General features: G+C 71.8%; 100 protein-coding genes and 2 pseudogenes (1 of these 102 only partly in view). 50 read left to right on the top strand and 52 right to left on the bottom strand.

What is annotated here, in order from left to right; translation table 11 throughout:
* Window positions 1–38 precede the first annotated feature (38 nt).
* The 6 genes and pseudogenes from ACZ55A_RS24180 to ACZ55A_RS24155 form a co-directional block, all read right to left on the bottom strand.
* A pseudogene (locus tag ACZ55A_RS24180) lies at window positions 39–785 on the bottom strand (class I SAM-dependent methyltransferase); the annotation flags it as partial.
* Window positions 786–1,123: 338 nt separating this feature from the next.
* Window positions 1,124–2,374 (bottom strand): annotated as a pseudogene (locus ACZ55A_RS24175) (MFS transporter); the annotation flags it as partial.
* Between the two features lie 363 nt (window positions 2,375–2,737).
* Entirely contained in the window at window positions 2,738–3,805 is a 1,068-nt protein-coding gene (locus ACZ55A_RS24170) for a mandelate racemase/muconate lactonizing enzyme family protein (protein ID WP_468843598.1), read from the bottom strand.
* Window positions 3,802–4,890, bottom strand: coding sequence for a PLP-dependent cysteine synthase family protein (locus ACZ55A_RS24165; protein WP_468843596.1), 1,089 nt, complete (start codon window positions 4,888–4,890; stop codon window positions 3,802–3,804). Before ACZ55A_RS24165 ends, ACZ55A_RS24170 begins: the two co-directional genes overlap by 4 nt.
* Window positions 4,887–5,756, bottom strand: a complete 870-nt coding sequence (locus ACZ55A_RS24160) for a Rossmann-like domain-containing protein (protein WP_468843593.1) — start codon at window positions 5,754–5,756, stop codon at window positions 4,887–4,889. Before ACZ55A_RS24160 ends, ACZ55A_RS24165 begins: the two co-directional genes overlap by 4 nt.
* Window positions 5,753–7,009 carry an ATP-grasp domain-containing protein gene (locus tag ACZ55A_RS24155; protein ID WP_468843591.1) on the bottom strand — a complete coding sequence of 419 codons (1,257 nt, stop codon included), beginning with the start codon at window positions 7,007–7,009 and terminating at the stop codon, window positions 5,753–5,755. Before ACZ55A_RS24155 ends, ACZ55A_RS24160 begins: the two co-directional genes overlap by 4 nt.
* A gap of 260 nt (window positions 7,010–7,269) precedes the next feature.
* Here ACZ55A_RS24155 and ACZ55A_RS24150 point away from each other — a divergent pair, with 260 nt between their 5' ends.
* A complete protein-coding gene (locus ACZ55A_RS24150) occupies window positions 7,270–8,781 on the top strand; it encodes an alpha/beta fold hydrolase (RefSeq protein ID WP_468843588.1) in 1,512 nt (503 codons plus the stop codon).
* Between the two features lie 40 nt (window positions 8,782–8,821).
* On the opposite strand, the gene ACZ55A_RS24145 is transcribed toward ACZ55A_RS24150, so the two are convergent.
* Window positions 8,822–9,454, bottom strand: coding sequence for a GNAT family N-acetyltransferase (locus ACZ55A_RS24145; RefSeq protein WP_468843586.1), 633 nt, complete (start codon window positions 9,452–9,454; stop codon window positions 8,822–8,824).
* 163 nt (window positions 9,455–9,617) lie between these two features.
* On the opposite strand from ACZ55A_RS24145, the gene ACZ55A_RS24140 reads away from it, so the two are divergent.
* Together ACZ55A_RS24140 and ACZ55A_RS24135 are read left to right on the top strand one after the other, a co-directional pair.
* A complete protein-coding gene (locus tag ACZ55A_RS24140) occupies window positions 9,618–10,724 on the top strand; it encodes a PP2C family protein-serine/threonine phosphatase (protein ID WP_468843583.1) in 1,107 nt (368 codons plus the stop codon).
* 80 nt (window positions 10,725–10,804) lie between these two features.
* Entirely contained in the window at window positions 10,805–11,233 is a 429-nt protein-coding gene (locus tag ACZ55A_RS24135; RefSeq protein ID WP_468843581.1) for an SRPBCC family protein, read from the top strand.
* Between the two features lie 48 nt (window positions 11,234–11,281).
* On the opposite strand, the gene ACZ55A_RS24130 is transcribed toward ACZ55A_RS24135, so the two are convergent.
* On the bottom strand, window positions 11,282–13,396 hold the full coding sequence (locus ACZ55A_RS24130) for a SpoIIE family protein phosphatase (RefSeq protein ID WP_468843579.1): 2,115 nt from the start codon (window positions 13,394–13,396) through the stop codon (window positions 11,282–11,284).
* Between the two features lie 252 nt (window positions 13,397–13,648).
* On the opposite strand from ACZ55A_RS24130, the gene ACZ55A_RS24125 reads away from it, so the two are divergent.
* The 9 genes from ACZ55A_RS24125 (at window position 13,649) to ACZ55A_RS24085 (ending at window position 17,718) form a co-directional block, all read left to right on the top strand.
* Window positions 13,649–14,050, top strand: coding sequence for a gas vesicle protein GvpO (locus tag ACZ55A_RS24125; RefSeq protein WP_468843577.1), 402 nt, complete (start codon window positions 13,649–13,651; stop codon window positions 14,048–14,050).
* 86 nt (window positions 14,051–14,136) lie between these two features.
* The gene (locus tag ACZ55A_RS24120; RefSeq protein ID WP_468843575.1) at window positions 14,137–14,598 is read left to right on the top strand and encodes a gas vesicle structural protein GvpA; all 462 of its coding nucleotides are present in this window, start codon (window positions 14,137–14,139) and stop codon (window positions 14,596–14,598) included.
* Window positions 14,599–14,601: 3 nt separating this feature from the next.
* Complete coding sequence (locus ACZ55A_RS24115) at window positions 14,602–15,315, top strand: GvpL/GvpF family gas vesicle protein (protein WP_468843574.1); 714 nt, start codon at window positions 14,602–14,604, stop codon at window positions 15,313–15,315.
* A gap of 10 nt (window positions 15,316–15,325) precedes the next feature.
* Window positions 15,326–15,580 carry a gas vesicle protein GvpG gene (locus ACZ55A_RS24110; RefSeq protein WP_468843571.1) on the top strand — a complete coding sequence of 85 codons (255 nt, stop codon included), beginning with the start codon at window positions 15,326–15,328 and terminating at the stop codon, window positions 15,578–15,580.
* Between the two features lie 21 nt (window positions 15,581–15,601).
* Window positions 15,602–16,060, top strand: a complete 459-nt coding sequence (locus ACZ55A_RS24105; protein ID WP_468843569.1) for a gas vesicle protein — start codon at window positions 15,602–15,604, stop codon at window positions 16,058–16,060.
* Window positions 16,057–16,872 (top strand): GvpL/GvpF family gas vesicle protein, encoded by an 816-nt coding sequence (locus ACZ55A_RS24100; protein WP_468843566.1) that lies wholly within the window; start codon window positions 16,057–16,059, stop codon window positions 16,870–16,872. The genes ACZ55A_RS24105 and ACZ55A_RS24100 overlap by 4 nt, the downstream gene beginning before the upstream one ends.
* Window positions 16,869–17,114: a gas vesicle protein gene (locus tag ACZ55A_RS24095; protein WP_468843564.1), complete on the top strand. Its 246-nt coding sequence runs from the start codon at window positions 16,869–16,871 to the stop codon at window positions 17,112–17,114. The genes ACZ55A_RS24100 and ACZ55A_RS24095 overlap by 4 nt, the downstream gene beginning before the upstream one ends.
* Window positions 17,104–17,511, top strand: coding sequence for a gas vesicle protein K (locus ACZ55A_RS24090; RefSeq protein WP_468843561.1), 408 nt, complete (start codon window positions 17,104–17,106; stop codon window positions 17,509–17,511). Before ACZ55A_RS24095 ends, ACZ55A_RS24090 begins: the two co-directional genes overlap by 11 nt.
* A gap of 33 nt (window positions 17,512–17,544) precedes the next feature.
* The gene (locus tag ACZ55A_RS24085) at window positions 17,545–17,718 is read left to right on the top strand and encodes a CsbD family protein (protein WP_468843559.1); all 174 of its coding nucleotides are present in this window, start codon (window positions 17,545–17,547) and stop codon (window positions 17,716–17,718) included.
* Window positions 17,719–17,819: 101 nt separating this feature from the next.
* Here ACZ55A_RS24085 and ACZ55A_RS24080 read toward each other — a convergent pair whose 3' ends face one another.
* Both ACZ55A_RS24080 and ACZ55A_RS24075 read right to left on the bottom strand, forming a co-directional pair.
* The gene (locus tag ACZ55A_RS24080; RefSeq protein WP_468843556.1) at window positions 17,820–18,794 is read right to left on the bottom strand and encodes an SRPBCC family protein; all 975 of its coding nucleotides are present in this window, start codon (window positions 18,792–18,794) and stop codon (window positions 17,820–17,822) included.
* A gap of 6 nt (window positions 18,795–18,800) precedes the next feature.
* The gene (locus tag ACZ55A_RS24075; protein ID WP_468843553.1) at window positions 18,801–19,748 is read right to left on the bottom strand and encodes a histone H1-like repetitive region-containing protein; all 948 of its coding nucleotides are present in this window, start codon (window positions 19,746–19,748) and stop codon (window positions 18,801–18,803) included.
* A gap of 287 nt (window positions 19,749–20,035) precedes the next feature.
* On the opposite strand from ACZ55A_RS24075, the gene ACZ55A_RS24070 reads away from it, so the two are divergent.
* Entirely contained in the window at window positions 20,036–21,607 is a 1,572-nt protein-coding gene (locus ACZ55A_RS24070; RefSeq protein WP_468843551.1) for an alpha/beta hydrolase, read from the top strand.
* A 32-nt stretch (window positions 21,608–21,639) separates the two neighbouring features.
* On the opposite strand, the gene ACZ55A_RS24065 is transcribed toward ACZ55A_RS24070, so the two are convergent.
* The 4 genes from ACZ55A_RS24065 to ACZ55A_RS24050 form a co-directional block, all read right to left on the bottom strand.
* On the bottom strand, window positions 21,640–21,867 hold the full coding sequence (locus ACZ55A_RS24065; RefSeq protein WP_468843548.1) for a DUF6458 family protein: 228 nt from the start codon (window positions 21,865–21,867) through the stop codon (window positions 21,640–21,642).
* A gap of 96 nt (window positions 21,868–21,963) precedes the next feature.
* Window positions 21,964–22,986, bottom strand: a complete 1,023-nt coding sequence (gene ku / locus ACZ55A_RS24060) for a non-homologous end joining protein Ku (RefSeq protein WP_468843546.1) — start codon at window positions 22,984–22,986, stop codon at window positions 21,964–21,966.
* A gap of 109 nt (window positions 22,987–23,095) precedes the next feature.
* Complete coding sequence (locus ACZ55A_RS24055) at window positions 23,096–24,496, bottom strand: DUF2252 domain-containing protein (protein ID WP_468843544.1); 1,401 nt, start codon at window positions 24,494–24,496, stop codon at window positions 23,096–23,098.
* 19 nt (window positions 24,497–24,515) lie between these two features.
* Window positions 24,516–24,917: a DUF7144 family membrane protein gene (locus tag ACZ55A_RS24050; protein WP_468843541.1), complete on the bottom strand. Its 402-nt coding sequence runs from the start codon at window positions 24,915–24,917 to the stop codon at window positions 24,516–24,518.
* Between the two features lie 680 nt (window positions 24,918–25,597).
* Between ACZ55A_RS24050 and ligD the strand changes: the two genes are divergently transcribed.
* Window positions 25,598–26,566: a non-homologous end-joining DNA ligase gene (ligD, locus tag ACZ55A_RS24045; protein WP_468843538.1), complete on the top strand. Its 969-nt coding sequence runs from the start codon at window positions 25,598–25,600 to the stop codon at window positions 26,564–26,566.
* An 11-nt stretch (window positions 26,567–26,577) separates the two neighbouring features.
* Here ligD and ACZ55A_RS24040 read toward each other — a convergent pair whose 3' ends face one another.
* Window positions 26,578–27,618, bottom strand: coding sequence for a cation diffusion facilitator family transporter (locus ACZ55A_RS24040; RefSeq protein WP_468843536.1), 1,041 nt, complete (start codon window positions 27,616–27,618; stop codon window positions 26,578–26,580).
* A gap of 257 nt (window positions 27,619–27,875) precedes the next feature.
* Here ACZ55A_RS24040 and ACZ55A_RS24035 point away from each other — a divergent pair, with 257 nt between their 5' ends.
* Together ACZ55A_RS24035 and ACZ55A_RS24030 are read left to right on the top strand one after the other, a co-directional pair.
* The gene (locus ACZ55A_RS24035) at window positions 27,876–28,535 is read left to right on the top strand and encodes an HhH-GDP family DNA glycosylase (protein ID WP_468843534.1); all 660 of its coding nucleotides are present in this window, start codon (window positions 27,876–27,878) and stop codon (window positions 28,533–28,535) included.
* An 86-nt stretch (window positions 28,536–28,621) separates the two neighbouring features.
* Window positions 28,622–29,080 (top strand): pyridoxamine 5'-phosphate oxidase family protein, encoded by a 459-nt coding sequence (locus tag ACZ55A_RS24030; protein ID WP_468843531.1) that lies wholly within the window; start codon window positions 28,622–28,624, stop codon window positions 29,078–29,080.
* A gap of 24 nt (window positions 29,081–29,104) precedes the next feature.
* On the opposite strand, the gene ACZ55A_RS24025 is transcribed toward ACZ55A_RS24030, so the two are convergent.
* The 9 genes from ACZ55A_RS24025 to ACZ55A_RS23985 form a co-directional block, all read right to left on the bottom strand.
* Entirely contained in the window at window positions 29,105–30,940 is a 1,836-nt protein-coding gene (locus tag ACZ55A_RS24025; RefSeq protein WP_468843528.1) for a complex I subunit 5 family protein, read from the bottom strand.
* Window positions 30,937–31,284, bottom strand: coding sequence for a sodium:proton antiporter (locus ACZ55A_RS24020; RefSeq protein WP_468843526.1), 348 nt, complete (start codon window positions 31,282–31,284; stop codon window positions 30,937–30,939). The genes ACZ55A_RS24025 and ACZ55A_RS24020 overlap by 4 nt, the downstream gene beginning before the upstream one ends.
* Window positions 31,281–32,039, bottom strand: a complete 759-nt coding sequence (locus tag ACZ55A_RS24015; RefSeq protein WP_468843523.1) for an MnhB domain-containing protein — start codon at window positions 32,037–32,039, stop codon at window positions 31,281–31,283. Before ACZ55A_RS24015 ends, ACZ55A_RS24020 begins: the two co-directional genes overlap by 4 nt.
* A gap of 47 nt (window positions 32,040–32,086) precedes the next feature.
* A complete protein-coding gene (locus ACZ55A_RS24010) occupies window positions 32,087–32,356 on the bottom strand; it encodes a hydrogenase subunit MbhD domain-containing protein (RefSeq protein ID WP_468843520.1) in 270 nt (89 codons plus the stop codon).
* Window positions 32,349–32,840, bottom strand: a complete 492-nt coding sequence (locus ACZ55A_RS24005; RefSeq protein ID WP_468843517.1) for a monovalent cation/H+ antiporter complex subunit F — start codon at window positions 32,838–32,840, stop codon at window positions 32,349–32,351. Before ACZ55A_RS24005 ends, ACZ55A_RS24010 begins: the two co-directional genes overlap by 8 nt.
* Window positions 32,837–33,013, bottom strand: coding sequence for a hypothetical protein (locus ACZ55A_RS24000; protein ID WP_468843515.1), 177 nt, complete (start codon window positions 33,011–33,013; stop codon window positions 32,837–32,839). The genes ACZ55A_RS24005 and ACZ55A_RS24000 overlap by 4 nt, the downstream gene beginning before the upstream one ends.
* Window positions 33,014–33,137: 124 nt before the next feature.
* The gene (locus tag ACZ55A_RS23995; RefSeq protein WP_468843513.1) at window positions 33,138–35,552 is read right to left on the bottom strand and encodes a phosphoketolase family protein; all 2,415 of its coding nucleotides are present in this window, start codon (window positions 35,550–35,552) and stop codon (window positions 33,138–33,140) included.
* Between the two features lie 38 nt (window positions 35,553–35,590).
* Window positions 35,591–36,556: an LLM class F420-dependent oxidoreductase gene (locus ACZ55A_RS23990; protein WP_468843510.1), complete on the bottom strand. Its 966-nt coding sequence runs from the start codon at window positions 36,554–36,556 to the stop codon at window positions 35,591–35,593.
* A gap of 51 nt (window positions 36,557–36,607) precedes the next feature.
* Complete coding sequence (locus tag ACZ55A_RS23985) at window positions 36,608–36,814, bottom strand: hypothetical protein (RefSeq protein ID WP_468843508.1); 207 nt, start codon at window positions 36,812–36,814, stop codon at window positions 36,608–36,610.
* A 128-nt stretch (window positions 36,815–36,942) separates the two neighbouring features.
* On the opposite strand from ACZ55A_RS23985, the gene ACZ55A_RS23980 reads away from it, so the two are divergent.
* Window positions 36,943–37,647 carry an NUDIX domain-containing protein gene (locus ACZ55A_RS23980; protein ID WP_468843506.1) on the top strand — a complete coding sequence of 235 codons (705 nt, stop codon included), beginning with the start codon at window positions 36,943–36,945 and terminating at the stop codon, window positions 37,645–37,647.
* A gap of 24 nt (window positions 37,648–37,671) precedes the next feature.
* Here the strand turns inward: ACZ55A_RS23980 and ACZ55A_RS23975 are convergent, their stop codons facing one another.
* From ACZ55A_RS23975 to ACZ55A_RS23930, 10 genes are all read right to left on the bottom strand, one after another.
* A complete protein-coding gene (locus tag ACZ55A_RS23975) occupies window positions 37,672–41,904 on the bottom strand; it encodes a molybdopterin-dependent oxidoreductase (protein WP_468843503.1) in 4,233 nt (1,410 codons plus the stop codon).
* Window positions 41,905–42,063: 159 nt separating this feature from the next.
* Window positions 42,064–43,287 (bottom strand): type III PLP-dependent enzyme, encoded by a 1,224-nt coding sequence (locus ACZ55A_RS23970; RefSeq protein ID WP_468843501.1) that lies wholly within the window; start codon window positions 43,285–43,287, stop codon window positions 42,064–42,066.
* Complete coding sequence (locus tag ACZ55A_RS23965; RefSeq protein WP_468843498.1) at window positions 43,284–45,119, bottom strand: IucA/IucC family protein; 1,836 nt, start codon at window positions 45,117–45,119, stop codon at window positions 43,284–43,286. Before ACZ55A_RS23965 ends, ACZ55A_RS23970 begins: the two co-directional genes overlap by 4 nt.
* Entirely contained in the window at window positions 45,107–46,411 is a 1,305-nt protein-coding gene (locus ACZ55A_RS23960) for an MFS transporter (RefSeq protein ID WP_468843495.1), read from the bottom strand. Before ACZ55A_RS23960 ends, ACZ55A_RS23965 begins: the two co-directional genes overlap by 13 nt.
* Window positions 46,408–48,225, bottom strand: a complete 1,818-nt coding sequence (locus ACZ55A_RS23955; RefSeq protein ID WP_468843492.1) for an IucA/IucC family protein — start codon at window positions 48,223–48,225, stop codon at window positions 46,408–46,410. Before ACZ55A_RS23955 ends, ACZ55A_RS23960 begins: the two co-directional genes overlap by 4 nt.
* Window positions 48,222–49,412 carry an ATP-grasp domain-containing protein gene (locus ACZ55A_RS23950; RefSeq protein ID WP_468843490.1) on the bottom strand — a complete coding sequence of 397 codons (1,191 nt, stop codon included), beginning with the start codon at window positions 49,410–49,412 and terminating at the stop codon, window positions 48,222–48,224. The genes ACZ55A_RS23955 and ACZ55A_RS23950 overlap by 4 nt, the downstream gene beginning before the upstream one ends.
* A gap of 113 nt (window positions 49,413–49,525) precedes the next feature.
* Entirely contained in the window at window positions 49,526–50,533 is a 1,008-nt protein-coding gene (locus tag ACZ55A_RS23945) for an ABC transporter substrate-binding protein (protein ID WP_468843487.1), read from the bottom strand.
* A 60-nt stretch (window positions 50,534–50,593) separates the two neighbouring features.
* Window positions 50,594–51,406: an ABC transporter ATP-binding protein gene (locus ACZ55A_RS23940; RefSeq protein ID WP_468843484.1), complete on the bottom strand. Its 813-nt coding sequence runs from the start codon at window positions 51,404–51,406 to the stop codon at window positions 50,594–50,596.
* Window positions 51,403–52,461 (bottom strand): FecCD family ABC transporter permease, encoded by a 1,059-nt coding sequence (locus ACZ55A_RS23935; RefSeq protein WP_468843482.1) that lies wholly within the window; start codon window positions 52,459–52,461, stop codon window positions 51,403–51,405. The genes ACZ55A_RS23940 and ACZ55A_RS23935 overlap by 4 nt, the downstream gene beginning before the upstream one ends.
* Window positions 52,458–53,468 carry a FecCD family ABC transporter permease gene (locus ACZ55A_RS23930; protein WP_468843479.1) on the bottom strand — a complete coding sequence of 337 codons (1,011 nt, stop codon included), beginning with the start codon at window positions 53,466–53,468 and terminating at the stop codon, window positions 52,458–52,460. Before ACZ55A_RS23930 ends, ACZ55A_RS23935 begins: the two co-directional genes overlap by 4 nt.
* A gap of 273 nt (window positions 53,469–53,741) precedes the next feature.
* Between ACZ55A_RS23930 and ACZ55A_RS23925 the strand changes: the two genes are divergently transcribed.
* The 7 genes from ACZ55A_RS23925 to ACZ55A_RS23895 all read left to right on the top strand — a co-directional run bounded on the left by ACZ55A_RS23925 (window position 53,742) and on the right by ACZ55A_RS23895 (window position 60,094).
* Complete coding sequence (locus tag ACZ55A_RS23925; protein ID WP_468843476.1) at window positions 53,742–54,899, top strand: FAD-dependent oxidoreductase; 1,158 nt, start codon at window positions 53,742–53,744, stop codon at window positions 54,897–54,899.
* Window positions 54,896–55,486, top strand: a complete 591-nt coding sequence (locus ACZ55A_RS23920; protein ID WP_468843473.1) for a TetR/AcrR family transcriptional regulator — start codon at window positions 54,896–54,898, stop codon at window positions 55,484–55,486. Before ACZ55A_RS23925 ends, ACZ55A_RS23920 begins: the two co-directional genes overlap by 4 nt.
* A gap of 158 nt (window positions 55,487–55,644) precedes the next feature.
* The gene (locus tag ACZ55A_RS23915; protein WP_468843471.1) at window positions 55,645–56,409 is read left to right on the top strand and encodes a VOC family protein; all 765 of its coding nucleotides are present in this window, start codon (window positions 55,645–55,647) and stop codon (window positions 56,407–56,409) included.
* A 137-nt stretch (window positions 56,410–56,546) separates the two neighbouring features.
* Window positions 56,547–56,978 (top strand): SH3 domain-containing protein, encoded by a 432-nt coding sequence (locus tag ACZ55A_RS23910; protein ID WP_468843468.1) that lies wholly within the window; start codon window positions 56,547–56,549, stop codon window positions 56,976–56,978.
* Window positions 56,979–57,249: 271 nt separating this feature from the next.
* Window positions 57,250–58,449, top strand: a complete 1,200-nt coding sequence (locus tag ACZ55A_RS23905; RefSeq protein ID WP_468843465.1) for an acyl-CoA dehydrogenase family protein — start codon at window positions 57,250–57,252, stop codon at window positions 58,447–58,449.
* 228 nt (window positions 58,450–58,677) lie between these two features.
* A complete protein-coding gene (locus tag ACZ55A_RS23900; protein ID WP_468843463.1) occupies window positions 58,678–59,337 on the top strand; it encodes a LysE family translocator in 660 nt (219 codons plus the stop codon).
* An 82-nt stretch (window positions 59,338–59,419) separates the two neighbouring features.
* Window positions 59,420–60,094 (top strand): HAD family hydrolase, encoded by a 675-nt coding sequence (locus ACZ55A_RS23895; protein ID WP_468843460.1) that lies wholly within the window; start codon window positions 59,420–59,422, stop codon window positions 60,092–60,094.
* A gap of 53 nt (window positions 60,095–60,147) precedes the next feature.
* On the opposite strand, the gene ACZ55A_RS23890 is transcribed toward ACZ55A_RS23895, so the two are convergent.
* The 3 genes from ACZ55A_RS23890 to ACZ55A_RS23880 all read right to left on the bottom strand — a co-directional run bounded on the left by ACZ55A_RS23890 (window position 60,148) and on the right by ACZ55A_RS23880 (window position 64,664).
* A complete protein-coding gene (locus ACZ55A_RS23890) occupies window positions 60,148–60,849 on the bottom strand; it encodes a response regulator (RefSeq protein WP_468843457.1) in 702 nt (233 codons plus the stop codon).
* Entirely contained in the window at window positions 60,776–62,254 is a 1,479-nt protein-coding gene (locus ACZ55A_RS23885; protein ID WP_468843454.1) for a sensor histidine kinase, read from the bottom strand. The genes ACZ55A_RS23890 and ACZ55A_RS23885 overlap by 74 nt, the downstream gene beginning before the upstream one ends.
* Before the next feature lie 229 nt (window positions 62,255–62,483).
* A complete protein-coding gene (locus ACZ55A_RS23880; protein ID WP_468843451.1) occupies window positions 62,484–64,664 on the bottom strand; it encodes a M4 family metallopeptidase in 2,181 nt (726 codons plus the stop codon).
* Between the two features lie 708 nt (window positions 64,665–65,372).
* On the opposite strand from ACZ55A_RS23880, the gene ACZ55A_RS23875 reads away from it, so the two are divergent.
* The 3 genes from ACZ55A_RS23875 to ACZ55A_RS23865 all read left to right on the top strand — a co-directional run bounded on the left by ACZ55A_RS23875 (window position 65,373) and on the right by ACZ55A_RS23865 (window position 70,668).
* On the top strand, window positions 65,373–67,394 hold the full coding sequence (locus ACZ55A_RS23875) for a glycoside hydrolase family 3 protein (protein WP_468843448.1): 2,022 nt from the start codon (window positions 65,373–65,375) through the stop codon (window positions 67,392–67,394).
* A gap of 376 nt (window positions 67,395–67,770) precedes the next feature.
* On the top strand, window positions 67,771–68,667 hold the full coding sequence (locus tag ACZ55A_RS23870; protein ID WP_468843445.1) for an oxygenase MpaB family protein: 897 nt from the start codon (window positions 67,771–67,773) through the stop codon (window positions 68,665–68,667).
* 33 nt (window positions 68,668–68,700) lie between these two features.
* A complete protein-coding gene (locus ACZ55A_RS23865; RefSeq protein WP_468843442.1) occupies window positions 68,701–70,668 on the top strand; it encodes a serine/threonine-protein kinase in 1,968 nt (655 codons plus the stop codon).
* 22 nt (window positions 70,669–70,690) lie between these two features.
* Here ACZ55A_RS23865 and ACZ55A_RS23860 read toward each other — a convergent pair whose 3' ends face one another.
* The gene (locus tag ACZ55A_RS23860) at window positions 70,691–71,998 is read right to left on the bottom strand and encodes a glycoside hydrolase family 27 protein (RefSeq protein WP_468843439.1); all 1,308 of its coding nucleotides are present in this window, start codon (window positions 71,996–71,998) and stop codon (window positions 70,691–70,693) included.
* Window positions 71,999–72,214: 216 nt separating this feature from the next.
* On the opposite strand from ACZ55A_RS23860, the gene ACZ55A_RS23855 reads away from it, so the two are divergent.
* Window positions 72,215–73,777 carry a phytoene desaturase family protein gene (locus ACZ55A_RS23855; protein ID WP_468843436.1) on the top strand — a complete coding sequence of 521 codons (1,563 nt, stop codon included), beginning with the start codon at window positions 72,215–72,217 and terminating at the stop codon, window positions 73,775–73,777.
* Between the two features lie 16 nt (window positions 73,778–73,793).
* Here the strand turns inward: ACZ55A_RS23855 and ACZ55A_RS23850 are convergent, their stop codons facing one another.
* Both ACZ55A_RS23850 and ACZ55A_RS23845 read right to left on the bottom strand, forming a co-directional pair.
* Window positions 73,794–74,441 carry a response regulator transcription factor gene (locus ACZ55A_RS23850; protein ID WP_468843434.1) on the bottom strand — a complete coding sequence of 216 codons (648 nt, stop codon included), beginning with the start codon at window positions 74,439–74,441 and terminating at the stop codon, window positions 73,794–73,796.
* Complete coding sequence (locus ACZ55A_RS23845) at window positions 74,426–75,679, bottom strand: sensor histidine kinase (RefSeq protein WP_468843431.1); 1,254 nt, start codon at window positions 75,677–75,679, stop codon at window positions 74,426–74,428. Before ACZ55A_RS23845 ends, ACZ55A_RS23850 begins: the two co-directional genes overlap by 16 nt.
* Window positions 75,680–75,921: 242 nt before the next feature.
* On the opposite strand from ACZ55A_RS23845, the gene ACZ55A_RS23840 reads away from it, so the two are divergent.
* From ACZ55A_RS23840 to ACZ55A_RS23820, 5 genes are all read left to right on the top strand, one after another.
* Window positions 75,922–76,365 carry a hypothetical protein gene (locus tag ACZ55A_RS23840; RefSeq protein WP_468843428.1) on the top strand — a complete coding sequence of 148 codons (444 nt, stop codon included), beginning with the start codon at window positions 75,922–75,924 and terminating at the stop codon, window positions 76,363–76,365.
* A gap of 121 nt (window positions 76,366–76,486) precedes the next feature.
* Window positions 76,487–77,590, top strand: a complete 1,104-nt coding sequence (locus ACZ55A_RS23835; protein ID WP_468843426.1) for an NAD(P)H-dependent flavin oxidoreductase — start codon at window positions 76,487–76,489, stop codon at window positions 77,588–77,590.
* Between the two features lie 37 nt (window positions 77,591–77,627).
* Window positions 77,628–79,187 carry an acyl-CoA synthetase gene (locus tag ACZ55A_RS23830; protein WP_468843423.1) on the top strand — a complete coding sequence of 520 codons (1,560 nt, stop codon included), beginning with the start codon at window positions 77,628–77,630 and terminating at the stop codon, window positions 79,185–79,187.
* Window positions 79,188–79,247: 60 nt separating this feature from the next.
* On the top strand, window positions 79,248–80,792 hold the full coding sequence (locus tag ACZ55A_RS23825) for an acyl-CoA synthetase (protein ID WP_468843420.1): 1,545 nt from the start codon (window positions 79,248–79,250) through the stop codon (window positions 80,790–80,792).
* A gap of 99 nt (window positions 80,793–80,891) precedes the next feature.
* The gene (locus ACZ55A_RS23820; RefSeq protein WP_468843417.1) at window positions 80,892–81,692 is read left to right on the top strand and encodes a VOC family protein; all 801 of its coding nucleotides are present in this window, start codon (window positions 80,892–80,894) and stop codon (window positions 81,690–81,692) included.
* A gap of 89 nt (window positions 81,693–81,781) precedes the next feature.
* On the opposite strand, the gene ACZ55A_RS23815 is transcribed toward ACZ55A_RS23820, so the two are convergent.
* The 3 genes from ACZ55A_RS23815 to paaK form a co-directional block, all read right to left on the bottom strand.
* Entirely contained in the window at window positions 81,782–82,294 is a 513-nt protein-coding gene (locus ACZ55A_RS23815; protein ID WP_468843414.1) for a hypothetical protein, read from the bottom strand.
* 9 nt (window positions 82,295–82,303) lie between these two features.
* Window positions 82,304–82,609: a hypothetical protein gene (locus ACZ55A_RS23810; protein ID WP_468843411.1), complete on the bottom strand. Its 306-nt coding sequence runs from the start codon at window positions 82,607–82,609 to the stop codon at window positions 82,304–82,306.
* Window positions 82,610–82,689: 80 nt separating this feature from the next.
* Entirely contained in the window at window positions 82,690–84,018 is a 1,329-nt protein-coding gene (paaK, locus tag ACZ55A_RS23805) for a phenylacetate--CoA ligase PaaK (RefSeq protein WP_468843409.1), read from the bottom strand.
* Window positions 84,019–84,139: 121 nt separating this feature from the next.
* Here paaK and ACZ55A_RS23800 point away from each other — a divergent pair, with 121 nt between their 5' ends.
* Together ACZ55A_RS23800 and ACZ55A_RS23795 are read left to right on the top strand one after the other, a co-directional pair.
* Complete coding sequence (locus tag ACZ55A_RS23800; RefSeq protein WP_468843406.1) at window positions 84,140–84,838, top strand: alpha/beta fold hydrolase; 699 nt, start codon at window positions 84,140–84,142, stop codon at window positions 84,836–84,838.
* A gap of 116 nt (window positions 84,839–84,954) precedes the next feature.
* Window positions 84,955–85,614, top strand: a complete 660-nt coding sequence (locus ACZ55A_RS23795; RefSeq protein ID WP_468843403.1) for a chorismate mutase — start codon at window positions 84,955–84,957, stop codon at window positions 85,612–85,614.
* A gap of 35 nt (window positions 85,615–85,649) precedes the next feature.
* Here ACZ55A_RS23795 and ACZ55A_RS23790 read toward each other — a convergent pair whose 3' ends face one another.
* A complete protein-coding gene (locus ACZ55A_RS23790; RefSeq protein WP_468843401.1) occupies window positions 85,650–87,287 on the bottom strand; it encodes an acyl-CoA synthetase in 1,638 nt (545 codons plus the stop codon).
* 208 nt (window positions 87,288–87,495) lie between these two features.
* On the opposite strand from ACZ55A_RS23790, the gene ACZ55A_RS23785 reads away from it, so the two are divergent.
* The 5 genes from ACZ55A_RS23785 (at window position 87,496) to ACZ55A_RS23765 (ending at window position 91,954) form a co-directional block, all read left to right on the top strand.
* Window positions 87,496–88,332, top strand: coding sequence for a crotonase/enoyl-CoA hydratase family protein (locus ACZ55A_RS23785; protein WP_468843398.1), 837 nt, complete (start codon window positions 87,496–87,498; stop codon window positions 88,330–88,332).
* A 16-nt stretch (window positions 88,333–88,348) separates the two neighbouring features.
* Window positions 88,349–89,323: a Zn-ribbon domain-containing OB-fold protein gene (locus tag ACZ55A_RS23780; RefSeq protein WP_468843396.1), complete on the top strand. Its 975-nt coding sequence runs from the start codon at window positions 88,349–88,351 to the stop codon at window positions 89,321–89,323.
* Window positions 89,323–90,393, top strand: a complete 1,071-nt coding sequence (locus ACZ55A_RS23775; protein WP_468843394.1) for a thiolase domain-containing protein — start codon at window positions 89,323–89,325, stop codon at window positions 90,391–90,393. Before ACZ55A_RS23780 ends, ACZ55A_RS23775 begins: the two co-directional genes overlap by 1 nt.
* Before the next feature lie 5 nt (window positions 90,394–90,398).
* Window positions 90,399–91,565 (top strand): thiolase domain-containing protein, encoded by a 1,167-nt coding sequence (locus ACZ55A_RS23770; protein WP_468843788.1) that lies wholly within the window; start codon window positions 90,399–90,401, stop codon window positions 91,563–91,565.
* 149 nt (window positions 91,566–91,714) lie between these two features.
* Window positions 91,715–91,954, top strand: a complete 240-nt coding sequence (locus ACZ55A_RS23765; RefSeq protein WP_468843392.1) for a DUF397 domain-containing protein — start codon at window positions 91,715–91,717, stop codon at window positions 91,952–91,954.
* Window positions 91,955–92,032: 78 nt separating this feature from the next.
* Here the strand turns inward: ACZ55A_RS23765 and ACZ55A_RS23760 are convergent, their stop codons facing one another.
* Both ACZ55A_RS23760 and ACZ55A_RS23755 read right to left on the bottom strand, forming a co-directional pair.
* Complete coding sequence (locus ACZ55A_RS23760) at window positions 92,033–92,764, bottom strand: leucine-rich repeat domain-containing protein (protein ID WP_468843389.1); 732 nt, start codon at window positions 92,762–92,764, stop codon at window positions 92,033–92,035.
* A 37-nt stretch (window positions 92,765–92,801) separates the two neighbouring features.
* Window positions 92,802–93,539 carry a maleylpyruvate isomerase family mycothiol-dependent enzyme gene (locus ACZ55A_RS23755; RefSeq protein ID WP_468843386.1) on the bottom strand — a complete coding sequence of 246 codons (738 nt, stop codon included), beginning with the start codon at window positions 93,537–93,539 and terminating at the stop codon, window positions 92,802–92,804.
* Window positions 93,540–93,755: 216 nt separating this feature from the next.
* Here ACZ55A_RS23755 and ACZ55A_RS23750 point away from each other — a divergent pair, with 216 nt between their 5' ends.
* The 3 genes from ACZ55A_RS23750 to ACZ55A_RS23740 all read left to right on the top strand — a co-directional run bounded on the left by ACZ55A_RS23750 (window position 93,756) and on the right by ACZ55A_RS23740 (window position 95,369).
* Window positions 93,756–94,364, top strand: coding sequence for a CGNR zinc finger domain-containing protein (locus tag ACZ55A_RS23750; RefSeq protein ID WP_468843383.1), 609 nt, complete (start codon window positions 93,756–93,758; stop codon window positions 94,362–94,364).
* A 10-nt stretch (window positions 94,365–94,374) separates the two neighbouring features.
* Entirely contained in the window at window positions 94,375–94,770 is a 396-nt protein-coding gene (locus ACZ55A_RS23745) for an ACT domain-containing protein (protein WP_468843380.1), read from the top strand.
* A gap of 98 nt (window positions 94,771–94,868) precedes the next feature.
* Window positions 94,869–95,369, top strand: a complete 501-nt coding sequence (locus ACZ55A_RS23740; RefSeq protein WP_468843377.1) for a hypothetical protein — start codon at window positions 94,869–94,871, stop codon at window positions 95,367–95,369.
* A 134-nt stretch (window positions 95,370–95,503) separates the two neighbouring features.
* Here the strand turns inward: ACZ55A_RS23740 and ACZ55A_RS23735 are convergent, their stop codons facing one another.
* Both ACZ55A_RS23735 and ACZ55A_RS23730 read right to left on the bottom strand, forming a co-directional pair.
* Complete coding sequence (locus tag ACZ55A_RS23735; protein WP_468843374.1) at window positions 95,504–97,513, bottom strand: N-acetylmuramoyl-L-alanine amidase; 2,010 nt, start codon at window positions 97,511–97,513, stop codon at window positions 95,504–95,506.
* 305 nt (window positions 97,514–97,818) lie between these two features.
* Window positions 97,819–98,952 carry an aminoglycoside phosphotransferase family protein gene (locus ACZ55A_RS23730; protein ID WP_468843372.1) on the bottom strand — a complete coding sequence of 378 codons (1,134 nt, stop codon included), beginning with the start codon at window positions 98,950–98,952 and terminating at the stop codon, window positions 97,819–97,821.
* A gap of 285 nt (window positions 98,953–99,237) precedes the next feature.
* On the opposite strand from ACZ55A_RS23730, the gene ACZ55A_RS23725 reads away from it, so the two are divergent.
* Entirely contained in the window at window positions 99,238–100,767 is a 1,530-nt protein-coding gene (locus ACZ55A_RS23725; protein ID WP_468843369.1) for a DNA-binding protein NsdB, read from the top strand.
* A gap of 144 nt (window positions 100,768–100,911) precedes the next feature.
* Here the strand turns inward: ACZ55A_RS23725 and ACZ55A_RS23720 are convergent, their stop codons facing one another.
* Window positions 100,912–102,378 (bottom strand): PP2C family protein-serine/threonine phosphatase, encoded by a 1,467-nt coding sequence (locus tag ACZ55A_RS23720; protein WP_468843367.1) that lies wholly within the window; start codon window positions 102,376–102,378, stop codon window positions 100,912–100,914.
* A gap of 321 nt (window positions 102,379–102,699) precedes the next feature.
* On the opposite strand from ACZ55A_RS23720, the gene ACZ55A_RS23715 reads away from it, so the two are divergent.
* The 6 genes from ACZ55A_RS23715 to ACZ55A_RS23690 all read left to right on the top strand — a co-directional run bounded on the left by ACZ55A_RS23715 (window position 102,700) and on the right by ACZ55A_RS23690 (window position 109,277).
* Window positions 102,700–104,124 (top strand): HEAT repeat domain-containing protein, encoded by a 1,425-nt coding sequence (locus ACZ55A_RS23715; protein ID WP_468843365.1) that lies wholly within the window; start codon window positions 102,700–102,702, stop codon window positions 104,122–104,124.
* A 499-nt stretch (window positions 104,125–104,623) separates the two neighbouring features.
* On the top strand, window positions 104,624–104,734 hold the full coding sequence (locus ACZ55A_RS23710) for a keywimysin-related RiPP (RefSeq protein WP_468843362.1): 111 nt from the start codon (window positions 104,624–104,626) through the stop codon (window positions 104,732–104,734).
* A 27-nt stretch (window positions 104,735–104,761) separates the two neighbouring features.
* On the top strand, window positions 104,762–106,618 hold the full coding sequence (locus ACZ55A_RS23705) for a lasso peptide isopeptide bond-forming cyclase (protein ID WP_468843359.1): 1,857 nt from the start codon (window positions 104,762–104,764) through the stop codon (window positions 106,616–106,618).
* A gap of 33 nt (window positions 106,619–106,651) precedes the next feature.
* Window positions 106,652–106,906 (top strand): lasso peptide biosynthesis PqqD family chaperone, encoded by a 255-nt coding sequence (locus ACZ55A_RS23700; RefSeq protein WP_468843357.1) that lies wholly within the window; start codon window positions 106,652–106,654, stop codon window positions 106,904–106,906.
* Window positions 106,903–107,337 (top strand): lasso peptide biosynthesis B2 protein, encoded by a 435-nt coding sequence (locus ACZ55A_RS23695; RefSeq protein ID WP_468843355.1) that lies wholly within the window; start codon window positions 106,903–106,905, stop codon window positions 107,335–107,337. The genes ACZ55A_RS23700 and ACZ55A_RS23695 overlap by 4 nt, the downstream gene beginning before the upstream one ends.
* Complete coding sequence (locus tag ACZ55A_RS23690; protein WP_468843352.1) at window positions 107,334–109,277, top strand: ABC transporter ATP-binding protein; 1,944 nt, start codon at window positions 107,334–107,336, stop codon at window positions 109,275–109,277. The genes ACZ55A_RS23695 and ACZ55A_RS23690 overlap by 4 nt, the downstream gene beginning before the upstream one ends.
* 149 nt (window positions 109,278–109,426) lie before the next feature.
* On the opposite strand, the gene ACZ55A_RS23685 is transcribed toward ACZ55A_RS23690, so the two are convergent.
* The 3 genes from ACZ55A_RS23685 to melC2 form a co-directional block, all read right to left on the bottom strand.
* The gene (locus tag ACZ55A_RS23685) at window positions 109,427–110,212 is read right to left on the bottom strand and encodes a hypothetical protein (protein WP_468843350.1); all 786 of its coding nucleotides are present in this window, start codon (window positions 110,210–110,212) and stop codon (window positions 109,427–109,429) included.
* Between the two features lie 138 nt (window positions 110,213–110,350).
* Entirely contained in the window at window positions 110,351–111,961 is a 1,611-nt protein-coding gene (locus ACZ55A_RS23680; RefSeq protein WP_468843347.1) for a serine/threonine-protein kinase, read from the bottom strand.
* 311 nt (window positions 111,962–112,272) lie between these two features.
* Window positions 112,273–112,483, bottom strand: partial view of a tyrosinase MelC2 gene (melC2, locus tag ACZ55A_RS23675; protein ID WP_468843344.1) — the 3' portion only. The gene runs 608 nt beyond the window's last position; 211 of the gene's 819 nt are visible here — the last part of the coding sequence; the start codon falls outside the window, past its right edge — the gene reads right to left on this strand; it ends in the stop codon at window positions 112,273–112,275.

The raw sequence follows: 112,483 nt of genomic DNA, 5'->3' as shown, positions 1-112,483 counted from the left end.
GCTGTAGGAGCCGCCTGAGCCGCCTGAGCTGTCTGGGTCGTATCGACGGGTGCGTCGCCCTCGCGCCAGGGCGGTTCCGTACGGGGCCCGGGGCCGTCGTGCAGCGCGAGCACGTCGAAGCCGTGGGTGGCCAGGACATGGCGCAGCTCCTGGGGGAAGAGCAGGCGCCAGGCGGAGCGCTGCTCGACCGGTGGGGATCCGTCGTCAGCGGTCCATACGCGGGTGCGGCGCAGCAGTTGGGCTGCGCGGTCCACGTGCAGGGTGGTGGCGGAGCGGTAGGTGACGCCCTCCCAGGCGATGTGGTCGCTGGTTGGGCGGTCCAGGAGTTGGGTGCGGCCGAGGAAGAAGGCTCCGTTGCGCAGCTCCGCGAGGAGCAGGCCGCCGGGTGTCAGCGCGCGGCGGCAGGAGGCCAGAAAGCCGTCGAGCTCCGCATTGGTGTGGCAGTACAGCAAGGCGCTGTCCAGACACACCACCGCGTCGAACTCCTGCTGGGGGAAGGTGAATTCGCGGAGGTCGGCCGGTATGTAGGTGGGGCCGGGGTGGTGGGTGCGGGCGTACTCCAGCATCGTGGCGGAGAGGTCGGCCCCGGTGACGGTACGGCCGGCACGATGCAGATGGGCGGCGTCGCGTCCGGTGCCACAGCCGATGTCCAGGACTCGCGGGCCGGCCCCGTACTGCCGCAGGGTGTGCTCGGCCCAGCGGCCTGCCAGGCGTTCGGGGTCGGGGAAGCGGGCCTCGTACAGCGCGGGGTTGGCGGTGAGCAGGTTGCCGGCGGTCGCGGTCATGTGTGCCTCCTCGCGCTGCTGCTGCTGCTGATGCGGTCGGGTTCGGGGCCGGGGGCAGGGGCAGGGTCGCCGTCGGGGTCGGGGTGGTGCGGGGGCTGGGTGGTGTGGGCGGGGCCTGGGTCGGGTGGGGGTGGGGTGGTGTGGTGGGGCGAGGGTGGTGTGGTGATGGGGCTGGGGTCGCGGGCGTCGCAGGGGAGTGTGTTGGCGGGGGTGGGGCTGGGGTTGAGGGCGGCGTTGGGGGTGGCGCGGGTGGATGTGGTGTGCGTGGGCGTGGGGGTGGAGTGGGGTGAAGTGGTGGGGGTGCTCTTGGCGTTGGGGGTGGACTTGATTGTGGGGGTGGGATGGGTTGTGGGGGTGGGGAAGGGGTGGCGGTGGTTCAGGTGGGTGAGGGCGGTGGTGGAGGCGAGGCCCAGGGTGAGGCAGCAGGCCCAGGGGAGCCATGGGGCGCCTGCGTGTTCGCCGGCGTCCATGGCCCAGCCGACGACGGCGTTGCCCACGGCCGCGGCGATGCCGGAGACCACGTAGAACAGCCCGAAGTAGGTGCCGGTCAGTTCGGGGCGGCCGAAGCGGGGGATCAGCTCCATCACGAACGGCTGGGCGATCATGACGCCCACGTAGAGCAGCAGGGTCCCGGCCAGGACGGGGAGGGCGTGGAGCACCGCGGTGGCTGGGTCGTCGGGTGCCGCCCCTGCCCAGGCTCCCGATATCGCCATCGGCGGTACGAAGCCCAGGGCCATCAGGGCGATGCCCGTACCGATCCAGCGCGTTCGGCTGCCGCGTTTCTTGAGTGCCTGGGTGAGGCGGAGTTGGAGGCAGAGGTTCGTCAGGGTGCCGACGAGGAAGACGAGGCCGGCCGCGCCGTCCCAGCCGGTGGCCCGGCGGGCGCCGTCGGGGATCAGCAGATAGAGCTGGTTCTCCATGGTGAACATGCCGACCATGGAGAGGGAGAAGGCCAGGAAGGCGCGGTTGCCGAGCACTTCGCGCCAGTCGGCGACGACGCTGCCGTTGGACGGGGTGGCCTCGCGCGCGGGCAGCACCAGGGCCTGGGCGACCGTGAGCACCGCGAAGAGTGCGGACGCGGTCAGCGCGGCGGCCTGGAAGTCGACGAGCAGCAGGGCGCTGCCGAGCAGCGGGCCCACCAGTGCGCCGGTGGTCGCGAAGATGTTGAACAGGGCGAACGCCTCGGCCTTGCGCTCTCCCGCCTCCAGGGCGAGGTAGGCACGTACGGCCGGGTTGAACAGCGCCCCGGCAAGCCCGCTGAGCACCGAGGCGGCCAGCAGTACGGGCAGTCCGTCGCCGAGGGCGAAGAGACCGAAGCCGACGGTGCGCAGCGCGCATCCGGCGATGATGACCCCGCGTGCGCCCAGCCGGTCGGCGGCCGATCCGCCGAGGAGGAACAGGCCCTGCTGGCTGAGGTTGCGCACGCCGAGCACCATGCCGACGACGGCCGCCGACAGCCCGAGGTCCGTGCCGAGGTGGACCGCGAGGTAGGGGATGAGCAGGTAGAAGCCGGTGTTGACGCCGAGCTGGTTGACCAGGAGAAGTCGTATGGCGGGCGGGAAGCCGCGTATCTCGTGCCAGGTTTTCACGGCCGCTGCCTTTCTCGGGCTGTGCCGTGCGGGTGCGGGTGCGGGTGCGAGTTCCCGTATGCCGGGTGCGGGTGCCCGTATGCCGTGTGGGGGTTTTCGTGGGTCATGTGGGGTGTCCGTTTGTCATGTGTCCTGTGTCGTGTGTCATGTGCCGCTGTTCGGCGGCCTGTTCACGTGCGGCTGTTCGGCGGCCCGTTCATGTGCGGCTGTGCGGCTGTGCGGTTGTTCGGCTGCTCGTTGGGCGTGTGGCGTTGTTCGTCGGACGAGTGCCGATCTCCGTAGCCGGCGCCCCGCCGCCAGTAGCCCCCGCACTGCCGCCCGTCAGCCCGCTCCTCAGGCCCCTGCTCCTCAGCCCCCCACCCCTCAAGCCTCCCGACCCTCAAGCACCCCGCCCTCGCGTCGCCGCACCCCCAGCCCCGGTTCCCCGCTCGTGCGTACGTGGCCATCGGTGCCGGCGATGCCGGTCCAGGGGTCGTGGGCGAGGAGGAGGTGGCCGTCGAGGTCGAGCCAGCGGGCGCGGTCGGCGAGGTGGACGGCGGGGGCGAGACCGAGGGTGCTGGCGGTCAGGCAGCCGAGCATCAGCTCGGTGCCGGTGCCGGCGAGGAGTTGGGCGATGCGCAGGGCGGCGGTGACCCCGCCGCATTTGGCGAGCTTGACGTTGATGCCCTGCACCCGTCCGGCCAGGCGGCGGGCGTCCTCAAAATCGACGGCGTCCTCGTCGGCGATGAGGGGGAGCGGGGAGCGTTCGGCGAGCCGGGCGAGGGCTTCGGGGTCGCCGGGGGCCAGGGGCTGTTCGACGGCTTCGATCCCCAGGTCCGCGAGGCGGGGGAGCAGCCGTTGCGCGGTGGCGACGGTCCAGGCGCCGTTGGGGTCGAGGAGCAGGCGGGCGTGGGGGGCGGCACGCCGTACGGCGCCGATGCGTTGGAGGTCGTCCTCGGGGTCGGGGGTGCCGGCCTTGAGCTTGAGGACGGAGAAGCCGTGCCGGGTGAGGTGGGCTGCCTGGTCGGCGGCGCGTTCCGGGGAGATGATGCCGAGGGTGCGGGCGGTCGGCGCGCAGGGGGCCGTGGAGGTGCCGAGGAGGCGGTGGACCGGGGCGTCGGCGCGTTTGCCGGTCAGATCGAGCAGGGCCGACTCCACCGCCGCGGTCACCGCGGGCGGGGTGCCGTGCGCGGGCAGGTCGCCGGTGCGCAGGGCGGCGAGTGCGGATTCCGGGTCGGGGAAGCGGGCGAGATCCAGGGCGGTTTCGTCCAGCAGCCGGGTCAGGGTGGTGGCGTCGAGTCCGTAGTACGTGCTCGCGACGGCTTCTCCGTACCCGTGCTGGCCTTGGTGTTCGAGGGAGAGCCAGACGGCGTCGCGGGATGCCATCGCTCCCCGGGAGATGCGCAGGGGCTCGGCGAGTTCGAGCCGTACGGTGCGGCGGGTGACCTTCACGGGGACTCCTCCTGGTCGATGTCGTGCTGGAGGGGGTCGGCCACCGCCGGGCACCGGGTCCAGCCGGTGGCCTCCGCGGCCCTGGGGTGGGGGATCTCGGCCGGGCGGGTGGCGGCTGCGGCCGGGTCGAGGCCGTGGGCGGTGAGGAAGTCGTCGTCGTAGACGGAGCCGAGGTAGCGGTGCGGCCCGTCGGGGAAGATCCCGGCGACGACGGCGCCCGGGTGGGTCCGGGCGGCCCAGGCCGCGACGAGGGCGACGGCGCCGGTGCTCCAGCCTCCGCTGACGAAGTTGCCGCGGGCCAGCCGGCGGCAGGCGTCGACGGCTTCGGCGGGGCCGACCCAGTGAACTTCGTCGAAGGCCTGGTAGGCGACGTTCCGGGGGTGGATGCTGCTGCCCAGGCCGCGCATCAGCCGTGGCCGGGCGGGCTGGCCGAAGATCGTCGAGCCGGTGGCGTCGACGCCGATCAGCCGCAGCCCGGGCCAGTGCCGGCGCAGCGGTCGGATGGTTCCGGCGCTGTGGCCGCCGGTGCCGACGCTACAGACCAGCACGTCGAGGTGGTCCAGGGACGCGGCCAGTTCGGCGGCGAGGGAGGTGTAACCGGCCACGTTGTCGGGGTTGTTGTACTGGTCGGGCCAGTACGCGCCAGGCAGCCGCGCCCGCAGTTCGCGCAGTCTGGCCAGCCGGGCGGCCTGCCAGCCGCCCTCGGCCGCCGGGCGGTCGACGAGCTCCAGCCGGGCGCCGTGCGCGCGCAGCAGTGCGCGCATCGACGGTTCCAGTTCGGCGTCTCCGACGAGTACGACCGGGTGCCCGAGGGCCTGTCCGGCGAAGGCCAGGCCGATGCCGAGGGTGCCGGAGGTGGACTCCACCACCGGGGCGCCGGGCCGTAGTTCGCCGCGCTCCCGGGCACCGAGCAGCATGGCCACGGCGGCCCGGGCCTTCATTCCGCCGACGCCGAGGCCTTCGAGCTTGCCCCAGAATCCGGGCTGTGGGCAGGGCAGATCGACGGTGATCCGGGCGAGCGGGGTGCGGCCGAGCAGCGCGAGCAGGTCCCGGTTGCCGGCGGGGCTGAGGACGGCGGTGCTCACCGGGCGGCCCCCGGGCGGTCGGTGGGGCCGTAGCGGTGGATGATCCCGGGGCCGCCGTCGAGCCAGAAGAACGGGTACGGTTCGGCGCAGACCGCGCTGACACCGGAGCCGATCAGCCGCGGCAGTACGGCGCTGCCGGTCTGGGCGAACATCACCAGGGGTGTGCCGTGGCGCAGCGCCTGCCTCCGCAGCGGTTCGAAGGTTCCGTTGCCGAGCGTCATCCCCGAGGCGAGGACGGCGTCGCAGTGCGGCAGTTCCGCGAGGGCGTCGGTGCGTACCGGCTCGCCCCACTCGGTCGTACCGCCCTTGAGGTCACAGGGGAGGTAGCGGAGTTCTCGTGTACGCAGGGCCTCCAGCAGCGAGTTGACCACTCCGACGACGAGCACGGTGCCGCCGTGGGGGATGTCGAGCAGCCCGGTGACGGCCCTGGCCCTGGCCCGGGACTTCTCCAGTGAACTCCCGGCGGGCAGCGGGCAGGGGCGGGCGCCGGTCGCGGGGGAGTGGGGGTGGTGGTGCATCAGGTAGGCGTCCAGTGCGGCCACCCGTACGGGGAGCAGATCGTGCTCCAGGAGGTGGGCGACGTCCGCGCCGACGCAGTCGTCGACGGCGCCGTCGGGGAGGGCGCCGGGTTCGACGGCGCAGGAGCCGACCGCTTCGCCCAGCCGGAGGCTCAGCACTTCGTTGCGGTAGCCGCCGCTGCGGCCGTCGTGCCGTACGGCCTGGCGGGTGGTGAAGGCCATGGCGATGCGCTGGGTGCGCGGGTCGGGGCCGTAGCCTCCGTCGCGGACGCGGTCGAGGAGGTCGTCGTACGAGGCGGCGGGGGGCGGCGGGGCGGTCGTGTTGGTGGGGGCGGTCGGTGCGGTCATCGGCCGGCCACCTTGGGGCGGAGGGCGGCGAGCAGGTTCTCGACCCGTGTGCGGGCGCCGGGGCCTGTTGGGTCGCCGGCCATGAGGTGGCCCAGGTAGTCGTTGTTGCTGCCCGCGGCCGTGACGACCGTGCCGGGCTCGGTGAGCTGGATCTCCAGCAGGTCCGCGGCGCCGCGTACGTCGTCGGCACCGTCGATGGACTCCAGCACCCCGCCGGTGTCCGGGAGCAGGAACCCGATGGCGGCGCTGCGCAGTCCGGTGGGCCGTTGGCGCAGGTCCGGTGCCCGGCCGAGGGCGACGTCGACGCAGGCCGCGGCGAGGTCGATGCCCGTGACGTGGCGGACGAGTTCGGTGATGCGGTTGCCGGCGGGGCGGGGGTTGACCTCGATGACGCGGGGGCCGTCGGCGGTCAGTTTGATCTCGGTGTGTGCCACGACGCCGTCCAGGCCGAGGGCGGTGAGCGCCTTGAGGGCCGTGCGGGCCGCTGCTTGGGTGTCCGTGTCGCTGAGCGCCGCGGGGAACATATGGCCGGTCTCGATGAAGGCCGGGGCGCCGCCGACGCTCTTGTCGGTCACTCCGACCACCCGCGCCGCTCCGGCGAACGACACGGTCTCGACGCTGACTTCCGGTCCGTGCAGCAGTTCTTCGAGGAGGACGGCCGGCTCGCGGTGCTGGCCGCGGGCGTTGACGGGGAAGTCGGCGAGTGCCCGGTAGGCGTCGGTCAGCGCCTTCTCGTCGTCGATGCGGCGGACGAACATCCCGGCGCACAGGTCCACCGGTTTGAGTACGAGCGGGTAGCCGATCTCCCGTGCCGCCCCGGCGGTCGCGGTCCAGTCCGAGCAGACCGCGAAGCGCGGTCCGGGTACGTGGGCGTCGGCGAGCACCCGGCGGGTGGCGTCCTTGCGGCAGGCGTGGTGGACCGCTTCGGGGGAGGGGCCGGGCAGGCCCAGGTGGTCGGCGATCCGCGCGACTGTGGGGAGGTAGTAGTCGCAGGAGGTGAGCACCCCGTCGAACTCCCAGGTACGGTGGGCGTGTTCGAGGAGGGGCAGCAGGGCCTCGGGGTCGTTGGTGTCGGCGGTGAGCACATTGCGCGCCGCGAGGAGCGGGTGTGCGGTGCCTTCGGGGGCGTTGCGCAGGTAGTGGTGGAGATCGCGGGTGAGGAAGGTGAACTCGTGTCCGCCCTCGCGGATCGCGCGTGGCAGCAGTCTGCTCATCGATCCGACCCAGCTCTCGACCATCAGCAGATGGGCCACGGCTTCCCCTTTTCGGAGTGCGGGTTGGGAGGCATGCCGGCGTACGCAGGGCGCGTCGTCGGCGGCGCCCGTACCCGTGTGCCGGGGGGGCGGGCGCCTTGACGAGCACCCACGTTATCGATAATCGTTTTCATTGTCATCTGAGGCCCTGTCGGCTTGCTTGTGCTGCCGCTCGGTCCTGCCGTGCCGGGCTGTTCCGCGCCGGCGCTTGAACTCCCTCGGCGTCCCGTCCCGCCGTCCGTTCCCGATTGCGAGCCCCCGTGAGACCCGCACCCCGCATACGCCGCCGCGCCCTGCTCCGCCCCCTCGTGTGCTGCGCCGTCCTGGTCTGCGCCACCGTCCTGGAGCCGGTGGCCCCCGCCCGCGCCACCGCCCCCTCCCCCTCGCTCCGCTTCGGCGCCTGCCCTGCGTCGGTGCCCACCCCGCCCGCGCCCGCCCGCGTCGAATGCGGAACGCTGAGCGTCCCGCTCGACTGGGCACACCCCGGCGGCAGACACCTCCGCCTCGCCGTCTCCCGCGTCCGCGCCTCCGGCCCGCCCGAGGAGCGGCGCGGCATCCTCCTGGTCAACCCGGGCGGGCCCGGCGGGCCGGGGCTGGCCTATGCCGTCACCAAGCGCGCCAAGCTGCCCGAGCGGGTGCGCCGCGCCTACGACGTCATCGGGTTCGACCCGCGCGGGACCGGACGCAGCGCCCCCGCCGACTGCGGCCCGATGGGCGGTCTCTTCGACCGGCCCGGTGCCGACCCCGTGCCGGTCGGGCGCGCGGCGGAAGCGGCGTACCTCGGCTCGCTGCGGCGCCTGGCGGACGACTGCGCCACGGGCCTGGGCGACGCCCTGCCCCAGCTGTCGACGGCCGCGACCGTGCGCGATATGGACGCCCTCCGCTCCGCGCTCGGCGAACGCCGCACCGGCTTCCTCGGCGTCTCCTACGGCAGCTACCTCGGCGCCGCCTACGCCGCCCAATTCCCGCACCGCGTCGGCCGTATGGTGCTCGACAGCGTCGTCGGCCCCTGGGACTGGTACGACTTCGATCTGCGCCAGAGCCGGGCGCTGCTGCGCCAGCGCGCGGTGTTCTTCGCCTGGGCCGCCCGGCACCAGGAGCGCTTCGGCCTCGGCGGCAGCGCCGGCCGGGTCCGTGAGGCCTATCAGCGGGCCCGGGACCGGCTCGCGGCCCACCCCGTGGACGGCCTCGGCCCCGCCGGTTTCGACCGCGCCGTGTACCGGGCACTGGGCCGCACCGAGCGGTGGGCCGGCCTCGCCACCGGCATCCACACGTATCTGCGCAGCGGCAGCACGGCGCTGCTGCGGCCCGCCGAGCCCTTCGACGGTGCCGCCTCCCGCACGTACGAGTCCGCCAACCGCGTGGTGAAGTGCGCGGACGGGCCAGGCCCCGGGCCCGGACGGGTCCTCGCCGACCTACGGCGCCTGCGGCGGCTCGACCCCCAGCCGGTCGTCACCGGCATGGAGGCCTCGGCCTGTGCGTACTGGCACCACACGCCCGCCCACCGCACCCGCCTCGGCAGCCCGGCGGCTCCCCCCGTCCTGCTGATCGCCTCCGCACACGACCCCGTCACGCCCGTCGAGGGTGCCCGGCAGCTCCGGCGGCACCTGCCCGGCTCGCGCCTGGTCACCCTCCATCGCGACTACTCGCACGGGGTGTTCGCCAGCCGGGGAAACGCCTGCGTGGACGACGCCGCCGCCGCGTATCTCGTCGACGGGGCGGTCCCCGCGGCGGATGTGCACTGCACCGGCCCCGGTCTGCCGGTGCCGTGACCGCCCGGCCCGCGGACGCGCGGCGGGCCGAACCGCCGCCCTACGGCCGGTAGACGCACGCTGCCAGCGGGGTGTGCACCTTCCAGTCCAGGGTCTCGTACAGGGCGCGCCCGTCGTCGGTCGCGCCCAGTACGCCGAGGAGCGCACCCTCGGCCACCGCGCGGTCGGCGAGGGCGCGCATCACGAAGCTGCCCAGGCCGCGGCGGCGGTGGGCCTCCTGGGTGATGACGCGGTCGACGACGGTGGTCCGGCCGAGGACCGCCATCTGCCCCTGTGCCGCCAACTCGCCTGCCCTGTCGTGTACTTCGACGTGGAGGACGCCGTCGCGGGTGTGCGCGGAGGTGGTGTAGCCGGCGGGTGCGACCGGGTCGGTGGTGCGCAGGTCCGTGGCCATCAGATGGCCCGCCTCGGCCCGGTCCACCACCCAGCCCCGCGGGAGCCAGCGGCCGATGTCCTCCGGCTCCATGGGCACCTTGAGCCAGGTGTCCGGCACGGTCACCGAGGAGGCGGCCCGGCGTACGGCCTCCTGCCGTGCCTCGGGCAGCACATGGCGCCCGACGTTGCCGGGCTGGTCTATGTCGATATAGAGGCCCCAGGGCAGCTCGGCCGGCCGTGGCGTACGCCGTGACACGGCCCAGCCGGACGCCCAGGTCCTGACGAGTTCCGCAACCATCAATCCCTCCCGGAGTGCCGGACGTTGGAGAGGCGTAAGAGGCAATGCATGGGAGGGCACATTACGTCGTGGGGTGCGGGTGCGGCATCTCCTTTACCGGGAGCGCGTCCGCGCGTACCGGGCGGCTTCTGCGCCGGTGGGGGCGCAGGTGTAGAGAGGAGTTATGAGCGTCCGGCGCGGTCTCACCCGGCTCGCCCGGTCCTGGCGGCCGAGTCACGCGGCGCTGGCCCTGCCGCTGGCGATCATCGTGCTGATCACGGTGATCGACATCCACACCCCGACGACCATCCACCTGGGCCCCTTTCTGGTGGCCGCGCCCGCGATCACCGCTTCCTTCGCCGGTCCCGGACTGACCGGCGCCGTCGGTGCCCTCGCGGTGCTCGCCCAGATCGTCATCGGCCATCTGCACGGCGGTCTGATGACACCGAACCACCAGGCCCAGATCGCCGCCCTCGTGCTGATCTCCGTACTGGTCACGCTCTTCCGGTACGTACGCGACCGGCACCAGCGGCGGCTGAGCCAGGTGCAGTCGGTGGCCGTCGCGGCACAGCAGGTACTGCTGCGGCCGCTCCCCGAGCGGATCGGACCGCTGCGCCTCGCGTTCTCGTACATCGCGGCCGAGGCCGAGGCGCAGATCGGCGGTGACCTGTACGCGGCGGTGCCCGCCCCCGGCGCGACCCGTCTGGTCATCGGTGACGTACGGGGGAAGGGCCTGTCCGCGATCGGGGAGGCCGCGGTGCTGATCGGCGCCTTCCGGGGGGCCGCCTACCGCAATCTGACGCTGCCCGCCATCGTGGCGCACCTGGGCAACTCCGTGCACTGGAACATCGCCCACCTCGCCGACGGTGACCCGGACTCCGCGGAGTCGTTCGTGACCGCGCTGGTCATGGACGTCCGCCACGACGAGTCCAGGATCGCAATGATCAACTGCGGGCATCCGCCGCCCTTGCTGCTCAGGGGCGGCACGGTCGCCTCCCTCGAGGTCCGCGATCCGGCGCTGCCCCTGGGGATCGGCGCACCGTCGGAGAGCGACTACGAGGTCGAGACCTTCGGGTTCTCGCCCGGCGATGTGCTGCTCCTCTACACCGACGGCGTGATCGAGGCCAGGAGCCCCGACGGCGTCTTCTACCCGCTGACCGACCGGCTCGCCTCCTGGCGCGAGAGCGATCCCCAGGCCCTTGTGACGTACCTCCATGACGATCTGCTCCGGCACGCCGCAGGAAACCTCAGCGACGATGTCGCGATGATCGCCGTCACCGGCGCACCCTGAGCCGGGTCGCCCCCGGACCCCGCGCGGAGCACCCTGGAAACAGAAGCCGCGTAGCCATGAGCCGAGCTGTGAGGTGCCAGATGAGCACGCTCGAAGAACACATCGACATCAGCGTTCCCCTCAATACGGCCTGGGAATGCCTGCACCGTGCGGAGTCCTATCCGCGCTTCCTGGACGGCGTGCGCGAGGCCCGCGCGGAGGGCGAGCTGACGCACCTCGACGTCGAGGCGGGCGGCCGGGCCCAGGAGTTCGAGGTCGAGATCGTCGACCGGGACCAGGACAACGTGATGACCTGGCAGACCACCAGCGGCCCCGAGCTGTCCGGAACCTTCTCGCTGCGGCCGATCGACGGGGAGCACACCCGGCTCCAGGCCCGGTTCGAGTACGAGCCGGGCACGGTCACCGAGGCCTTCGGCGGGCCGAAGGGGTTCGCCCAGGCGGCCGCGATCGAGCGGGGCGTGCGCAGCGATCTCCAGCAGTTCAAGGAGCTGGTGGAACGGGAACGGTAGGCAGTTCCGACCGGGGGGCCGAGGGGCGGACACCCGTCGGCCGGACGGTCAGGCCGGCCCGGCCGGCTGAGCGGCCAGCAGCATCAGGGCCACATCGTCCTGCCGGCCCGGGTCGGCGAGCCGGTTCTTGAGCAGCAGGTCGGCGAGGCGTTCGGGGCTCTGCGGCGGTGCGTCGTGGAGGCGTTCGGCGAGGTCGGCGACGGAGGTCTCCAGGTCGACGCCAGGCGTCTCGACCAGGCCGTCGGTGTACAGCGCGAGTACCGAGTCCAGGGGCAGGTCGATCTGCGTGGCGTCGTACCGGGCGTCCGGGTCGATGCCCAGCAGCAGGCCCGCGGGGACGTCCAGCACCGTGGTGTGCCCGTCCGGGTGGCGGAGGACCGGGGGCGGATGGCCCGCGCTGGCCAGGCAGGCACGCCGGCTCCGCAGGTCGATGTGGACGTACAGACAGCTGGTGAACAGGTCCGGGTCAAGGTCGGTCAGCAGCCGGTTCGTCCGGGCCAGTACCTCACCCGGTGACGCGCCGGCCGTGGCGTGGGCGTGCACGGCGGTGCGGGCCTGGCCCATGAGGGCGGCGGCCGCCGCATTGTGCCCCTGGACGTCACCGATGACGGCGGCGACGGTGCCCTCGTCGAGACGGATCAGGTCGTAGAAGTCGCCGCCGATCTCCATCCCGCGGGCCGACGGCAGATAACGCGCGGCGACCGCGAGCCCGGGCACCGTGGGCAGGCCGTGCGGCAGCAGTCCCGCCTGGAGGTCATGGGCCAGCTGCTGCTTGGTGTCGTACAGCCGGGCACGGTCCAGCGCCTGGGCGATCAGCCCGGCCAGGGAGGTCAGGACCTGGCGCTCCTCGTTGCTGAAGGTCCGGGGCCGGTCGTACGAGAGGATGCAGCAGCCGACCGGGCGGCCGGAGACGATCAGCGGCAGCACGGCCCGGGCCGCCTTGCCCGTCAGCCGGTGCAGCCCCGGATAGTCGCTCTCCAGCTCCTCGGGGGAGGAGTAGAAACTGGGCTCGCCGGTGGCCAGCGCGCGCACGGCCGGGCTGTGGGCGGCGCCGAGGGCGACGCCCTCGAAGGTGTCGACGGCCTCGGCGGGGTAGCCGCGGTGGCCGATGGTGCGCAGACGGCCGCTCTCCGCGGCGTACATGAGCATTCCCTGGGCGCCGAAGGCCGGCACGATCTGGTCGGCGACCAGGTTGACGACGTCCAGGGCCCCGACGGCCTCGGTGAGCGCCGCGGCCAGGTGCAGTACGTGGTAGATCTGCCCCGCCCGTACGGGCACCGCCTCGCCCTCCAGCGGGTGGGGCGCCATCGGGCCGTGGTCCTCGCCGGAGGGGCCGATCCATACGCTCAGGCCCCGGCCGTCCGGGTAGAGCCGGAAGGTGAGCCACTGGTCCGGGGGGTGGCAGGCGGTGAAGGTCACCGGCCGGCGGCTGATCACCGCGGCGCGGTAGCGGTCCTCGAAGGCCGGGTCGCGCAGCCAGGGCAGCGCCTCCCAGGGACGCGCGCCGATCAGCCGGGCCGCGTCCTCGCCCAGCAGCTCGACCGCGCCGGTGGTGACCAGGGTGATACGGCCGTCCAGGTCCAGGGCGCATGCGCCGCCCGGCAGCCGTTCCAGGTAGTCGACCGCCGCCAGGGCCTCCGCGGGGCCCGCGGTCCGCGCCGGTGGCGGCGACAGGACCCGCGGCTCGGGCGGCGGCATCCGGCCGTCGGGCCGGGGGCTCTTCGCCAGCAGGGCCGCCAGCCGCCGGCAGGCGCTCTCCACCGCCTGCTGCTCGTCCGCGGACAGCTGCGGCGGATGGCCGGCGGGCCACAGCATCAGCAGGGCGCCCCGGCTGTCGTGGCCGTCGCTGACCGGCGCCGCCACCAGGGAGAAGTCGTAGGGGACCGCCACCGCCGTACGGGGGAAGTCACGGGCCATCTGCTGATGGCCGGCCGCCCACACCAGGCGCTGCCGGCGGGTCGCGACGGCGACCGGGATCGGCGCTGCCAGGGCGACCCGGCTCCACGGGTCCAGGAACGGCGCCGGCAGCCCGCTCATGACCGTCAGGTGCAGCACCGGTTCGTCGGACGCCAGGACGTACAGACCGGCCGCGGACGCCCCGGTCTCCCGCATCGCCCGGAGCAGTGCCCGGTCGACCGCATCGGAACCGGTCCCGCCGCTCATCTCGCACCCTCGTACCGCTGTCGTCGTGACACCGCGACCACTCCGGTCCGGCCGCCCTCCCGCCGGACAGTGCCGACGTTACGCCGCCCGCCGGTCCGCGGCATGCGCGTGCCCGCCCGCGCCGAGGCCGACGGGGTGACCGGGTATGGGGTGATACCTCCAGATGTGTAGTGAGTTGTGCCGTATATCATGTAATGGCGTCTGAATGAAGTGGCGCGGGCAGCATGTCGTCTCCGCAACCGGAGAGGGAGCATGGCCGCAGACGAAGAGGACGAGACACCGCGCGTCCGGCGCCCGTCCCGCAAGAAGCCCGGCGAAAAGACCGCAAAGAAGACCAGCGGTGGGCGTGAGCGGGCAGCAAGCCGGACGAGCGAGGACGGTACGGAGCGCGCGGCCCGCCGCGTTTCGGCGTCGCGGGCCATGCGCAACGCGGCGCAGCAGCTCCAGGAGCTTCTGGGGCGCGCCCCCGAGTCCGTCTCCGCGGTCAAACCGACGGAGGACGGCTGGGAGGCGGACGTGGAGGTCCTGGAACTGGAACGCGTCCCCGGGACCACCAGTGTGATGGGGAGCTACCGGGTGACGCTGGACGAGGAGGGCGAACTGGTGGCGTATGAGCGCATCCGCCGCTACACCCGCGGACAGATCGGGTCCTGACGTCCCGGGCCGCGCTCCGGCGCTGTTCGCCACGCGAACCGAGACGGCCCCTCCACGAGTGGGGCGGGCCGGTGAAGGGAGGCACCGTGACTGTGGTGCCGCAAGGCCAAGGGGCCGTTGCCCGGGGCGGGGGAGCAAGCTCCGGCAACCTCTACGACATTCTCGATCTGATCCTGGACCGCGGTCTGGTCATCGACGTCTTCGCGCGGGTGTCGCTGGTGGGCATAGAGATCCTCAAGGTCGATGCCCGCATCGTCGTGGCGAGCGTCGACACCTACCTGCGCTTCGCGGAGGCCTGCAACCGCCTCGACCTGGAGGCCGGGCGCAAGAAGCCCCAGGAGCTCACGGACCTCGTCGGCGAGGTGACCGAGGGCGGCTCGCACGGCAAGGCCAAGGGGGCCTTGAGCGGAGCCGCGGAAGCGGTGGCCGACGCCCTCAAGGGAGGCGGCGACGAGGACGAGGAAGCGGAGACCGAGGAGCGGCAGAAGGAGCCCGCGGCCAAGCGGGAGCGCTCGGCCCGTCGACCGGTGCGGCATCGGAAGGAGTGAGCCATGGCCGTTTACGTCTACTCCATCGTCGGGGCCTCCCACCCCCAGCGTCTCGACGGCCTGGACGGTGTGGGCGACCCGCCGGCCGCCCTGCGCACGGTGCAGACCGACGTGCTGTCCGCGGTGCTCAGCGACGCGCCCGAGGACCTACGGGCCAAACGCCGGGACCTCGCCGCCCACCAGGCCGTCCAGGAACGGCTGATGGCCGACGGCACGGTCCTGCCCCTCCAGTTCGGCTTCACGACCGAGGACGACGACGCGGTACGCGAGGTGCTGGAGGAACGGGAGGAGGAGTTCACCGAACGGCTCGAGGCGCTGGAGGGCTGCGTGGAGTACCACCTCAAGGCCGCCCAGGACGAGGAGGCGCTGCTGCGTCAGATCCTTCTGGAATCCGATGACGCACGCGCGCTCAACGAGGAGATCAGAAGCGGCCGCGGCGGCCCGGACGCCCCGCTCGCCCTCGGCGAGATGGTCGCCCAGGAAGTGGAGGCCCGTCAGGACCGGCTCGCCGCCCAGATCGTCGAGTCGCTGCGCGACCTCGCCCGGGAGGAACGCGTGTCGCAGGCGACCGGGGACGACTTCCTGAGCGTGTCCTTCCTGGTGAACCGGGACCGCGACGACGACTTCCGCACCGCCGAGAAGGAGCTCGCCGACGAACTGGGCGGCGACTTCGACCTGCGGCTGCGCGGCCCGCTGCCGCCCTACAGCTTCGTCTAGGGAGAACCTCATGGCCGGACTGCTGACCCACCTCGCCACCCTTCCGCTGTCACCGGTACGCGGTGTCGCCTGGGTCATGGAGCGGGTGGTCGAGGCCGCGGAGAGCGAGTACTACGACCCGGCGCCCATCGAGCGGGAACTCGCCGCGCTCGAACAGGCGCTGCTGGACGGTGAGATCGACGAGGAGACCTTCGACCGGCGGGAGGACGAACTGCTGGACCGGCTGGAAGAGATCAGGGCGCATGAGCTGGGCACCGACACCTGAGCGTGAACCGAGGGAGCGGCCGTGAACGAACCCGTCGCCAGGAGGCTGGGCGACTACCCGTCCAGAGCAGGCTCGTACGGCCAGGGGTCCTCGGCGAACCTCGCCGACATCCTCGAACGGGTCCTGGACAAGGGCATCGTCATTGCCGGCGACATCCAGATCAACCTCCTGGACATCGAACTGCTCACCATCAAACTGCGGCTGCTGGTCGCCTCGGTCGACAAGGCGAAGGAGATGGGCATCGACTGGTGGGAGCACGATCCCGCGCTGTCGTCCCGCGCCTCCGACGGCTACCGCTCGCTCGCCGACGAGAACAAGCGGCTGCGCGCCGAGATCGAGGCGCTGCGCGAGGGCGGTGAGCTGCCGCCGGCCGAGGAGAGCACCGGCACCTCGCGCACGTCGAGCTCGTCGCGCAGCAGTGGCAGCAGCCGCAAGCGGGCGGAGCCCAGCCCCCGCCGCAAGAAGCGGGATGAACCATGACCGAGGCCGTCAGCTACGCGTACGCGGTGGCCCGGGACACCGACGGCTCGCTGGAGGAGGCGCTGGCCGGACTGCCCGGGGTCGCGGACGCCCCGGTGCGTCTGGTGCGCGCGGGGCCCGATGCGCAGGTGGTCGTCGCCGTGAGCGCGGTGCCCGCCCAGGACTTCGACGAGGACGCGCTGCGCGCCCACCTGGAGGACCTGGACTGGCTGGAGGCGGTCGCCCGGGCCCACCACCGGGTCATCGAGGCGCTGGCCGCCCGCACCACCGTCCTGCCGCTCCGGCTGGCGACCGTCTACCTCGACGACGAGCGGGTGCGGCAGATGCTCGAAGCCCGCCGGGAGGCCTTCGCCGAGCGGCTGTCCGCACTGGACGCGCAGGTGGAGTGGGGCGTCAAGGTCTACGTCGAGGCCGCCGAGGAGGCCGCCCCGCCGCCCGGACCGCCGGCGGACGCGGGCCTGAGCCCCGGGCGGGCCTACCTCAGCCACCGCAAGGCGCAGCGGCACGCCCGCGAGGACGCCTACCGCGAGGCCGAACAGGTGGCCAGGCGCATCGAGACCGCCGCCCGCGCGCACGCCGTCGACCGGGTCCAGCACCGGCCGCAGCAGGGCGAACTCGCCCACGGCCCGGGCGAGAACGTCGTCAACGACTCCTACCTCCTCCCACAGGAGCACGCCGAGAGCTTCCGCACCGACGTGGAGCAGACCGCGGAGGGGTTTCCCGGCGTACGTGTCGAGGTCACCGGGCCCTGGGCCCCGTACTCCTTCGCCACCCCCGCCGAAGCCGAACCGGTGAAGCGAGCCGCACCGTGAGAGCGGTGGGCGGGCCGCCGGCCACGGCGGACGAGCCGCTGCCGGACCGGCAGATCGCACTGATCGACCTGCTGGACCGGCTGCTCAGCGGTGGTGTGGTCCTCACCGGGGACGTGGTGCTGTCCATAGCCGACATCGACCTCGTCCGCATCTCGCTGCGTGCGCTGATCGTCTCCATCAGCGAACGCAACCCCGGGCCCTGGTCCACCACTCCAGCGCTGCGAGACGGCCATGACGACTGACGGTCACCGGCCGGGCGGGCGCTTCGACGATGTCGCCGACGCGGCGGACCGCGCGTTCCGTCTGCTGCCCGCGGCGCCGCAGGACACCGCGCCCCGGGCCGGCGGGGCGCCGCGCGGCCCCGCCCACCGGATCAGCACCGACCCCGACACCGTTGAACGGGACCTGATCAAACTCGTTCTCACCCTCGTCGAGCTGCTGCGGCAGCTCATGGAACGCCAGGCCCTCCAGCGGGTGGACGCCGGCGACCTCACCGAGGAGCAGGAAGAACGGCTGGGAGCGACGCTGATGATCCTCCACAGCCGGATGGTGGAACTCTGCGCCCGGTACGACCTGACCATGCAGGACCTCAATCTGGATCTCGGACCTCTCGGGACCTTGTTGCCACCGTCCGAATGACGGCCGACCGAACAGGAACGACGGGAGCAGAAGATGGGCATCGGAAAGAGAGCGAAGAACCTCGGTGATATAGGCCGAGGAAAGGCAAAGGAAACCACCGGAAGGACGATCGGCGACAAAAGCATGGAGCGTAAAGGCATGGCCGAAAAGGCCATGGGGAAAGTGAAGGAGGCAGTGGAAAGGGGCAAGCGCTCGCTCAAGCACTGACCGTCACCACGGCCCGGCCCGAACCAGGTTCGGCGCCGGGCCCCGGCCGGTGGCGCCCCGCCTGTGTGCGGGGCGCCACCGGCCTGACGTCTCCCCGCCGCCTACTCCTCCTCTTCCTCGTCCTCGTACTCCTCCTCGTCCCCCTCCTCGCCTTCGTCTTCCTCCCCTTCTTCCTCCTCGCCTTCCTCGGCCTCGTCCTCCCCCTCCTCGTACTCCTCGCCTTCCTCTTCCCCCTCTTCGCCCTCTTCGCCCTCTTCCCTCTCTTCCTCCTCCACGGCCTCCTCATGGGTCCGTACGACCTCGCCGTCGCGCACCTCGCCGCGCCAGCCCTCCGGCTCCTCGTCGGTGAGCGTCACGTAGCGCTGGAAGTGCTTGAAGTCCAGCCGCAGCCGCCGTCCCTGGGCGCGCCACAGATTTCCGGTCTTCTCGAAGAAGCCCGAGGCGTAGTACTCGACGACCAGCACGATGCGGGTCAGATTGGGCGCCAGTTCGTGGAAGCTGACCGCACCGCGGGTCGTTCCCTTGGCGCCCTCGGACGTCCAGACGATGCGGTCGTCCGGTATCTGCTCCAGGATGGTCGCCTTCCAGCCCCGGGTCGACGGGCCGACCTTGGCCTTCCAGTCACTGGTCGTCTCGTCACTCACCGAGACGCTGCGGACGCCCTTGGTGAAGGTGTTGAACTTCTCGTACTGCGTCCAGTGGTCGTAGGCGGTACGCAGCGGCACCCCGACATCGAGCACCTCGATGATGTTGGTGACCTTCTGGTCGCCCGAGCGGCCCTTTCCCTTTCCGCCACCGAAGACCTCCTTGGCCTTCCCCACGACGTTTTCCTTGACGTTCTTCGCCGTTCCGGACAGCACGGCCTTGAGGGGGGAATCGCCCCCCAGCAGGCTGGCTCCGACTTTCGACAGCGATCCGCCGTTCTCGGCGACGTCGGTGAGCTGGCCCGTCACATCGACGAGCTTGTCGCCGGCGCGTTCGGCCAGATTCCCGACCCATGCCGTCACGAAGTCGCCGAGTTCCCCACGCAGTCGATCGAGCCCCGAGTCCACGTTGCCCTCTCCGGTCTTGGCCATACCCGGTTACCTCCGGCTCCTGCCGCGCGATGAAGTCTTCTTTGCGGTCTGGGTGGTTTTCTTGGCGGCGGCCTTCTTCGCAGGTGCCTTTTTGGCGGTGCTCCTCTTCGCGGTGGTCTTTTTCGCCGCGGTCTTCTTGGCCGCTTTCTTCGCGGTGGTCTTCTTTGCCGCGGTCTTTTTGGCGGGTGCCTTTTTCGCCGGGGCGGTCTTCTTGACGGCGGCCTTCTTCGCAGGTGCCTTCTTGGCGGTGGTCTTCTTGGCCGCGGCTTTCTTTGCTGTGGTCTTCTTCGCCGCGGGTCGCTTCGCGGCAGTTTTCTTCGCGGCCGTCTTCTTCGCGGCCGTCTTCTTTGCCGCGGTCTTCTTTGCCGGGGCCTTCTTCGCCGCCGGCCGCCGTCCGGCCTGCTTCGCCGGGGCTCCGCGGCGGGGCGCGCGCCGGCGGGGCCGCTCCTCGGGCTCCTCCTCCGGCTCTTCTTCCTCTTCTTCCTCTTCCTCCGGCTCTTCTTCTTCGCCCTCGTACTCCTCCTCGGGCTCTTCCTCGCCCTCTTCTTCCTCGGGCTCCTCTTCTTCCTCTTCCTCCTCGGGCTCGCCCTCCTCCTCGTACTCCTCCTCTTCCTCTTCCTCTTCCTCCTCCGGCAACAGGCCGGTTTCGAGGTGGCGGGTACGGTCGTGCAGCGTGTCGGCGAACTCGCTCAGCCGGCGGTTGGCGGCAGCCGTCACGGCCTTCCGGCCGGCCTCCATGACCTCACCGCGCACCTGCTCGCCCAGCTCCGCGACCTGGGGGATCTGCCCGAGCCGGCGCGCGCCCTCGGTCAGCAGCTGGCGCGGCTCCAGCCCCAATTGCTTCCCGGCCAGGTAGGACGCGACGGTGAGAGCGAACCGGCCCTTCTTCGTACGGCCCAGCACGTACCCGCCGGCCAGTGCGGCGGCGAGCATGATCTTGGTTCTCTCGTCCATGAATGCGTCACCTTTTCCTGAGCGTGCTGCGTATCGGCGCCATACTTCAAGAGTGATCCGTGTGATGACGTGCGCATCTTGAGCGGTCCGATGGTGGGGCTCGGCGGCGCTGCGCCGTACGGGTCAACGGCCTGTCGCAAGGGCCTTCGGCGTGCTCCGGCGGCAGGTGTGCGGAAGCTGGGGGACGGCCCTAGGCTCGGAATATGCCGGGAACACGCCGTGCACCGTCTCGTGTGGGAGTAGGGGGAGCCCGGTGTGTTCACCGGCGTAGGGCGTCGGTACGGCTGATGGCCGTGGCCGCCGTGCTGGCACTGCTGGGCGCCCTCACCGGAACTCAGGCCGCGGTGGCCGTCGATGACCCGGATCTGACCCGCTTCTACCAGCAGCGGCTCGCCTGGGAGCCGTGCACCCAGGATCTGCGGGGCAGTGCGCAGAGTCAGGGCGCCACACCACCGCCCGGGTACCGGGAACGGCTGGAGTGCGCCCGTCTGACGGTGCCGCGCGACTACGCCGACCCCGGGCGGAGCACGATGCAGGTCCAGTTGATCCGGCTGCGGGCCACCGGGCCCGGCAAGCGGCTCGGCTCACTGGTGATCAATCCTGGGGGACCGGGTGATTCCGGCGTCAACTACCTGATCGACAGCGGGAGCGCCTTCGCCGCGCTGGGCCAGCGCTACGACATCGTCAGCTTCGACCCGCGGGGCACCGGCCACACCGAACCGGTCTCCTGCGGCAGCAAGCTGGCCCCGCCCCCCGGCAACGGCGCCGACGACACCCTGGCCGACAAGGAGAAGCGCATCAACGAGGCCTGCGGACGGTACTCCGGCGGGCTGCTGCGCTGGGTCGGCACCCCCGATGTCGCACGGGACATGGATGTGCTGCGCGCCGCGGTCCACGACAACAAGCTCAACTACCTGGGTTTCTCGTACGGCAGCAAGCTGGGCGCGGTCTACGCCCATGAATTCCCGGACAAGGTCGGCCGGATGGTGCTGGACAGCGTCGAGGATCCGACCAAGAACAACTGGCAGACCGCACTGGCCCAGGCCAGGGGCTTCCAGCGGGCGCTGGACGACTTCGCCGCCGACTGCATCCACGACAAGGGCTGCCCGCTGGGCACCGACGGGGCCCGCGCACAGGATCAACTCCGCACCTGGTACCGGAAGTTGAGCGAGGCACCGATGAAGGTCAAGGGCGAGACGGTGGACGAGACGACGTATGTCTATGCGCTGCGGGAGGCGCTGTACAGCCGGAGCGACTGGCCGGCGCTGCGGCAGGCCCTGGCGCAGCTGCGGCGCGGTGACGGCGCCGGCATCCTCCGGCTCAGCAGCAGCGGGGGCAGCGAGGCCGGTGGAGCGCGCCGGGCGCCGGTGCGGCAGGCCGGTGAGGCCGGCGGAGCGCATCGGGCGCCGGTGCGGCAGGCCGGTCAGGACGACCTGCCGCCGCAGGACCAGCTGGCCCTGCGGGCGGTCTCCTGCCGGGACACCTCGGAGCGCTACGACGCCGACGACTACCCGCGCGCGGAGCGTGAACTCACCGAGGCCTCCCCGCTGTTCGGCCCGGACATCGCGCCGACCCTGCTGGACTGCTACGCCTGGCCGGTCGAGGGCGACGACTCCTCCCGCGACGTCTCGGCCCCCGACGCGCCACCGCTGCTGCTGGTGGCGACCACGAACGATCCGGCCACGCCGTACGAGGGTGCCCTCCACATGGCCAAGGCGCTGGACAACGACAGCACCGTGCTGACCTACCGCGGTGAGGGGCACGCCGCCTACACCACCGGTGACAGCTGTATCCAGCGGTATGTCGACGGCTTCCTGCTCGACGGCGCGATGCCCAGGAACGGCACCTCCTGCGACTGAGCCGTCAGGGGCGAACACGGTGTGGATCTGGGCTACTTGTAGTAGCGGTTGTCCTCCACGTCGACGACCGGTGCGCCGGGGGCCGGCGGCTGGGTGCGCCGCCGCTTGAGGATGTTCACATACGTTGCGAGACCGATGATGCCGACGATCATCATGATGACGCCGACGAGGTCGACATTGACTCCGGCCATGTGCCAGTCCACCGCAAAGGTGAGGATCGCCCCCACCGCGAGCAGACCGATGCACCCGCCGATACCCATGGTGTCAGCCTCCATAACTGGTGAGACGACAATGCCTGTTGAGCATCGGGTACCCCCGGGCGGTCGGCTTATGTCCGGGCCCCCCTGCCGCAGGGCTCAGCCGGCCCGCCGTCCGCGGCCCGCGGTCTTCTTCGCCGCGGCCGTCTTCTTGGCGGCGCTCTTGGCCGTCGCGGTCTTCTTCGAGGCGCTCTTCCCGCCGGCGGCGGCCTTCGTACCGGCCGTGGCGCCGGTCTTCTTCGGGGCGGCTTTCGTGGCTGCTTTGGCGGCGGTCTTCTTCGCGGCCGGCTTCTTCGCCGCACCCTTCTTCCCGGCCGGCTCCGCCTCCTCGTCCTCGCCGCGCGACCTCTTCGCGGCCCGGACGCTGTCCTGAAGGGCCGCCATCAGGTCCATCACCTGGCCGGCGGGCCGCTCCTCGCCGGCCTCGAACTCCGGCTCGCGATGCGCCAGCTTCGCCGCCACGATCTCTTCCAGCGCCTCGCGGTAGTGATCGTGCACATCCTCCTCCGACAGCTCACCGAAGGAGTCCATCAGCGTCTCCGCCGCCGCCACCTCGTTGGCGTGCACCTCCGCCTGCCGTTCGGGCAGCACGCCCTCCATCGGGCGGATCTGGTGCGGCCACAGCAACACCTGCATCACCAGCGCGCCCTCCATCGGGCGGATCAGGGCCAGCGTCTCCCGGCCGTGCAGCGCGATCTTGCCGAGCCCGACCCGCTGGTGCCGTTCCATCGCGTCGCGCAGCAGCACATACGGCTTGGCCGCGGCGGGGCTGTCGATGCCCAGGTAGTAGCCCTTGCCCATCTGGAGCGGGTCGATGTCGCCGCCGGCGACGAAGGCCAGGATCGTCAGGGTCTTCGCGGTCGGCAGCGGCAGCGCCTCCAGATCCTCGTCGCTCAGCGGTACGACGACGTCGCCGTCGCCGGGCCGGTAGCCGCGGCCGATCTCGTCCGGGGAGATCTCGACGCCCTCCAGCGAGCACACCGGCTGATTGCGCACCCGCCCGCCGTCGGCGGTGTGCAGGCGCACAAAGCTGACGGACGCCGAGGTGTCCGTGGCGTTGTATGCGGCGACCGGGATCGTGACCAGGCCGAAGCTGATGCTGAACTTCGCCGTGGGGCGCATGGGGGCCGCCTTCGTCGCTGCCGTTCGGCTCCATGCTAGGCAGCTCGGACATCCGGCACATCTCGTGAGGTGCCGGATGTGCCGTCCGAGTGGTTTGCCGGGTGGTCGTTCACTCCGCCTCGGCCGGGACCCGCCCGGCCCTGACCGCTTCCGCCAGCGCCTGGTGATCGAGCTCGTTCTGGTCCGCGTAGCGCTCCGCGAACCGTGCCAGCGCCCGGTCGAAGACCTCACTCGTGCCCAGGTAGGCGCTGATCGCGATCCGGTCCCCGGACCTGGCGTGCGCCCGGGCCAGGGTGGCCCCGCACAGCCCCGCGAACCGCTGCATGCTCCCCGGCGACATGGTCTCGGGCCGGGCGATGCCCTTCCAGTCGCGCAACTGGCGCACATAGAAGTCGCGCTGCCTGCCGTCGATGCCGGTGGTCCGCTCCCAGCCGAGGAAGACATCACCGGCCGCCTGCATCAACCGCTGTCCGGCCACCACCCGTTCGCCCTGGTTGGTGTGCCGGACCGGCCCCGCGTACGGGGCGAGCACCGACTCGTCGGCCTCCTTGGCCTGGAGCAGCAGCGGGTCGTTCTCGTCCTTGCCGAGCAGCAGCAGGATCCAGCAGCGGGTGCCCACGCTGCCGACCCCCACGACCTTGCGGGCCACATCGACCACCCGGTACTGCGCCAGCAGAGTGCGGTGGTCCGACCGCAGGCTGCGGCCGTAACTCTGGACCAGCCCGCTCAGCTGGCCGGCCAGCTGCTCACGCTCGGCGTCCGGCAGCAGAGCCTCCAGGGGCACCGTCAACGGCGGATCGGGGGCGATCCGTACCCGGCCGTCGCGCACCTCGGTCAGCTTGCGGAACGCCTGCACGGTGTCGCGCGTACGGGCCTTCGCCATGGCCCGGGCCAGCTGCGCCCGCCCCGTGCTGTCCAGCGCGGCGGTCTCCTCGGCCTGGACCTCGGCCATATCGGCATGCGCGTACCAGACCTCCAGCGTGCGCATCTCCGCATACCGGCGCATCCATGTGCGGTACGCCGCGCAGGCCGCGCGGACGATGCCGGCCCGCGCCTTCACACCGAAGCCATTGGCCCGCCCGGCGATGGCGAGGCTGGCCGCCAGCCGCTTGACGTCCCACTCCCACGGGCCCGGCAGGGTCTCGTCGAAGTCGTTGAGGTCGAACATCAGATGACGCTCGGGGGAGGCCAGCAGCCGGAAGTTCAGCAGATGGGCGTCCCCGCACAGTTGGGCCGCCAGCCCGGTCGACGGGGTGGTGGCCAGATCGGCCGCCATGAGGCCGGCCGCACCGCGGTAGAAGCGGAACGGGGACTGAAGCATCCGGCCGTAGCGGAGGGGCACCAACTCCGGTACCCGGTGGGCCGACTGGCGTTGGAGAACGTCCACCGGATCGGCCCGGCCGGCCGCGGGGGCGTACTCCTCGTGGCCGGAGCGGGGCACCTCCGCGCGACGTGCCCGGCCCCGTTCCGTCCGCTCCTGCACGGTGGCTGCCACGGTTTCCGAAGCCATGGCCGCGTGCACCACCGGGTCAGGTCACCGCCGCGTGCCGGTGGTTTCCCGCACACAGGGCCCAGATGATGAAGATGTCGATGGCGATCAACACGATGGCCCAGAACGGGTAGTACGGGATCCACAGGAAGTTGGCGAGCGCGCCGAGTCCGGCGAGGACGACACCGAGCACCCGCGCCCACGTTGCACCGCTGGTGAGCAGTGCGACGCCGGCGAGGAGGATCACGATGCCCAGGATGAGATGGATCCATCCCCAGCCCGTGAGGTTGAAGGAGAAGACGTAGTTGCGTGTCGTGACGATGAAATTGTCCTTGGCGATGGCGGAGATGCCCTCCAGGAAGGTCATCGCACCACCGAAGATCATCAGGACTCCGGCGAATGCCGTCCATCCGCCCACGACGTTCTGCTTCTGACGGGCCATGGGTCACCCCTCACTTGAGAAACCTGGCCGCCGGCAGGGTTCCGCCGGCGGTCATGCCCTCACTCCAAGCTTCCACAGGGGCCGGTGATCCGCATGTCAGGACGGGTGTACGGGGAGTGCCCGACGGCGGACGGAGGCGTGGAGGGGTGACCTGTCCCGGTGCGCTATCCCTGGTCCCCGCGGGGGCGTTGGGCGTGCGTACCGGTGGGGACCGGGGTCCCGGTTGGCGCTCCGGGCCGCCCTGTGGTACCGGGCAGGGGCACCGGATCGGGTGCGGGTCCCGGTTGCGGCCCCGGAGTCGGCGGCGCCGGGTTCGGCGGAACGGGGTCCGGTTCGGGGGCCGGCACCGGAGGCGGCACCGGATCGGGGCCGGGTGCGGGGACCGGGCCGGGCCCCGGGCCCGGCGTGGGTCCTGGTGGCCCGGGGCCCGGACCCGGAGTCGGGGGCGCCGGATCCCGATAGGCGGGTGTGTGCCTGCTACTGGCTTCTTGAGGCATAGGGGTCTCCTTGCCGTTTCCGTGCCGCCCATGCGGCGGACGGAGAACGGACCGTGCGGCCTGTGTACGTACTCACTCTGCGATGGCCCGCACGGTGCGGCGACACGGGCGGCGTACGGACCGGACCGCTGCCACCCGGACGACGGAGAGTGGGGCGGCGCCGGGCCGGGTACCCCCGCCCGCATGGACGACACCACCAACGGTCCGCACAGCGGGCCCGGCAGGGACACACGTGCGGACACGGATACGGACACGGTGCGTGCGGGGCGCCGTACGGTGCGGATCCACCGGCCGGACAAGGTGCTCTTCCCCGACGACGGGCTGACCAAGGCCGATGTCATCGACTACTACCGCCAGGTGGCCGCGGCCATGGTTCCTCAGCTCAGGGACCGGCCGCTGATGCTGGAACGGCTTCCAGAGGGGCTGGACGGCCCGCACTTCATGCAGAAGGAGACCCCGGACCACTACCCCGACTGGATCCGGCGGGCGGAGGTCGCCAAGGAGGGCGGTACCGTCACCCACCCGGTCTGCGACGACAAGGCCACCCTGGTCTTCCTCGCCGACCAGGCCTGTCTCACCCTGCACCGCTGGCTGTCCCGGGCCGGCCGGCCCGACCACCCCGACCGGCTGGTCTTCGACCTCGACCCGCCCGGCTCCGACTTCGAGGCGGTACGCGAGGCCGCCCGGGCGCTCCTCGGCCTGCTCGACGAACTCGGCCTGCCGTCCGTCTTGATGACCACCGGGTCGCGGGGGCTGCACGTCACCGTTCCGCTGGACGGCAGGAGCGACTTCGACACGGTGCGCGGCTTCGCCCAGGACCTGACCGAGGTACTGGCGGGGCGTCACCCGGACCGGCTCACCACCGCCGTACGCAAGAAGGCGCGCGGCGACCGTCTCTACCTCGATGTCCAGCGCAACGCCTATGCGCAGACCGCCGTCGCCCCCTGGTCGCTACGGGCGAGGCCGGGCGCCCCGGTCGCCGCACCGATCAGCCACCAACAGCTCGACGACCCTCAACTGACCGCGCAGAGATGGTCGTTGCGGGACCTCAAGGGAGTGCTGGAACAGGTCGCGTCCCGCCCGTGGTCCAAAGTGCCGACCCGGGGACGGTCGCTGCGCACCGCCCGCAAGCGGCTCGACGCCCTGCGGTGAACAGCCGCCGCTCAGCTCTCCGGCTTCCGCTTCGGCGCGCTCCGCCGGCGCTCGGCGACCACCGCGTCGTCGAGCTCTCGGCGCTCCTGCCGGGCCCGCTCCCGGTCCCCGGGGGAAGCCTCCGTGACGTCCAGGAAGATCTGATCGGCGATCGGCCACCGCTCCTGCATGGCCCTCTTCACCCGCACCAGGACCTCCTCGACCTCCTCGCTGTCCAGCCCGCCGACGAGATCGATACGGGCCGCGATCAGCGTCGAGCGGGTGCCCAGCCGCATCGACAGCAGCGTGGTCACCGCGTCGATCTCCGGCTGCTCGTCCAGGAATTGCCGGATCGCCCGGCGCAGCACCGGGTCCGCGGCCTCGCCGATGATCGCGCCCCGTGACTCCTTGGCGAGCTGGTACGCGACGAACATCAACAGCCCGCCGATGATCATCGAGGCCCAGGCCTCCCAGCGCACCTCCCCGGTGAGCAGATGCAGCCCCATGCCGGCCATCGCGACCAGCACACCGAAGCAAGCGGTGGCGTCCTCGGCCAGCACCGTCCGCAACGCGGGATCGTCGGCCGTACGGATCGCCGCCCGCATGCTGCGGCCGGTCGTCCGCGCCTGGCCGTGGACCTGCACCAGGGCGCGCAGGAGCGAGGAGCCCTCGGCGATCAGGGCGACGAACAGCACGGCGAGCCCGACCAGATAGCCGGTCCGGCTCTCCGCATGGCCCGAGCGCAGCGCCTCGATGCCCTCGAAGAACGAGAAACAGCCGCCCATGACGAAGATTCCGACGGCGGCGAGCAGCGACCAGAAATACCGCTCTTTTCCATAACCGAAGGGATGCCGGGCATCGGGCGCCCGTGTGCTGCGCTTGAGTGAGGCCAGCAGAAACAGCTCATTGAGGCTGTCGGCGACCGAATGGGCGGCCTCGGAAAGCAGCGCCGGTGAGCCCGCGAAGAGTCCACCCAGCAGCTTGGCCAGCGCAATCACCAGATTGGCGGCGAGCGCCACAAAAACCGTGACCGCGGTCCTGGCGTCCGCCCCGCCCTTCGCGTCGTCCGTCAAGCGTCGCCTCCGCGTCGTCGGTCGGACAGCCGACGTGAGCGTAGCCGCCGGGACCGGGCCGCGCACGCCCTGCGGCGGCATTGCGCCCCACGGAGCAGCGGGCTGTTTCCTGATCCGCGGACCGGGGAGGCTGAGAGAGCAAACCGATCGAAAACGGATCGAAAGTCGATCCAAACGGCGGAACGACGGAATGACGGAGGACCGAGGATGGCCGGGAATTTCCCCCTCGACCCCCCGCGTCCGCGCGGAGGCACCCGGTGAGCCCCCGCGGCGGACAGCGGGCCCTTGCGCAGACCCTGCTGGAACGGCACGGCACGACCTATGCGGCGCAGGCCGGCATCCGGCTGGGAAACACCCCGCAGCCGCTGTACCAGACGCTGGTACTGGCCGGTCTGCTCAGTGCGCGGATCCGTGCCTCGGTGGCCGTGGCGGCGGCCCGCGCCCTGTTCGACGCGGGACTGCGCACCCCGCGCCGGATGGCGGAGGCGACCTGGCAGCAGCGGGTCGACGCCCTGGGTGAGGGCGGCTACCGGCGCTATGACGAGCGCACCTCCACCCAGCTCGGGGACGGTGCACGGCTGCTGCTGGACGAGTACGGCGGCGATCTGCGGCGGATGCGGGAGGCGGCGGACGGGGACGCCGACGCGCTGCGCGACGCACTGCGTGCGGTACCGGGCATCGGGCCGGCGGGCGCCAGTATCTTCCTGCGCGAAGTGCAGGGCGTATGGACCGAGTTCGCCCCGTACCTGGATGCCAAGGCCGTCCAGGGCGCGGAGCGGCTGGGCCTGCCGGACGACGGCGGAAAGCTGGCGCGGCTGGTCGGCAAGGAGGACACCGCCGCCTTCGCCTCGGCGCTGGTGCGCGCGGCACTGGACAAGTCCGTCGTGGACGACGTCCTGGAGGCGGCGCACGCCTGAGGCGCCCCCAGGGCCTGTTGCGAAAAGTGTGGCCCGAATTCCGGCTACCGTGGAATGCCCGGGCACACGCGGAAGTTACTCACGACATGACTCAAGGCCCGGCACCCCGCTCCCTGTCCGAAGACGCCCTCTCCGAACTGCTGAGCACTCAGCAGTTCGGCACCCTCGCCACCAATAAGCGCAGCGGCCATCCTCATCTCACCACCATGCTCTACCACTGGGACGCCGAAGCGCGCATCGTGCGGTTCTCCACCACTGCCGACCGCATCAAGGTCAAGCAACTCCGGCGTGACCCGCGCGCGGCCGTGCATGTTCCCGGCGGCGACGTATGGTCGTTCGCCGTCGCCGAGGGGGAGGCCGAGGTCTCCGAGATCACGACCTCACCGGGCGATGCGACCGGGCGAGAGCTGCTCGCGATGGTGCCGGAGGCCGCAAAGCCGCAGGATGAAGCGGCGTTCCTGGAGCAGTTGGTCGCCGAGCGCCGGGTGGTCATCCGGCTGAAGGTGTCCCGGCTGTACGGGACGGCACTCGACATCAGCGGCTGAGGCAGGTCCGCAGCCACCCTTGATTCAAGACCGAGGCCCCGTTCGCAACACCCCCTGGACGATCAGCGCCCCCAAGAGGGTGACACCCGCCAGGAACCAGGCGACATAGTCGCCGACATGACCGGAGTGCAGCCGGCGCAGCGGGGTGGCCCAGCGGACCGGTTCACTCGGTGCGGGGCGTCGTACGGCCTTCAGCGCGAACGCGGCGGCCAGGGCGGTGGCCAGCAGGCCCCACAGCACGCCGGCCACGGTCCAGTGCGGTGGGGGAGTGGACGTGGGCTCCGGGGCCCGGCCGTGGAGCACGGCCGTGAGATAGCCGGTGTGGTCGGTGAAGGCGTCGGCGGCCCGGCCGGTGCCGGTGCGCAGGCCCGGGACCAGTCCCACCGCCAGCGCACCGGCGAGCAGGACCGTGGGCACCGCGAGCATGGACGCCGGGATCCGCACGAGCCGGCCGCCCCGGGTCTCCGGCTCCTCCTCCTTCCCCGTGGTCTCCTCCGGGGCACCGGCCGGACGGGGCCCGAGACCGAGGAACACCCGGGCGCCGGCCCGCAGTACCGCGCCGCCGGTCGCCGCCGAGACCAGGACGAACAGCCCGGTTGCCCAGCCGCCCGCGGCCTCCTCCGTGACCGCCTTGCCGAGCGCGGTACCGAACGGCGGCAGCCCGGTGAGCGCCAGCCCGCCGAGCCCGAACAGCCCGCCCACCCACGGCAGTTCACGCCCCCGCCCGTGCAGCTCGTGCTCGTCCACGCTGCCGAAGCGGTCCAGCAGGATCCCCACGCAGGCGAACAGTGCGGCCTTCGCCCCGGCATGCCCCAGCACGTACAGGGCGACACCGCCGACGCCCTCCGGGGTGAGCTGGGCCAGACCGATCAGGAACAGCCCGGTGTGCGCGACTGTGGAGTAGGCGAGCAGCCGCTTGAGATGGCGCTGCTGCCAGCACATCAGCGCACCCAGTACGGCCGTCAGCACGCCGAGCGTCAGCAGCGCCCGGTGCACGTCGGATGCCGGGAGACCGCCCGGGCCGGCGAAGACGGTCCAGTAGACGCGGGCCGTCCCGTACAGGCCCAGCTCGACCATCACCCCGGACAGCAGCATGCACACCGGAGTGGGGGCGACCGCATGCGCATCGGCGAGCCAGAAGTGGAACGGTACCGCCGCGGCCTTGACCAGCAGCCCGGTGGCGACGAGGACGAAGGCGGCGATCACCAGGGCGTCCGGGCCGCCGGGGCGGGCCGCGAGCGCCCGGCCGGTCTGCGCCAGCCCCAGTTCGCCGGTCCGGGCGTAGAGCAGGCCGATGCCCAGCAACATGGCATAGCCGCCGAGGGAGTTGACGACGCCGAAGACCAGACCGCCCTGGACGGGGCGGGCCTCCTCGACGCGGTAGCCGGTCAGCGCATAGGCGACGACGCCCATCAGCTCGAAGAAGACGAAGGCGTTGAAGAGGTCGCCGGTGAGCGCGAAACCGCACATGCCTGCCTGGAAGAGCAGCATCAGGGCGGGGAAGGAGCCGGCATGGCGGCGCGGCGGTTCGTCGAAGTACCGCCAGGCGTAGGCCAGGGCGGCCGGCACCAGCAGCGAGACCAGGGCCGCCAGGCCCAGGCCGATCCGGTCGCCGACCAGGACGATGCCCACGCTCACCCCGCCGTGCGGCCGCCAGTCGCCCAGCCACTCGACCGGCCGTGCGGTGGACGAGGGGGTGGCGGCCAGGGCGGACAGCGCGAGCGCCGCGGTGCCCGCCGCGAACAGGCACCCCAGCACCTCGGCGGCGTACCGCGGCAGCCGCCGGCCCGCGCCGACCAGCACCGCGGCGCCGAACAGGGGGGTGGCCACGATCAGCGGGAGGGTGCCTGCGACGGTCACCCCCGCAGCTCCGAGAGCTCGTCCGGATCCACCGTCCGGTGCCGTTTGGCGATCTGGATGACCAGGGAGAGCAGCAGCGCGGTGACGGTCGCCCCGATCACGATGTCGGTGAGGGTGAGGGCTTCGACGACGGGGTCGACGACGGGACGCGAGCCGGGGGCGATGTCGGAGAAGACCGGGGCGGTGCCGCCGTCCCGGTAGCCGACGGCGAGCAGCAGGACGTACGTCGCGGACTGGCAGACCGTCAGACAGCCCACCGCGTGGATGAGGTTGCGGCTGGTGGCCAGCCCGTAACAGCCGATCAGGAACAGCCACCCCGCGATCACATACGGCAGCACACTCACGTTCCGGCCTCCGCCTCGTCGTCCCGTCGTTCGCTCTCGATCTCCACGGCCTGGTCCAGGAAGCGGGCCAGCAGCACCACGACCCCGGCCGCGACCTCCACCCCGATCGCGGCATTGAGCAGCGGGACGGTGCCGCCGGAGGAGAGGGTGTTGAAGGTGCCGTAGGGCAGGAAGTTCGTCAGGAACGCCGCACCGGTCAGCAGCGCGGCCGCGCCCAGCAGGAGGTAGCCGGCCTCGCCCGCCGCGTCCGCCACCTCGTACAGCCCGACCGGTCTGATCCGCTCCAGCGCCCGGTAGTCCACGGCGATATAGAGCAGATGCAGCGAGGTCGCCACCACCACGCCGCCCTGGAAGCCGCCGCCGGGGCTGAGCTGGCCGTGTGCGACGACATACAGGCCGATGAGCAGGGTGACCGGCAGAGCGAGCAGGGCGTAGCGGCGCACCGGCGGGGCGACCCGGGCCGGCTGCGGGGGAAGGCGGTCCTCGTCGCGGGTCTGGCGGAGCAGGACGACGGTGCCCAGGACGGAGCCGAAGAGGATGGACTCCTCGCCGAGGGTGTCCAGGGCTCGCTGGTCGAAGTTGACCGAAGCGACGGTGTTGGCGGTGTGCCGGGCGAGCGCGGCCCGCACGGCCCGGTCGCCGTACGGATGCCACCGGCCGCCGAAGGCCGGCATGTCGAAGCAGGCGAGGACGAACAGCACGGCCGCGCCCAGGCCCCCGACAGCCAGCACCCACAGCCGCAGCCGGATACTCATGCCGGCACCTCGCTGCGCTCACTCATGCCGAAACTCGCTCCCCTCACTCATTCGTGCTCCTCCCGGCGCTCGCTGCGTGCCTTGCGGCGCACCTTGCGTACGGACAGCAGCACCATCAGCGGTGTCAGCACACAGCCGACCGCCAGTTGGGAGAGCGCGACGTCCGGCGCCTGGAGCAGCAGGAACAGCGCCGCCAGTGCCAGACCGAGCAGGGACAGCAGGAAGGACTGGCGGACCGGATCGTGGACGAGGACGGTGCCGGTCCCGGCGGCGGCCACCAGCAGCAGGCCGAGCAGCAGCGGCAGGTCGTCAGCCATCGGACATCCCTTCCGCGGGTGCGCTCAGCCCGTGCCCCGCCGTGACCGCCCCGGTCACCGCACGTGCCGCGCTGCGGCTGCCCAGCACCAACAGCGCCCCGATGACCAGCAGTTTCGCCATCGCTCTGCCGGCGCCGACGGCGGCGCACAGGGGCAGCACCACGGCCGGCACCGCGACGTAGTTCAGCGCGGTCACCGCCAGCAGTGAGCGCGGCCGCGGCGGGCGGGCCGCCAACTGGTCGGCGAGCAGCCGCACATAGAGCAGGGTGCCGGCCGGTCCCAGCACCGCGAGCACCAGTGCCGTATCGACGTACGCCGGGCGGCCGAAGCCCTGCGCCAGCAGCAGGAGGACCAGGGCGAGGAGCGTGGTCGTCAGGTTCTGCGCGGGCACCCGGCGCCGGACCGGGCCGGTGGCCGCGCCGCAGGCGGCCGGGGTCACCCCGCACAGCAGTAATGCGGTGCCCGCCGCGGTCCAGCCGTTCACCGGCCGCCGACCGCCTGCCGCGCCGCGCGGCCCGCGACGGCGGCCACCAGTCCGGCGCCGGTGCCGACCGCCCACTCCAGGGTGTCCACGGGCCCGATCAGCACGATCCACAGCAGGGTCAACGCAGCCCACCAGCCGATGAGTTCGGCGCCCACAGTCAGTCGTCGAGCCACCGTGCACGCACCTCCTGCCGACCGGGTACCCGGGCCACAGGCTCACATGCGGGGCCCCGGCCGGTCCGTCACCGCGCCGCGCGTTACTCCGTCGGGGTGCGGCCGGCGCGGCGCCGGGCGGGCGTCAGCCGGACCAGGTCCAGTCGGCGACCTCCGGCAGATCGGTGCCGTGCTCCCGGATCCAGGCGTGGTGGCGGGTACGGACGTCCGCCATCGCCTGGCGCAGTGCGACGGCGCGGACGCCGAGGCCGGGCACCCGGTCCACCACATCCATCACCAGCCGGTAGCGGTCCAGGTCGTTGCGGACGACCATGTCGAAGGGCGTGGTCGTGGTGCCCTCCTCCTTGTAGCCGCGGACGTGCAGATTCGGGTGGCCCGCGCGGCGGTAGCCGAGCCGGTGGATCAGCCACGGGTAGCCGTGGTACGCGAAGATGACCGGCTTGTCGCGGGTGAACAGCGCGTCGTACTCGGAGTCCGGCATACCGTGCGGGTGTTCCCCGGCCGGCAGCAGCCGGGCCATGTCGACGACATTGACCACCCGCACCGCCAGCTCCGGCAGATGCCGGCGCAGCAGATCGGCCGCGGCCAGCGTCTCCTGGGTGGGGATGTCCCCCGCACAGGCCAGCACCACATCGGGCTCCCGGCTGCCGTCCTCGGTGCCCGCCCACTCCCAGGCGCCGGCGCCGCGTGCGCAGTGCGCGCGGGCCTCGTCGAGGGTGAGCCAGTCGAAGCTCGGCTGTTTGCCGGCCACGATGACATTGACGTAATCACGGCTGCGCAGCGCATGATCGGCCACCGACAGCAGGGTGTTGGCGTCCGGGGGCAGATAGACCCGGACCACCTCGGGGCTCTTGTTGAGGATGTGGTCGACGAAGCCCGGGTCCTGGTGCGAGAAGCCGTTGTGGTCCTGCCGCCAGACGTGCGAGGTGAGCAGGTAGTTCAGCGAGGCGATCGGGCGCCGCCAGGGCAGCCGGCGGGCGGTACGCAGCCATTTGACGTGCTGGTTGACCATCGAGTCGACGATATGCGCGAACGCCTCGTAGCTGGAGAACAGCCCGTGCCGCCCGGTGAGCAGGTAGCCCTCCAGCCACCCCTGGCACAGATGCTCCGAGAGCACCTCCATGACCCGGCCGTCGCGCGCCAGATGCTCATCGGTGTCCAGCGTCATGGCCTGCCAGGCCTTGCCGGTGGCGCCGTAGAGCGCGTCCAGCCGGTTGGAGGCGGTCTCGTCGGGGCCCACGACGCGGAAGTCGCGGCGCTCGGCGGTGTTCTCCATGATCCCGGCGAGCAGACCGCCGAGCACCCGGGTGGGTTCGTGCAGCACGCAGCCGCGCTTGTCGACCTCCACCGCATACCGCTCCAGCGGCGGGACCGGCAGCTCGCGCACCAGCAGGCCGCCGTTGGCGTGCGGGGAGGCGCCCAGCCGGCGGCGCCCCTCGGGCAGACAGGCGAGCACCTCGGGCCGTGGCCGGCCCTCGGCGTCGAACAGTTCCTCCGGGCGGTACGAGCGCAGCCAGCGCTCCAGCTGCCGCAGATGCCCTTCGTTGTCGCGGACGCCGGCCAGCGGGACCTGGTGCGCGCGCCAGGTGCCCTCGACGGGGACCCCGTCGACCTCATGGGGGCCGGTCCAGCCCTTGGGGGTGCGCAGCACGATCATCGGCCAGCGGGGGCGGTCCGTCGCGCCGTCGGTCCGGGCCCGGCGCTGGATGTCGGAGATCCGGTCCAGACAGCGGTCCATCGCGGTGGCGAGCTCCTGGTGCACCGCGGCCGGCTCGTCGCCTTCCACATGGACCGGCTCATGGCCGACCCCGCGCAGCAGGGCGTCCAGTTCCTCCTGGGGGAGCCGGGCGAGCACCGTCGGGTTGGCGATCTTGTAGCCGTTGAGGTGCAGGATCGGGAGCACCGCGCCGTCGTGCACCGGGTCGAGGAACTTGGTGGTGTGCCAGGACGCGGCGAGCGGGCCGGTCTCCGCCTCCCCGTCGCCCACCACACACGCGACCAGCAGCTCCGGGTTGTCGAAGGCCGCGCCGTAGGCATGGGTGAGGGAGTAGCCCAGCTCACCGCCCTCGTGGATCGAGCCGGGGGTCTCCGGCGCGACATGGCTGGGGATTCCGCCGGGGAAGGAGAACTGTTTGAACAGCCGGGCCATGCCCGCGGCGTCCCGGGTGACGTCGGGGTAGGTCTCGGAGTACGTGCCGTCCAGCCAGGAGTTGGCCACCACGGCCGGGCCACCGTGCCCCGGGCCCCAGATGCACAGCGCGTCCAGCTCGCGGGCCTTGATGACGCGGTTGAGGTGGGTGTGCACCAGGTTGAGGCCGGGCGAGGTGCCCCAGTGGCCCAGCAGCCGGGGCTTGATGTGCTCGGGGTGCAGCGGCGCCTCCAGGAGCGGATTGGCCATCAGATAGATCTGGCCGACGGCCAGATAGTTGGCGGCCCGCCAGTGGGCGTCGAGCGCCCGCAGCTCCTCGGCGTCGAGCGCTCCCGGTGCCGGTGCGGCGGCCGCGGCCGCTGCCGGGGTGTGCGCATGCGCATCGGGCATCTCGTCTCCTCATCGAGGGGTGGTGTGCAAAGGGGCGTTCACAGGTCGCGCAGCGCGGGCAGCAGCTTGCTCTCCGCCCAGTCCAGGAAGGGCTCTTGGTGGTCGCCGCCGATCTGGACCAGGGCGACCTCGGTGAAGCCCGCGTCCGCATACGGACGTACCGCCTCGACGAAGCGCCCGACGTCGGCGCCGCACGGGACGGCTTCGGCGACGTCGTCCGGCCGTACATGGCCGGTGGCGCCCTCGAATCCGGCAGGCCCCGGCAGCTCGGCATTGACCTGCCAGCCGCCGAGCATCCAGCGGAACTGGTCGTGCGCCCGGGCGACCGCCGCATCGCGGTCGGGGTCGTAGCAGACGGGCAGCTGGCCGATCCGTGGTTTGCCCGTGCCGCCGTGCCGGTCGAAGGAGGCCAGCAGCCCGCTCTCGGGCTCGGTGGCGATCACCAGGTCGGCCAGCCGGCCGGCGATCTCGCAGGAGCGTTCCCCCGATACGGCTACTCCGATCGGCGGCAGTACCTCGGGCAGGTCCCACAGCCGGGCGTGCACCACGTCGAAGTGGGTGCCGTGGTGGGTGACCTCGCCGCCGCCGAAGAGCGCCCGGATGATCTCGATCGCCTCGGCAAGCTTGTCCAGCCGTACCGGCGCGGCGGGCCAGCCCTGGCCCACCACATGCTCATTGAGGTTCTCGCCGGAGCCGAGGCCCAGCCGGAAGCGGCCGTCGGACAGCAGCTGCATGGTCGCCGCCTTCTGGGCGATGACGGCGGGGTGGTAGCGCGTCGTAGGGCAGGTCACATAGGTCATCAGCGGGATACGCGTGGTCGCCTGCGCCGCGGCGCCCAGCACGCTCCAGGCGTACGGCGAGTGGCCCTGCGAGGCCAGCCACGGAAAGTAGTGGTCAGAGGTCACCGAGAAGTCGAAGCCCGCCCGCTCGGCGCCCACCACATGGTCGACCAGGGCCCGGGGCCTGGCCTGTTCGGTCATCATTGTGTAGCCGACGTGCACCATTCAACACACCTTGGGTTGGTGACGCTGTGCATGCAACCGGGGCCGTCCCGCTCAGTCGGGCGGCTCGGGGGACGGGTGCTCGTCCGGTACCGCACCGGGCGGTTCGGTGGGGTTCGGACCCGGCTCGTCCGGTTCCGGTTCGGCGGGCGCGGGCTCGCGCGGCAGCGGTTCGGGTTCGCTCGGTACCGGCCCCGGGCCGTCGGGGGCAGGCTCGGTGCTCATCGCAGTCGTCGCCGTCATGGCGGTCGTGGCAGTCATGGCGCTCTCCTTCCTCTCCATCCTGCGTCCAATGCCCGTTGTCGGCCCCTTCAGGAAAAAACCTCCGCCGGCGCTCACGAAGCGTTACGTTCGGGGCATGTATCAACGCGCGCACGACGGCAGCGCCGATGAGCGGTGAACCCACGATCGAGGTGCAGTGCGACGGCCAGGGGCTTGCCGTGCGGAAGGCCCGGGACGAGGGCGGGCCGTACTACACCCTCCACGACGGACGGACGGCGGACGCCCCGGCTCTCACGCTGTCCCTTGCCGAGGCCCTGCACGCCCGGATCCGTCCGGTGGGCACGGCGGAAGCGGTGCTGCGGCAATGGGCGGCCGGTGCGCCGCCGCGGGGCCCGGTACTCCTCGACGATCCGGCGGCCGCCGACCCGGTACGGGTCCGGGCCGGCGCGCTCGTGATCCGGGCCGGCCGGATGCTGCTGATCCGCTTCGACGACGAGGCGGAGCCGTACTACGAGATCCCGGGCGGTGGGGTCGAGGAGGGGGAGACGCCGCGGACGGCGGCGGTCCGGGAACTGCGGGAGGAGACCGGTCTGACCGGAACCGTGCTCCAGGAGGCCGCCCGGGTCTGGAAGGACGGCCGCCGCGAGCACTACTTCCTCATGGAGGGCGAAGGCGAGGTCGGCGACCCGCGGACACTCGACAACTACGGCGGCACCCCGGCCTGGGTCCCCGTCGACCGGCTGCCCACCACGGCGCTGTGGCCGCGACGGCTGGGCTGGCGCCTCGCCCACTGGCACACGACGGGCTGGCCCGGTCAGCCGGCCGAACTCGCCGACAGCATCGTTGACCTGCACACGGCCTGTACCTGGTGAGGGGCGGAGGAACCGGCGAAGCGGTCAGTACACGTCACGGACGTAGCGCTTCTCGGCCGCGAGCTGTTTGACGTAGACGGCGGCGGCCTCCTCCGTCAGGCCGCCGTGCGCGACGGCGATCTCCCGGAGCGCGCGGTCGACGTCCTTGGCCATACGGGAGGCGTCGCCGCACACATAGAAGTGGGCACCCTCCTGGAGCCAGGACCACAGATGGGCGCCGTGTTCGCGCATCCGGTCCTGGACGTAGACCTTGGCGCGCTGGTCGCGGGAGAAGGCGGTGTCCAGGCGGGTGAGCAGCCCGTCGCGGTGCAGCCGGCCGAGTTCGTCCTCGTAGTAGAAGTCCGTGGCGCGGCGCTGCTCGCCGAAGAACAGCCAGTTGGGGGCGCGGTGGCCGCGGGCCTGCCGCTCGGCGAGGAAGCCGAGGAAGGGGGCGACGCCGGTGCCGGGCCCGACCATCACCATCGGGGTGGCCGGGTCGGACGGCGGCCGGAAGTGCGCGGTGCGCTGGACGAAGACCGGCACCGGGCGGCCGGACTCGGCGTCCGCCAGATAGGTCGAGGCCACCCCCTTGCGCGGCCGGCCCTGCCGGTTCTCGTAGCGGACCACGGAGACCGTCAGATCGATCAGCCCGGGGTCGGTGAGCGGGCTCGACGATATGGAGTACAGCCGCGGCTGGAGCCGTTTGAGAACACCGGCCCACTCCGCGGCATCGGCCCGGACCGGGTGCTCGGCGATCACATCGACGGCCTGCCGGCTCCACGCCCACTGGGCCAACTCGCCCTTGTTGTCGGGCCGTAGCAGCTTCTTGAGGACCCGGTCACCGGTCCGCTCCGCGACCAGCCGCAGCAGGTCCGGGGTGATCCTGGTGATGTCCAGATGGTGGAGCAGCGCCTCGTGCAGCGGCACCTCGCCCAGGCCCGTGACGGGGACGGCGGCGGCCGGGTCGAGGCCGGTGACGGCCAGCCACTCCGCCACCAGCTCCGGGCAGTTCTGCGGCCGCACCCCGAGGGCATCGCCCACCTCGTACTCCAGCGGCGTGCCCTCGGCGTCACGGGTGTCGAAGGTGAACCGGCGCACCTCCTTGGTGGCCCCGGGAAGGCTCAGCAGCTGATTGCCGACGAGGCGGGCGGTGGCCGGGGCGGCCTTGGACGGGCGGGCCGGGCCCGCGGCGGCGGGCGCCGGAGCAGCGGGGACCGCACGCTCCGTCGTGGCGGGGTCCCGGTCGTCCGGCTCCGCCCCGCCCTCCAGCGCCCTGAGCACCTGCTCCAGCCACTGCCCGGCCGGCTGCTCATAGTCCGGCTCACAGTCCGTACGCGGCACCAGCCGCACCGCGCCCAGCTCCGCGAGCCGTGCGTCGAGCCGCCGGCCATGGCCGCAGAAGTCGTCGTACGAGGAGTCGCCCAGCGCCAGGACCGAGTAGCGCACCCCGTCCAGCCGGGGGGTGTCCGGCGCGTTCAGGGTCTCCCAGAACCCCGACCCGTTGTCGGGGGCGTCGCCGTCGCCGAAGGTGCTGGTGACGATGAGCAGATCGGCGGTGCTCGGCAGGGCGGCCGGTGCGCTGTCGGCCATGCTCAGCAGCTTCGCGTCCCGCCCGCTGCCCTTCAGCCGGCGGGCGGTGTCCGCCGCGACCTCCTCGGCGTTGCCGGTCTGCGAGGCCCACAGCACGATCACCGTACGGGCGCCGGAAAGGGCCGGTGCGCCGGTGGCGCCCGCCGCGTCCTGCTCCGCCGCCGCGGGGTCGAGCGGAGCCCGCGAGAACATCCCGGCCAGCAGGCCGTTCACCCACAGCGCGCTCTCCGGGCTGAAGGGCGCCTGGGCGGGAAGTACCGGGGTGCCGACGGCCGTTCCGGAGCGCAGCCCGGTGAGGAAGCCGGACAGATAGCGGCGTTCGTGCTCGGCCAGCACCGGAGGGGCGGGATCGGGCAGCTGGAACACCTCGGCCAGCACGGCCAGCGCACCGTCCGCTCCGCCGCCGTGTCCGGCACCGTCGAGGGGCCCGGCACCGGGCTCCGACGGGCCGCCGGCGGCCGCCACCGTCCCGCCACCGGTACGTCCCACCTCTCCCGCGACCTTGGCCAACGACACCGCGCAGACCTTGAACTCGGGCTGGAAGGAGATCGGATCGACCGCGTCATGGGTGACCGCGTTGACGCTGAGGTACTCGCCGAACAGATCGTTCCAGTGGAACGGCGCAAAGCAGTTCCCGGGCCGGACCCGGTCGGTCACCACCGCGGGCAGTACCGCCCGCCCGCGCCGGGAGGCGACCTCCACCGCATCGCCCTCGGCGAGGCCCAGCGCCTGCGCGTCCTCGGGGTGGATCTCCACGAACGGGCCCGGGTTGAGCTTGGCCAGCTTGGCGATCTTGCCGGTCTTGGTCAGGGTGTGCCACTGGTGCTGGAGCCGGCCGGTGTTGAGCACGTACGGGAAGTCGTCGTCGGGCAGCTCGGCCGCCGGGAGGTGCGGCCGGGCGAAGAACGCGGCGCGGCCACTGGCGGTGGGGAAGGACAGCCGCGGCCGGGAGCCGTCCGCACGCACGGCCGGGTCCTGGCTGACCCCGTCGTTGAGGTAGCGGACCGGATTGCGGTCCGGTCCGTCCACGCTGGCGCTGGGCCACTGCACCGGGGTGCCGCGCAGCCGCTCGTAGGAGATCCCGCGCAGGTCGTAGCCGGTCTTCGGGTTCCAGGCGCGCTTGATCTCCTCGAAGATCTCCTCCGCGCTCTGATAGGTGAAGGCGTCCTCGTACCCCATCTCGCAGGCGATCCGCGCGATGATCCGCCAGTCCGGCCAGGCCTCGCCCGGCGGGTCGGCGGCCTGCCGCACCAGCGTCAGATTCCGCTCCGAGTTGACCATCACGCCCTCGGACTCGGCCCACATCGCGGCCGGCAGCACCACATCGGCGTACGCATTGGTCTCGGTCTCCGCGAAGACGTCCTGCGCCACGACGAACTCGGCGGCCTCCAGGCCCTCGATGACCGTCCGGCGGTTGGCGACCGAGGCGACCGGGTTGGTGCAGATGACCCAGCAGGCCTTGATGTCCCCGTCCGCCATCTGCCGGAACATCTCCACGGTCCCCCGGCCCGCCTCGTCCGCCCGCACCGTCCCGGGCTCCAGCCCCCACAGCTCCTCGACGAAGGCCCGGTCCTCGGCCACCAGCGTCGACCGCTGCCCGGGCAGGCCCGGCCCCATGTAGCCCATCTCCCGGCCGCCCATCGCATTGGGCTGGCCGGTGAGCGAGAACGGGCCGCTTCCCGGGCGGCAGATCGCGCCGGTCGCCAGATGCAGATTGATCAGCGCATTGGTGTTCCAGGTGCCGTGGGTGCTCTGGTTCAGCCCCATCGTCCAGCAGCTCATCCAGTCGTCCGACGCACCGATCCACTCGGCGGCCCGGCGCAGGTCGTCCTCCGGGATCCCGGTGATCTCCGAGACCTTCGCGGGCGGATAGTCCCGGAGGAATTCCGGCATCGCCTCCCACCCCTCGGTGTGCTCGGCGATGAACTCCGTATCGATCCGGCCGTCCTCGACCAGCAGATGCAGCAGCCCGTTCAGCAGCGCAAGATCCGTGCCAGGCGCGATCTGGAGGAACAGATCGGCCTTGGCCGCGGTGGCGTTCCGCCGCGGATCGACGACGATCAGCTTGGCGCCCGCCTTCACCCGTTCCATCAGCCGCAGGAAGAGGATCGGGTGGCAGTCGGCCATGTTGGAGCCGATGACCAGGAACACGTCGGCGTGCTCGAAGTCCTGGTACGAGCCGGGCGGGCCGTCCGCACCCAGCGACAGTTTGTAACCGCTGCCCGCGCTGGCCATGCACAGCCGGGAGTTCGACTCGATGTGCCGGGTGCGCACAAAGCCCTTGGCGAGCTTGTTCGCCAGGTACTGGGCCTCCAGCGTCATCTGCCCGGAGACATACAGCGCGAGGGCGTCCGGACCGTGCTCGTCGACGATCTCACGCAGCCGCCCGGCGGTCTGCTTGATCGCGGTCTCCATCGCGGTGGGCACCGGCTCGTCCCCGCGGTCCGCGCGCACCAGGGCGCTCGACAGCCGGCCCGGGGCGGCCAGCAGCTCGGCGCTGGTCGCCCCCTTCGTGCACAGCCGGCCACCGTTCGCCGGGTGCGCCTTGTCCCCGGTGGCCTTACGGACCGTGCGGCGGCCGTCGCCGTCCGTCGCGATGTCGAGGATCATCCCGCAGCCGACACCGCAGTACGAGCACGCGGTCCGCACCTGCGTGATGCGCTCTGCCAGCGGTTCCGGTGCGGTCACGGACGGTCCCCTTCGTGGTCGGATGCTGGGCTCCGACCCTACGAGCGGCCCGTTAACCTCGTGTCACACGAAGCGATCACCGGTCGTTACGGCGACCACACACTCACCCGCGGCGCTCCGTGAGATGTGCTCCGGCCCGCCGGATTCCGCCGCACCGGCTCATGTGGCGCCCAGGAAGTGGAAGCCCGGGTGCGGGTGCATCAGGAAGTCATGGTGCGAGATGTTCCAGGCGTACGCCCCGGCGACACCGAACACCACCCGGTCACCGGCCCGCAGCCCGGGCGCCGGGACCGCGCGTGCGAGCACGTCCTTGGGTGTGCAGAGCTGGCCGGTGACGGTGACCTGCCCGCCCCGTGCGGCCGGGCGGGGCCAGGGGTGCGGCCAGGGCGCCTCGGACCGCAGCACGGTGCAGGGCTGATCATGGCCCTTGGTCGCCGGGGTGCGCAGATGGTGGGTGCCGCCGCGGACCACGGCGAACTCCTCACCGTGGCTCTCCTTCACCTCCAGCACCTCCGTGGCGTACCAGCCGCAGTACGCGGTGAGCGCCCGGCCCGGCTCGATACGCAGCGTGAGGTCCGGGTGTGCGGCGGCGAGCCGGCCCAGGCCCGCGCCGTACGCCGCCCAGTCGAAGCGGCGCTCCGGGTCGGCGTAGTCGACGGCCATCCCGCCGCCGAGGGTCACCTCCGCGAGGCGGACGCGGTGGCGGGCGGCCAGCCCGGCGGCCCAGGACACGATGGCCCCGGCGACCGCCAGCTGCGCGGGCGCCTCCAGACCGCTGGCCAGGTGGGCATGGATACCGCGCAGCTCGAGGTGCGGCCAGCGGCCGTCGGTGAGCAGGGTGACCACCTCGTCGGCGTGGGCGGGGTCCAGGCCGAAGGGGGTGGGGCGGCCGCCCATGGCGAGCGCACTGCCGTCCAGCGAACCGTCGTCGACGGCGAGGTTGAAGCGCGGGAGCACCGCGATCCGTCGGCCGGGCGCGAGCCGGGCCGCGAGGTCGGCGAGCATGTGCAGCTCCTGGACGCTCTCCACATGGAAGCGCGCCACGCCCAGCTCCAGCGCCTGCGCAAGCTCCGCGGGGGTCTTGCCCGGCCCGCCGAAGGCGAGCGGCGCGTCGGGCACCGCCTTGCCGACGTGGGCCAGTTCGCCGCCCGAGGACACCTCGTAGCCGTCCACGTACGGGCGCAGCGCGCCCAGGAGCTCCGGCTCGGGGTTGGCCTTGGCCGCGTAGTACAGCTCGACATGCCCGGGCAGCGCGGCCCGCACCTCGGCGAGGTGCGCCCGCAGGGCCGTCAAGTCATAGAGGAACGCCGGGAGTTCGTCGGGGGAGAGGGAGAGTGCGCGGTCGCGGACCGCGGGGGTGAGGGGGACGGCGGGGGTGGTCATCGTGCGCTCCAGGGGGTGGTGTCGTCGGTGCGCACGGCGCCCGACAGTACGGCCTCGGCCAGCGGCGAGGGCAGCAGGACGTAGCCCGCCTCGCGGTCGGCCTTGCGCTCCCAGCGGGTGAGCAGATTGGCCTTGGCGGGCAGCGGGACGCCGGCCAGCAGGGCGGCCAGTCGCGGCGGGCAGCCGTGCCGGTCCGCATGGGTCTGGAGGGTGCGGCGGACCTGCGCCCACAGCTCCGCCTCGGTGCCCGGGTGCAGATCGGCGAGTGCGGCAAGCATCTCGGCGACGTGGTTGACCAGCAGGCAGTACACCACGCGGTCCCAGCCGCGCTGGGCGTCGTAGGTCATGGGAGCCGCGATCTGCTCGGGCAGCGAGGCCAGCAGCTCGGCGTGGTGCTCGGGGACGAGCTTGGTGCCCTCCAGGTCGCGGAAGAGGACCTGGGCCGGCATCCCGTCGCCGTCCACGCAGACCAGGACGTTCTGGAGGTGCGGCTCCAGCACCAGGCCGTGGTCGAAGTAGGCGGCGAGCACCGGCGGCAGCAGCAGGCCGAGGTAGGCGGCCCACCACTCCAGCGCGGCCTGCGGGCCCGCCCCGGCCAGCAGGCGGGAGATGTGCGCGGGGCCGGTGGGGTACTCGTCGGCGACCGCGGCCGCCAGCAGCGGGGTGGTGCCGGGCAGCAGCCGCTGCGACAGCCCCTCGCGGACGATCACCCCGAACCCTTCGAGCAGCGCGTTGTCCGGCCGGCCGTCGGCGCCGGGCAGGGCCAGACTGCGGTAGGCGGGCTCGCGCAGTACCGCGCTGCCGGGGAAGCGGGTGGCGAGATCGGTGAGCACCGGTGCCAGCAGCCGGGTCAGCGCCACCGCGCCGGACAGCTCGTAACTGGAGTTCTTCCGCAGGCAGTTGGTGATCCGGACGTTCAGGCTGAACTTGAGGAACGCGTCCCCGTCGTAGAGGGTGCGCACGGACGCGGTCGCCGCGAACGGCTGACGGCCGGTGCCCAGCACCCGGATGTCGTCGCGGTCCAGGGCCGCCCGCAGCCCCGGGTGGTCGCACAGCAGCTCGTACTGCCAGGGGTGGACGGGCAGCAGCCGGTAGCCGTCCGGGACGTCGGGGTGCAGGGTGTCCAGCGGTGCGGTGGCTCCGTCGCCGGTCGTCTCCTCGACGATCAGCGCCTCCCGTACGGCGAGCAGCAGCAGCGGGAAGGCGGCGCCGGTCTCCGGGGCGTACGACTTCCAGGACGCCAGGTCGCCGGTGCGGGCCTTGGGGGTGGGGTGGAAGCGGTGACCGAGGAGCAGCGACTGCTCGGAGGCGACATACGCCGACGGCCAGTCGGCAGGGGCAGCCCGCCAGTCGGCAGAAGCGGTCTGCCAGTCGGCCTGCCAGTCCGTGGCGTCGGTGTCCGCAGCGGGGCCGCGCCGGTCGCGGTCGGCCAGGGCGACGGCGACCGCCTGATGGCTGGAGGCGACCTGGGCCAGGAACTCCTCGTTGTCCACCCCGGTCCGCAGCGACAGCTCCGCGTGGACGTACTCGGCCAGCCGGCGCCAGCCGACCTCCGCCCAGCCGTCTGCGGTCTCTTCGGTCACCGGGCCGGTGAAGCGGTGCGCACCGAGCAGCGAGGTACGGCGCAGTGCGACCCGCAGCAGGACGCCGCGGCGCGGCAGCCGCAGCAGCAACTGCCCGTTGTCGACGGCGGTCTGGTGCTCGGGACCGGACACCTCGCGCAGCAGGCAGTTCAGCAGGGTGTGCGCCACGGCCTGGTCGGCGGTGGGCAGGGCGGCCGGGGCGGTGGGGGCCGCCGGGGCGGGGCGGGAGGAATTGGTCAGCGGGGGCATCGAGGGCTCCAGCGGGTGCGGGGGGTGCGGGCAAGGCGGGGAAGCAGACGGGGGACGGCGGTCGTGAGTCCGGTGACCACGGCTATCGCGGTGCCGGTCAGCAGCGGGGCGACCGGACCGAACCAGTCGTTGCCGGCGGTGGCCGCCACGCCCGCGGCGACCGCACCGGCCTTGGAGAAGAACTCGATCGAACCGAACAGCCCGCCGGGGGCACGGCCCTTGGCGCAGTCGGCGGCCAGTACGGACAGACACACCAGGCCGAGGGTGAGCCCGGCGCCCAGCACCAGGCGTACGGCGATGAAGGAGGCGAGCGAGTCGGCGAGGCCGTGCCCGGCCAGACCGGCCGCGATACAGCCGAAGCCGAGTGCGATCCCGGTCCGGGGGCGGCTGCGGAAGGCTGCGTGCACCCCCATCGCCGCGATCAGGTAGCACAGGTGCGGCAGGGCGAACAGGACACCGGACACCATCGGTCCGGTCCCCGGCAGCCGTTGGGTGATCAGCGAGATCAGGTACGGGAAGGAGATGACGGTGGAGAAGACGAAGGCGAACTCCAGGGCGTAGAGGGCCCGCAGTGGTCCGGCGGCCGGTGCGGGCCCGGACGGCTCCGCCACCGCCCCGGACGGCTCCGTGGTGTCGGTCGCCTGGGCGTTATTGGCCTTCTTCGCCGCGGTGGCTCTGGCCCCCGACGGCTCCGGGAGCGTCACCAGCATCAGCGCCGCGGCCAGGGGCAGTACGGCCAGCAGGGCGTACTGGCGGTGCGGCGACACCCACGGCGTCAGTGACCCGACGACGATCGGCGCGAAGACCAGCGCCGCCCGGGCACTGCCCTGCATCAGCGTCAGCGCCCGGGACAGCGCATGGCCTTCAAGGGCCGCCCCCAGATAGCCGTTCGACGCGGAGAAGGTGCCACCGAGGATGCCCTGGACGACCAGCGCCGCGGCGAACGTGGCAAGCGAGTCGGCCCAGCCGGCCAGCAGGAACGCCGCGGCCAGCCCCAACTGTGCGCGCAGCAGCAGCCGTTTACGGCCGAAGCGGTCGGCCAGCCGTCCCCACAGCGGGGCGCCGATGGCGCCGAACAGGGTGGGGACGACGTAGAGCAGACCGGCCCAGCGGGCGGCGCCGTCGCCCAGCTCCGGCAGCACCTCGGTGAGGTACGGCGGCAGGCCGAGGGCGGCGAACGACGCGACGAAGTAGCAGCCGGCCACGGCATGCACCTGGCGGCGCGCGAGGGCCGGGCGGACCTTGGTCTCGACGGCGACGGGCTCGGTGCGGCGGGAGGTCGCGGTGCTCATCGGGAAGCCCCCGTAGGCAGCAGGTAATTGGGTCCGGTGGTGTAGTGCTTGTTGATGTCGGCGGCGCCCGAGCGCTCCTTGGACAGCAGCGTTCCGGCGCTGACCATCGCCTTCACCGGCAGCTCCGGCGCGTCCAGGACCTGGGCGCGCAGCACCGCGCCCGGCTCGTGCGGCCCGGTGCCCAGCCGTTCGACGGCCTCGGCCAGCCGGTCGCGGACCAGGTCCAGCAGCCGGGCGAGCGGGGCGCGCCGGTGCCGGGCGAGGCCGAAGGCGTAGGAGCCCGCGCACAGATGGACGGTGATGGTGGTGAACAGGTCCAGGACCGGCCGGTCGCTGTCGGCGAAGATCCGCGGGTCGGCGAAGCGGGACGGGTCGGGGGCGTCGTCGCCCAGGGTCTCGCGCAGCCGTACGGTGTTGATGCGCGGACCGTCGTTGTCCTTGAACAGCAGCCGCAGCCGGGTGCCGCCGGCCGTACGGTCCAGCACCAGCGAGACGTTCTGCTGGTGGGATTCGAGCGCGATGCCGTAGCCGAAGAGCATGGTCTGCCAGTCGAAGAGCAGGGTGAGGCAGGCGTCCAGCAGGGCCAGCGGGTCGCCGCCGTAGAAGCGGTCGGCGAGATGGTCGATCACCAGCCGGCCGCCGGGCGCCCGGCTCAGCAGTGCGGCCATCGGCACGACGGCGCTGCCGTCCAGACCGGCCGGGTAGCGACGGCACAGCACGGCCAGCAACTCGTCCCCGGCGTGTGCGTAGCGGGTCTCATCGGCCTGGAGGACCGAACCGGCGAAGCGTGGCTCGCGGGCGAGCACGGTCTCCAGCAGCCGCTGGCCCGCCGCGCCGTCGACGAGCGTGCCCGGCTTGATGGTGCGCCGGTTGCGCAGCCCCAGGGTGGCGGTGGCGAGCGGCAGCTTCAGATGCAGCCGCGGGTCGGCATCGAGCGCGACGGTACGCATCGACAGCGTGGGCACCGCGGTGAGCGGGGCGCGGTCGGACAGCACCGCCGCGCTCTCCAGCCCGGTCCGGCGCAGCGCACCGTGCAGTGGATCGCCGAGGGTCAATGGGTGGACGGGGAAGGCGAGATGGCTCTCGTCGAGGTGGCGGAGGCCCAGCTCGCCGGGCGTCGGCCAGCAGGCCGGCAGCGCCGCGGAGCCGCCCGGCACGGTGAGCGCGGTGCGCGGCAGGGCGAGCCAGCGCAGCGCGATCCCCGGGTGGAACTCGGGTGCGTAGGCGCGGAGTTGGTCCTCGTCGAGGCCGGACCGGCCGCGGGCGGTCGGGTAGACGGGGTGGTCGGTCCGGGCCGCCAGCGTGTCGTACGCCAGTCCGCCGGCCAGGCCCTGCCAGGCGCCGGGGTCACTGCCATGGCGGTTGGCCAGTTGGGCGTCGGCCTCGTCCCGGGTACGGGTGTGCAGCCGCATCGTCGCCAGGGTCTGGCGGCACTCCTCGGCGAACGCGTCGAAGCCGTCGTGGTCGGCCGGGTCGGCGAGCCCGCGCAGCGCGGTGACGGCCTCGTCGAGGGTGGTCAGCCTTGCCCCGTCCCGCTCGCGTACCAGGAGCGGCAGCCGGGCGGTGTACTCGCCCTGGTAGCCGTCCTTGCCGAGCGGCAGCAGCAGGGCGCCGGCGGCCGGGCCGGCGGGCAGCCGCAGCCAGGGCCCGTCCGGCCGGGCCAGCAGCGTGCCGCGGGTGCGCAGCCCGACGACGTCCTCGCGCAGCAGCGCTCCCAGGACGCGCAGCAGCAGTTCGCCCTCCTCGTCCGCCCCGGCCGGGGCGTCGGTCCGGTGCGCGGAGGGGGTCTCGGCCGTGGCGAGTGCGGTGTTCACGGCGTGATCTCCCAGCGCTCCGCGGCGAGGAAGCCGTCCGCCACCCGGTCCACGGCGGCGCGGTCGGTGCCGGTGACCCGCAGCACGCCGAGGTAGTCGCGGTTGGTGCGGTAGTGCGGGTGCCGTTCGCCGAGCGCGCGCATCGGCCGGTACGTCAGCTGTACGCCGTCCACCGTCCGGTCGGTGGCGGCGGGCGCCGCGGTGAGCGTGCCCGCGCGGTCGGCGACGGGGGTGTCCACCCGGCCCGCGCCGTCGCGCCGCGCACCGAGATCCGCGGGCAGCGGCTCGCCCAGATGGGCCCGCAGGATGTGCTCGAACAGCGGGATGTCCAGGACCTGGGCGAGCATCAGGTCGCACTGGTCGCCGATGACGCGGTAGTTCACCTCGATGAGCCGCGCCCGGCCCTCGTGCACCACGTACTCGGTGTGGCAGGCACCCAGCCCGACGCCCAGGGCGTCGAGTTGCGCCGTCACCTGTGCGACCACGGGCTCCGGCGGGGCGGCGACGAAGTCCAGCCGCTCCTCGATGAAGACGGGTGGTGGTGAGACGGTGGTGTGGAAGCCGCCCAGGACGTGCCGTACCCGGCCGTCGCCGAGGGTTTCCAGGGTGTACAGCTCACCGGTCAGGAACTCCTCGGCCAGCAGCGCGGCGTGGGGGCGCCGGGCCTGGATCTCCTTGGCGCGTGCCACCAGTTCCTCGGGGTCCTCAGCCAGGATCACGTCCTCGCTCGCCACGCCCTCGCGGGGCTTGAGGACGACGGGGTAGGGCAGGTCGGCGGCGGCGAGCGCGGACGGGTCCTGCCCGGCGGCGAGTTCCACGGACCGCACCGGGTCGATGCCGGTGGCGGCCAGATGGCGCCGCATCTCGCCCTTGTTCTTGGTGCGCAGCGCGGCCCGCCAGTCCTTGCCCGGGAGCCCGAAGTAGTCGGCGGCCAGGGCCGCTTGGGTCTGGAGGTGGTCGCTGTTGGTGAAGACCGCGTCGGCGCGGTGGTGGGTGGCTATCCGGTTGATGACGGCGCGGAAGTCATGGACGTCGCACTCCAGGACCTCGGTCTGCGCGGAGACGTCCTGATGCGCCCGTGGCTGGTCCGTCAGGATGGTGACGTCGAGGCCGAGGCGGGCGGCAGCGGGCAGGAATCCGTCGGTGACCGAGTCGGTGGGGTTGAGGGCGAGCAGATACATCCGCATGAGCGGGCCCCTTCGGGGTCGAGGGTGGTGCGGTGGGGGAGAAGCCGGAGGACGGCAGGAGGGGGCGGGAATCAGGGGGTGGCCCGGGTGGGGACGCGGGCCACCCCGGGGCGTCAGCCCTTCGGCAGCGGTACGCCGGTGGCCTTGGCCACGTCCGCGAGCATGTGCTCGGCGGCATTGATGCCGATGCCGGACATCCAGGTCTCGTCCGGCACGGTGAAGACCTTGTCGTTCTTGACGGCCGGCAGGTCCTTCCAGACCGGGTTGGAGGTGACGTCCTTCTGCTGGGTCTTGTCCGGGCTGTCCGCCACGGTCACGAACACCAGGTCCGCGTCGGCCTTGTCGATCTGCTCCGGGCTGACGTCGAGCATCGTCTTGACCGGGTCCGTGGAGCTCTGCGACTTCGGGCGGGCCAGACCGATGTCGTCGAGGACCACACCGCTGTAGGAGGACTTCTGGTACAGCCGGGTCGGGCCGGCGACGAAGCGCACGACCGAGGCCGACGGCATCTTGCCGTGGTACTTCTTCTTGATGGCCGCGCCCAGCGCCTTGGCCCGCTCCTCGTACTCCTTGAGCCTCTTGTCGGCCTGCTTCTCCAGGCCCAGGGCCTTGGCGTGGACCTTGAGGTTCGCCTTCCAGGGGCCGCCGGTGGTCTCGGTGAAGACGGTCGGCGCGATGGCCTTGAGCTTGTCGTAGATCTTCTCGTGCCGGACCTTGGAGGACAGGATCAGGTCGGGCTTGAGGGAGATGATCTTCTCGAGGTTGGGCTCGAGCAGCGGACCGACGTCCTTGACGCCGCCGATCTTGGACTTGAGGTAGGAGGGGAAACCGCCCTCGGTCTTCATGTGCGGGGAGACCGCACCGACCGGCTTGATGCCGAGCGTGGTGACGTCGTCGAGCTCACCGGTGTCCAGGACGACCACGCGCTGGGGCTTGGCGGGGATCTTCACCTCGCCGCCCATGGCGCTCTTGACGGTGCGGGGGAATCCGGTGCCGGCCTTGTCCGCACCGTCGGCCGAGGAGGTGTCGCCCTCGCAGGCGGTGAGGGAGGCGGCGCCCAGGGCGACGGCGAGCAGCGTGGCCGGCAGCCGGCGCGCGGCACGGGAGGAACGTGTGAGCATGAGCGTTCGACTTCCTTCGGGGGTGCGGAAAGGGAGTGCTCGTGGGGGAGAGCGGTGAGGTCAGACGGCGTTGGCGGGGTGCCGCAGCGCGCTGCCCTTGGGGATGACCAGCGGGGTGCCGGTCTCGGGGTCGGCGATCACCCGGCAGTCCACGTCGAACACGGACTTGACCAGCTCCGCGTCGAGTACGTCTGCCGGGGCGCCGGCCGCCGCCAGCTGCCCGTCCTTGAGGACCACCAGATGGTCCGCGTAACGGGCGGCCTGTCCGAGGTCGTGCAGCACCATCACCACGGTGCGGCCCGCCTCGGCGTGCAGTGCGGCGACCAGGTCGAGGACATCGAGCTGGTGCCGCAGATCCAGGAAGGTGGTGGGCTCGTCGAGCAGCAGCAGATCGGTGTCCTGCGCCAGTGCGAGGGCGATCCAGGCGCGCTGCCGCTGGCCGCCGGAGAGCTGGTCCACGGGCTGATCGCGCAGCTCGACGGTGCCGGTGCGGCGCAGCGCCTCCTCCACCGCCTCCTGGTCGGCCGCCGACCAGGGGCTCAGCAGCCGCTGGTGCGGATAGCGGCCGAGCCGTACCAGCGCCTCGACGGTGATCGCGTCGGGGGTGACCGGCTGCTGCGGCAGCAGCCCCATCCGCAGCGCCAGTGTCCGGGCCGGCATCCGGTGGATGTCCGATCCGTCCAGCGTGACGGTGCCGGCGGCCGGTGCCAGCAGCCGGGTCAGACCGCGCAACAGGGTTGATTTTCCACAGGCGTTGGGGCCGACGACGGCGGTGACCGCCCCGCCCGGCAGCACCAGGTCGAGGCCGCCGACGATCAGCCGGTCGCCGTAGCGCAGGTCGAGTCCGTGGGTGGAGAGCTGGTTGGCGGTCATCGGACACTCCTGTTGACGGAACTGCTCTGACGGATCATCAGCACCAGCAGCCAGGGCGCGCCCAGAGTGGCGGTGACCACTCCGACCGGCAGCCCGCTGACCGGCAGCAGATACTGCGCCACCAGATCGGAGGCGAGCAGCAGTACGGCACCGGCGAGGCCGGACAGCGCGAGCGTCCCGGCGGTCGGCGGTCCGGCCAGGAACCGCACCATGTGCGGGACGGCCAGCGCGACGAACGCGACCGGGCCGGTGAGCGCGGCGGCCAGCGAGGCCAGCACGATGGCGACGGCCAGGACCTGGAGCCGGGCGGTGTGGGTGGGCAGTCCGAGCGCACCGGCCGAGTCGTCGCCCAGATCGAGTACCGCCAGCCGGCGGTGCAGGGCGAAGGCGGCGAGCAGCGCGACCACCACGGCGCCGCCCGCCGACCACACCTCGCTCCAGGTCCGCCCGTACACCGAGCCGGTGGTCCACTGAAGCGCCGAACCGGCCAGCTCGGTGGGGAAGCGGACGACCACGAAGTTCACCGCCGCGGCCAGCCCCGCCTGGACGGCGAGCCCGACCAGCACCAGCCGGGTCACGCTGACCCCGGAGCGCCAGCCGAACACCCCCAGCAGCACCGCGGCGAGCAGCCCGCCACCGAGCGCGGCCGGCGGAATCAGCGCCTGCGAGGCCCCCGTGGCCAGCATCGCCACCGCACCGAACGAGGCGCCGCCGGTCACCCCCATCACGTCGGGCGAGGCGAGCGGGTTGCGGAACAGCCGCTGGAGCAGCGCACCGGCCACCGCGAGCCCGGTGCCCGCGACGACGGCCGCGGCCATCCGCGGGGCGCGGAACTCCTGGACCACCAGCACCGTGGCCGGATCGCCCAGCCCGAACAGGCCCTGGACCGCGTCGAGCGGCGGCAGCGGCATGTCCCCGTTGGCGACCGAGACCGTGATCAGCGCGCAGAGCACCAGGGCGCCCACGAGCGCGAGCAACGGGGTCCGGTGTCGCGCCGGCCGGCGTCCGGCAACCGGGGCACCGGCCGGGCTCTGACGGTGTATGACGTTGTTCATCGCGCCACCTTCCGGGCCAGCAGCGCCAGCAGCGGTGCGCCGAGGAACGCGCTGATGATGCCGACCTGGAGTTCGGAGGGCCGGATGACGAGCCGTCCGAGGATGTCGGCGGCGAGCAGCAGCAGCGGTCCTGCGATCAGACAGCCGGGCACCACGACGCGGTGGTCGGAGGTGCCCAGCAACTGGCGCACCAGGTGCGGGGCGGCCAGCCCGATGAAGGCGAGCGGGCCCGCCACGGCCACCGCGGAGGCCGCGAGCAGCACGACGGCCACTCCGCCGGCGGTACGGATCCGGGAGACCGGCACGCCCAGCGACTGCGCCGAATCGTCGCCCAGCGCAAGGGCGTTGAGCGCGGGAGTGATCGCCAGTGCGAGGACCAGGCCGATCACGAGGGTCGGCAGCACCGGATAGAGCGCCGCCAGCGGACGTTCGGAGAGTGAGCCGGCCAGCCAGAACCGGGCCTCGTCCAGCGACCGCTTGCTGGCCAGCATGACCGTGGACGTCCAGGAGAGCAGGACGAGTTGGAGGACGGTACCGCCCAGCGCCAGGCGCACCGGGTCGAGATCGCCGGCGCGCCGGGCCAGCGCCTGGGCGAAGAGCGCGGCGCCCGCGGCGCCCGCGAAGGCGAACCAGATGTACTCGACGGGCCGGTTCAGATGCAGTGCGTAGATGGCGGTGACCACGGCGAAGCCGGCGCCCGCGTTGATGCCGAGCGTCGTGGTATCGGCGAGCGGATTGCGGGTGATGCCCTGGACGATCGCCCCGGCGACGCCGAGCGCGGCGCCGACCGCGAGCGCGATCGCCGTCCGCGGCAGCCGAAGTCCCGTCACCACCAGGGCATCCCGGCCGTGTTCGGTGCCGGACAGCGCGTCCAGCACGGTGGACAGCGGGACCGAGCGGGAGCCGAGGGCCAGGCTGAGGGCGGCACAGACCGCCAGCGCGGCGAGCCCCACCACGAAGAGCGGGACGCGCCGCCAGGCCTTCGCGACGGGGCGCGCGTCGGGCACGGGGGGCGCGGTGGCGGATGGTTTGGTCGTCGACACGTGTCGTTACATTAGGTTAGGCATACCTAAACCTGCAAGCCGGTATGTAGGAAAAGGTCAACTGTCCCTTTTGTTGGCACCCGGGTTTCAACTCACCCCGGAAGCCCGTGACCTGGAGGTATTCGCCGCAACGCCGATGCGTCGAGGTGTCGGTGGGCCGGTCCGGATCGAGTGATGTTGAGTGAGTTCGAAAGTGTAGTCATTGCACTTTCTGAGTCGCTGTGCTTTTCTGGTCCCATGAACCCCACACCTCTTCGCATCGCGGTCATCGGCGCCGGCCCGGGCGGACTGATCTGCGCCCGGGTGCTCCAGCGGCACGGCGTCCCGGTCACCGTCTTCGACCACGAGGCGTCCGCCGCCGCCCGCCCCCAGGGCGGCACGCTGGACCTGCATCTGACGACTGGTCAGGCCGCGTTGCACGTCGCCGGGCTGTACGACGAGTTCGCCGCCCTCGCCCGTCCCGAGGGGCAGGAGATGCGGCTGCTCGACCAGACCGCCACCGAGCTCTTCCGGCACACCCCGGCCCCCGAAGAGACCGCACGCCCCGAGATCGACCGGGGCGAACTGCGCCGCCTGCTGCTGGACTCCCTCGCCCCGGAGACCGTGCGCTGGGGCCACCATCTGCGCACCCTGCACCCGCTCGGCGACGGCCGCCACAAGGCCGAGTTCGACGACGGCCACACCGAGACCTTCGATCTGGTCATCGGCGCCGACGGCGCCTGGTCCCGGGTGCGGCCGCTGCTCTCCGACGCGACCCCGCACTACTCCGGTGTCACCTTCGTCGAGTTCGGCCTCGACGACTCCGACACCCGGCACCCGGAGCTCGCCCGACTGGTCGGCGACGGCAGCATGATGGCGCTGTACGCCAACAAGGCGCTGATCGCCCAGCGCAACAGCCACGGCCATATCCGCGGCTACGCCGCCTTCCGGGGCTCACAGGACTGGGCGCTGGCGGCCGGTGTGCAGATGACGGACACCGAGGCGGTGCGGGCCGTACTGCTTGACGTGTTCGCCGAGTGGGACGACCGGCTGCTGGCGCTGCTGCGGGAGAACGACGGGGGCTTCATCAACCGGCCGCTGTTCGCACTCCCGGTGCCGCACACCTGGACCCACACCCCGGGCCTCACCCTGCTCGGCGATGCCGCGCATCTGATGACGCCGTTCTCCGGCATGGGCGCCAACCTCGCCATGCTCGACGGCAGCGAACTCGCCCAGGCTCTCGCCGGGCACGACGACCCGGATGCCGCGGTACGCGCCTACGAGGCGGTCATGCTGCCCCGCTCCGCCCGGGCCGCCGAGGGAGCGGCCCGCGGCCTGGCCAACGCCATCGCCCCCGACGCCCCGCAGGGCTCCCTGCGCCATATGCGCCGGATGTCCGGGCAGGAAGGAGCGTGACCGCCGTGCACCCGCCGACGCCGGGCCGACGCGAACGCAAGAAGGCCCAGACCCGCAAGGCACTGGCCGATGCCGCCCTCCGGCTGTTCCTGGAGCACGGCTATGACGCGGTGAGCGTCAAGGACGTGGCCGAGGCCGCGGATGTCTCGGTGACCACCCTGTTCAAGCACTTCTCCGGCAAGGAAGCCCTGGTGTTCGACCAGGACGCCGAGCAGCGCGAGGCCCTGATCGCGGCCGTCCGCGAGCGCCGGCCGGGCAGCACCGTCCTGGACGCGCTCCACGCCCATCTGCGCGGCCTGCTGTTGGGCGCCCACCGGACCCCGGGGTTCCGGGAGTTCCGGGAGCTGATCGAGGGCACCCCCGCGCTCAGCGAGTACGCCCACCGGATGTGGCTGCGCCACGAGACCGCACTGGCCGAGGTGCTCGCCGCCGAGACCGGTGCCACCGCGGACCAGGCGTCGGTACGCGCCCTGGCCCACTTCGTACTGGCCGCCCCGCGGCTCGCCGGCGGTGGCGACGGGCCCGGCCCCGCACTGGACGAGATCTTCGCGCGCCTGAAGACCGGCTGGGCCGACCTGGACGTCTGAGCCGGCCCCCTGGGCCGCACCCGCGCCCTCCGGTTGCGGCCCCCGCGCCCCCGGCGGACGATCGGCAGCGTACGGACAGCGCCGGCAGGTACCGGCGTGACCGCAGCACGGCCCGGCCGTGGCCCGGCCACATCCCGGCGCGGAGGGAGGGAACCACCGTGAAGATCACTGAGCCCACTCCCGGTGCGCCCTGCTGGGTCGAGCTGGGCACCTCGGACGTCGATGCCGCCAAGGTCTACTACCGCGAGGTCTTCGGCTGGCGCGCCGAGACCGACCCGCGCGACGAGGCGGGCGGCTACACCATGCTGTATCTGGGGGCCGCGCCGGTCGCCGCGCTGACGCCGCTCTACGCCCCCGGGCAGCCGACCGCCTGGACCGTCTCGTTCGCGACCCGGGACGCCGATGCGCTGGCCGCCGCGGTCACCGAGGCGAGCGGTCGGGCGGTGCTGGGGCCGATGGACGTCTTCGACCTGGGCCGCTTCGCGGTCCTGGCGGACCCGGAAGGGGCCGTCTTCTCGGTGTGGCAGGCCCGTTCGTTCGCCGGTGCCGGGCTGCTCAGCGCGCCGGGCTCGCTCGGCTGGGTCGAGCTCGCCACCCGTGACGCCGAGGCCGCGAAGCACTTCTACACCGGGGTCTTCGGCTGGACCGTGGGCACCCATGAGGACTATCCGCAATGGGGCATCGACGGCGCCGACTTCGGCGGCCTGAGTGCGCTGGACGAGTTCTACCCCGATGATGTCCGGGCGCACTGGCTGCCGTACTTCGCGGTCGCCGACGTCGACGAAACGGCCGCCCGGGCCGCCGAGTCCGGGGGCATGCTGCTGGTTCCCCCTACGGACGTCCCCGAGGGGCCGCGGATCGCGGTGATCCGGGATCCGCAGGGGGCCTCCTTCGGGATCCACCGCGCCGGTGCGGAGGGCTGACCGCCCGCGGTCCAAAGACTGACTGTCACACGATCGGCGGCCTGTTCGTCGTTTCACCACATTCCATGGGTCTTTTGCGCGTAATGTCCACTTCGCGCCAATGGGTGGCATTGCGCGTCAAGAACAGGAGACCCCCTATGTCCACGACCGAAGTCCTCGTGGCCCGAGGCAGAAAGCTCGCAGCCGGCGCGGGCGCACTGACCGCCGCTGTCGCCCTCGGAGCGACGCTGTCCGCCGCGGCCCCGGCGCAGGCGACGCCCGGGCCCACCACCGCGAAGCCGTACGGCATTGTCACCACGAAGATGGGCCTGAGTGCGCGTCAGTACCCCAGTACGGACTCCTCCGTGAAGGGCTTCTACCGGCACCGCGCCCAGATCGGCCTGGTGTGCAAGGTGCGCACCCAGAGCGTCGGCGGCAACAGCGTCTGGTACCTGACCCGCGACGAGCGGCCGACCTGGGTCTCGGCGAAGTACGTGACCAACAGCGGCTACGTCAAGTACTGCAAGGACGTGCAGCGCAGTCGGATCCAGCCCGGCAATCACAACGCGGCGAAGCACGCCGTGGGCTGATGGGGCCCGGGCGAAGCCCGGTTCGGTACCCGGGGGTGCCGAACCGGGCTTTCGCGCATGCGCAGCCTTCCCGGTCCGAGAGGCGCTGCGCAACGCCCCCTGCCGACCCCGGAGTTCGTCGGTGAAAGGGGAGGTCCGTCGGCGAACGGGGGCTCTTCCGTATTACTGAAACAAGTTCTACTGTGCCCTCCATCCGGATTCCGACGGGGCGTCAGAAGCAGATGATCCGCCCCGCCGGGCCGAGGACCGGACCGGACGAACTGGAGGGGCCGTGCACCTCGAATACACCCCCGAGCAACAGCAGTTGCGCACCGAGCTGCGCACCTACTTCGCCGAGCTGGTGCCGGACATCGCCTCCGCGCGGTACACCGACCCCGCCGCCCAGAAGCGCTTCTACCGCGAGACCGTACGGCGCCTCGGCGCGGACGGCTGGCTCGGCGTCGGCTGGCCCAAGGAGTTCGGCGGGCGCGGGATGACCCCGATGGAACAGTTCATCTTCTTCGACGAGGCCGCCCAGGCGGGCGTACCGCTGCCGCTGATGGCGCTGAACACCGTCGGACCGACGATCATGCAGTTCGGCACCGACGAGCAGAAGGCCTACTTCCTGCCCAGGATCCTCTCCGGCGAGATCGACTTCGCGATCGGCTACAGCGAACCGGACGCCGGCACCGACCTCGCGGCCCTCAAGACCCGCGCGGTACGCGAGGGCGACGAGGAGACCGGCCACTACGTCGTCAACGGGCAGAAGATCTGGACGACCAACGGCGATACCGCGGACTGGGTGTGGCTCGCCGTACGCACCGCCCCCGTGGAAGAGGGCGTCCCACCGCACAAGGGCATCACCATGCTCCTGGTCCCCACCAGCGACCCCGGGTACTCCTGCACCGTCATCAACACCCTCGCCTCGCACGACACTACCGCCAGCTACTACGAGAACATCACCGTCCCGGCCGGCCGCCGCGTCGGCCAGGAGAACAAGGGCTGGCGGATCATCACCAACCAGCTCAACCACGAACGCGTCACTCTCGCCGCCCACGGCACCATGGCCATCCGCGCCCTGCACAACGTCCAGCGCTGGGCCGCCGGCACCAAACTCGCCGACGGCCGCCGGGTCATCGACCTGGGCTGGGTGCGCGGCCGGCTGGCCCGTACGCACACCCGGCTCGATGCCATGAAGCTGCTCAACTGGCGGATGGTCGACGCCCTCCAGCAGGGCACGCTCACCCCCCAGGACGCCTCCGCGGTCAAGGTCTACGGCTCCGAGGCCCGCCGGGACGCCTACGCCTGGCTGATGGAGATCGTCGGCTCCGCAGGCCCCCTCAAGGAGGGCTCGGCCGGCGCGGTGCTCCACGGCGAACTCGAACGCGGCTACCGCTCCGCCGTCATCTTCACCTTCGGCGGCGGCAACAACGAGATCCAGCGCGAGATCATCTCCTGGATCGGCCTGGGGATGCCCCGGGTACGGCGCTGACCGAATGTGACGAGGACCTTTTGGTTGGCACAAACGATGAATAGTTGGCACCGAGACGGGCAACCAAGCGTCTCCCGCGCCGCGCGATGCCTGGGCGATGGGGCAGCGCGGGGCCGCAGCACCATCGTGAGGTGCGATGCACAAGGTCAGGGGCGAAGACCGCAATTCCTGCCCGATATCGGGCAGGAATGTGGACGTCCCGCGGCTCCCGACCTAGGGTGATCGCTCATGATCACCCCAGACGCAATGGGAACTTTCGCGCTGATAGTGGGACTTCTCACGCTTACTCCCGGGCTGGATACCGCACTCATCCTGCGCACCGCGACGCTCGGGCACCGCCGTCGCGCCTGGGGCGTGGTCCTCGGCATCCAGAGCGGCACGCTGGTTTGGGGCGTGCTCACCTCGCTCGGCGTGACGGCACTGCTGACCGCGTCTCACCTCGCATACGAGGCTCTTCGCTGGGCGGGGGCCGCGTACCTGGTGTGGATGGGCGGCAGACTGCTGTGGGCCACCCGGCGCCACTCATCGAGCGACAGCCCTCCGACAGCGGAGGCCCGGGGCAAGGGCAAGACCAGGACGGGCGCCGGCGACACCCTGCTCGGTGGATGGCGGCAAGGGTTCGTGACCAATCTCCTCAACCCAAAGATGGGCGCCTTCTATGTTGCGGTGCTCCCGCAGTTCATCCCCGCCGGCGCCTCGCACCTCGCTTCAGGCGTGCTCCTGGCTGGTGTGCACATCCTCCTGGCCGTCATCTGGGCCTGCGCGCTGATCGCCTTCGCGCACATGCTCCGAGACCGCGTGCAACGGCCTTCGGCTCGCCGCTGCCTCGACCGCATCACGGGCACGGTCATCGCCGCCTTCGGCATCCGGCTCGCACTCGGACAGTAAGGCACCGGGCGACGTAACCGCAGGCGATCCGGCAGCCGCCGAATGGGCACCTGCGCACCACCTGAAACGAAAGGACATCTGCATGGGCTCGCTCCTCACCAGCGCCGAGGCGGTGGTCTTCGACTGCGACGGCTTGCTGGTCGACACCGAAGCATGCTGGACCGTTGCGGAAACGGCCATCTTCGCGGCACACGGTCACCTCTTCGGCCCCGAACAGAAAGCCCTGGTCATCGGGCGCACCGTGGAGGACGCTGGAGAGGCCATGGCCGAATACTTCGGGCGCCCCGGCGCCGGCGCCGAACTCGCCGCCGAACTCCTCGCAAGAGTCCGCAAAGAGCTTTCCCGAGGCGCCGCAGCCCTCCCCGGGGCAGCGGAACTGGTGCGCGCCTGCCGGGCAGCCGTACCCATCGCCGTAGCCAGCAACAGCCCCCGGGAACTGCTGGACGCGGCACTGTGGTCGGCCGGCCTCGCCGACTACTTCACCCACTCGTTCGCCGCCGACGAAGTGCGCTTCCCCAAGCCCGCACCAGAGCTCTACCTGACGGCATGCGAGACACTCGGTGTGACCCCGAGGTGTTCCGTCGCGTTCGAGGACTCGGCCACGGGCATTGCCTCGGCGCGTGCTGCCGGGCTCTACGTCGCGGTCGTACCGTCCCTTTCAGGAGCCAACCTCGACCACGACTGGCTGGGCACCAGCCTGGCCGAACGCGAACTGCTGGACTGGGCCAGGCAACTGGGAGCTGGCACGGTCCGCTGACCCACTCATCTTGGTGCGCACGAGCGGGCCTGCGGCGAGTTGACGAATGCTGCTCACTCCGCGTCGTTGGGGCCGGCCGAAATGACCGTCTGTTCCGCCGGGGGCTGGTGTGACAGGCCCGCCGAGTAGGCGAGGATCGCCGCCTGGACGCGGTTTCTCAGGCGGAGCAGCCGCAGGATCTGACTGACCTGCGTCTTGACCTGAGACTCGGTCAAGCCCCGGCAGGCGCCGATCTCAGTATTGGAATAGCCCTGGGCGATCAGGGCGAGGATCGTGCGCTGTTCCTCCGGGAGGGCACGCAAGCGGTCCTGTGCGTTGGCGACAGGCGAGGCAGCGGGAGGGGCGAACCGCTGGATCAGCGAGCGGGTCATCGACGGGGAGATGATCGCGTCGCCGCCCACGACGGCTTTGACGGCGCTCAGCAGGTCGTGCGGATAGACGTCCTTGACCAGGAAGCCGTCGGCGCCGCATTTGAGGGCCGCGAAAAGGTACTCGTCCAAGGCGTAGGACGTAAGCATGATCACGCGCGGCGGCCGCGGAAGGAGCACCATTTCCCGGGCCGCGGTGAGTCCGTCCATGCCGGGCATGCGGATGTCCACGATGGCGAGGTCCGGTTGATGCCGGCGAACGATGTCGACGGCCTGCGAGCCGTCGGTGGCCTCTGCGACCACGGTGATCTCGTCATCGGATTCGAGCACGAGGCGTATGCCCTGCCGCACCAGTGCCTCGTCGTCCGCCAGCAGAACCCGGATCATCGGGCTCCCCAGGAGGACGGGGACCGAGGAATTCCGTCGCTGCCCATGGCCTGCCGGCCGCGTCGGCATCGGGGGTCGCGGCCTCGGCAGGTATGCGGGCGACCAGGCTGAACCCGCCCTGCGGAGTCGCAAACGCCCGCACGACTCCGCCCAACATGGACACCCGCTCGCGTATCCCGATGAGGCCGTGGCCACCCCCCAGTGCCGTCCCGGCCACCGGCTCGGATGGCCGGCCGTTGCGGATGCTGACGTCCAGACTCTGGGCGGACACCGCGACCGACACATAGACCTCGGCTCCGGGCGCGTGCCGGACCGCATTCGCGATCCCCTCTTGAATCACACGATATGCGGCCCGCTGCGCCGCCGCGCCGGCTCTCTCGGGCTCTCCGCTGACTTCCCACGTTACTGATACGCCCGCGCGCCGCACTTCGTTCAGCAGAGCCTGAACGTCTTTCCGCCACGATTCGGTTCCGAGGGCTCGCGAACCCGCCGACTCCTCGCCTACTCGTCCGCCCTGCCCCTCCATGTCCTCGTACCGCAACGTGTCCAGCAGATCCCGGAGTTCACCCATGGCACGTCGCCCCAAGTCGCCAAGGAGACGGGCGCTCTTGTACGCCGCGGACCCCTGGGTCTCGCTGATTTCCAGAGCGCCTGACTGGATAACGATGAGCCCCACATAGTGGGCGACCACATCGTGGATGTCCCGGGCCATCCGCGCGCGCTCCTCCAGCCGCGCGTTCCGCGTGGCCAGTTCCTGCTCCCGCTGGAGTTGTTCCGCCGTCCGCCGCAGACTGCGAATGAGCGCCCGGTGCGTGCGAACCGCCGTGGCCACCAAGGCCGGAGCGATGACCGTCGGGATCACGTAACCCATCGCGGCGTCCCGGACGAACAGCGGTACAGGAGGCCGTTCGCCGTTGATCATCAGGAAGTCCAGGACGGGCACCGTCGCCCCGGCCAGGCCGACTGCCACCGCCCAGCGGGTCCGCCCGCGCACGACCAGGGTGTAGATCGCAAGGGGAAAGGTAATTCCGGCACCTCCCACCCACAGATCGGTGAGGGAGGTCGCGGCCAGGACCAACGGCAGCCGACGGCGGACCAGGACGGAGAGCGCGGCCAGAATCTCCGCGGCGGTGACGGCGACGAGGAGGGCACCGGAGGGTGCCCCGCCATCGGGCCCCGGGTATGCCATACGCCAGAGCGGCAGGAACACCAGCAATTGCAGAAGGCTGTACGCGGTGGCGGCCACCGCGAGCGCAGCATCGACGGCGGTGACCTGACTGTTCGCCAGTTTCCACTGGCTTCGCTGTGGCCGGTGCTTGGGTCGCCTTGCGGGCGGCCCCTCTCTCACGAGCAGCCGTTTGACCCACGCCGTGGACATCCGTACCCCCCTGATGCCAACTGCCATCGCCGTCCTCCCTGCCAACGTCCAGTGAACGCCGGAGCCCGAGGGCTCCGCCCGTCCCGGTTCACGGCCCGCTCGCCTCACGTGGCAACGGCGTGCGTTCGCCGACCGGCTCGCGCCCGGGCCCCTCCGGTGCCGGGCAGGCGCGGGAGCCGGGGTACCGTCGACCGGATCGACGGTACCCCGGCCCTCGTATGACGCGAGGGGACCCACCACAGCCCTACTCGCTCGGCTACTTGACGTTCACCGCGTCCCAGGCGTTGGCGACGGCCTGGGCCTCGGTGCTGTCCTCGCCGAACAGGTCGGCGGCAGCCTGCAGACTGCCCTCCCGGGCATTCTGGAAGCCGGTGTCCGAGGTGAAGTACGTCGTCACCGCGCGGAACCAGATCTGCTCGGCCGCGTCGTTGCCGACTCCCTTCACCTGGGAGTTGTCACATGTCGGGCTGTTGCCGAATTCGGACTCACCGCTGCCATTGGCCAGCAGGAAGAAGAAGTGGTTCGATACGCCGCCACCGTCGTGGGGGTCCAGCCGGCCGACGTCGGGTGAGAAGCAGTCAGGTGACCTTCCGTCCTTGGAGGGGCGGTCCATGAAGCGCTGCAACTGCTTCGTCTGGTCGTCGGCCTCGAATTTCTCGCCAAGGGTGAAGTCCGGCGGGTCGTTCGGGTTGTTGGTGAAGAACTCGACCATGGTGCCGAAGATGTCACTCGTGGATTCATTGAGCGCCGATGGCTCACCCTCTCCGGACAAGGCGTTGTTCGTCCCGGTCACCAGGTGGCCCATCTCGTGGGCGACAACGTCGAGTTCGGCCAGCGGTTTGACGTTCTGACCGTCCCCGTCCCCGAAGACCGCACTGAACAGCTGCGGGTCGGCGAGAGCGAAGGCGTTGGTGAGACCGTCGCCGTAGTGCGCGTAGAGGGTCGGGCCTCGCCCGTCACCTTGGAAGCCGTTGCGGCCGAACTTCGTCTGGAAGTAGTCCCATGCCTGGGACGCTCCGAACTGCACGTCCGCTGCGATGGTGGAGCGGTCGGAGTCCTCTCCGGTCCCGAAGGTGTTGTCCTGGCTGACGACGGGGGCGGCTCCAGGCACGCCGAGCGGATTGCCGTTGGCGCTTCCGCCCTGGCCGTCACCGCCTCCGCCCCCGGGTGGGATACTTCCTCCTTTGTCGTCGCCACCGCCCGGGGACTGAGTGCTCCCGCCCGGGGGCCGCGCGCCCCCGCCCGCCGGCGGGGTCCCCTCAGGCTGCCTGCCTTGCTTGCCCGGTCCGTAGCAGACCGGGACTCCCCGCAGGCAATACGCCTCGGATGCCGCTCGCAGTGCCGGCAAGGGACCCAAACTGAAGACGGTGCCTTCCTCTGTGCCGGTGCCTTCCTTGCCCAAGCCATTCCGGTCATTCCGGTTCTGGTTGTCACCGGCACCGTTGCCACCGCTACGGGGATCCTGCGGGCCACCCGGGTCATCGGGACCGGCACCCCCACCACCGGGCCCGCCGCTCGGACCGCCTGGACATGCCGGGTCCTGCGGCGCGCACTGGTTGTTGGCGTCCAAGGTGGTCAACCCGCCCCGTGTGCCGTCGGTGAGTTCGAAGCCATCCTGCTGGCTGCGGTTCGTCTCCAACTCCACCTGCCCGCTGTACAGGGTGTTGCCCGTCCCGTGCTCATGCAGATACCGGTCGCGGGTGCCCAGGATCTTCCCGTTCTCCGCATCGACGTAGGTGTGTACTTCGGCGGGGGTGCCATCGGCGCGGACTCCGCGAATCACGTTCTCATAGGCAAGCAGCGGGCGCTTCTTCCCTGCCCATAGGACGAGCCGCGATCCCACCCGCGCGTTCTGTGCGGCCCGGGCCGGGCCCTTGCCGGACCGGGCCGCTGGACCCTTCTTGGCCTTCCCGCCCGGCGCTCGTTCCCGCACGGGCGTATGCGTGAACGCGTGCTTCCACGCGTCCTCGACGGAGAGCGCGGGGTCGGTGTCGAGGTCCGGCGCCGAGACGAGCGTCTGGCTGATGCCCTTGAGCCGACCATGCCCGGTCATGTGCAGAACGAGGTCGCCGCCAATGATCGGTATGCCCTTGTAATACCGGTCCATCCGTATATGCCGGTCACCGTCCTTGTCCTGCTCAATGGCCCGCGTCCGGAAGGTCTGGCCCTGCGCGTAGTGCGTCGTGGCGGGATCGCTTTTGAGCGCCTCATAGGCCAGTACGCGGATGTCGGACGTATGTGGATCCGGCGGGTTGGCCGACGCGTTCATGGCTATTGCGGTGACGAGGGAGCCCACCACGCCTATGGCGGTGATGAGAGGCGTGCGCCGGCTGAAGAGGGGAGGCCGTCGTCGTCTTGTCATGTGAAGTCCTCGGGTTTGTGGGTGTGTTGATCGAGTTGTCGACGTCTCGACACAGGGGTGCGCGACACCCGGCAAGGGGTTGGGGGCTCCAGCGCATCCCCCGCCGCTCCGGTTCCGCGGCTCGCGATGCGCTCAGGAACGGACAGGGACAGGAGCGCCCTGCTCTGCGTCGAAGGTGGTTTCAGCGGAGCCCGGGGGAGGGACACCGTCGGTTCGGCGTCCAACTGCCGCGCCAGTGGCCGCCTGTGCCGGGTGAGAGGAATTCAAGGACCGACGAACGTCACGGGGATCGGCCTGAAGGAGGAGAGCGCGGATCTTGGTCTTGCCGTGGAAGTCCTTGGTGCCGACGCCGGGATGGTGGTCTCGCCGTCCTGACAGGCTGCCGCGCAACCCGCTCGACAACGCCACCCGCTACGCGCGCGACCGCATCGACGTCACCGGCTGTTCGCGCCGGCGGGCATGATCACTCTGGCTGGGGCCGCCGCCGTCCTGCCGGCGTTCACCTTGTGACTGCGGCGGCGACCTGTCGGCGAAAGGCGTCCGACATGGGCGAGTCCAGTGCGTCGAACACGACGTCTTCATTCAACTAGTGAATGACTGAGACCTTTTCGTTTTTCTCTTGATTTACATCTTGACCCCTGGATGGGCCTGGAGAAGTATCTCGGCCAACCGTCAGGGTCCCGGTATGTACGGCGTCTGACGGGCTGACAGCGGGCACGCGACTGTCCTGACCGGTCGGCGTGGTTCGTTCTGCCTCGGCGGCTTCTTCGAAAGCCGGCTCCCATGTGGAAGCCCCTTCCAGCCAAGGAGTCCAACTTGATACCTCACCCGTCTCGCAGGGCTCTGCCACATGGGCGTGCCTCCAGATCCCGCCTCGTCGGCGCACTGCTCGCTGCGTCGGCGCTGGCCGCCGGCGCGATGCCCGCAGCATCGGCGCAAACCTCCCCGGAGTCCGGGACGTCCCCGACGTCTTCCAGCAGTCAGAAGGCGCCGTACCTGAACCCCAAGCTCCGGGTGGAGCAGCGGGTCAGCGACCTCCTCGGGCGTATGACGCTCCAGGAGAAGGCCGGCCAGATGGCGCAGGCCGAGCGCGCCGCTGTCGATGAGGACCAGAGCAAGATCACCAGCCTCGGCCTCGGCTCCCTGCTCTCCGGCGGTGGCTCGGCGCCGACCCCCAACACGCCCAAAGCCTGGGCGGACATGTTCGACGGCTACCAGAAGCACGCGCTCGCCACGCGGCTGCACATCCCGCTGCTGTACGGCATCGACTCGGTGCACGGCCACGGCAACCTCGTCGGTGCCACCCTCTTCCCGCACAACATCGCACTGGGCGCGGCCCGCGACCCGGCGCTGGTACGTGAGGCGGCGCACATCACGGCCACCGAAACCCGGGCGACCGGGCCCCAGTGGGCCTTCGCCCCCTGCCTGTGCGTCGGGCGCGACGACCGGTGGGGCCGGACCTACGAGAGCTTCGGCGAGGATCCCAAGCTGGTCACCGAGATGGAGACCGCGATCGACGGCCTCCAAGGCACGGACCCGAAGGACCTCGCCCGTCGCGACCGCGTCCTGGCGACCGCCAAGCACTACGCCGGTGACGGCGACACGACGTACGGCACGTCGACGACCGGCACGTACACGATCGACCAGGGTGTGACGATCAGCGATCGCGAGCACTTCCGGAAGACCGACCTGGCGCCGTACATTCCGGCCGTCCAACAGCACCGCGTCGGCAGCATCATGCCCTCCTACTCCAGCGTCGACTGGACCGAGGACGGCGTCGGCAACCCGGTCAAGATGCATGCGAACAAGGAGCTGCTGACGGACGTCCTGAAGCAGAAGATCGGCTTCCAGGGCTTCCTCATCAGCGACTGGGAGGCGATCCACCAGATACCCGGCGACTACGCCGCGCAGGTGCGCACGGCCGTCAACGCCGGTGTTGACATGTTCATGGAGCCCAACAGTGCCCCGAAGTTCGTGCAGACCCTGATCGCGGAGGTCCAGGCCGGACAGGTCCCGATGTCCCGCATCGACGACGCGGTGCGCCGCATTCTGCGCGCCAAGTTCCAGCTGGGACTGTTCGAGCACCCGTACACCGACCGCACGAACATCGACACGATCGGCTCGCCGGCCCACCGCGCGGTGGCGCGCCGCGCCGTCGTACGGTCGCAGGTGTTGCTGAAGAACGCCGACCACGCGCTGCCGCTCAAGCCCTCCCAGCGGATCTACGTCGCCGGCACCAACGCCGACGACCTGGGTAACCAGGCGGGCGGCTGGACGGTGACCTGGCAGGGCCAGTCCGGCAACACCGCGTTCCCCGGCACCACGATCCTTCAGGGCATCAAGCAGAACGCCTCGAACGTGACGTACAGCAAGGACGCGTCGGCGCCGACCAGCGGCCACGACGTGGGCATCGTGGTGGTCGGCGAGACGCCCTATACCGAAGGCGTGGGCGATGTCGGCAACAACGGCCGCACCCTGAACCTTTCGGACACAGACCGGGCGAACATCGACCGGGTGTGCGGGGCGATCAAGACGTGCGTGGTTCTCGACGTTGCGGGCCGCCCGCAGATCGTCACCGACGAGCTGCCGAAGACGGATGCCTTCGTCATGTCGTGGCTTCCCGGCAGTGAGGGCGAAGGCGTGGCCGACGTGCTGTTCGGCAAGCGTCCGTTCACCGGCAAGCTCCCGGTGACCTGGCCGCGCAGCGAGGCGCAGGAGCCCATCAACGTCGGGGACAAGAACTACGACCCGCTGTTCCCGTACGGCTACGGCCATACGACGCGAGCCGGTGGCGCACTGCGCTGACCGCCCGCCAGATCCATGCGGTGGAGCCGGTCCCTACCCGGGGCCGGCTCCCAACGCCGCCAACAAGGCGAGGCACTCCGCAGCTCGCCACCGCCTTCTCGATCGCCGGCCAGAACCAGGTCTCCGGCGGATTCGCCTCCTCGTACTCCGGCCCGTGGGACGACAACGGGACGACCTTGTCGTGCCAGGCACCGGCCGACGATCCCGGTGGGGCCGGTGCCTTCGTCGACAGGCGCGGGACGCCGCGGTGGGCGCGACCGGAGAGCTCCCGTCCTGATGCCTTTCCTCACGGTGCGCGATATGAGGGAATGAGAGCAGTGGCCCGGACGGGCGGCAGGTGCCGCGCGGAGCCGCACCAGGGCCGGGAGGTGTGGTGATGGCAGGCGACCCCGGGCTCTTCGGGCCCCGCTCGGTGACCTGGCAGATGCACGGCGACCCGATGATGTGGATCGCCGGCGTGCGGGCGCTCTACCTCCAGGCGCTGCACCCGCGCGCGGTGCGCGGGGTCCTCCAGAACTCGGACTTCAGGCGCGACGCCTGGGGCCGGCTGATGCGCACCGCCAACTTCGTCGGCACCCTCAGCTACGGCACCACCGACGCCGCCGAGCGGGCCGGTGCGAAGGTCCGCGGCATCCACCGCCGGCTGACCGCCACCGACCCCGCCACCGGCGAGCGCTACGGCATCGACGAGCCCGCCCTGCTGCTGTGGGTGCACTGCGCGGAGGTGGACTCCTACCTCCAGGTGCTGCGCCGCTCCGGCTACCCCGTCAGCGCCGTCCAGGCCGACCGCTACCTCGACGAGCAGCGGGCGAGCGCCCGGCTCGTCGGCCTCGACCCGGACGTCGTCCCCGGTGACCGGGCCGCGCTCGCCGCCTACTTCGACCGGGTACGGCCCGAACTCGCGCTCACCCGCGAGGCCCGGGAGGTGGACGACTTCCTGCGCCGTCCGCCCGCCCCCGCCCCGCTCGTCCCCGCCCGCGAGGTGCTCTGGCGATGGGTCGCCCAGCTCGCCTACGGCGCACTCCCGGGATATGCGCACGCGCTCTACGGGCGCCCGGCACCCCCGCCGGACGCCGTCACCCGCCGACTACGCGCCACCGGCCACCTCCTTCGCGCCATTCCGTCCACCGTCCGCTGGCAGCTGCCACCCCGTCACATCCTGCGCGCCGTCGCACGACTCGGCCCCGACACCCGCCCAGCGCCCTACAAGCTCCGCCGTGGCGCCGCCATACTGGACGGGCACGGGGACGCGCGGGGGGAGCTGCGCGGCTGACCGCGAGGGCGGGGACGGGGGCGGCGATACGTGATGGCGGAAAACAGGCTGATCCAGGGGCGCTACCGGCTGCTCGACACCATCGGGCGGGGCGGGATGGGGGAGGTCTGGCGGGCCCGTGACGCCTCGCTGGGCCGGCAGGTCGCCGTGAAGTGCCTCAAGCCCCTGGGCCCCCGGCACGAACCGTCGTTCCTCCAGGTGCTGCGGGAACGATTCCGCCGCGAGGCCCGGGTCGCGGCCGCCCTCCAGCACCGCGGCATCACCGTCGTCCATGACTTCGGTGAGGACGACGGCACCCTCTTCATCGTCATGGAGCTGCTCAGCGGCCGTAACCTCAGCCAGCTGCTGGACGACAACCGGCGCCAGCCGCTGCCCGTGGCGGACGTCATCGAGATCGCCGAACAGGTCACCGCCGCGCTCGCCTACACCCACGAACAGGACATCGTCCACCGCGATCTGAAGCCGGCGAACATCGTCCGCACCGCCGACGGCACGGTCAAGATCTGCGACTTCGGCATCGCCCGGCTCAACCACGACATCGGCTTCACCGCCCGCCTCACCGGCACCGGCGTCGCCATGGGCAGCCCGCACTACATGTCGCCCGAGCAGATCGGCGCGCACCCCATAGACCACCGCAGCGACCTCTACTCGCTCGGCTGTGTGCTCTACGAGCTGGCCACCGGCGTCCCGCCGTTCGACCTGGGCGACGCCTGGGCGGTCCTCGTCGGACACCGCGACACCGACCCGGCCCCGCCCCGTACGCTCCGCCCCGACCTGCCCGAGGCCTATGAGCGGATCATGCTGGAGCTGCTGGCCAAGGACCCGGACGACCGCCCGCGCGACGCCGACGAGCTGGCCAAACGCCTCGCCGACGCCCGCCATCCGCACCCCGCCCGGGGCTCCGCGGCGAGCCCCGGCGAGGTCACCGTCCCACAGCTGCCCACCTGGACGCAGGGCATCACCCCCGGCTCCCCGGCCGGTGCCGCCCGGCGCCCGCACCCTGACCTGCCGGGCCGGGCCACCACGGTCCTCACCGACGCCTGGACCGGCGGCGACCCCCGGGACGCGGCCGCCCCCGCCGCCGCGATCGCCAGCCCCGCGCCCCCGGACGACCGCCGCGCCGCCCTCGCCGTACGGCTGGCGGCCGGCCATGCGCTGGGCCGCCAGGGCCGGTACTTCGAGGCGCACCAGATCTACGCCGAGGTGCTGACCGGCCAGCAGCGTGCCCTGGGCCCCGACCACCCCGACACCCTCAGCTGCCGCCACCACCTCGCACTCAACCTCGGCCGCCTGGGGCGGCTGGAGGACTGCCGCACCATGACCCACGAGGTGGCTCTGGCACGCGAGCGGGTGCTCGGCGCCCACCACCCCGACACCCTCACCACCCGCTACGAACTCGCCTATGTACTGGGCAAGTTGGGCCAGTGGGTGGCGGCGCTGGAGACCTACCGGCAGGTCGCGGCGGTCCGCGGCGCCTCACTCGGCCCCGACCACCCCGACACGCTCGCCGCCCGCTACGAGGTCGGCATCGGCCTCGCCCGGCTCGGCCGCAGCGCCGATGCCCTCACGCTCTACCGCGACCTGGCGGCGGACCGCACCCGCGCCCAGGGCGCCGACCACCCGGACACCCTGCGCGCCCGGCACGGCCTGGCCGTCAACCTCGGCCGGCTCGGCCGCTGGCAGGAGGCGCTGGCGGCGTCCGGCGAGGTGGCCGCGGCGCGCGAGCGGGTGCTCGGCGCGGACCACCCCGACACCCTGGTCAGCCGCCGGGAGACCGCCGTGGCCCTGGGCTGGCTCGGCCGCTGGAGTGAGGCGCTGGACGGCTACCGTCAGGTCGCCGGGGCCCGCGAACGGGTCCTGGGCGCCACCCACCCCGACGCGCTGGCCAGCCAGAGCGATCTCGTCCAGTGTCTGGAGCAGCTGGGCCGCGAGGAGGAGGCGGACACCCTGCGCCGCCGGGTCGCGGCGTTGCGCCGGCAGCGCGCCGAACGCCGGCGGTAGCCGGGGCGCCGGGGCCCTCCGGTCAGTCCGGGGTGACCCGGTAGAGCACCGTGCCGTGCGCCGGGACGTCCCGCGCCACGATGTCCCCGTCGGTGTGCCTGCGGTGGCCGCTGACCAGATCGTGCAGCCGGTAGGAGGAGGCGTCCGGCAGCCCGGCCGCACCGGCCGTGATCTCCAGCGTGCGCGGGGAGTCGCCCGAGTTGAACAGGGCGACCGCCCGGTCGCCGTTCCGCAGCGGCTTGGTGAGCACCGCGGAGTCCTCGTCCTGCTGCACGATATGGCCCTGGGTGCCGAGTGCGTCCTGGTCGACGGCGATGACCTGCTCGTTCCCCAGCACCTCACGCGCCGCCGGGGAGAGCTTGCCGAGGTCCGTACTGGAGATCAGCGGTGCGGCCATCATCGCCCACAGGGACATCTGGCTCTGCATCTCCTGCCGGGTCAGGCCGCTGTCGCCGGCCAGCAGGAAGTCCGGATCGTTCCAGCGTCCGGGCCGCTGGAGGCCGGCGAGATTCGCGTTGTAGCGGAAGTTGTAGACGATGGACGCCCACTTCGCGGCGGGGGTGCTCTGCTGTAGCGCCACGTCCCGGCCGCCCCGCCACAGGTTGCCGAGCTCGGACGACCAGCCGATGACCCGGTGCCAGACGCTGTCGCCGTTGAACTGGAAGTAGGCGGGGGCCGAGACGGAGAAGACGATCGGGCGGCCGGTGGCCCGCAGCGCGCTGCTCATCCGGCCGTACAGCTCGCGGTAGGTCTCCTCCTTGCTGTGCCCCCGGGCGACGGGCACATTGCAGCCGTCGGCCTTGACGTAGTCCACCTTCCACCGTGCGAACAGCTCCGCGTCCTGGCGGAAGTGGCCGAGACTGCCCGGGTACTTCTCACACGTCAGGGTGCCGACGTCCTCGTAGATGCCGAACTTCAGTCCCATCCGGTGCAGTTGTTCCCCGACGTACGCCATGCCGTGCGGGAACTTCGTCCGGTCCGGCACCAGCTCGCCCTTGGGGCCGCGCTGTCTGCTCATCCAGCAGTCGTCGATGGTGACCGTGTCGTAGCCCCGCCCGGCCAGCCCCGTACGGACCAGCGCCCGGGCATTGTCGAGGACCACCTTCTCGTTGATGTGGCAGGTGTAGTAGGACCAGTTGTTCCAGCCCATCGGGGGCCTCGGGGCGAGGTTCGGGTAGGGCGCCGCGGCGCGCGGGGCGCCGGGCACGCGGGCCGGGCCGGAGGTGGCCGAGGCGGGCGCGGGGGCCGTGAGCAGCCCGGCCGAGCAGGCGGCGACGGCGGTCAGTCCGGCGAGGCTGCGGCCGATGCGGGGTACCGAAGGGTGGGACACGGGTCACCTCACGGGTGGGCGGGACGGCCTGGTGGGAGGTCAGTGGGATTGATGCCAGGGGGCCTGAGGGGGAGGCGGCGGTGGCGCGGCGCCGGGACGGAGCACGGCCGGACGTTAGGAGCAGCCCCCCGGCCGGTCAAGAAGCCGCACCGACCCGCCCGGAGGTTTCAGCCGCGTGTACCTGGCGACGGAGATCACCGCGTGCTACCAAGGGGCATGCCGGAACGGACTTCGTATGACGCGGTCATCGTCGGCGGCGGGCACAACGGACTGGTGGCCGCCGCCTATCTCGCACGTGCCGGGCGCAGCGTGCTGGTGCTGGAGCGGCTGGACCACACCGGTGGTGCCGCCGTGTCGACCCGGGCCTTCACCGGGGTCGACGCCCGGCTGTCGCGCTACTCCTACCTCGTCAGCCTGCTGCCGCCGAAGATCGTGCGGGACCTCGGGCTGTCCTTCGCGGTCCGCAAGCGCACCGTCTCCTCCTACACGCCCGTGGTGCGCGACGGCCGCCCCACCGGCCTCCTCGTGGGCGGCGGCGAGGACCGTACCCGTGCCTCCTTCGCCGAACTCACCGGCTCCGACCGGGAGTTCGACGCCTGGCAGCGCTTCTACGGCACCACCCGGCGGCTCGCCGAACGGGTCTTCCCCACCCTCACCGAACCCCTGCCCACCCGCGCCGCGCTCCGCGCCCTGATCGACGACGACGCCACCTGGCAGGCGCTCTTCGAACGGCCCCTGGGAGAGCTCGTCGAGGAGACCTTCACCGACGACCTGGTCCGCGGCGTGGTCCTCACCGACGCCCTGATCGGCACCTTCGCCACCGCCCACGACCCCTCCCTGCGGCAGAACCGCTGCTTCCTCTACCACGTCATCGGCGGCGGCACCGGCGACTGGGACGTCCCCCTCGGCGGTATGGGCGCCCTCACCGACGCACTGGCCGACGCCGCCCGCCGGGCCGGCGCCGAGATCGTCACCCACTGCCCGGTGACCGGTATCGCCACGGACGGCCGCACGGCCGAGGTCAGCTGCGAGCAGGGCACGATCGGCGCCCGCCGGGTGCTGGTCAACGCCTCCCCGCGCGAACTGGCCCACCTCCTGGGCGAGACCCCGCCGCCGCCCGCCGAGGGCGCCCAGCTCAAGGTGAACATGCTGCTCACCCGGCTGCCGCGGCTGCGCGACACCCACGTGGACGCCCGCGAAGCCTTCTCCGGCACCTTCCATATCGCCGAGGGCTACGGCCAGCTGGAGCGCTCCTACCGGCAGGCCGCGTCCGGCGACCTGCCGGTCTCCCCGCCGTCCGAGATCTACTGCCACTCGCTGACCGACCCCTCCATCCTCGGCGCCGACCTGGTCCGCCAGGGCTACCAGACGCTCACCCTGTTCGGTCTGCACACCCCGGCGCGGCTGTTCACCGCCGACAACGACGGCACCCGCGAGCGCCTGCTGACGGCCACCCTCGCCGAGCTCGACACCCATCTCGCCGAACCGCTCGCCGACTGCCTGGCCCACGACGCCGAAGGGCGCCCCTGCATCGAGGCCAAGTCCCCCCTGGACCTGGAGCGCGAACTCGGCCTGCCCGGCGGCAACATCTTCCACCGCGAGCTGGCCTTCCCGTACGCGGACCCGGACGCCGGCGACACCGCGAGCGCACCGGCCCGCTGGGGCGTGGCCACCACTCACCCCAATGTCCTGCTGTGCGGGGCGGGCGCGGTGCGTGGCGGGGGAGTGAGCGGCATCCCTGGGCACAATGCGGCGATGGCGGTGCTGGAGGAGGGGTGAGGGTCCAGGGGTCCCGTCATGGCGTGTTGAGGTAGGCGAGGACGGCGAGGACGCGGCGGTTGTTGCTGTCGTCATCGGTGAGGCCGAGTTTGCCGAACATCGAGGTGGTGTACTTGCTGATGGCGCTTTCGCTGAGGAACAGCCGCCGGCCGATGGCCTGGTTGGACAGCCCCTCGGCCATGAGGGCGAGCACGGAGTGTTCGCGTTCGGTGAGCCGTTCAAGCCGTCGGCCGGAGGCTCCGTTGGAGAGCAGTGCGCTGATGACGGCCGGGTCCATGGCGGTCCCGCCCTCGGCGACGCGTTCCAGGGCATCGATGAACTGGTCGGCGTTGAACACGCTTTCCTTGAGGAAGTAGCCGATGCCACCGGTGCCGTCGGCCAGGAGTTCGCGGGCATAGAGCTGTTCGACGTGCTGGGAGAGGACCAGAACCGGCAGCTCCGGCAGTTCGCGGCGGGCGGCAAGCGCCGCCCGCAGCCCCTCGTCCGACTGGGTCGGCGGCATGCGGACATCGACGACGGAGACATCCGGCCGCCATGTCAGCAGCGCGTCGAGCGTCTCCGGTCCGGTGGCCGCGGTCGCCACCACCTGGTGTCCGTACGCCTCGATGAGGCGGACCATGCCGTCACGCAGGAGGTAGAGGTCTTCGGCTACAACGATGCGCATGGCACCACCATTCTCGCGCGCGTCGGCCCGCCTGCCGGGCTGGTGACCTCCAGGGTGCCGTCGAACACCGCGAGGCGGCGGCGCAGCCCCGCAAGTCCACCGCCGGCGTGCACACCGGCCCCGCCGCGGCCGTTGTCCTCCACGTCGACGACGAGACCGGTGCCGTCCCGGGTGAAGGAGATCCGCGCCCGGGAGGCACGGGCGTGTTTGACCGCGTTGGTCAGCAGTTCGGCGATCCCGAAGTACACGGCGGACTCGATCGGCGGGTCCAGGCGGAGTTCAAGGCCGGCGCTGACCTCAGCTTCGAGCGGGCTGTCCAGGGCAAGAGCGCGCACGGCATCGATGAGCCCTCGCTCGTTCAGCACCGGCGGGTTGATCCCCTTGACCAGTTCGCGAAGCTCGGTCAGCGAGGTGGTGGCACCGGCCCGCGCCTCCCGCATCAGCGCCTTGGCCTGGTCGGGGTCGGTTTCCAGCAGCTTCTCGGCGGTCGCCAGGGAGAGCCCGAGGGCGACCAGGCGGGCCTGCGCCCCGTCGTGCAGATCCCGCTCGATCCGGCGGATCTCGGCGGCCTGCGCGACCGTCGCATCCGCGCGTTGGACCGTCAGCTCATCGACCCGCTCCGCCAGGAGCATCGCGGGCGACGGACGCAGGAAGCGGACGGCCACCGGCTCGACGGACCGCCAGGCGTACGGGGCGCTCGCGAAGGCCACGGCCAGGCCGAGCACACCGAGGGCGCGCGCGGCGAGCGTGGAATGGGACAACCCGACGACCGCTCCCGCGACTCCGGCCGGTGGGACGGCCGCGATCACACCCACGGTGAGCGGTGCGATCGCCGTGAACCGCAGGTCACGCCAGGTGGCCGGATCGCTCCACCGGACCCGCCACTCCTGCTCCTGGCGGGCCTGACGGCTGCTGCGCGCGTAGGTGAAGCCGTTCCACCAGTACCCGGTGGACATGCGCACCACCGGAGCGGCTTGCCGGTACCCGGCGGGGATGACGGTGGCCGTCCACCTCGCGACGAGGGAGCGGAACATCCGGCAGACCGGGCGGTACAGGGCGAGCGTGCCCATGCACGCCCACACGAAAAGCGGTATCCACAACCACGGGCCCAACCACCGGATCCCCAGCACCACCGCGGCGGCCCACACCGCCGGGACCAGCATGCTGACGATGACCACCACACAGGCGCGCACGAGCCCCACCCCGGCACTCGCCACCCACGACACCAGCTGTCGCATGTCCCTTCCTTCTCGCTCGACAACCCGGCCGTGGCGCCCGCGTGTTGCGGCACTGCTCCGACCGGGCCGGTTGGACGTGATGTCACCACTGTGCGCCGCGAGGAGTCCGATCTCCGCCGGATCGGCCCGGAAGTAGGTCTGGCCCCACCCCCTGGTACGCCCAGGCGCATACCGCACCACCCCTGTGCTCCCTAGCGTCGACACCACGACAACGGCACGAAGGAAGAGAGACGAAGAGAGACATGGACACCACCACCCGCCACGCCACCGCCGAGCCCGGCCACCTCAACCACCCCCGCACCCAACGGGCCTTCGGCAAGGCGAAGCTCCTCGTCGCTGCCTACGGTGCACTCAGCGCCGCCGTGCTCATCACGGTCGCCGTTCTCGCCCTCACCGGACGCACGGTGACCTCGTTCATGTGGGGCCGGTCGGCCGGAGCCCTCGCGAGCGCCGCGGTGGTTCACTGGCTGACCGTCCGTGCCTCACGGGGCGCACGCTGGGCCTATCTCCGTGTGCGTATCCTCTCGGTCGTCATGCCGCTCGCGATCGTCGCCGTCGACATGATTCCGGGTATCTGCCCGGCGTGGTTCGCCACGGTGCAGGCCCTGTGCGCCCTCCCCCTCGTCGCGGCCGCCTTCCTCAGCAATGGATCGGGACTGCGCGCCGCCTTCCCCAAGAGTTCGTAGGGTGTGAAGGGGCGGTCGGCCACCTCCGGGATCATGTCTCTTCCCGGCCCGTGCGCAAGCTTTCTGACGCAGCATCAGAAAATCTCTTCCCTCGTACGGCCCGCTGCGGCATCCTGCGCGCATGCAGACGGAGCTGAGCAACACGCTGGGGGTCGAGCACGCCGTCTTCGGGTTCACGCCCTTTCCCGCGGTCGCCGCGGCGATCACCCGGGCCGGCGGGTTCGGGGTGCTCGGCGCGGTCCGCTACACCGCACCGGACGCGCTCGCCCGCGACCTCGACTGGATGCAGGAACACACCGAGGGGCTGCCCTACGGACTCGATGTGGTGATGCCCGCCAAGAAGGTGGAGGGTGTCAGCGAGGCCGAGGTCGAGGCGATGATCCCCGAGGGCCACCGCCGGTTCGTCGCCGAGCTGCTCGAAAAGCACCAGGTGCCGCGGCTCGCAGAGGGCGAGGCGGCCGGCTGGCGGATCACCGGGTGGATGGAGCAGGTCGCCCGCACCCAGCTCGATGTGGCGTTCGGCTATCCGGTCAAGCTGCTCGCCAATGCCCTCGGCTCCCCGCCACCGGACGTCATCCGGCGCGCCCACGACCACGGCATCCTCGTCGCCGCCTTGGCCGGCAGCCCCCGGCACGCGCGGCACCACAAGGCCGCCGGCATCGACATCGTCGTCGCCCAGGGCTACGAGGCCGGCGGGCACACCGGTGAGATCGCCACCATGGTGCTCACCCCGGAGGTGGTCGCCGCCGTCGACCCGCTGCCGGTGCTGGCCGCCGGCGGCATCGGCGCCGGCGAGCAGATCGCGGCCGGGCTCGCCCTCGGCGCGCAGGGCGTCTGGCTCGGCTCGATCTGGCTGACCACCGAGGAGGCCGAGCTGCACTCCCGGCGGCTGACCGCGAAGCTGCTCGCCGCCGGTCCGGGCGACACCGTCCGCTCCCGCGCGCTGACCGGAAAGCCCGCCCGCCAGCTGCGGACCGCATGGACCGACGCCTGGGACGACCCGGACGGCCCCGGCGCGCTCCCGATGCCGCTCCAGGGCCTGCTGGTCGCCGAGGCCAACTCCCGTATCCAGCGGCACGAGGTCGAACCGCTGCTGGGCACCCCGGTAGGGCAGATCGTCGGGCGGATGACCAGCGAACGGAGCGTGCAGGCCGTCTTCGACGATCTCACCCGCGGTTTCGAGCGGGCCATCGACCGCATCAACCGGATCGCCGGACGCGGATGAACCCCCGGACCTACCGGAAACCGAGGAGGACAGCGGAATGACGACGGACTCCCCACCGCCCAACGGCTTCTGGGCGCAGGCCACCGCCGACCCGGACCGTACGGTGCTGATCGACCCGGACGGCGAGCAGTGGACCGCGGGCCGGCTGCACGCGGCGAGCAACCGGCTGGTCCACGGGCTGCGCGCGGCGGGTCTGGAGCGCGGCGACGCCTTCGCCGTGGTCCTCCCCAACGGCGTGGAGTTCTTCACCGCCTACCTCGCCGCGTCCCAGGCCGGCTTCTACCTCGTCCCCGTCAACCACCACCTGGTCGGCCCGGAGATCGCCTGGATCGTCGCGGACTCCGGTGCGAAGGTGCTGATCGCCCACGAGCGGTTCGGGGCGGCGGCGCGGCAGGCCGCCGACGAGGCCGGACTGCCGGCGGCCGGACGCTACGCCGTGGGCGCGGTCGACGGCTTCCGCCCGTACGGCCAACTCCCCAACGGGCAGCGGGAGTCCGCGCCCGACGGCCGCACCCTGGGCTGGGTGATGAACTACACCTCGGGCACCACCGGACGCCCGCGCGGCATCCGCCGCCCGCTGCCCGGCACCCCGCCCGAGGACGCCCACCTGGGCGGCTTCCTCGCCATCTTCGGCATCAAGCCGTTCGACGACAACGTCCACCTGGTCTGCTCACCGCTCTACCACACCGCCGTCCTGCAATTCGCCGGCGCCTCCCTGCACATCGGCCACCGCATCGTCCTGATGGACAAGTGGACCCCGCAGCACATGCTGGCCCTGATGGACGAACACCGTTGCACCCACACCCATATGGTGCCCACCCAGTTCCACCGGCTGCTCGCACTGCCCGAGGAGACCCGGGCGGCGTACGACGTGAGCGCGATGCGGCACGCCATCCATGGTGCCGCGCCCTGCCCCGACCACGTCAAACGCGCGATGATCGACTGGTGGGGCAGCTGTGTCGAGGAGTACTACGCGGCGAGCGAGGGCGGCGGCGCGTTCGCGACCGCCGAGGACTGGCTCAAGAAGCCAGGGACGGTCGGCAAGGCCTGGCCGATCAGCGAACTGGCCGTCTTCGACGACGACGGCAACCGGCTCCCCGCGGGTGAACTCGGCACCGTCTACATGAAGATGACCACCGGCGGCTTCAGCTACCACAAGGACGAGGGCAAGACCCGGAAGAACCGGATCGGGGACTTCTTCACCGTCGGTGACCTCGGCCATCTGGACGAGGACGGCTATCTCTTCCTGCGCGACCGCAAGATCGACATGATCATCTCGGGCGGGGTGAACATCTACCCCGCCGAGATCGAATCGGCCCTGCTGAGCCACCCTGCCGTCGCCGACGCGGCGGTCTTCGGCATCCCGCACGACGACTGGGGCGAGGAGGTCAAGGCCGTGGTGGAACCCGCCGAGGGGCACCCGCCGGGCCCCGCGCTGGCCGCCGACATCCTGGCCCACTGCGAGCGCCGGCTCGCCGCCTACAAGCGCCCCAGGTCCGTCGACTTCCTCACCGCCATGCCCCGCGACCCCAACGGCAAGCTCTACAAAAGGCGGCTGCGCGCCCCGTACTGGGAAGGGCGGGAGCGCGCCGTATAGCGCGGTGCTCCCGCGGCCGGGTGCCTTGACCCCGGGTGGGGCGCGGCCGAGGATCGCGCCATGAGGCGAGCGCGGAGCAACACGGTCGACGGAGTCCTGCGACGCAGCGCCCGTAGGGTGCCCGGGCGGACGGCGGTGCGGTACGGGGAGCGTGCCTGGACCTACCGCGAGCTGGACGAGGCGGTGAGCGACGCGGCGCGGGTGCTGCTGGCGGACGGCCTGCGGCCCGGCGACCGGGTCGCGTCCTACGGGCACAACTCCGATGCGTATCTGATCGGCTTTCTGGCCTGCGCCCGCGCGGGACTGGTGCACGTACCGGTCAACCACGGCCTCACGGGCGGGGAGCTGCGCTATGTCCTGGACCAGTCGGGCAGTGCGCTGGTGCTCACGGACACCGCACTGGCGCACCGGCTGCCGGACTCCGTACGCGCCCTGCCGCTGTACGGCGCGCCGGACGGGCTGCTGGAGCGGCTGGCGGACTGCCGGCTCGCCGCGGACGCCGACGGCGCACCGGGCCCGCTGCCCGACGTGGCCGACGACGACCTCGTCCAGCTCCTCTACACCTCGGGGACGACCGCGCTGCCCAAGGGCGCGATGATGACGCACCGGGCGCTGGTGCACGAGTACACCAGCGCCGTGCTCGCCCTCGATCTCAAGGAGACCGACCGGCCGCTGCACTCGCTGCCGCTCTACCACTCCGCGCAGATGCATGTGTTCCTGCTGCCCTACCTGGCGGTGGGCGCGGAGAACACCATCCTGGACGGGCCCGATCCGGAGCGGATCTTCCCACTGGTGGAAGCGGGCCGGGCGGACAGCCTGTTCGCACCGCCGACCGTATGGATCGCGCTGGCCAACCACCCGGGATTCGCCACCCGGGAGCTGAGCGGGCTGCGCAAGGCCTACTACGGGGCGTCGATCATGCCGGTGCCGGTCCTGGAACGGCTCCGCGCCCGGCTTCCCCGGCTCGCCTTCTACAACTGCTTCGGACAGAGCGAGATCGGGCCGCTGGCCACCGTCCTCGGCCCGGACGAACACGAGGGCCGGATGGACTCCTGCGGCCGGCCGGTGCTGTTCGTCGAGGCGCGGGTGGTCGACGAGGAGGGCCGGGAGGTCCCGGACGGTACCCGGGGCGAGGTCGTCTACCGGTCCCCTCAACTGTGCACCGGCTACTGGGACAAGCCCGAGGAGACCGCGGAGGCGTTCCGGGACGGCTGGTTCCACTCCGGGGACCTCGCCGTCCGTGACGCGGAGGGCTACTTCACGGTCGTCGACCGGGTCAAGGACGTCATCAACTCCGGCGGGGTGCTGGTCGCCTCGCGCCAGGTGGAGGACGTGCTCTACGAGCATCCGCAGGTGGCCGAGGTCGCGGTCATCGGGCTGCCGGACGAGCGCTGGATCGAGGCGGTGACCGCGGTGGTGGTGCGGCGCACGGACGGGACGGACGGAGCAGCCCCGGTGGGGGAGCGGGAGCTGATCGAGGCGGCGCGGGCCCGCCTTGCGCCGTTCAAGGCACCCAAACGGGTGATGTTCGTGGAGGCGCTGCCGCGCAATGCCAGCGGAAAGGTGCTCAAGCGCGAGCTGCGCGAGCGGTTCGGCGCGCCCTGAGCGGTCTGCGGAAGGGCGACTGTCAGTGCCCCCTGCCATGCTGAGAAACGGCGGGAGCACAGCCGTGCATGCCTCGATCCGTACGACGGAGGACCACCCATGCTGACCACCAACTACGTCCCCGGCACCCCGAACTGGCTCGACCTCGGGGCCCCCGACGTCGACGCCGCCGTCGGCTTCTACTCCGCCGTGTTCGGCTGGAGCTTCCGGTCGGCCGGCCCGGAGGCCGGCGGGTACGGCTTCTTCCAGCTCGACGGCAGGACGGTCGGTGCCGTCGGCCCGCTGATGGAGGAGGGCGCGAGCTCCGCCTGGACGGTGTACTTCCACACCGCCGACGCGGACGCCACGACCAAGGCGGTGGAACAGGCCGGGGGCTCGGTGCGGGTCGCGCCCATGGACGTCTTCACCGCGGGCCGGCTGGCCGCCTTCACCGACCCCGCGGGCGGCGACTTCGCGGTCTGGCAGCCCGGCGACGTCCAGGGTCTGGAGACGGTCATGGAACCGAACACACTGTGCTGGACGGAGCTCTACACCACCGACGTGGCCGCCGCGAGGGGCTTCTACCGCTCGGTCTTCTCCTGGAGCTACCACGACATGCCGATGGGCGGCGACCTGGTCTACTCGGTGGTCTCCGCGCCGGGCGGCGGCAAGGCCGACGACACGGGGCACGGCGGCATCATGCAGTTGCAGGAGGAGCATCTGGCGGCCGGTTCCACGTCGGAGTGGCACCCGTACTTCGGCGTGACCGACTGCGACGCGACCTTCACCGCCGCCACCGACCACGGCGCCACGGTCCTGATCCCGCCGACCAATGCCCCCGGCGTCGGCCGGCTGGCCATGCTCAAGGACCCGGCCGGCGCCCCGTTCGCGCTGATCAAGGGGGACCCGGACATGACCTGAGCGACGCCGCGGGGGGGCTCCGGGGGCCGTGTGCCGGGGCCGTGCACCGGGTCATGCCCACCAGGAAGTGGCCCTGGACGGGTCGCGGCTCAGTCCTCGCTGTCCAGCACCGCCAGCAGGCTCCTGGCCTCGTCGTGCAGGCGCTCGATGTCGACGTCGAGGCAGCAGACCTGTATACCCAGGGCGGTCGGGCCGCCGGGAAGCGAGAAGTACGACTGGTAATTGAGGTAGGCGCGAAGCCCGTCGGCCGCCTCCCGGCCCACCGACAAGGTGGCAAGGCACAGCGCCTCCGCGGGGCCCTCGGCCGTCGTGCCGGGATCCGGCTCCTCGAAGTCCAGCTCCCGCTCGTACGGCTCGGCCGTCGTCGCCAGGTCCAGCATCGCCTGGGCGAACTCCCGTACCTGCGCGACGTCGTCGAACGGCACGAACTCCCTCCACTCCGGGGACCCGGCCCACAGCAGCCACCGCCGCCCCGCAGCCAACGGCTCGTACACCACCGACAGGATCGACGGGGTCCTGGCTCGGGTCCCGGTCTCCGCAGCCGGGTCGTTGTCCCACGCGTAGAGAAAGACCTGCTCGAATTGCTCAAGGTAAGTGATCATGATCGCTGTTCACTCACCGTCGTCCGGGTAGCCCCACGCGAACGCCACCTCCGCGGCGGGCGCCACGGCCTGCACCGCCTGATGGATGCGGCTTTCGAACTCCGGCTGCCAGCGGCCGAAGCGGGTGATGAGCAACGGGTACTCGGAACCGCCCACGACCTCGAGCCGGCCTTCCCGCTCGTCCACCGCGAAGCAGACCTCGCGGTCCATCCCTTCGTCGCGCACCACCTCCTCCAGGGCACGCACTATCCGTTCCGCCTCTTCCCGCCCGGACATGTCGGTGACGGTCAGCTCAAGATCAATGTTGATTGACATGCCGAAATGCTATGGCTGAGGCCGGGTGGGCCCGGACGTACCCGGGGGGACCGGCCGGGCCGCCGCGGCGGAGCAGGGTCTCAACTCCGGTCCCGCGGCCGGGCGTCCACGATGCGCTTGATCTTGCCGACCGAGCGCTCCAGCGTCTCCGGGTCGACGATCTCGACGGCGACCGAGACCCCGATGCCGTCCTTGACCCCGCGGGCGATCAGGCCGGCGGCCGTCGTGCGCTCCTCGGGCGTGGCATCGGGCCGGGCCTCGGCGCGTACGGTCAGTTCGTCCATCCGGCCCTCGCGGGTCAGTTTCAGCTGGAAGTGCGGGGCGACGCCGGGGGTGCGCAGCACGATCTCCTCCACCTGGGCGGGGAAGAGGTTGACCCCGCGCAGAATGATCATGTCGTCGCTGCGCCCGGTGACCTTCTCCATCCGGCGGAAGGCGGGGCGCGCGGTGCCGGGCAGCAGCCGGGTCAGATCGCGGGTGCGGTAGCGGATGACCGGCATCGCTTCCTTGGTGAGGGAGGTGAAGACCAGCTCGCCGTGCTCACCGTCCGGCAGCACCTCGCCGGTGAGGGGGTCGACCACCTCCGGGTAGAAGTGGTCCTCCCAGATGTGCAGCCCGTCCTTGGTCTCGACGCACTCCTGGGCGACGCCGGGGCCCATCACCTCGGACAGACCGTAGATGTCCACGGCGTCGATCGCGAACCGCTCCTCGATCTCGTGGCGCATCGCCTGCGTCCAGGGCTCGGCACCGAAGACGCCCACCTTCAGTGAGGTGGTGCGGGGATCGATGCCCTGCCTTTCGAACTCGTCCAGCAGGGTGAGCATGTACGACGGCGTGACCATGATGATCTCGGGCCGGAAGTCCTGGATGATCTGGACCTGGCGGGCGGTCATGCCGCCGGACGCCGGAACGACCGTACAGCCCAGCCGCTCCGCGCCGTAGTGCGCGCCCAGCCCGCCGGTGAACAGCCCGTACCCGTAAGCGATATGGACGGTGTGACCGGGGCGCCCGCCCGCGGCGTACAGGGAGCGGGCGACGACGTCCGCCCAGTGGGAGAGGTCGCGCTCGGTGTAGCCGACGACCGTCGGGCGGCCGGTGGTGCCGCTGGAGGCGTGGATCCGGCGCACCCGTTCCTTGGGGACGGCGAACATCCCGAAGGGGTACTGGGCGCGCAGATCGTCCTTGACGGTGAACGGGAAGCGGGCGAGGTCGCCGAGTGAGCGGCAGTCCTGCGGCCGCACCCCGGCACGGTCGAAGGACTCCCGGTAGAACGGCACATGGTCATACGCGTGCTGCAACGAGGCGCGCAGCCGGGTCAGTTGCAGCTCCTGCAACGCGTCCTTGGAGAGCCGTTCCACCTCGTCGAACGTCCCACCGTGGCTCGTCCCGCCCGTCGCCGCATCCGGCATGGAGTGTCACCGCCTCGTCTCCCTACCGATCATTCGGTAGCTGAATGCGGTCCAAGTAATCAGCGCGCGGCGAACACGTCAAGGGGCGTGACGCGGACGGCTCACGGGTAGCGTCCCGCGCATGAGTGACGTCCGGAAAGTGCAGGTCGGTGAGGTCCAGCTGGCATATCGGGTGTGGGGCGAGGAGGACGTGCCCCCGGTGGTGCTGCTGCACTGTCTCGGGGAGGACGGTGAGGACTGGCGCGGAGTGGTCGGCCGGCTCGCCGGCACCCATCGGGTCTTCGCCCTCGACCAGCGCGGCCATGGACAGAGCGACCGGCCGGGCGAGTACGGCATCGCCCGGTGGCGGGACGATGCGATCGGCTTCCTCCAGGCGCTCGGCCTGGAGCGGGTGACCCTCATCGGGCACTCACTCGGCGCGCTGGTCGCCCTGCTGGTGGCCGCGGACCGCCCCGAACTGGTGGACCGGCTGGTCCTGGAGGAGGCCGCCCCGCCGCTGCCTGCCGAGCCGCCGCAGGAGCTGCCGGAGGCGCCGGAGGGCCCGCAGGCCTTCGACTGGGGCGCCAAGGCCGCGGTGGTGGCCGAGCGCAACGCCCCCGACCCCCTGTGGTGGGACGCCCTGCCGAAGATCGCCGCGCCCACCCTCGTCATCGCGGGCGGACCGGACAGCCATATCCCCCAGGAACAGCTCGCCGGGATGGCCGAGCGGATCCCCGGTGCCCGCCTGGTGACCGTCGAGGACGCCGGTCATCTCGTCCACGAGGACCGTCCGGGCGAATTCCTCGCCGCGGTCACCGCGTTCCTGGCGCCCCGCTCGTAGCCCGCTGCGCAGTCCCGGCGCCCTTGCCCGCACATGTCCCCTAATGTCACGGCCGTACGACCTCCCATGAGCCCTCTGCCCCCTCGGGATCCTTGAGGTTCGAGAAAGGCCGATCCGTGCAGCTGATCCCCTCGATGCGCCGCACCCTGATAGCCGGCGCCGCCGCAACCCTGCTGTTCACCGGAGCCGGAGCCGCCGCCGCGGCACCGGTCACCGCCCCTGCGCCGGCCGCCGCCACCGCGGCTCCGGCCACCGTCCCCGCACCGGCCGCCGCCGGGCACTCCCCGTATGCCGCGCTCCGGCCGCTCGCCGCACTCTCCGCCGAGCGGCTGGCCACCGCCGATCAGGTGGCCGCGGCGAAGTGGGGCACCGACAGCCCGATCGACGACCCGGCCCGTGAGCAGCAGGTGCTCGACACGGTGGCGGAGCAGGCCCGGCAGCTGGGTGCCGACCCGGAGGCCACCAAGCGGATCTTCCGGGACCAGATCGAGGCCAACAAGGTCGTGCAGCGCGGGCTGCACCGGCTGTGGACCGCGGACCCCTCGAAGGCGCCGGCCGAGCGCCCCGATCTGAGTGAGATCCGCAAGGAGATCAACCGCATCAACGGCGATCTGGTACGGGCCATCGCCGCCTCTCCGGACGCCCGTTCCGCGCCGTCCTGCCGCCCGCTGCTGGCCGTCGGTGCCTTCCAGGTCCAGCACACGCAGCACCTGGACGCGCTGCACACGTTGGCGCTGGCCCGCTCGCTCCGGTCGGTGTGCGGGTCGACGGGCTGAACCCCCCCGGTAAGTCCACCCGGTACCGGGCCGGCTCACGCCGTTCGTTCGCCCGCTGCCACCGCCTTCGCCCAGCGGTAGTCCGCCTTGCCGCTGGGCGAGCGCTGGATCCGGTCGGTGAAGACCACCGCACGCGGAATCTTGTAGCCCGCGAGCCGGGTCCGGCAGTGCACCTGTATTCCCGCCAGGTCCAGCGGAGGTGCCCCGTCGCGCAGCTGGACCACCGCCGCGACGCGATGCCCCCAGCGCTCGTCCGGCACCCCGGCCACCAGCACGTCGTACACATCCGGATGGGCCTTCAGCGCCTGCTCGACCTCCTCCGGATAGACCTTCTCGCCGCCGGAGTTGATGCACTGCGAGCCCCGCCCCAGGACGGTGACGATGCCCTCCTCGTCGACGGTGGCCATATCGCCCAGCAGCACCCACCGGTCACCACCCGCCTCGAAGAAGGTCTCGGCGGTCTTCTTCGGGTCGTTGTAATAGCCCAGCGGTACGTGTCCGCGCTGCGCGAGACGGCCCACCGCACCGGCCGGGACCGGCTCACGGCTGCCCGGATCCACCACCGCCGTACGGGAGTTGACGCGCAGCCGGAAGCCCGTGCCGGGGCCCGCGTCGTCGGTGGCCGTGCCGTTGAAGCCGGACTCCGAGGAGCCGAAGTTGTTGAGCAGCAGGGCGTTCGGGACCAGCGCGCTGAACTGGGCGCGTACGGTCTCGGAGAGGATCGCGCCGGAGCTGCTGACGCTGAACAGCGAGGAGCAGTCGGCGCCCTTGAGCGGACCGGCCAGCGCATCGACGAGCGGGCGCAGCATCGCGTCCCCGACCAGCGACACGCTGGTGACCCTCTCCCGCTCGATGGTCCGCAGTACCTCTTCGGGCACGTACTTGCGGTGCAGGACGACCTTCTGGCCGAAGTGGAAGGCGATGAAGGCGGTCAGCGTGGAAGTGCCGTGCATCAGCGGGGGAGTGGGGAAGAAGACGAGACCGGCGCCGCCCTCGCCGCCGGCCGAGACCCGCTCGGCCAGCTCCTGCGGCCGGCGGACCGGTTCGCCGGTCGGCGCCCCGCCGCCCATCCCGGAGAAGAAGAGGTCCTCATGGCGCCACATCACGCCCTTGGGCATCCCGGTGGTGCCGCCGGTATAGATGACGAGCTGGTCGTCGCAGGAGCGCGGACCGAAGCCCCGGGCCGGTGAACCGGCGGCCTCGGCGTCCGCGAGCGCGACGGGCGCCAGGGACGGCTCGGGGGCGCCGGCCGGCGGGGTGCCGACCCGTACGAGGTGCCGCAGCCGGGGGACCTGGGGGAGGGCGGCGGCCACCCGCCCGGTGAACTCCGCGTCGAAGACCAGCCCCACCAGGTCGGCGTCCCGGTAGAGATAGATCAACTCCTCTTCGACGTAACGGTAGTTGACGTTCACCGGGACGGCGCGGATCTTCAGACAGGCGTAGACGGCCTGGAGGTAGGCGACGCCGTTGTAGAGGTGCAGTCCGACATGATCACCGGGACCGATGCCGTGGTCGCCGAGGTGGTGGGCCAGGCGGTTGGCGGCGCGGTCCAGCTCCGCGTAGGTCAGCCTCCGCTCGGCGCCGGTCCCCGGATGGTCGATGTACACCAGCGCCTCGCGGTCGGGGACGGTGTCGACGATCGACTCGAAGAGGTCGGCCAGGTTGTACTCCACATCTCCTCCAGAGCGGGCGGGCGTGGGCTCGGCCGTCATTAGAGCGCCGCCGGGGAGAGCAGGGAAGGGCTCCGGTGCAAGAAAACTGACTGTGTGTCAGAAAAGCCTTGAAGTCGCCGGGTCGCTGCTGCAACCTGTTCTCCGTTCGGCAGACGGCAGACGGCAGACGGCAGACGGCAGACGGCGGACGAAGGGGCGGTGGGGACGCATGGCCGGCGGCGACGGAGCGGGTGCGGGGCCAGGAACGGGCGGTACGGAACATCTCACCGTGGAGCGCATCGGCGCGACACTGGTGCTCACCCTCAACCGGCCGGAGGCGAAGAACGCCCTCTCGCTGCCGATGCTGGTGGGCCTGTACGACGGCTGGGTCGCCGCCGACGAGGACGACACGATCCGCTCCATCGTCCTCACCGGCGCCGGCGGCACCTTCTGCGCCGGGATGGACCTCAAGGCACTGGCGGGCGACGGTATGGCCGGCGACCACTACCGCGACCGGCTGCGCGCCGACCCTGATCTGCACTGGAAGGCGATGCTGCGGCACCACCGCCCCCGCAAACCGGTGATCGCCGCCGTCGAGGGCCACTGCGTCGCGGGCGGCACCGAGATCCTCCAGGGCACCGACATCCGCGTCGCCGGTGAGAGCGCCACCTTCGGACTGTTCGAGGTCAGACGCGGGCTGTTCCCCATCGGCGGCTCCACCGTCCGCCTCGCCCGCCAGATCCCCCGCACCCACGCCCTGGAGATGCTGCTCACCGGCCGCCCCTACCCGGCACCCGAGGCCGCCCGCATCGGTCTGATCGGCCATGTCGTGCCCGACGGCGGCGCACGGGCGAAGGCCCTGGAGATCGCCGAACAGATCAACGCCTGCGGACCGCTGGCCGTCGAGGCCGTCAAGGCGTCCGTCCACGAGACCGCCGAGCTGACCGAGGCCGACGGGCTCAAGGCCGAACTCGCCCGCGGCTGGCCCGTCTTCGACACCGCCGACGCCAAGGAAGGCGCCCGGGCCTTCGCGGAGAAGCGCCCACCCGTCTACCGGCGCGCCTGACGCCAAGGAGGACCGTATGCCAGAGGTGCCAGAGCTGTCAGAGGTGCCGGACGTCCTCAAGGCGCCCCTCGTCGTGGAATTCCCCTTCACCCGCTCGCTCGGCCCGGTCCAGAGCGCCTTCCTCACCGGACTGCGCGAGCGCACCGTCCTCGGCGTCCGGGCGAGCGACGGCCGGGTGGTCGTACCGCCCGCCGAATACGACCCGGTCACCGCCGAGGAGATCCGTGAACTGGTCGAGGTCGGTGCCACCGGCACCGTCACCACCTGGGCCTGGAACCCGGAACCGCGCCGCGGCCAGCCGCTCGCCACCCCGTTCGCCTGGGTCCTGGTCCGGCTCGACGGCGCCGACACCGCACTGCTGCACGCCCTGGACGCCCCCGGCCCCGACGCGGTACGCACCGGTATGCGGGTCCGGATCCGCTGGGCCGCCGAACGCACCGGCGCCATCACCGACATCGCCTGCTTCGAACCGTCCGACGACGCCCGGCGCGACATCGAACCGCGGCCGCACCAAGGGGAGTTCGCCGACCCCGTCACCGGAATCACCGCCCCGGCCCGGCTCGACTACACCTACGCGCCCGGCCGCGCCCAGACCCGCTACCTCCAGGCCCTCGCCGGCCACCGGACCATCGGCGAGCGCTGCCCCTCCTGCCGCAAGGTGTACGTCCCGCCCCGCGGCGCCTGCCCCACCTGCGGCGTCGCCACCGACACCCAGGTCGAGGTCGGCCCCCGCGGCACCGTCACCACCTTCTGCATCGTCAACATCAAGGCCAAGAGCCTGGACATCGACGTCCCCTACGTCTACGCCCATATCGCCCTGGACGGCGCCGATCTGGCCCTGCACGCCCGGATCGGCGGCATCCCCTACGACCAGGTCCGCATGGGCCTGCGGGTGGAACCCGTCTGGGCCGAGGGTGGGCGCTTCCCCGACCACTACCGGCCCACCGGCGAACCGGATGCCGACTACGACAGCTACAAGGAGCTGATCTGATGAGCGCTCCGCTGCGCGAGGTCGCCATCGTCGCCTTCGGACAGAGCCACCACCTCCGCGACAGCGCGGAGACCTCCGAGGTCGAGATGCTGATGCCGGTCCTCCACGACGTCCTGGCCCGCACCGGCCTCAAGGCCGGCGAGATCGACTTCACCTGCTCCGGCTCCTCCGACTACCTCGCCGGCCGGGCCTTCTCCTTCACCATGGCCCTGGACGGTGTCGGCGCCTGGCCGCCGATCGCCGAGTCCCATGTCGAGATGGACGGCGCCTGGGCGCTGTACGAGGCCTGGGTGAAGCTCCTCACCGGCGAGGCGGAGACCGCACTGGTCTACGCCTACGGCAAGTCCTCGCCCGGCGATCTCCGCGAGGTCCTCACCCGCCAGCTCGACCCGTACTACGTCGCCCCGCTGTGGCCCGACTCCGTCGCGCTCGCCGCCCTCCAGGCACGGGCGCTGATCGACGCGGGACTGACCGACGAACGGGAACTGGCCGGCATCGCGGCCCGTAGCCGCACCGACGCCGCCGCCAACCCGTACGCGCAGCTGCGCGGCGCCGTACCCGTCGGCGAGCCGCTGGTCGCGCCGCTGCGCACCGGCGACTGCCCGCCCGTCGGCGACGGTGCCGCCGCCGTGGTCCTCGCCGCCGGCGACACCGCCCGCCGGCTGACCGAACGGCCCGCTTGGATCCGCGGCCTCGACCACCGCATCGAGGCCCACAGCCTGGGCGTCCGCGACCTCACCGACTCACCGTCCACCCGGCTGGCCGCCGAACGCGCCGGCTACTTCGAACGGCCCGTCGACACCGTCGAGTTGCACGCCCCCTTCACCTCCCAGGAGGTCGTACTGCGCCGCGCCCTGAAACTCGAAGGACCGGGCGGCGCGGACGTCCGGATCAATCCGTCCGGCGGCGCACTGGGCGCCAACCCCGTCATGGCCGCCGGCCTGATCCGGCTCGGCGAGGCCGCCGCCCGCATCCAGCGCGGCGAATCCGGCCGCGCCCTCGCGCACGCCACCTCGGGACCGTGCCTCCAGCAGAACCTCGTCGCCGTCCTGGAAGGAGAGGCCCGATGAGTGAGGTGAGCAAGGAGCCCGTGGCCGTCGTCGGCATCGGCCAGACCAAGCATGTGGCCGCCCGCCGCGATGTCTCTATCGCCGGACTGGTCCGCGAGGCAGCCCAACGAGCCCTGCAAGACGCCGAGTTGACCTGGGCGGAGATCGACGCCGTGGTCATCGGCAAGGCCCCCGACTTCTTCGAGGGCGTCATGATGCCCGAGCTCTACCTCGCCGACGCCCTGGGCGCCGTCGGCAAGCCCCTGCTGCGGGTGCACACCGCCGGATCCGTCGGCGGCTCCACCGCCCTGGTCGCCGCCAACCTCGTCGCCGCCCGGGTCCACGGCACCGTCCTCACCCTCGCCTTCGAAAAACAGTCCGAGTCCAATGCGATGTGGGGCCTGTCGCTGCCCATCCCCTTCCAGCAGCCCCTGCTCGCCGGCGCCGGCGGCTTCTTCGCCCCGCACATCCGCGCGTACATGCGCCGCACCGGAGCCCCCGCCACCGTCGGCTCCCTCGTCGCCTACAAGGACCGCCGCAACGCCCTCAAGAACCCCTACGCCCATCTGCACGAGAAGGACATCACCCTGGAGAAGGTCCAGGCCTCGCCCATGCTCTGGGACCCGATCCGCTACTCCGAGACCTGCCCGTCCTCCGACGGCGCCTGCGCGATGGTCCTCACCGACCGCGCCGGGGCCGCACGCGCACCCCGCCCGCCCGCCTGGGTGCACGGCGGAGCGATGCGCAGCGAACCCACCCTCTTCGCCGGCAAGGACTTCGTCTCCCCACAGGCCGGCAAGGACTGCGCGGCGGACGTCTACCGCCAGGCCGGTATCACCGACCCGCGCCGGCAGATCGACGCGGTGGAGATGTACGTCCCGTTCAGCTGGTACGAGCCGATGTGGCTGGAGAACCTGGGCTTCGCCGAGGAGGGTGAGGGCTGGAAGCTCACCGAGTCCGGCGCCACCGAACTCGACGGCGACCTCCCGGTCAACCCCTCGGGCGGAGTGCTCTCCACCAACCCGATCGGCGCCTCCGGCATGATCCGCTTCGCCGAGGCCGCCCTCCAGGTACGCGGCCAGGCCGGCGAGCACCAAGTCGACGGTGCCCGGCGGGCGTTGGGTCATGCGTACGGCGGCGGTGCCCAGTTCTTCTCGATGTGGCTGGTCGGCGCCGACGCCCCGGCAGCCTGAGGCCGGGGCACGCGCCCGCCCGGCGCGCTGCCCTCCTCTCCCCGTCACGCCATTACCCCATCACCCCACCGCCACGCCACGTCCTCTGTCCGTCCCCGGACGCAGTGGTTAGGCTGACCGCGGACGACGATCCGGGAGGAGCGGGACAGGTGGCCGACAGCATCATGGAGCAGCGGCTCGCAAGCGGGCCCAGGCCCGAACTCGACCTGACACAGGCCGAATGGCAGTCGAGCCGCCAGGGCGTGGGCGATGTCCAGGTCGCCTTCGTCGAGGGCTTCATCGCCATGCGCAACCGCCGCAGTCCGGAGATCCCTGCGGTGATCTTCTCCCCGGCCGAGTGGCGCGCCTTCGTCCTCGAAGCCCGCGACGGGGCCTTCGACCTGACCTAGGGCCTTTCCGACCCTGACCTATCGGACGCCCCTAGGCCCCGCTGACCGCGGCCGTCGGGTGCTCACCCGCGCAAACCGTCAGGTGAGCACCACACACCCCTGCGCACGCAGCGCCCGGACCGGCTCCGCGACGTCGTCCACCGCGTTCCAGCGCAGGTCCAGTTTCTCCAGCGACGGGAGCCGGGCGATCCAGGGTGGCAGCTCCTCGATCCGGTTGCCCCGCAGATCGATCCGGCGCAGCAGCGGCAGCGTCCGCAGCGCGCCGGGCACGCAGGTCAGGGCGTTGTCGCGGAGCTCCAGCACCCGCAGCTCGCGCAGCGCGCCGATGCTGTCCGGCAGCTCGGTGAGGGCATTGCCGCCCAGCCACAGCTCCCGCAGCCGGCCGAGCCGCCCCAGCGGCCCGGGGAGGGCGCTCAACCCGGCCTTCTGCGCCCGCAGTTCGACCAGCCCGGCCAGCTCGCCGATCGTCTCCGGCAGATGGTCCAGCGGATTCTCGCCGACGTTGAGGTAGCCGAGCCGGTCCAGCCTGCCGAGCGAGTCCGGCAGCCCGGTCAGCCGGTTGTCGTGCAGATAGAGGTAGCGGGTCAGCCCGGTGAGGTCGCCGATCTCGTCGGGCACCGCGGTCAGTGCGTTGTGGCCGAGGTCCAGGGTGTGCAGCGCGCGCAGCCGGCCGAGTGCCGCCGGGATCCCGGTCAGTGCGTTGTCGGCGAGGATCAGCACCTCCCAGTCCTCACGCCGCCAGACCTCGGACGGCAGCGAACTCAGGCCTGCCTTCCAGAGGTTGAGGGTGCGCGGCCGAGTGGTGGGCATGTGGGGGTGTCCTTCCGGGCGTCCGGGCGGGGGTCCGTTACGGCCAGTCGCGCAGGGCGGGCAGCGGTGCGCCCGTCCCCGATTGGCGGCAGTCGAGCGGGTGGTGCGGCACCCGGCCGGCCAGCCAGGCCGCCAGGTCGGTGAGCCGGCCGCGGACGGTCACCGTTGGCGCCGCCACGGGGCCGTACGCCCGCGCGGACGCCTCGTCCGTGGCCTCCAGCACGAGGCGCAGGCCCTCCGGGGCGCGGGCTGCCAGGTGGTCCAGGAGGTGGTGGCACAGCTCCCGCGGCCAGTCCTCGGGCCCGTAACCGATCCGGGCGTCCGCCGTGTGGATCTCCAACTCCCGCCACCAGCAGACCAGGGCGGTACGCAGATCGCCGTCGCGGTAGCGGACCGGGCGCGACCAGTCGGCCGGGCCGACCGCCGCCCACGCCGCGGACGCCTCGTCCAGCGCGGCCAGCACGGCGTTCCGGAGCGCGGCCACCTCGCGCACTGCACCGGCCTCGATCCCGGCGGCGCGCGCCGGCCGTCCGCCGTCGTACGGCTCGATCAGCTCCCCGCGCAGGGCGTAGCGGGCCTGCCGGGCCATCGCCAGACCGATGCCCTCGATGTGCGAGAGGACATGGGCCCGGGACCAGCCGGGCAGCGCACTCGGCTCCCGGATCCCGGTCTCGGTCAGGCCTGGCAGCAGGGCGCGCAACCGCTCCTGACCCGCCTCGACCGCGGTGCGTACGGCCTCGGGCGGCAGGGTGTGCGCGCTCGTCGTCACGGCCACGGCAACTCCTTCGTCCAGCGCTCGCCGGTCCGGCGGCAGGCCGGCCGGGTGTGCGTGCGTTCCTTGTCGCCCTGCCGGAACTCCGCCTGGTCGCAGGCCGGCCGCCTCACCCGGGAAGGCCGGGCATCCGTACGGCAGTTGAGGCAGACCGGCCATGTTCCCCCCTGTGTTTCCCCGCAAGGCGCTAATGGCTGTCGGCGACGTTACCATTAGCCCATGACCGCCACACGGCTCGCACTGGATCTCGCCGTCACCATCCGCCACGACGGCCACGGCGGCGTCGCCGACGACCTGGCCGACACCGACGGGCTCACGGCCTGGCTCCGCGAACGGGCCGCCCTGCTGGACTGCGCCACGGACCAGGTCACCGTGGACGAGGCACTGCACACCGCCGTACGGGAGCTGCGGGCCGCGGTCCGCTCACTGTTCGCGCGCGCCGTCCGCCCGGGGCCGCCCAGCTCCGCCGACGCCCACCGGCTGCTCCCGGCGGACGAGGCGATCCGCCGGCTCAACGCCGCGGCCGCCCTGGTCCCCACCGCACCGCAGCTCAGCTGGGAGCCGGACGCACCGCCCGCGCTGCGGCTGCACCCCGCCGGGTCCCCGCCGGCCGCCGACCGGATCGTCGCCGCGCTCGCCCGCGCCACGATCACCTTCCTCGACGGACCCGAGCGCGAGCTGCTGCGGGCCTGCCCCGCCCCGCGCTGTGTGCGCTACTTCGTCAAGGACCACGCCCGCCAGGAGTGGTGCAAGCCCTCCTGCGGCAACCGCGCCCGGGTGGCCCGCCATCACGAGAGGCGCCGGGAAGGGCGCACAGCCACCTCGTAGAGTGAGCGGCATGACAGGTGAACGCGATCTCCGGACCCTGCTGCGCGGGATGCGGCCGGAGCTGCACGACGGCCGGTTTGTCTTTACGAGCGTGACCGGGGCCGTCCCGCCGGGCCTGGCCCCGGTGGTCACCGTCGCCGAACCCGAAGGGCTGACCCTCGTCCTCCACCAGGAGGAAGCCGACCGCACCGGCCTGGCCTACGAGTACGTCGCCGGCTGGATCACCCTGCGGGTGCACTCCGCCCTGGACGCCGTCGGCCTGACCGCCGCCGTCGCCACCACGCTCGCCGGGGCCGGGTTCAGCTGCAATGTCGTCGCCGGCTTCCACCACGATCACCTCTTCGTGCCCCACGAAGCGGCCGGTGAGGCCATGCGCCTCCTCGACGAGCTGGCCGAACAGGCCTGATCCACGGCACGGGAGGAGCCGCGGCGGCCCGGCGTTCCGGGCGGCGTTCACCCCGACGTCCGCGCGGCGCGCCCGCCCGGGCCACGTACGATGGCGGCATGTCCTTCCTCCGCCGCCGTAGCGCAGCCACGCCCGCCGGTCCAGACTTCGATGTTCTCGCCATGGACCCCGGGGACTGGCCGGGCAATCTCGGGGCCGGGCTGCTGCCCGCCCCCGATGGCAGCTGCCAGGGCGTCTTCCTCCGCTACGACCTGTTCGGCGGCCGCGGGCCCGCGATGATCATCGGCAATCTGCCGGAGGGCTCCCCGGCCCGCGAGCTCGAAGAGGGCCAGGTGCCCTTCGAGGTGGCCCAGCTGCTCGCGGCGCTCGGCAACGACGAGCCGGTGACGGTCGTCGAGAGCGAGGACACCCCGGTGATGCACGACGACAACCTGCTGATCGTCAAGCGCATCAAGTGCTCCGAGAGCCGGATCTCCTGCGCCCAGTTCGACCGCAGCGACGGTGTGCTGGTCACCATCGCCAGCTGGGACCGGCCGATCACCGACGACCTCTACGCGCTGCTCAAGCCGCTTCCCGCGGAGCTCTTCCAGCAGGGCTGAACCCCGGCGCGGAGGACCCGGCGGCACACTCGCAGCGCGCCCGGTGGACGGCTCGTACGCCGCCGTCCACCGGGCGCCTCGCATACCCCGACCGGCGCACCGGCGCTGCCGGGACCGGCCCCGGCCTGCCCGGACTACGCGTCCGAGCCCCGTACGTCGACATCGGCCGCCCGCACATAGCCGACCCGATGACCGAGCTGGATCTCGTAGTAGACGTCCTCGCCCCGCACGATCGCGTGCTTGGAGAGATCGAAGGTCGGCGCGTAGAAGTAGTCGCCCGTCAGCCGGTCGCCGACCGTGTACTTCTGCCCCGCGGCGATCTTGTACGGCAGCGGTGAGACCGCCTGGTAGGGCACCCCGGCGGGGTACGCCTCCTTCTCCGGGTACGCGCGCCCGTAGACCGGGATCTCCGTACGGCCGTCCTTCGGCGTGGCGATCAGGCCCCTGGCGTTCACCGCGGTGTGCGCCCCGTGCGGATTGCGGAACCAGGCCCGCTGCCCCAGGTACCAGATCGCCGTCCAGTCGCCGGACCGGCCCGCCACCGCGAACCGCTGGCCCGTGGTGGCGCGGGCACCGGTGTCGTTCACCCCGTCCGTCGAATCGCTGCCGTCCGGATGCAGCCCGATGTCCTTGACCAGCGGAGCGCTCTCGCTCGGCGCGGAGTACAGCCGCACCGCCCCGGAGCCGTGCGGTGCGCAGCTGTCACCGGGCTTGGCGCAGCCGGAGTAGTGCGGCTGGTTGCGGGCGTAGTCGGGGCGGATGGTGACCAGCCCGCCGTGCCGGCCCGCGGTGGCGTGGAACGGCTTGCCCAGCAGGGTGAAGTAGTGCGCCCAGTCCCAGTACGGGCCGGGGTCGGTGTGCATACCGGGGATGGTGGAGGTCGTCGTGCCCGGCACATTGTCGTGGCCCAGGATGTGCTGCCGGTCGAGCGGCACGTCGTACTTGCGGCTCAGATACTTCACCAGACGGGCCGAGGCGCGGTACATCGCCTCCGTGTACCAGGCGTCCGGCGAGGCGAGGAAGCCCTCGTGCTCGATGCCGACGGAGTGCGAGTTGATGTACCAGTTGCCCGCGTGCCAGGCGACGTCCTTGGTCGGTACGTGCTGGGCGATCAACCCGTCCGAGGAGCGGATCGTGTAGTTCCAGGACACATACTTCGGGTCCTTGATCAGCTTCAGGGTGACGTCCCACGACCCCTCGGTGTCATGGATGACGATGGTGGTGACCTTCTGGTCCCTGGGGCGGTCCGCCTTGTCGTGGTTGCCGTAGTCGTTGTCGCCGAACTCCTCGTACGGCGCGGGGACCGACTCGCAGGCGACGTTCCACGGGCACTCCAGGCCGTGCCCGCCGCCCGGGGCCGAGGCCTTGGTGGCCGGCTTGCTGAGACGTTTCTGCTGTCCGGCATCAGGGGCCAGCCCCGGCGCGGCGGCCAGCGTCACCCGCTGCCCCGCATCGTTCGTACGTGTCTGGCCCTGGCGCATCACCGCGTACACCTCGTCCGCGAAGGCCTTGCCGCCGAGCGCACTGTCCTGACCGCCGTAGTGCGCCACCGCCGCATACCAACGCGCCGGATCGCCGCCTCCGGGCAGCCCCAGCCGGCGCTGCTCCGCGGCGAGCAGCGCCGCTCCGCCCAGCACATTCGCCGCCGGGTCCGTCCGCAGCTTCGCGGCCGGCAGTCCGGTGAGCCGCGCGGCGGTCGCCAAGGTCCGCAGCCGGGCCGGGAGTTCGGCCGGCAGCGCGGCCTGCCGCGCCGCACCGGCCGGTACCCGCTTACGGGCCCGCGACGCATCGCCACGGGCGTCCTCGTCGCCCTCGCTGAACTCCGGTGTCCGCGTCAGGGCCGTACGGGCGTCGGTCAGATGCATCGGGCCGTAGCCCCCGGACACACTGGGGGCGCCGCCATGGCTGTCCCAGCGGGACTCCAGGTACGAGACGCCGAGCAGCACGCTGCGCGGTACGTGGAAGCGGGCGGCGGCATCGGTGAAGGCCTGCTGCAACCGGTCCGTCCGGGGCTGCCCGGCGCTCGCGGACGGCGCACCGGAGAGCGGCAGCAGCAGCACCGCCGCCGCGAGGGCGGTGGTGGATCTGCGCAGGGTGGGGCGGCGGGGGATTCTCTTCTCGTCTTCCGGGGCGGATCCTCGCAAAGCAACCTCCTCGAGCCGGCCCGAGCCGGGCGGTGTGACGGTTGGTGCGCAAACGGCGTGCGGGGTGGGCCCCGAGAGTAGATCCCCCGTCGGGCCGCTCGCTATACGTCTGCCGACGAACCGTCAATCACCGTGCCGGGTCGGGATTCCGCATGTCAGGGCGTCTCCAGAGGAGCCTTCCCGAACCGCTGCCGGGCCTGCGAGGCGTCAGTGGAATGGACCAATGACCGGGTAGGTGCACATGGGTGAGCGGCGCGTCCCGTACGCCGGGCGCGCCGCTCACAGTTCCCCCTCGGGCCCGGCGGTCAGCGGGTGCCGACCGCCGCCCGTACCGCACGACGCGCCATCTGGCAGTCGTCGTGCAGCCGGCGCAGGAGCAGCCGCTGCTCCTCGCCCGCCGCGGGTACACCGGGTTGTCCCGGGCCCGGTGTACCCGTCGGCGTGGGCTCGCGCATGGTCCGCTGGACCGCCGTCTCGTAGCGCCGGATCTCGCGGGTCAGGATCAGCATCAGATTCACCAGGAAGGCGTCCCGGGAGGCCGGGCCCGCGTTCTGGGCGAGCTGGCTGATCTGACGGCGTGCCACCGGGGCGTCGCCGAGCACGGTCCAGAGCGTCGCCAGGTCGTAGCCCGGCAGGTACCAGCCGGCGTTGTCCCAGTCCAGCAGCACCGGGCCGGCGGGGGACAGCAGTACGTTGTTCAGCAGTGCGTCACCGTGGCAGAACTGGCCCTGGACGTGCGACAGACCGTGCATCAGCTTCTGAAGGTCGCCCAGGTCCCGGTCGGTGAGCAGCCCCAGGTCGTGGTAGCGGCCGATCCGGCCCGCGTAGTCCAGCGGGGCGTCGAACAGCCCGGCCGGCGGGCGCCAGCGGTTGATCTGGCAGATCGCGCCGAGCGCGGCCCGTACGTCCGCGCGCGGCGGGGCCTCGGACGGGTGCCGCGTCAGGGACGCCACCCGTCCGGGCATCCGCTCCACGATCAGCGTGCAGTTGTCGGGATCGGCCGCCACAAGCCGCGGCACCCGAACCGGCGGACGATGCCGGACGAATGCGCGGTATGCACTTATTTCCTGCTGGAACCTTTCCGCCCACGAGGGGGAGTGGTCCAGTAAACACTTCGCGACCGCGGTCATACGGCCCGTCGTGCCGACGAGAAGGACGGATTTACCGCTCCGGCGCAGCACCTGGACCGGGTTGAACTCCGGACAGATGCGGTGCACCGAGGCGACCGCGGCGCGCAACTGGGCGCCCTGGGGCCCGGACAAGTCAAGTCTCCCGCTGAGCGGTTGGGTGCCCGTCCCCGGTGTCCGCCGGGCCCGGCCGCCGGCGAGACCGGGGACCGCCCCAGCGGAAGGGGCGGGGGCGAGATACGGCCCGCTGCCCGTCGGGTGCGGGCGGTACGGCCGGGTGGGGGTGGTCACGGCGGACGATGCTGCATACATGGGTGAGACAGATCCCTTCGTGCGCCGACGAGTTGCGTGCGCTCCCCGGCCCGGTGGAGGGAACCCGAGAACGGGCCCCGTGCAGGAGGCCGATCCCGGGCCCCTGTGAAGGGCGCGCACCCTGGGGAATGCGGTCCCGCCACCAGGCCGGGGGCGGCACACCTACAGAACACGGGGGCGCGGGTGGCAGACCATCTGGCGCACCCTGGCGAACCCTGGCGAATGGTCGCAGCCCATGTCACCGGCCGTTACTGTCAACTCAGTCGAGGAACCTGGGGGCTTGACGTGGACAGGCAGCCGAACACCCGTCTCGCGGACCTTTTCGGCCTGGCGGGCTGGTCCAAAGGAGAGCTGGCGAGGCTCGTCAACCGGCAGGCGGCGGCCATGGGCCATCCGCAGCTGGCGACCGACACCTCGCGGGTGCGGCGCTGGATCGACATGGGGGAGACCCCCCGGGATCCGGTGCCCAAGGTCCTGGCATCACTGTTCACCGAGCGCCTCGGCCGTGTCGTAACCATCGAGGACCTCGGGTTCGCCAGAACCGGTCGCTCGGGGAAGCGGCAGGCCACGGACGGTCTGCCGTGGGCTCCCGAACGGACCGCTGCGGTCCTCACGGAATTCACGGGAATGGACCTCATGCTCAACCGACGCGGCTTGGTGGGTGCGGGCGCTGCGCTCGCCGCGGGCTCCGCACTCACCGGCGCCATGCACGACTGGCTGCACACCGACCCGGCCCCCACTGGCGCAGCCCGCCACGATCACCCGTTCGCTTCCGACACCCATGACGAACTCGACCAGATCGGCTTCGACCGCTATGAGGCGGCCCCCGTGGGGTCGCAGGAGATCGATGCGCTGGAGCGCTCGGTCGAAGTCTTCCGCGCCTGGGACGCGGCCCGCGGCGGCGGGCTGCAACGCAAGGCCGTGGTGGGCCAGCTCAACGAGGTGGGCGGCATGCTCGCCTACCGCCACCCCGACCATCTCCAGCGCCGGCTGTGGGGCGTGGCCGCCAACCTGGCCGTACTGGCCGGCTGGATGTCCCATGACGTGGGCCTGGAGCCCACCGCCCAGAAGTACTTCATCATCGCAGCGCATGCGGCACGCGAGGGCGGCGACCGCCCGCGCGCCGGGGAGGCGCTCTCCCGTGCCGCCCGCCAGATGGTCCATCTGGGCCGCCCCGACGATGCGCTGGATCTGATGAAGCTCGCCAAGTCCGGCTCCGGCGAGGAGACCCTGCCGCGCACCCGCGCCATGCTGCACACCATCGAGGCCTGGGCCCAGGCGTCCAAGGGCCACGGCCAGGCGATGCGGCGCACACTGGGTGAGGCGGAGGAACTGTTCGTCTCGGACAAGGGCGATGTTCCCCCGCCGTGCTGGATGCAGATGTTCGACGACGCGGATCTGCACGGCATGCAGGCGCTGGCCTTCCGCACCCTCGCCGACCATGACCCCTCGGCCGCCAAGATCGCCCAGCACCACGCCAAGAAGGCGCTGGAGCTGCGCGAGAGCGGCCGTCAGCGGTCGCAGATCTTCGACTACATCTCCATGGCCTCGGCCTGCTTCATCGGCAACGACCCCGAACAGGCGGACCGCTACGCCCGGCTCGCGCTGGTGTCCATCGGTGAGAACTCCTCCCACCGCACCTGGGACCGGCTCCGGGAGATGTTCCGTCTGACGGGGCAGTACGCGGACTACGGCAAGATCCAGGACCTGCGCGAGCAGATCCAGCAGGTCATGCCGAAGGCGAAGCCCAAGGCCAAAGGGTCCGGGCTCGGGCCGGGCATCGGATCGGGACTGGGCAAGAACTTCTCGGTCTGAAGCGGCTTATGACCGTTCCGGAACGGATCCGCCCATGGCGTTCCGGAACAGGCGGGCCCTATATGGCGGGGAGTCACTTACCACGCCTACGGGCGGTCGGCTGCGGAGGTGCCGACCCGCCCTCGGCGGCAGTCGCGTGGTGTGTCAGTCGCCGACCCGGGCGATCAGTACACATGCGTCGTCCTCACGCTCGGTGCTGCCGAACTCCTCGACGACGATACGGACGCTGTCCTGTGCACTGCGGGCCGCGGAGAACCGCGGCGCCAGGGCGAGGAGTCGCTCGGCCCCCTCGTGGGCGGCTTCCGTGCCGTGCGTCCGGCGCGGTACGAGACCGTCGGTGTGCAGGACGAGCAGGTCGCCGGGCTCCAGTTGTTCGGTGCGCTGCGTGTACGCGGCACCCGAGGTCGCCCCGAGCAGCACGCCCTCGGGCGGATCCAGCGCGCGCCCCGTGCCGCCGCGGAAGAGCAGCGGTGCGGGGTGCCCGGCCTGGGCCCACTCCAGTACGCGGGTATGGGGGTCGAACCGGCCGCAGACCGCGCTGCCGAGCGCCGGCTGGGCGGCGGTGTCCAGCAGCTGATTGAGGAACGCCATCAGCGGCCCGGGCCGGTGTCCGGCGACCGCCATCCCGCGCAGGGCGCCGAGCACCATCGCCATTCCCGACGTCGCGGTGGCGCCGTGTCCGGTGAGGTCGCCGACGCTCAACAGCGTTGCCCCGTCGGGGAGTTGCAGTGCGTCGTACCAGTCGCCGCCGACCAGGGCGCTGGTGCCGGACGGCAGATAGCGCCCGGCGAGATCGAGGGCGACCGGGCCGCCCTGCGGGAACCGCAGGGAGCCGCGCCATGGCGGCAGCACGGCCTCCTGCAGCTCGACCGCAAGCCGGTGCTCGGTCTGCGCGATCTGCCGCTCGCGGTGCAGCGAGTCACGGGTCTCGCGGACCGCCTCCTGGCTACGGCGCAGCTCGCTGACGTCCCGCAGTACGGCCCACATGCAGGCGGTGCTGCCGTCGGCGTCGAGCACCGGCTCGCCCACCATGTGCACCGTGCGCAGACTCCCGTCCGGCCGCACGATGCGGAATTCGCCGTCGATCGGCCGGCCGTCCACCAGGCAGTCGGTGACCATCGTGGCCAGCCCCTCCTGGTCCTCCGCGTGGACCAGTGACGGCAGTTCGTCGAGGGTGAGCGGGCCGTCGGCCGGGGCCCGGCCGAAGATCGCGAACAGTTCGTCGGACCAGCTGACCTCATCGGTGAGCAGATTCCACTCGGCGCTGCCCACCCGGCGCAGCAGTGCGCCGCGCTCCTGCGGCTCGGACTCCGGCAGGGCGGCCGGCAGCTCGTCCACCGCGTCCCGGTCGTCGTCACTCTCGGTGGGCAGGCCCTCTCTGAGCTGGTCGAGATGGCCGCCGAGGTCGTCGAGGTGGTGCACGGCGAGGTCGCACAGGGCCCGCTGCCAGCGCAGCTGCGGGTCGGTGACGAGGTCGGTGTCCACCGCGGACTCCCTGCGCACCGCGTCGAGGCCGCCGCGCAGGCGGCGCGCCTGCGTGATCAGTGCCTCGACCGTGTCGCGCTCGGGGGGCCGGTCGGCTGGATGGTCCGCGAAGAGAGGGGACGGCATGACGTACTCCGTGATCAGGCGGCGCCGGGCTGAAGGGCCGGTAACGACTGTCGCACAGGCGGCGACCGTGCGTAAGGGATTTGGCACTACCCGATACGGTGGTGCATCTGGCATATGCCGCTGGCCGCCGTCTGGCATACCGGGGGCGAACCTGCGGAATGACAGCTTCCAGGCTAGGCTTCGGCCGCCGTACCGCAGGTGTTCCCGCCGATTCCACGGGGTCAGCGGGGATGTCGTGCATACGGTCCGTGAACACCGGCAAGAATGCCGGTCAGCGGAAATCCCGTTGCCAGCCCGTCCCCCGCACCGGATGCTGACCTCATGTTCGATCCAGACATAGCGCCCAGTGGCACCCTGCTCGGCCTCCTCCAGCGAGGCCGCGGCGACGGGACCCTGCATGCCCTCGCGGCGCCGCGGGCCGAGGCGCTCGCGGCACTCAACGACAGCGTGCTGCGCGACCCCCGGCGCGACTGGCAGGTCGAGAACCGCTCGCTCTACTACGCGCGCCTCTACATGCAGCTCGACGGCGGGCTCGAGGAGATCGAACGGCACCTCTTCCACCCCGACGACCTCGTCGACACGGGGGAGGAGCGCACCGGCCTCGCCCTCGCCGTGCTCGGCCACCTCGCCGCGTACGGCCGGGACGCCGCCCGGCTGCTGCTGCGCAGCTACGCCGCGGCCGGCAGCAACTGGCGCTGGGCCCTGGACGAGCTCGCTCTGCGTGACGACGACGCCGGGCTGATGACCCTGGCCCCCGCCGTGCTCGCCCGCTTCCCCGAGACCGAGCAGGGCGAGGCCGAGCTGGCCGCCGCCGTACGGGACGCTTTCGAGCCCCGGCCCTGGCGGCTGTGGGCCGAGGACCCCCGCTATGCCGCGCGGCTGGCCGCCGCCGGCGAACAGGGCTCCTTCGACCGCTGGCAGCGACAGCTGCGGCCCCGTGGGCCGCGCCCCGGCTGGAGCGTGACCGAGGTCCTTCAGTGGGCCCAGCAGGGTGGGGAGCAGGAGGCCGAGGAGCACCGGCACCTCGCCGCCGCCCGCTGCCTGGCCGCCGTGGCCGGCCCCGAGGACCGTCCCGAGCTGGTGCGGGCCGCCCGCAGCGGACCGGACGCGGCCCGCGCCGCGGCGCTCCACCACCTCGCCGAGCGCGGCGACCCCGAGGTTCTCGATCTGATCGAGTCCGCGGTCACCTGCCCCTTCTCCTCCGAGCAGGTGGTCGCGACCGCGCTCGCCGCCTTCGCGCGGATGCGCAGCGTCGCCGCCGTCGAGCGGGCCCGCCTCTGGGCGCCGCGGGCGGACCGGCTGGGCGTCTCCGCCGCCGCGGTGCTCGCCCGCCGTGGTGGCCGGCGCGACGCCGAGCTGGTACTGGCCGCGCTGCGCCGGACCGTGCGTGAGGACGGCCCGGACGCGGACGGTCTGTGGGAGCTGGTCGACGGCACCGGCCGCCTCGGTGTCGGCTGCGCCGCCCCCGTGCTGCGGCACATCTACCGTGAGACCTCCTCCTCCCACCTCCGTGGCCGGGCCGCCGCCGCGCTCGCCGCCACCGACCCCGGCTTCGCGGCCGGCTTCGCCGTCGAGTGCCTGTGGGACTGCGAGGAGACCACCCGCGAGCTGGCCGCCCGGCACGCCGCCACCGGCGACGACCGGGTCGTCGAGCAGCTGCGCCGGCTCGCCGCCGACCCGGCCGAGGAGGCCGAGGTCCAGACGGCGGTCCGCAGCCGGTTCGGGCCGGACGCCTCGGCGGTGTGAGGCGGGGCGAGCGAGCCCGTTCGCCGGCCGCCGCACCTGACACTGACGTAGCTCATGGGTGTCGTCGACCTCTTGGCTGGAAGTATCCGTCTCGACCGATGTCCGCATGGTGCGGACGGAGGTGGAGTGCGGGGAGGACGGCCGAGTGCCCCGGGCGGCGCCCCGCTGGCTGAGCGTGCGCCCCTCCGCGCCGGTTGTGAAACCTTCCGAGGGACCGCACGTGGAAACGTTTTTCCTGGCCGGAACTGGTCACATTCCTTACAGTTGATCTTTCAATCGATCGTCTTCATCGGGCGCGGTGCGCTCGATATCCACAGCGTTCATCAGCCGATATGACTTATCTGTTGGCTGTTGTGGCGTACCGCTGCCGTGTAACTAGCCTCCTTGGCACGCCCAACCCTCGTCCGGGTTCCCGATGAGCCCGGGCAGGCGGCCACGACCGTAGGTCGATTTCTGGCCCGCCAGGGGGCGGGGGCGACATCGGCATCGAGGAGACGCCATGAAGAAGACCTATGAGGCTCCGACACTCGCGCGGCTCGGTTCGTTCCGGAAGAAGACCGGGCTGATGGGAAGCTCCGGGAACGACCGCGTCCTGCTGAGCAAGAACTGACGGACCACGGCTCGTTGAATCGAAGCCATGACTGAGACGCACGAAAGTGCGGGTCCGGGCCCCGGCGACGCGCATTTCGCGGTCTTTCCCGACCGTGCGGATGCCGCCGCCGTGGCCCGCTCCTTCGCCCGCCCAGGAACGCGCACCCTCACCCACGCCTCCGGAAGGCCCTGGCTGGTCGGCCACTGGCACGAGGAGGAGGTCGTCACCGCCCGGGTCGGCCCGGCGGCGCTCGCCGTCATCGGCTGCTGCCCCGTCGACGCCGCCGAACTGGAGCGCCACGCCGGCCGCTTGCGGGATCTCGCGGCTCTCGACGAGCTGGCCCGCGCCCTGCCCGGCAGCTTCCATCTCGCCGCCGCACTCGACGGGCAGCTCCGCGTTCACGGCACCGCCTCCGGCCTCCGGCTGGTGTTCCATGCGGTCGTCGACGGTGTGCGGGTGGCCGCCACCAGCGCCGATGTCCTCGCTGCCGCACTGGGCAGCGACCCGGACGAAGAGCAGCTGGCGGTCAGGCTCCTGTGGCCGGTTCCCCATCCGCTCTCCGAAACGCCGCTGTGGCGGGGCGTTACGGCGGTACCACCGGAGGACGCCATGATCGTGGCAGCGGACGGCCGGTCCGTACGCCACTCCCGCTGGTGGACGCCTCCGGAGCCGGTCCGCTCGCTCGCCGAGGGCGCGCCCCTGGTGCGCGCGGCACTCACCCGCGCCGTCGATGCCCGTACGCGGCAGGGCGGCGTGGTCAGTTGCGACCTGTCCGGCGGCCTGGACTCCACCTCCGTCTGCTTCCTCGCCGCGGCATCGCCGGCGCGGGTGGTGGCCAGCACCTGGCCCGGACGCGACCCCGCCGACACCGATCTGTACTGGGCCCGGCAAGCCGCCCGGTCCCTGCCGCAGGTCGAGCATGTGGTGTGGGACGCCGACGCCTCACCCCTGGTCTACAGCGATCTGCTCGGCATCGACGATCTGCTGGACGAACCGACCATCGGCGTCATGGACCGCTCCCGGGTGCTGCACCATCTGCCGTGGCTCGCGCGGCGGGGCAGCCGTGTGCATCTGACCGGCATCGGCGGCGACCACGTCGCCTGGTGCTCGGAGGCGTACTACCACCGCCTGCTGCGGACCCGCCCCCTGTTCGCCCTTCGGCAGCTGCGGGGGTTCCGGGCCCTGTGGCAATGGCCCCTCGGCGGTATGGCGCGGGCCCTGGCCGACACCCGGCCGTACGGGGCCTGGCTGGCGGACTCCGGCCGACGGCTGCGCGAACCGCTGCCGCCCACGGTCCGCAGCGGTCTCGGCTGGGGCATGGCCCCCCGCCTGTTCGACTGGGTGACCCCCGACGCCCGGCGCACGGCCGAGCGGGCGCTGCGCGAAGCGGCCGTGCACGCACAGCCGTTGCACCCCGACCGTGGACTGCACACCGACCTGGAACAGATCCGTTCCTGCACACGCATTGTCCGCCAGTGGGACCGGATGGCCGCCCGGGCCGGGGTGCCGATGGCGTCACCGTTCTTCGACGACCGCGTGATCGAGGCATGCCTCGCGGTCCGCCCGTCCGAACGCGTGACCCCCTGGCAGTACAAACCGCTGCTGACCGCAGCCATGCAGGGAGTCGTGCCGGACGACTGTCTGCGGCGCACCAACAAGGCCGCGGCGTCCATGGATGCCTCCAACGGGCTGCGCGAGCACCGCGGCGACCTGATGGCGCTCTGGGAGAACTCGCAGCTGGAACGGCTCGGCCTGGTGGACGGCAGGGCCCTGCGCCGGCTGGCCCAGCGGCCCGCCACGCCCGGACTGCGGGACGCGATCCTCTACTCGACCATCGCCTGCGAAGTGTGGCTGCGCGGTCTGCCGCGAGCCACCGGGCCCCGGGCGCCCGCCTCCCCCTGAGTACCCCCCCCGACGCAGGAAGAAAGGCTCACCATGGCATTGCGCTTCGGCGCCGACGTCTCCACGGCGGAGACCGGCTACGGCACCGTCCTTCTGGACGAACGCAGCGGCTCCTACTGGGAGTTGAACCCGACGGGCACACTGGTGGTCAGCACGCTCATGGCGGGCGGCGACGAAGCCGCGGCGGTCGCGGCGCTCATCGCGGAGTTCGACGTCGATCCCGCGCGGGCCGAGGAGGACGTCGCGCACCTGGTCGCGGAGTTGCGCGCGTCGGGGCTGGCCGCATGACGACACCGAGCGCACTGGAACGCCCCACCTCCGTCCCCTTCGCCCGGCGACTGGCCGCCCGTCTCGTCCTGCTGCCCGCCGTCCTGCTCGCGCTCCTGCCGCCGCGCCGCATCCGCGCCGTTCTCGGTGTCCTGCGGCGCGGAGCGGCCCCCGCCTCCGCCGCCGAGGCCAAGAACGCCCGGGACGCGGTCTGCGCGGTGAGCCTGCGCTGTGCGGGGCCGCGTGGCTGTCTGCCCCGCTCCCTGGGTGCCGCGCTGCTGTGCCGGCTGGGCGGCAGCTGGCCCACGTGGTGCACCGGCGTCCGGGTGGTCCCGCCCTTCACGGCGCACGCCTGGATCGAGGCGGCGGGCCACCCGGTGGACGAAGGGGTACCGGACGACTACTTCACCCCGCTGATCACCGTCGCGCCGGAGGGCCGGCCCGCGCGATGACCGGGACCACGCAGAAGACTTCGACCGGGACCACGCAGAAGGCCTCGACCGGGACCGCGCAGCAGACCTCCGACCGCTCGACGTGGGGTGCGGTCGTCACCATGTACCGGCTCACCACCGGGCACCGGGCTTCCGCCGTCGTCGCCACCGTGCTCACGCTCGCCGCCTCCGCCCTCGGCCTGGCCCAACCGCTCGTCGCCAAGCGGCTGGTGGACGCCGGCGGCCAGGGCAAGGCGTTCTGGGCGCTGCTGTTGCTCCTGGCCGTGCTGTTCGTCGCTGAAGCGGCGACCGGCGCGATCGGGCGCTTCGTCCTGGAGCGCATGGGCGAACGCGTCGTACGGGGGCTGCGCCACGGCCTGGTCGCGCGGCTGCTCCGCCTGGAGATGAGGGAGTACGACCGGCACCGCAGCGGCGACCTGATCTCCCGGGTGACCGCGGACACCACCCTGCTCAGGGAGGTGGTCGCGCAGGCGCTGGTCGACCTGGTCACCGGGGCCCTGGTCGCCGCGGGCGCGCTCGTGCTCATGGGGTGGCTCGACCCCTTGCTGCTGCTTCTGGTCACGGCGACCGTGGCCACCGCCGCCGTGGTCGTGGCCTCGCTGCTCAAGGGCATTCGGGCCGCCTCCGAGCGTATGCAGAACTCCGTCGGCGCGATCGCCGCCGATCTGGAACGCGCGCTCGGCGCCCTCCCGATGGTCCGGGTGCACCGCGCCGAGGACCGTGAGGCGGCCCGCATCGGTGAGCGCGTCGACGGGGCGTACAGCGCGGGCGTACGGACCGCGAAACTGGCGTCGTTGATGAGCCCCGCGGTCGAACTCGCCGTCCAGGGCTCCTTCCTGCTCGTCCTGGTCATCGGCGGTCTGCGGGTGAACGGGCACCGCAATTCGCTCGGCGACCTGGTCGCCTTCCTGCTGTACGCCTCCTACCTGGTGCTGCCGTTGTCGTCGGTCTTCCGGGCGGCCGGCCTGATCCAGCGCGGTATGGGCGCCTACCGGCGGATCGAGCAGGCGCTGTCCCTGCCCGCGGAACCTGCATGGCCGGACGAACTCCGCGCGGACCGGCCGTCCGTCCCTGCCCGGACGCCCGAGCGGCCGGAGCGGACCGGGAGGGAGGAGCGCACCGGGAGGGAGGAGGCTCCGCGGACCGGGAGGGACGACGTGCCGCGGACCGGGAGGGGCGAGGCGCCGGCCCTCGCCCTGCGCGACGTCCGTTTCGGCTACGAACCGGACCGGCCGGTGCTCCACGGCGTCTCGTTCACCGTCCCCCGGCGCAGCCAGGTCGCCCTCGTCGGCCTCTCCGGTACGGGCAAGAGCACGATCTTCGCGCTGGTGGCCAGGTTCTACGAACCGGACGCCGGAACCGTGCTCTTCGACGGGCGGCCCGCAGCCGGGCTGAGCCGCGCGGAATGCCGGGCCCGCATCGCCGTCGTCGACCAGAGCACCCATGTCGTACAGGGCTCGCTGCGGGACAACCTCACCTACGCCGTGCCCGACGCCAGTGAGGCCGAGGTCCGGCGGGTGGTCGAACTCGCCCGGCTGGAGGGCGTGGTCGACCGGCTGCCCGGCGGTTTGTCGGGGGTGCTCGGCGAGCGCGGGTGCACCCTCTCGGCGGGGGAGCGGCAGCGGGTCGCCCTGGCCCGTGCCCTGCTCGCCCGGCCGTCGCTCCTCCTGCTCGACGAGCCGACGTCCCACCTCGATGCCGTGAACGAGGCCGCGCTCACCTCGGTGATGAATGAAGTGGCCCAGGACTGCGCCCTCTTGGTGATCGCGCACCGGCTGTCGACGGTCCGGCACGCCGACCGGATCGTCGTGCTGGAGGACGGCCGTACCGTCGCCTGCGGACACCACGAGGAGCTGCTGGCCACCAGCCCCTCCTACCGCGCCCTCGCCAAGGGCCAGATGCTCCGCCCGGCCGGCCACGAGGTCCCGGCAGACCTCTGACCCGGGAGCCGGCCCCTGCCCTTGGTGCTCGGTGCTCCAGCAGCGGGAACGCGGCCTCGCTGTACCAGGACGTGTACGGGCGCCACCGCCCCCCTCGCAGCAGCTTTGGTCAGCCGGCTCCGTACATGACCGCCGGCTTCTCGCGTCGCCTAGTCAGCTCCGCAGGAGAAGCCGTAGTACATCCCGCGGCCCGGGACCGGCAGCCCTGCGGGCAGCCGGGAGCCGGTCAGCTCCGGCACCGGGACGCTGTCCCATGACACGGTCCCCTCGGTGAGGTACGGACCGAGGTCGATCGAGCTCAGTTCGGCACCGTCCACGTACGTGGTCAAGGTCGGCGCGCCACCCAACCCGCCCTCGGAAAGCGCGAGCCACTCATCACCTGCCCAGCGGATCTCGTCGGCGTCGGACGCGACAATGGTCGCGCTGTGCCGCACGGATCCGCTCCACGCCTCGTCCTCCCACACATAGAAGCTGTACGCACCCTCCGCGGCCGTCTTGCCCTTCGCACTCCTCACACCGAGCAGCACGGCCAACTCGTCCAGTCCGGCCAGTCCGGCCTCGGCATGGTCAAGGGGACCGGACGCTCGTATTCGGGCGTACAGATCCTCCGCCTCGATCTGCCGCTGTCTCACGGTGCCCTCGTCCTCCCCGTACTCCGCCATGACGTCAGGGTTCATTTCCAGCACGGCCTCCCAGTGGGAGATCTGCTGGGCCAGACGCCCGGTCAATATCGTCAGGGCCTCGACGTCATCGGGACGTGCCTCCACAGCGGCGCGTAGCCAGCGCTCCTCGGGCCAGGTCTGCTCACCGTCACCGGGCTCGCGCGGATCCGATGCCGTCAGACACAACAATCGCCCCAACTGCCGTGCGGCATGGGCATCGCCCGCCACCGCAGCGGCCCGCAATCGTGTGATCCTCTCGTCAGTGACTGCCATGCACCGACGCTACAACGCACCACTGACAACCAGGCCTCCTGAGATCGTCGGACCCCTGGCGAACGGAACGCTCAGCCTGTGGGCACTGGGCACTGGGCACTGGGCACTGGGCAGGTCACAAGACCGGCCGGACACGTCCTAGGAGCACACCGACTTGAACGTCTCGCCGTCGTCCTCCCACTCCTGTCGCGCGGAGCTGAAAGCATTCTTGTAGACCTCGGCCTGCGAGGTGTCGTTGCGGTTGAGCGCGGCCTGGAACTGTGACGCGGCATCACTCAGCGCCCGCGCGTCGTTCGCGAGGTCGCGGATCGCGGAGGCCACCTCCGGGTCGCCCGCATCGCTCGCCGCTGCGTCGAGGTTGGAGGCCAGTGAGCTCAAGGAGGCGGCGCTCGCCTTGTCGTATGTGTCGAGGTTGCTCCGGAGGGCCTGACTGCCCCGCGCACAGCCGTCGGGGGTCTCTTCCTCCGTCGGCTCCGGGTCCGGGGTGTAGCTGCCGCCGGACAGGCCGGTTCCCTTCGCGTCCGAGCCGGTCGTGTCCGAACCGGTCGTATCCGAGCCCGACGAGGGCGAGTACGAGTACGACGGCAGCGAGTACGTCGGTGACGGTGACGGCGAGCCCTTGACCTGATCGCTGATCGCGTCGACCACTTTGCCCGGGCCGATGGCGAGGATCGCCACCCCGGCGAGGACCCCGATCACGGCGAGCGCGCCGCCGGACGAACTCCCCCCGCCTCCGGCAGGGGGCTTGGCCCCGGCCGTATCCCCTGCCTTGCCGCTCTTCTCGTTCTTCTCGGTCTTCGCGGTGGTGCCGGCGATCTCGCCCGTGCCGGCCTTCTTGGTCTTGGGGGGCTTGTACCGCTTGGTGTCGTACCCGGCCAGGGAGTTCGCCACGGCGTCGGGAAGCCAGGACCCGGCGAGGGCCAGCGTTTCACCGGCCGTCTGCTTCCTGGCGTACTCCATGATCTCGCTGACGGCGGGCCGCTCCCCGGGGTCCCTGGCAAGGCACCGTTTGACGATGGCGCGCAGCTTGGGCGGACAACTGTCCATCTCCGGTGGTTCGTTGAGGATCCGGTAGAACAGTGCGTCCGGGTTGCCCTCGCCGAAGGCGGTGCGTCCGGTGGCGGCGAACACGGCGAGGTTGCCGAGCGCGAACACGTCCGTCGCCGGGCTGGCGGAGTGCCCGCGGATCTGCTCGGGGGCCATGAACGCGGGTGTGCCGACGCGGACATGGGTGCTGGTGATCGTGGTGGCGTCGGCGGCGTGGGCGATACCGAAGTCGATGACGCGGGGGCCGTCCTCGGCGAGGAGGATATTGGCCGGCTTGAGGTCACGGTGGATCAGATCGCAGGAGTGGATCGCGGTGAGGCCTTCGGCGACGCCCGCGAGCAGCCGGAACACCGTGAGCAGCGGAAGTGGGCCGTGCTCGGTGACGGCCTGGTGCAAGGAGGGGCCCGGCACATAAGCGGTGGCCAGCCAGGGCAGTTTCGCCTCGCTGTCGGCGTCCACGACCGGTGCGGTGTAGAGGCCCTGGACGCGTTGGGCGGCCTCGATCTCCTTCCGGAAGCGGCGCCGGAACTCCTCGTCCTGGGCGTAGTCGGGCCGTACGATCTTCACCGCAAGGGCGCGACCGCCGGGACTGAAGGCGAGATACACCCGCCCCATCCCGCCCGCGCCGAGCCGCGCGCGTAAGTCATACCCGGCCACGCTGGTCGGATCGTCATCGTCGAGCGGAGCGAACCGGACAGCCATCTGCTACCCCCGTGCTGTCTCAAGGCCGACAGTACCGGCAGCAGCATCCCACGATCCGTATGGCGGATACATGAGGTCGTTGCGTTCCGCGGAGGCCGAGCGCCCCGTCCGGACCCCCCCGCCCGCACCAGTCACGCGCCGTGGCGTGTGACTGTGCGCGCAGGGCCCGCGCCCGTAGGCACCGGTGTGGTCAGGGCGGCCTGCGGAGGCAGAGGCGGAGGAGGACCTGCGGTCGTTGGTCGCGGCCCGGACGGGGGCGTGGTCAGGGGCCTCTGGTAGGCCTGGGGGCGGCAGGCGCTGTCATGGACCTGTCATGCATAAGTGTAGAACTTGGTGTGGTCCAGCATGTCCGCCGGTGTGACGTCGTTCCATGGCTTCATCGTGTCGTGGAGGTCGACGACGTCGGGGGTGTTGCCGGTCGGCAGATAGCCCGACCTGGGGTGCATCCGCTGCCAGTCGGCCCAGAGCTTGTCGATGAAACAGTGGTGCAGCCAGAAGACCGGGTCGTTGGGCGATGCTCCG

It is taken from the genome of Streptomyces sp. NPDC034111 (assembly GCF_055575375.1).
The sequence above is the reverse complement of the archived record's forward strand: the minus strand, read 5'-3'. Positions and strand labels throughout refer to the sequence as shown.

What these genes read in the sequence shown, in the direction of transcription:
- ACZ55A_RS24160 (WP_468843593.1), bottom strand. Translation starts at nt 5,756, where the DNA reads ATGACCGCACCGACCGCCCCCACCAACACGACCGCCCCGCCGCCCCCC.
- ACZ55A_RS24145 (WP_468843586.1), bottom strand. Translation starts at nt 9,454, where the DNA reads ATGGTTGCGGAACTCGTCAGGACCTGGGCGTCCGGCTGGGCCGTGTCA.
- ACZ55A_RS24140 (WP_468843583.1), top strand. Translation starts at nt 9,618, where the DNA reads ATGAGCGTCCGGCGCGGTCTCACCCGGCTCGCCCGGTCCTGGCGGCCG.
- ACZ55A_RS24135 (WP_468843581.1), top strand. Translation starts at nt 10,805, where the DNA reads ATGAGCACGCTCGAAGAACACATCGACATCAGCGTTCCCCTCAATACG.
- ACZ55A_RS24130 (WP_468843579.1), bottom strand. Translation starts at nt 13,396, where the DNA reads ATGAGCGGCGGGACCGGTTCCGATGCGGTCGACCGGGCACTGCTCCGG.
- ACZ55A_RS24125 (WP_468843577.1), top strand. Translation starts at nt 13,649, where the DNA reads ATGGCCGCAGACGAAGAGGACGAGACACCGCGCGTCCGGCGCCCGTCC.
- ACZ55A_RS24115 (WP_468843574.1), top strand. Translation starts at nt 14,602, where the DNA reads ATGGCCGTTTACGTCTACTCCATCGTCGGGGCCTCCCACCCCCAGCGT.
- ACZ55A_RS24110 (WP_468843571.1), top strand. Translation starts at nt 15,326, where the DNA reads ATGGCCGGACTGCTGACCCACCTCGCCACCCTTCCGCTGTCACCGGTA.
- ACZ55A_RS24100 (WP_468843566.1), top strand. Translation starts at nt 16,057, where the DNA reads ATGACCGAGGCCGTCAGCTACGCGTACGCGGTGGCCCGGGACACCGAC.
- ACZ55A_RS24090 (WP_468843561.1), top strand. Translation starts at nt 17,104, where the DNA reads ATGACGACTGACGGTCACCGGCCGGGCGGGCGCTTCGACGATGTCGCC.
- ACZ55A_RS24085 (WP_468843559.1), top strand. Translation starts at nt 17,545, where the DNA reads ATGGGCATCGGAAAGAGAGCGAAGAACCTCGGTGATATAGGCCGAGGA.
- ACZ55A_RS24080 (WP_468843556.1), bottom strand. Translation starts at nt 18,794, where the DNA reads ATGGCCAAGACCGGAGAGGGCAACGTGGACTCGGGGCTCGATCGACTG.
- ACZ55A_RS24075 (WP_468843553.1), bottom strand. Translation starts at nt 19,748, where the DNA reads ATGGACGAGAGAACCAAGATCATGCTCGCCGCCGCACTGGCCGGCGGG.
- ACZ55A_RS24070 (WP_468843551.1), top strand. Translation starts at nt 20,036, where the DNA reads ATGGCCGTGGCCGCCGTGCTGGCACTGCTGGGCGCCCTCACCGGAACT.
- ACZ55A_RS24065 (WP_468843548.1), bottom strand. Translation starts at nt 21,867, where the DNA reads ATGGGTATCGGCGGGTGCATCGGTCTGCTCGCGGTGGGGGCGATCCTC.
- ku (WP_468843546.1), bottom strand. Translation starts at nt 22,986, where the DNA reads ATGCGCCCCACGGCGAAGTTCAGCATCAGCTTCGGCCTGGTCACGATC.
- ACZ55A_RS24055 (WP_468843544.1), bottom strand. Translation starts at nt 24,496, where the DNA reads ATGGCTTCGGAAACCGTGGCAGCCACCGTGCAGGAGCGGACGGAACGG.
- ACZ55A_RS24050 (WP_468843541.1), bottom strand. Translation starts at nt 24,917, where the DNA reads ATGGCCCGTCAGAAGCAGAACGTCGTGGGCGGATGGACGGCATTCGCC.
- ligD (WP_468843538.1), top strand. Translation starts at nt 25,598, where the DNA reads ATGGACGACACCACCAACGGTCCGCACAGCGGGCCCGGCAGGGACACA.
- ACZ55A_RS24030 (WP_468843531.1), top strand. Translation starts at nt 28,622, where the DNA reads ATGACTCAAGGCCCGGCACCCCGCTCCCTGTCCGAAGACGCCCTCTCC.
- ACZ55A_RS24015 (WP_468843523.1), bottom strand. Translation starts at nt 32,039, where the DNA reads ATGAGTATCCGGCTGCGGCTGTGGGTGCTGGCTGTCGGGGGCCTGGGC.
- ACZ55A_RS24010 (WP_468843520.1), bottom strand. Translation starts at nt 32,356, where the DNA reads ATGGCTGACGACCTGCCGCTGCTGCTCGGCCTGCTGCTGGTGGCCGCC.
- ACZ55A_RS23995 (WP_468843513.1), bottom strand. Translation starts at nt 35,552, where the DNA reads ATGCCCGATGCGCATGCGCACACCCCGGCAGCGGCCGCGGCCGCCGCA.
- ACZ55A_RS23990 (WP_468843510.1), bottom strand. Translation starts at nt 36,556, where the DNA reads ATGGTGCACGTCGGCTACACAATGATGACCGAACAGGCCAGGCCCCGG.
- ACZ55A_RS23985 (WP_468843508.1), bottom strand. Translation starts at nt 36,814, where the DNA reads ATGACTGCCACGACCGCCATGACGGCGACGACTGCGATGAGCACCGAG.
- ACZ55A_RS23980 (WP_468843506.1), top strand. Translation starts at nt 36,943, where the DNA reads ATGAGCGGTGAACCCACGATCGAGGTGCAGTGCGACGGCCAGGGGCTT.
- ACZ55A_RS23970 (WP_468843501.1), bottom strand. Translation starts at nt 43,287, where the DNA reads ATGACCACCCCCGCCGTCCCCCTCACCCCCGCGGTCCGCGACCGCGCA.
- ACZ55A_RS23965 (WP_468843498.1), bottom strand. Translation starts at nt 45,119, where the DNA reads ATGCCCCCGCTGACCAATTCCTCCCGCCCCGCCCCGGCGGCCCCCACC.
- ACZ55A_RS23960 (WP_468843495.1), bottom strand. Translation starts at nt 46,411, where the DNA reads ATGAGCACCGCGACCTCCCGCCGCACCGAGCCCGTCGCCGTCGAGACC.
- ACZ55A_RS23950 (WP_468843490.1), bottom strand. Translation starts at nt 49,412, where the DNA reads ATGCGGATGTATCTGCTCGCCCTCAACCCCACCGACTCGGTCACCGAC.
- ACZ55A_RS23945 (WP_468843487.1), bottom strand. Translation starts at nt 50,533, where the DNA reads ATGCTCACACGTTCCTCCCGTGCCGCGCGCCGGCTGCCGGCCACGCTG.
- ACZ55A_RS23940 (WP_468843484.1), bottom strand. Translation starts at nt 51,406, where the DNA reads ATGACCGCCAACCAGCTCTCCACCCACGGACTCGACCTGCGCTACGGC.
- ACZ55A_RS23935 (WP_468843482.1), bottom strand. Translation starts at nt 52,461, where the DNA reads ATGAACAACGTCATACACCGTCAGAGCCCGGCCGGTGCCCCGGTTGCC.
- ACZ55A_RS23925 (WP_468843476.1), top strand. Translation starts at nt 53,742, where the DNA reads ATGAACCCCACACCTCTTCGCATCGCGGTCATCGGCGCCGGCCCGGGC.
- ACZ55A_RS23910 (WP_468843468.1), top strand. Translation starts at nt 56,547, where the DNA reads ATGTCCACGACCGAAGTCCTCGTGGCCCGAGGCAGAAAGCTCGCAGCC.
- ACZ55A_RS23900 (WP_468843463.1), top strand. Translation starts at nt 58,678, where the DNA reads ATGATCACCCCAGACGCAATGGGAACTTTCGCGCTGATAGTGGGACTT.
- ACZ55A_RS23895 (WP_468843460.1), top strand. Translation starts at nt 59,420, where the DNA reads ATGGGCTCGCTCCTCACCAGCGCCGAGGCGGTGGTCTTCGACTGCGAC.
- ACZ55A_RS23890 (WP_468843457.1), bottom strand. Translation starts at nt 60,849, where the DNA reads ATGATCCGGGTTCTGCTGGCGGACGACGAGGCACTGGTGCGGCAGGGC.
- ACZ55A_RS23885 (WP_468843454.1), bottom strand. Translation starts at nt 62,254, where the DNA reads ATGGCAGTTGGCATCAGGGGGGTACGGATGTCCACGGCGTGGGTCAAA.
- ACZ55A_RS23875 (WP_468843448.1), top strand. Translation starts at nt 65,373, where the DNA reads ATGTGGAAGCCCCTTCCAGCCAAGGAGTCCAACTTGATACCTCACCCG.
- ACZ55A_RS23870 (WP_468843445.1), top strand. Translation starts at nt 67,771, where the DNA reads ATGGCAGGCGACCCCGGGCTCTTCGGGCCCCGCTCGGTGACCTGGCAG.
- ACZ55A_RS23865 (WP_468843442.1), top strand. Translation starts at nt 68,701, where the DNA reads ATGGCGGAAAACAGGCTGATCCAGGGGCGCTACCGGCTGCTCGACACC.
- ACZ55A_RS23855 (WP_468843436.1), top strand. Translation starts at nt 72,215, where the DNA reads ATGCCGGAACGGACTTCGTATGACGCGGTCATCGTCGGCGGCGGGCAC.
- ACZ55A_RS23850 (WP_468843434.1), bottom strand. Translation starts at nt 74,441, where the DNA reads ATGCGCATCGTTGTAGCCGAAGACCTCTACCTCCTGCGTGACGGCATG.
- ACZ55A_RS23845 (WP_468843431.1), bottom strand. Translation starts at nt 75,679, where the DNA reads ATGCGACAGCTGGTGTCGTGGGTGGCGAGTGCCGGGGTGGGGCTCGTG.
- ACZ55A_RS23840 (WP_468843428.1), top strand. Translation starts at nt 75,922, where the DNA reads ATGGACACCACCACCCGCCACGCCACCGCCGAGCCCGGCCACCTCAAC.
- ACZ55A_RS23835 (WP_468843426.1), top strand. Translation starts at nt 76,487, where the DNA reads ATGCAGACGGAGCTGAGCAACACGCTGGGGGTCGAGCACGCCGTCTTC.
- ACZ55A_RS23830 (WP_468843423.1), top strand. Translation starts at nt 77,628, where the DNA reads ATGACGACGGACTCCCCACCGCCCAACGGCTTCTGGGCGCAGGCCACC.
- ACZ55A_RS23825 (WP_468843420.1), top strand. Translation starts at nt 79,248, where the DNA reads ATGAGGCGAGCGCGGAGCAACACGGTCGACGGAGTCCTGCGACGCAGC.
- ACZ55A_RS23820 (WP_468843417.1), top strand. Translation starts at nt 80,892, where the DNA reads ATGCTGACCACCAACTACGTCCCCGGCACCCCGAACTGGCTCGACCTC.
- ACZ55A_RS23815 (WP_468843414.1), bottom strand. Translation starts at nt 82,294, where the DNA reads ATGATCACTTACCTTGAGCAATTCGAGCAGGTCTTTCTCTACGCGTGG.
- ACZ55A_RS23810 (WP_468843411.1), bottom strand. Translation starts at nt 82,609, where the DNA reads ATGTCAATCAACATTGATCTTGAGCTGACCGTCACCGACATGTCCGGG.
- paaK (WP_468843409.1), bottom strand. Translation starts at nt 84,018, where the DNA reads ATGCCGGATGCGGCGACGGGCGGGACGAGCCACGGTGGGACGTTCGAC.
- ACZ55A_RS23800 (WP_468843406.1), top strand. Translation starts at nt 84,140, where the DNA reads ATGAGTGACGTCCGGAAAGTGCAGGTCGGTGAGGTCCAGCTGGCATAT.
- ACZ55A_RS23785 (WP_468843398.1), top strand. Translation starts at nt 87,496, where the DNA reads ATGGCCGGCGGCGACGGAGCGGGTGCGGGGCCAGGAACGGGCGGTACG.
- ACZ55A_RS23780 (WP_468843396.1), top strand. Translation starts at nt 88,349, where the DNA reads ATGCCAGAGGTGCCAGAGCTGTCAGAGGTGCCGGACGTCCTCAAGGCG.
- ACZ55A_RS23775 (WP_468843394.1), top strand. Translation starts at nt 89,323, where the DNA reads ATGAGCGCTCCGCTGCGCGAGGTCGCCATCGTCGCCTTCGGACAGAGC.
- ACZ55A_RS23760 (WP_468843389.1), bottom strand. Translation starts at nt 92,764, where the DNA reads ATGCCCACCACTCGGCCGCGCACCCTCAACCTCTGGAAGGCAGGCCTG.
- ACZ55A_RS23750 (WP_468843383.1), top strand. Translation starts at nt 93,756, where the DNA reads ATGACCGCCACACGGCTCGCACTGGATCTCGCCGTCACCATCCGCCAC.
- ACZ55A_RS23745 (WP_468843380.1), top strand. Translation starts at nt 94,375, where the DNA reads ATGACAGGTGAACGCGATCTCCGGACCCTGCTGCGCGGGATGCGGCCG.
- ACZ55A_RS23740 (WP_468843377.1), top strand. Translation starts at nt 94,869, where the DNA reads ATGTCCTTCCTCCGCCGCCGTAGCGCAGCCACGCCCGCCGGTCCAGAC.
- ACZ55A_RS23730 (WP_468843372.1), bottom strand. Translation starts at nt 98,952, where the DNA reads ATGTATGCAGCATCGTCCGCCGTGACCACCCCCACCCGGCCGTACCGC.
- ACZ55A_RS23720 (WP_468843367.1), bottom strand. Translation starts at nt 102,378, where the DNA reads ATGCCGTCCCCTCTCTTCGCGGACCATCCAGCCGACCGGCCCCCCGAG.
- ACZ55A_RS23715 (WP_468843365.1), top strand. Translation starts at nt 102,700, where the DNA reads ATGTTCGATCCAGACATAGCGCCCAGTGGCACCCTGCTCGGCCTCCTC.
- ACZ55A_RS23710 (WP_468843362.1), top strand. Translation starts at nt 104,624, where the DNA reads ATGAAGAAGACCTATGAGGCTCCGACACTCGCGCGGCTCGGTTCGTTC.
- ACZ55A_RS23705 (WP_468843359.1), top strand. Translation starts at nt 104,762, where the DNA reads ATGACTGAGACGCACGAAAGTGCGGGTCCGGGCCCCGGCGACGCGCAT.
- ACZ55A_RS23700 (WP_468843357.1), top strand. Translation starts at nt 106,652, where the DNA reads ATGGCATTGCGCTTCGGCGCCGACGTCTCCACGGCGGAGACCGGCTAC.
- ACZ55A_RS23695 (WP_468843355.1), top strand. Translation starts at nt 106,903, where the DNA reads ATGACGACACCGAGCGCACTGGAACGCCCCACCTCCGTCCCCTTCGCC.
- ACZ55A_RS23690 (WP_468843352.1), top strand. Translation starts at nt 107,334, where the DNA reads ATGACCGGGACCACGCAGAAGACTTCGACCGGGACCACGCAGAAGGCC.
- ACZ55A_RS23685 (WP_468843350.1), bottom strand. Translation starts at nt 110,212, where the DNA reads ATGGCAGTCACTGACGAGAGGATCACACGATTGCGGGCCGCTGCGGTG.
- ACZ55A_RS23680 (WP_468843347.1), bottom strand. Translation starts at nt 111,961, where the DNA reads ATGGCTGTCCGGTTCGCTCCGCTCGACGATGACGATCCGACCAGCGTG.